Annotated in this window: 73 protein-coding genes, 1 tRNA gene and 1 pseudogene; 20 read left to right on the forward strand and 55 right to left on the reverse strand. The window is 31.6% G+C overall.

Going from position 1 to position 82,884, the window contains the following annotated elements; translation table 11 throughout:
- The first annotated feature begins 133 nt into the window (after positions 1 to 133).
- The 14 genes from FEM21_RS10695 (at position 134) to FEM21_RS10760 (ending at position 14,775) form a co-directional block, all read left to right on the forward strand.
- Entirely contained in the window at positions 134 to 1,693 is a 1,560-nt protein-coding gene (locus FEM21_RS10695) for a glycoside hydrolase family 10 protein (protein WP_035660312.1), read from the forward strand.
- Positions 1,680 to 2,948, forward strand: a complete 1,269-nt coding sequence (locus FEM21_RS10700; protein ID WP_035660314.1) for an MFS transporter — start codon at positions 1,680 to 1,682, stop codon at positions 2,946 to 2,948. The genes FEM21_RS10695 and FEM21_RS10700 overlap by 14 nt, the downstream gene beginning before the upstream one ends.
- Positions 2,949 to 3,062: 114 nt before the next feature.
- Positions 3,063 to 4,658, forward strand: a complete 1,596-nt coding sequence (locus FEM21_RS10705) for a glycoside hydrolase family 3 protein (RefSeq protein ID WP_035660316.1) — start codon at positions 3,063 to 3,065, stop codon at positions 4,656 to 4,658.
- 135 nt (positions 4,659 to 4,793) lie between these two features.
- Entirely contained in the window at positions 4,794 to 5,432 is a 639-nt protein-coding gene (locus FEM21_RS10710; protein WP_035660318.1) for a peroxiredoxin, read from the forward strand.
- Between the two features lie 188 nt (positions 5,433 to 5,620).
- Complete coding sequence (locus tag FEM21_RS10715) at positions 5,621 to 5,929, forward strand: thioredoxin family protein (RefSeq protein ID WP_035660322.1); 309 nt, start codon at positions 5,621 to 5,623, stop codon at positions 5,927 to 5,929.
- 82 nt (positions 5,930 to 6,011) lie between these two features.
- Positions 6,012 to 6,269 carry a DUF6952 family protein gene (locus FEM21_RS10720; RefSeq protein WP_035660323.1) on the forward strand — a complete coding sequence of 86 codons (258 nt, stop codon included), beginning with the start codon at positions 6,012 to 6,014 and terminating at the stop codon, positions 6,267 to 6,269.
- 179 nt (positions 6,270 to 6,448) lie between these two features.
- Positions 6,449 to 6,946, forward strand: a complete 498-nt coding sequence (tpx, locus tag FEM21_RS10725) for a thiol peroxidase (protein ID WP_035660325.1) — start codon at positions 6,449 to 6,451, stop codon at positions 6,944 to 6,946.
- 9 nt (positions 6,947 to 6,955) lie between these two features.
- Entirely contained in the window at positions 6,956 to 7,330 is a 375-nt protein-coding gene (locus tag FEM21_RS10730; RefSeq protein ID WP_035660326.1) for a diacylglycerol kinase family protein, read from the forward strand.
- A gap of 22 nt (positions 7,331 to 7,352) precedes the next feature.
- Positions 7,353 to 9,794, forward strand: a complete 2,442-nt coding sequence (locus FEM21_RS10735) for a DNA translocase FtsK (RefSeq protein WP_035660328.1) — start codon at positions 7,353 to 7,355, stop codon at positions 9,792 to 9,794.
- Positions 9,795 to 9,798: 4 nt separating this feature from the next.
- Positions 9,799 to 10,440 (forward strand): LolA family protein, encoded by a 642-nt coding sequence (locus FEM21_RS10740; RefSeq protein WP_035660388.1) that lies wholly within the window; start codon positions 9,799 to 9,801, stop codon positions 10,438 to 10,440.
- 8 nt (positions 10,441 to 10,448) lie between these two features.
- A complete protein-coding gene (locus FEM21_RS10745; RefSeq protein WP_035660329.1) occupies positions 10,449 to 11,921 on the forward strand; it encodes an LptF/LptG family permease in 1,473 nt (490 codons plus the stop codon).
- Entirely contained in the window at positions 11,908 to 13,041 is a 1,134-nt protein-coding gene (gene ribB, locus FEM21_RS10750; RefSeq protein WP_035660331.1) for a 3,4-dihydroxy-2-butanone-4-phosphate synthase, read from the forward strand. The genes FEM21_RS10745 and ribB overlap by 14 nt, the downstream gene beginning before the upstream one ends.
- A gap of 158 nt (positions 13,042 to 13,199) precedes the next feature.
- Positions 13,200 to 13,287, forward strand: a tRNA-Ser gene (locus FEM21_RS10755).
- A gap of 261 nt (positions 13,288 to 13,548) precedes the next feature.
- A complete protein-coding gene (locus FEM21_RS10760; RefSeq protein WP_035660332.1) occupies positions 13,549 to 14,775 on the forward strand; it encodes a site-specific integrase in 1,227 nt (408 codons plus the stop codon).
- A 99-nt stretch (positions 14,776 to 14,874) separates the two neighbouring features.
- Here FEM21_RS10760 and FEM21_RS10765 read toward each other — a convergent pair whose 3' ends face one another.
- The 23 genes from FEM21_RS10765 to FEM21_RS10870 all read right to left on the reverse strand — a co-directional run bounded on the left by FEM21_RS10765 (position 14,875) and on the right by FEM21_RS10870 (position 40,014).
- Positions 14,875 to 15,165: a helix-turn-helix domain-containing protein gene (locus FEM21_RS10765; protein WP_035660333.1), complete on the reverse strand. Its 291-nt coding sequence runs from the start codon at positions 15,163 to 15,165 to the stop codon at positions 14,875 to 14,877.
- Positions 15,166 to 15,230: 65 nt separating this feature from the next.
- A complete protein-coding gene (locus FEM21_RS10770) occupies positions 15,231 to 15,665 on the reverse strand; it encodes a hypothetical protein (protein ID WP_035660334.1) in 435 nt (144 codons plus the stop codon).
- Positions 15,666 to 15,690: 25 nt separating this feature from the next.
- Positions 15,691 to 15,990 carry a hypothetical protein gene (locus FEM21_RS16415; RefSeq protein ID WP_081824683.1) on the reverse strand — a complete coding sequence of 100 codons (300 nt, stop codon included), beginning with the start codon at positions 15,988 to 15,990 and terminating at the stop codon, positions 15,691 to 15,693.
- A 6-nt stretch (positions 15,991 to 15,996) separates the two neighbouring features.
- Complete coding sequence (locus tag FEM21_RS10775) at positions 15,997 to 16,797, reverse strand: hypothetical protein (RefSeq protein ID WP_035660335.1); 801 nt, start codon at positions 16,795 to 16,797, stop codon at positions 15,997 to 15,999.
- 27 nt (positions 16,798 to 16,824) lie between these two features.
- On the reverse strand, positions 16,825 to 17,673 hold the full coding sequence (gene traN / locus FEM21_RS10780; RefSeq protein ID WP_035660337.1) for a conjugative transposon protein TraN: 849 nt from the start codon (positions 17,671 to 17,673) through the stop codon (positions 16,825 to 16,827).
- A gap of 12 nt (positions 17,674 to 17,685) precedes the next feature.
- A complete protein-coding gene (gene traM, locus FEM21_RS10785) occupies positions 17,686 to 18,990 on the reverse strand; it encodes a conjugative transposon protein TraM (RefSeq protein ID WP_035660338.1) in 1,305 nt (434 codons plus the stop codon).
- The gene (locus FEM21_RS10790) at positions 18,980 to 19,492 is read right to left on the reverse strand and encodes a hypothetical protein (RefSeq protein ID WP_035660339.1); all 513 of its coding nucleotides are present in this window, start codon (positions 19,490 to 19,492) and stop codon (positions 18,980 to 18,982) included. Before FEM21_RS10790 ends, traM begins: the two co-directional genes overlap by 11 nt.
- A gap of 14 nt (positions 19,493 to 19,506) precedes the next feature.
- On the reverse strand, positions 19,507 to 20,127 hold the full coding sequence (gene traK / locus FEM21_RS10795; protein WP_035660340.1) for a conjugative transposon protein TraK: 621 nt from the start codon (positions 20,125 to 20,127) through the stop codon (positions 19,507 to 19,509).
- A gap of 18 nt (positions 20,128 to 20,145) precedes the next feature.
- The gene (gene traJ, locus FEM21_RS10800) at positions 20,146 to 21,345 is read right to left on the reverse strand and encodes a conjugative transposon protein TraJ (protein ID WP_035660341.1); all 1,200 of its coding nucleotides are present in this window, start codon (positions 21,343 to 21,345) and stop codon (positions 20,146 to 20,148) included.
- 12 nt (positions 21,346 to 21,357) lie between these two features.
- Positions 21,358 to 21,993: a hypothetical protein gene (locus FEM21_RS10805; protein WP_035660343.1), complete on the reverse strand. Its 636-nt coding sequence runs from the start codon at positions 21,991 to 21,993 to the stop codon at positions 21,358 to 21,360.
- Positions 21,990 to 22,619 carry a hypothetical protein gene (locus tag FEM21_RS10810; protein WP_035660344.1) on the reverse strand — a complete coding sequence of 210 codons (630 nt, stop codon included), beginning with the start codon at positions 22,617 to 22,619 and terminating at the stop codon, positions 21,990 to 21,992. Before FEM21_RS10810 ends, FEM21_RS10805 begins: the two co-directional genes overlap by 4 nt.
- 17 nt (positions 22,620 to 22,636) lie before the next feature.
- Complete coding sequence (locus FEM21_RS10815; protein WP_035660345.1) at positions 22,637 to 23,329, reverse strand: hypothetical protein; 693 nt, start codon at positions 23,327 to 23,329, stop codon at positions 22,637 to 22,639.
- Between the two features lie 12 nt (positions 23,330 to 23,341).
- Complete coding sequence (locus tag FEM21_RS10820; protein ID WP_035660347.1) at positions 23,342 to 25,816, reverse strand: TraG family conjugative transposon ATPase; 2,475 nt, start codon at positions 25,814 to 25,816, stop codon at positions 23,342 to 23,344.
- A 30-nt stretch (positions 25,817 to 25,846) separates the two neighbouring features.
- A complete protein-coding gene (locus FEM21_RS10825; protein WP_035660348.1) occupies positions 25,847 to 26,161 on the reverse strand; it encodes a DUF4133 domain-containing protein in 315 nt (104 codons plus the stop codon).
- A gap of 48 nt (positions 26,162 to 26,209) precedes the next feature.
- The gene (locus tag FEM21_RS10830) at positions 26,210 to 26,503 is read right to left on the reverse strand and encodes a DUF4134 domain-containing protein (protein WP_201448292.1); all 294 of its coding nucleotides are present in this window, start codon (positions 26,501 to 26,503) and stop codon (positions 26,210 to 26,212) included.
- A 182-nt stretch (positions 26,504 to 26,685) separates the two neighbouring features.
- Positions 26,686 to 27,174: a hypothetical protein gene (locus tag FEM21_RS10835; RefSeq protein WP_035660352.1), complete on the reverse strand. Its 489-nt coding sequence runs from the start codon at positions 27,172 to 27,174 to the stop codon at positions 26,686 to 26,688.
- Positions 27,175 to 27,514: 340 nt separating this feature from the next.
- Positions 27,515 to 30,706, reverse strand: coding sequence for a type I restriction endonuclease subunit R (locus FEM21_RS10840; RefSeq protein ID WP_035660354.1), 3,192 nt, complete (start codon positions 30,704 to 30,706; stop codon positions 27,515 to 27,517).
- A 29-nt stretch (positions 30,707 to 30,735) separates the two neighbouring features.
- Positions 30,736 to 31,731 carry a nucleotidyl transferase AbiEii/AbiGii toxin family protein gene (locus FEM21_RS10845; protein ID WP_035660356.1) on the reverse strand — a complete coding sequence of 332 codons (996 nt, stop codon included), beginning with the start codon at positions 31,729 to 31,731 and terminating at the stop codon, positions 30,736 to 30,738.
- Between the two features lie 3 nt (positions 31,732 to 31,734).
- On the reverse strand, positions 31,735 to 32,334 hold the full coding sequence (locus tag FEM21_RS10850) for a DUF6088 family protein (RefSeq protein WP_035660359.1): 600 nt from the start codon (positions 32,332 to 32,334) through the stop codon (positions 31,735 to 31,737).
- 429 nt (positions 32,335 to 32,763) lie between these two features.
- Positions 32,764 to 35,946 carry a P-loop NTPase fold protein gene (locus FEM21_RS10855; protein WP_035660360.1) on the reverse strand — a complete coding sequence of 1,061 codons (3,183 nt, stop codon included), beginning with the start codon at positions 35,944 to 35,946 and terminating at the stop codon, positions 32,764 to 32,766.
- Positions 35,947 to 35,962: 16 nt separating this feature from the next.
- Positions 35,963 to 37,111 carry a restriction endonuclease subunit S gene (locus tag FEM21_RS16420; RefSeq protein WP_035660361.1) on the reverse strand — a complete coding sequence of 383 codons (1,149 nt, stop codon included), beginning with the start codon at positions 37,109 to 37,111 and terminating at the stop codon, positions 35,963 to 35,965.
- The gene (locus FEM21_RS10865) at positions 37,095 to 38,669 is read right to left on the reverse strand and encodes a type I restriction-modification system subunit M (protein ID WP_035660363.1); all 1,575 of its coding nucleotides are present in this window, start codon (positions 38,667 to 38,669) and stop codon (positions 37,095 to 37,097) included. Before FEM21_RS10865 ends, FEM21_RS16420 begins: the two co-directional genes overlap by 17 nt.
- A gap of 136 nt (positions 38,670 to 38,805) precedes the next feature.
- The gene (locus tag FEM21_RS10870) at positions 38,806 to 40,014 is read right to left on the reverse strand and encodes a hypothetical protein (protein WP_152547395.1); all 1,209 of its coding nucleotides are present in this window, start codon (positions 40,012 to 40,014) and stop codon (positions 38,806 to 38,808) included.
- A 309-nt stretch (positions 40,015 to 40,323) separates the two neighbouring features.
- Here FEM21_RS10870 and FEM21_RS10875 point away from each other — a divergent pair, with 309 nt between their 5' ends.
- Positions 40,324 to 40,500 carry a histone H1 gene (locus FEM21_RS10875; protein ID WP_035660391.1) on the forward strand — a complete coding sequence of 59 codons (177 nt, stop codon included), beginning with the start codon at positions 40,324 to 40,326 and terminating at the stop codon, positions 40,498 to 40,500.
- Positions 40,501 to 40,553: 53 nt separating this feature from the next.
- Here the strand turns inward: FEM21_RS10875 and FEM21_RS10880 are convergent, their stop codons facing one another.
- The 3 genes from FEM21_RS10880 to FEM21_RS10890 form a co-directional block, all read right to left on the reverse strand.
- Positions 40,554 to 41,204, reverse strand: coding sequence for a nucleotidyl transferase AbiEii/AbiGii toxin family protein (locus FEM21_RS10880; RefSeq protein ID WP_035660365.1), 651 nt, complete (start codon positions 41,202 to 41,204; stop codon positions 40,554 to 40,556).
- 2 nt (positions 41,205 to 41,206) lie between these two features.
- On the reverse strand, positions 41,207 to 41,671 hold the full coding sequence (locus FEM21_RS10885; protein WP_035660366.1) for a helix-turn-helix transcriptional regulator: 465 nt from the start codon (positions 41,669 to 41,671) through the stop codon (positions 41,207 to 41,209).
- A 137-nt stretch (positions 41,672 to 41,808) separates the two neighbouring features.
- A complete protein-coding gene (locus FEM21_RS10890) occupies positions 41,809 to 42,099 on the reverse strand; it encodes a hypothetical protein (protein WP_035660367.1) in 291 nt (96 codons plus the stop codon).
- Positions 42,100 to 42,255: 156 nt separating this feature from the next.
- Between FEM21_RS10890 and FEM21_RS10895 the strand changes: the two genes are divergently transcribed.
- From FEM21_RS10895 to mobC, 4 genes are all read left to right on the forward strand, one after another.
- The gene (locus FEM21_RS10895; RefSeq protein WP_035660392.1) at positions 42,256 to 43,161 is read left to right on the forward strand and encodes a toprim domain-containing protein; all 906 of its coding nucleotides are present in this window, start codon (positions 42,256 to 42,258) and stop codon (positions 43,159 to 43,161) included.
- Between the two features lie 273 nt (positions 43,162 to 43,434).
- Complete coding sequence (locus FEM21_RS10900) at positions 43,435 to 43,830, forward strand: plasmid mobilization protein (RefSeq protein WP_081824684.1); 396 nt, start codon at positions 43,435 to 43,437, stop codon at positions 43,828 to 43,830.
- Complete coding sequence (locus FEM21_RS10905) at positions 43,815 to 45,065, forward strand: relaxase/mobilization nuclease domain-containing protein (RefSeq protein WP_035660371.1); 1,251 nt, start codon at positions 43,815 to 43,817, stop codon at positions 45,063 to 45,065. The genes FEM21_RS10900 and FEM21_RS10905 overlap by 16 nt, the downstream gene beginning before the upstream one ends.
- 17 nt (positions 45,066 to 45,082) lie before the next feature.
- Entirely contained in the window at positions 45,083 to 47,065 is a 1,983-nt protein-coding gene (gene mobC, locus FEM21_RS10910; RefSeq protein ID WP_035660395.1) for a conjugal transfer protein MobC, read from the forward strand.
- A gap of 9 nt (positions 47,066 to 47,074) precedes the next feature.
- Here mobC and FEM21_RS16805 read toward each other — a convergent pair.
- From FEM21_RS16805 to FEM21_RS16295, 27 genes and pseudogenes are all read right to left on the reverse strand, one after another.
- Positions 47,075 to 47,264, reverse strand: a pseudogene (locus FEM21_RS16805) (hypothetical protein); the annotation flags it as partial.
- A 361-nt stretch (positions 47,265 to 47,625) separates the two neighbouring features.
- Positions 47,626 to 51,432, reverse strand: coding sequence for a hypothetical protein (locus tag FEM21_RS10915; RefSeq protein ID WP_035660372.1), 3,807 nt, complete (start codon positions 51,430 to 51,432; stop codon positions 47,626 to 47,628).
- A 139-nt stretch (positions 51,433 to 51,571) separates the two neighbouring features.
- Entirely contained in the window at positions 51,572 to 52,204 is a 633-nt protein-coding gene (locus FEM21_RS10920) for a hypothetical protein (RefSeq protein ID WP_035660374.1), read from the reverse strand.
- Position 52,205: 1 nt separating this feature from the next.
- Positions 52,206 to 56,978 (reverse strand): RHS repeat domain-containing protein, encoded by a 4,773-nt coding sequence (locus FEM21_RS10925; RefSeq protein ID WP_035660375.1) that lies wholly within the window; start codon positions 56,976 to 56,978, stop codon positions 52,206 to 52,208.
- Positions 56,979 to 57,349: 371 nt separating this feature from the next.
- Positions 57,350 to 58,006 carry an AlbA family DNA-binding domain-containing protein gene (locus tag FEM21_RS10930; RefSeq protein ID WP_051627560.1) on the reverse strand — a complete coding sequence of 219 codons (657 nt, stop codon included), beginning with the start codon at positions 58,004 to 58,006 and terminating at the stop codon, positions 57,350 to 57,352.
- Positions 58,007 to 58,110: 104 nt separating this feature from the next.
- Positions 58,111 to 59,250, reverse strand: a complete 1,140-nt coding sequence (locus FEM21_RS10935; RefSeq protein ID WP_035660377.1) for a type II secretion system F family protein — start codon at positions 59,248 to 59,250, stop codon at positions 58,111 to 58,113.
- Complete coding sequence (locus FEM21_RS10940) at positions 59,240 to 59,722, reverse strand: PulJ/GspJ family protein (RefSeq protein ID WP_081824686.1); 483 nt, start codon at positions 59,720 to 59,722, stop codon at positions 59,240 to 59,242. The genes FEM21_RS10935 and FEM21_RS10940 overlap by 11 nt, the downstream gene beginning before the upstream one ends.
- Entirely contained in the window at positions 59,703 to 60,041 is a 339-nt protein-coding gene (locus FEM21_RS10945; RefSeq protein WP_035660379.1) for a hypothetical protein, read from the reverse strand. The genes FEM21_RS10940 and FEM21_RS10945 overlap by 20 nt, the downstream gene beginning before the upstream one ends.
- Positions 60,029 to 61,315: a hypothetical protein gene (locus FEM21_RS10950; protein WP_035660382.1), complete on the reverse strand. Its 1,287-nt coding sequence runs from the start codon at positions 61,313 to 61,315 to the stop codon at positions 60,029 to 60,031. The genes FEM21_RS10945 and FEM21_RS10950 overlap by 13 nt, the downstream gene beginning before the upstream one ends.
- Positions 61,312 to 61,782 (reverse strand): hypothetical protein, encoded by a 471-nt coding sequence (locus FEM21_RS10955; RefSeq protein WP_035660383.1) that lies wholly within the window; start codon positions 61,780 to 61,782, stop codon positions 61,312 to 61,314. Before FEM21_RS10955 ends, FEM21_RS10950 begins: the two co-directional genes overlap by 4 nt.
- A gap of 67 nt (positions 61,783 to 61,849) precedes the next feature.
- Positions 61,850 to 62,491 carry a tail fiber protein gene (locus tag FEM21_RS16235; protein ID WP_051627561.1) on the reverse strand — a complete coding sequence of 214 codons (642 nt, stop codon included), beginning with the start codon at positions 62,489 to 62,491 and terminating at the stop codon, positions 61,850 to 61,852.
- Between the two features lie 124 nt (positions 62,492 to 62,615).
- Positions 62,616 to 63,341: a hypothetical protein gene (locus tag FEM21_RS16730; RefSeq protein WP_051627562.1), complete on the reverse strand. Its 726-nt coding sequence runs from the start codon at positions 63,339 to 63,341 to the stop codon at positions 62,616 to 62,618.
- Positions 63,342 to 63,345: 4 nt separating this feature from the next.
- Entirely contained in the window at positions 63,346 to 64,215 is an 870-nt protein-coding gene (locus tag FEM21_RS16245) for a tail fiber protein (protein WP_051627563.1), read from the reverse strand.
- A gap of 2 nt (positions 64,216 to 64,217) precedes the next feature.
- The gene (locus tag FEM21_RS16250; RefSeq protein ID WP_051627564.1) at positions 64,218 to 64,925 is read right to left on the reverse strand and encodes a hypothetical protein; all 708 of its coding nucleotides are present in this window, start codon (positions 64,923 to 64,925) and stop codon (positions 64,218 to 64,220) included.
- 2 nt (positions 64,926 to 64,927) lie between these two features.
- On the reverse strand, positions 64,928 to 65,959 hold the full coding sequence (locus FEM21_RS16255; RefSeq protein WP_051627565.1) for a tail fiber protein: 1,032 nt from the start codon (positions 65,957 to 65,959) through the stop codon (positions 64,928 to 64,930).
- A gap of 12 nt (positions 65,960 to 65,971) precedes the next feature.
- Positions 65,972 to 67,126: a tail fiber protein gene (locus FEM21_RS16260; protein WP_152547396.1), complete on the reverse strand. Its 1,155-nt coding sequence runs from the start codon at positions 67,124 to 67,126 to the stop codon at positions 65,972 to 65,974.
- A gap of 3 nt (positions 67,127 to 67,129) precedes the next feature.
- Positions 67,130 to 67,921, reverse strand: a complete 792-nt coding sequence (locus FEM21_RS16265; RefSeq protein ID WP_051627567.1) for a hypothetical protein — start codon at positions 67,919 to 67,921, stop codon at positions 67,130 to 67,132.
- Positions 67,918 to 69,312 carry an autotransporter outer membrane beta-barrel domain-containing protein gene (locus tag FEM21_RS16605; RefSeq protein WP_051627568.1) on the reverse strand — a complete coding sequence of 465 codons (1,395 nt, stop codon included), beginning with the start codon at positions 69,310 to 69,312 and terminating at the stop codon, positions 67,918 to 67,920. Before FEM21_RS16605 ends, FEM21_RS16265 begins: the two co-directional genes overlap by 4 nt.
- A 5-nt stretch (positions 69,313 to 69,317) precedes the next feature.
- On the reverse strand, positions 69,318 to 70,328 hold the full coding sequence (locus tag FEM21_RS11000) for a prefoldin domain-containing protein (RefSeq protein WP_051627569.1): 1,011 nt from the start codon (positions 70,326 to 70,328) through the stop codon (positions 69,318 to 69,320).
- Positions 70,325 to 71,305 carry a tail fiber protein gene (locus tag FEM21_RS16275; RefSeq protein WP_051627570.1) on the reverse strand — a complete coding sequence of 327 codons (981 nt, stop codon included), beginning with the start codon at positions 71,303 to 71,305 and terminating at the stop codon, positions 70,325 to 70,327. Before FEM21_RS16275 ends, FEM21_RS11000 begins: the two co-directional genes overlap by 4 nt.
- Before the next feature lie 11 nt (positions 71,306 to 71,316).
- Positions 71,317 to 72,396: a hypothetical protein gene (locus FEM21_RS16610; protein WP_201448291.1), complete on the reverse strand. Its 1,080-nt coding sequence runs from the start codon at positions 72,394 to 72,396 to the stop codon at positions 71,317 to 71,319.
- Between the two features lie 44 nt (positions 72,397 to 72,440).
- Positions 72,441 to 73,379: a hypothetical protein gene (locus FEM21_RS11015; protein WP_035660384.1), complete on the reverse strand. Its 939-nt coding sequence runs from the start codon at positions 73,377 to 73,379 to the stop codon at positions 72,441 to 72,443.
- An 80-nt stretch (positions 73,380 to 73,459) separates the two neighbouring features.
- Positions 73,460 to 74,191 (reverse strand): hypothetical protein, encoded by a 732-nt coding sequence (locus FEM21_RS11020; protein ID WP_035660385.1) that lies wholly within the window; start codon positions 74,189 to 74,191, stop codon positions 73,460 to 73,462.
- A 108-nt stretch (positions 74,192 to 74,299) separates the two neighbouring features.
- Positions 74,300 to 75,166 carry a hypothetical protein gene (locus FEM21_RS11025; RefSeq protein ID WP_152547397.1) on the reverse strand — a complete coding sequence of 289 codons (867 nt, stop codon included), beginning with the start codon at positions 75,164 to 75,166 and terminating at the stop codon, positions 74,300 to 74,302.
- A gap of 16 nt (positions 75,167 to 75,182) precedes the next feature.
- Positions 75,183 to 76,136 carry a hypothetical protein gene (locus FEM21_RS16735; protein WP_236353611.1) on the reverse strand — a complete coding sequence of 318 codons (954 nt, stop codon included), beginning with the start codon at positions 76,134 to 76,136 and terminating at the stop codon, positions 75,183 to 75,185.
- A gap of 1 nt (position 76,137) precedes the next feature.
- Positions 76,138 to 77,199, reverse strand: a complete 1,062-nt coding sequence (locus tag FEM21_RS16290) for a coiled-coil domain-containing protein (RefSeq protein ID WP_051627574.1) — start codon at positions 77,197 to 77,199, stop codon at positions 76,138 to 76,140.
- Between the two features lie 4 nt (positions 77,200 to 77,203).
- A complete protein-coding gene (locus tag FEM21_RS16295; RefSeq protein ID WP_051627575.1) occupies positions 77,204 to 77,914 on the reverse strand; it encodes a hypothetical protein in 711 nt (236 codons plus the stop codon).
- 173 nt (positions 77,915 to 78,087) lie between these two features.
- Here FEM21_RS16295 and FEM21_RS16740 point away from each other — a divergent pair, with 173 nt between their 5' ends.
- On the forward strand, positions 78,088 to 78,240 hold the full coding sequence (locus FEM21_RS16740) for a hypothetical protein (RefSeq protein ID WP_236353614.1): 153 nt from the start codon (positions 78,088 to 78,090) through the stop codon (positions 78,238 to 78,240).
- Between the two features lie 360 nt (positions 78,241 to 78,600).
- Here the strand turns inward: FEM21_RS16740 and FEM21_RS11045 are convergent, their stop codons facing one another.
- Both FEM21_RS11045 and FEM21_RS11050 read right to left on the reverse strand, forming a co-directional pair.
- Positions 78,601 to 79,152 carry a hypothetical protein gene (locus FEM21_RS11045; RefSeq protein WP_035660386.1) on the reverse strand — a complete coding sequence of 184 codons (552 nt, stop codon included), beginning with the start codon at positions 79,150 to 79,152 and terminating at the stop codon, positions 78,601 to 78,603.
- A partial coding sequence (locus FEM21_RS11050) for a DUF6443 domain-containing protein (protein ID WP_051627576.1) occupies positions 79,149 to 82,884 on the reverse strand: 3,736 nt, incomplete at its 5' end. The genes FEM21_RS11045 and FEM21_RS11050, both read right to left, overlap by 4 nt.

An 82,884-nucleotide genomic window follows, 5' to 3' on the forward strand; every position in this document is an offset into this window, starting at 1 on the left:
ATTTGCGAATTTGCGGTGAAAACAAAAAAGTGTGAATTTCCAGCTATAAAAGTATGCGGAAAATTAATCCCAAATTATCTTATAAAATTCGCCAAAAAAACTATTTTTGATAGCTGTTAAATATACCAATTAAATGAATCACAAAAATCCAATCTGCTTATTTATCGCCGTTTTATTATTGAATTTTGGCTTTAGCCAGGCACAAAATAAAACTACTAATCCTAAAAATGAATTCAGAGCTGTTTGGATTGCAACTGTTGCCAATATTGACTGGCCTATAAGTAATACCGATGCGGTTGAAAAACAAAAAGCCGATTTTATTGAAATTCTAGATACCTATAAAAAACTAAATTACAATGTAGTTATTGTGCAAATTCGCAGCGCCGGTGATGCTATGTATGCTACAAATCTAGCTCCTTGGTCTAAATATTTAACTGGGAAACAAGGATTGGCTCCATATCCATTTTATGATCCTTTAGACTGGATGATTACACAGGCTCACGATCGCGGATTTGAATTTCATGCATGGCTAAATCCTTACCGGGCTACAATGGACATGAATACTACTGCATTGAGCAGAACACATGATGTGATTAAACATCCGGAATGGATGATTAAACATGGTGGGAAATACTATTACAATCCCGGACTTCCAGAAGTTCAAGCGCATTTAATTAATATCGTTGACGAAGTAGTTACAAAATATGATATCGATGCTATACATTTTGATGATTATTTTTATCCTTACCGTATTAAAGGAGAAGAGTTTAACGATATTGTTTCGTATAGAAAATATGGAAAAGGCATGAGTCTGGAAGACTGGCGTCGTGATAATGTAAATGTTTACTTAAAAAACACATATGAGGCTATCAAAAAATTGAAACCTTGGGTGCAATTTGGTATCAGCCCATTTGGAGTTTGGAGAAATAAATCGGTTGATCCACGAGGTTCAGATACTCAGGCCGGACAAACTAATTATGATGATTTATATGCCGATCCAATGGCGTGGATGGAAGGTCGCTATATTGATTATCTTTTGCCACAATTGTATTGGAGTATTGAACACAAAACAGCTTCTTATGGTAAATTATCAAAATGGTGGTCAGAAAACACTAAAAATGTAGCGCTATATATTGGAAACGGAATCTATAAAATCAATAATGATTCGGATAAAAAATGGTATAATCCTAACGAAGTTTCTAACCAAATTGACTTAACACGTAGTTATAGTAACATTAACGGAAATGCTTTTTATAGTGCCAAATGGTTTGTAAATAAAAATTATGCCGTAACACAATTATTAAAAGATAATCAATACCAATATCCGGCCTTACCTTATGTTGTTCCTTATTCAAGGCAGGAAGTTAAGGACACTCCTAATGTCACAAACATTAATAATCAGGGTGAAAATACGGTAATTACATTGAGTTTTCCAATGCAAAGTAAAATTCGTTATGTAATGGTTTATGGAACAACAAATAAAAACCTAATCAATGTTAATGATCCAAGCCAGATTATTAATAAAATTGCTTTCAAAGAAACCAAAGACAGTATTGCCATCAGCATTCCAAAACTATATCTTGAAAAACACAATAACTGTGCATTAACATTCGTAGATTATTTTGGAAACGAAAGTCAGGCAACTTTATTGAAAGTAAACAACCAAAACCTAAAGACAAATGAAAACAGATAATACACCCTGGTATTGGATTCCGTTATTAAATTTTGCATCGGGATTTCCGTATGTAATTATCATTTCGGTTTCGGTATTGATGTACAAAAACCTTGGAATCAGCAATGAAGACATTGGTCTATACACCAGTTTATTATACTTGCCTTGGGTAATCAAACCATTATGGAGTCCGTTTATTGATTTACACGGAACCAAAAGAAAATGGTTTTTGAGTATGCAATTATTCATTTCGATAGCCTTTCTAATTGTTGGTTTTATTATTCCTACGAACCAGTTTTTCATGATGAGTCTTGCTATTTTTTGGGTGGCTGCTTTTGCTTCTGCTTCGAATGATGTAGCCAGTGACGGGTTTTATTTATTGGCATTAACCAAAGACCAACAATCATTCTTTTTAGGAATCCGAAGCACTTTTTACAGAGCATCGATGCTAACTGGAAACGGATTAATTATTTTGTTAGCAGGTTATTTAGAGCATTTGTACGGTGACAATCAAAAAGCATGGTCGTATACGATGATTTTAGTTGGATTAGTAATGTCTTTTTTAACTATTTACAATTATTTTGCTACGCCAAAAACTGAATTACCAATTAAACCAGGAGAAACCGAAGAGAAAAATTTTGCTACTGTTTTTGCCAGTTTTTTCAAAAAGAAACAAATAGGATTGATATTAGCTTTTATTCTTTTATTCCGTTTAGGAGAATCACAATTATTAAAAATGCTGACTCCGTTTTTAGTCGATAAAACTAATGTTGGCGGAATGGGATTAGAAACCGAAGACGTAGGAATCATTTACGGAACTTTCGGATTAATTGCGCTTACTGTTGGTGGAATTCTGGGCGGAATTGCCATTTCTAAACACGGTTTAGGGAAATGGATGCTGCCTATGATTTTAACGATGCACTTGCCTATTATTGGTTTTATATTGTTAGCCCATTTTCATCCTACTTCGGTTTATTACATTTATGTAGTGGTGATTTTGGAACAATTTGGTTACGGATTTGGTTTTGCTGCTTTCATGATGTATTTAATTTACGTTGCCGAAGGCGAATCTAAAACTTCCCATTATGCTATTGCTACCGGTTTTATGGCTTTAGGAATGATGCTTCCCGGAATGGTTAGCGGATACATTCAGGAATATTTAGGTTATGGAAATTTCTTTATCTGGGTATTTTTAGCCACGATTCCTGGATTAATTTTGTCAAGATTTCTGGAATTTCCAAAGGATTTTGGGAAAAAAGTGAATACTACTGAATAGTTATTAGTCCTAAGTACCTAGTCCTGAGCCTAACGAACTAATTATTCATTTAAACCAAGTACAGAAACTAAGGACTAAAAACTAGGCACTAAGTACTAATTTAAGCATAAAACAATGACACTCGAACAAAAAATAGGACAATTCTTTTTTCCTGCTGTATTTATCAACGACAGCGAAGAAAATATCCAGGCAACCGAAGAATTAATTAGAAAACACAACATTGGCGGATTAACTTTTTTTCACAGTCGTGCCAGTGCTGCAACAAATTACGAATCGAAGAAAAAAATTGAATTTAACGATGAGAGTTACCTTCGATTAAAAGAATTAATTATTCGTTATCAAAAATGTGCTTCCACTCCACTTTTAATGAGTATTGATGCTGAATGGGGACTTGCTATGCGTGTCGAAAAAACACCGCAATATCCTTATGCAATCACTTTGGGTGCTTTGCCTGAAAATCAAAAAAACTTAGTTTACGAAGTAGGAAAACAAATTGCATTAGAATTAAAATCGGCGGGAATTCATTATAATTTGGCGCCTTTGGCTGATATAAATAATAATCCAAACAATCCTGTAATTGGTTATCGTTCTTTTGGCGAAGACAAAGAAAAAGTAGCTGATTTTGCACTGGAATATTTACGCGGAATGAGTGATGTGAATGTTTTAGGCTGCTTAAAACACTTTCCTGGACACGGAAATACTAATGTTGATTCCCATTTAGGATTACCTATTTTAGAAGAAAATTTAGAGCAATTATTAGCTAACGAATTGTATCCGTTTATCAAAGGAATCGAAAATAATGTCGATTCGATTATGATTGGACATTTGGCAGTTCCTGCTTTAAATGAAGGAAAAAATACTTCGGCAACCTTGTCTAAAAATATTATTCAAAATCTTTTACGAAAGCAATTAGGCTACGACGGCTTGGTGATTTCTGATGCTTTGAATATGCACAGCGTTTCTAAATTATATGATGTAAAAGGTCAATTAGAATGGGAAGCTTTTAATGCCGGAAATGATGTATTGTGTTTTGCCGAAAATGTTCCTGAAGGAATTCAATATATTTTAGAGAATGCTTCTGAAGAACGTATTAATGAAAGTTTTGAACGAATCTGGAAATGCAAAGAAAAAGTTGGTCTGTTTCAATCTGAAGAAAATAATACCGAATTAAATTTCGAAAAAGCCAACACTTTAAATACTGAAATTGCCAAATTCAGTTTGACAAAATTGATCGATACTATTGATTTCGAAACTATCCAAAAAGCCAATCAGGAACAAAAAGTAGCGCAATTATCCCTATACAAATCAACTGATAATGAGTTTACAAAAAACATTCAGTTCGAATTGAATTGTCCTCAATTTGCTATTGAATCGACGATAGATTTAGATATTTTAGCTTTCGAAAAAGAATTAGAATCGTTTGATTATCTAATTATTTCCTTATTTGTTCCAAAAGCAAAACCTTTGAATAAATTTGAAATTGATGATGCCGTTTTTGAGTTATTGGAAAAATTATTGGTAACCAAAAAATGCCTGATTTACGTGTTTGGAAATCCTTATGCATTGCCATTAATTCCTAATTTAAGTAAAGTTTCGAGATTGATTCAGGCTTATCAGGATTTTAACGAATTTCAAATTAATGCGGCACAACAATTTTTGTCTAATTCTGAATGTGTAGGCAAATTGCCTGTTTCCATTGATATTCAATAAATTAAATCACCAAACCACTTTATTATAACTAAAAATTATTATTAAATAAATATTAATAATCAACTACTATTACAATAAACCTTTTTTTAAACTTATTTTTGCACTCAACAAATAATAACCTTTAAAATAAACATTATGTCTTTAGTAGGAAAAAAATTCCCAAACATTACAGTAGATGCTATTTCTGAAATGGGTGATAACTTAAAAATCAACATCTTAGAAGAAGCAGTAAACAATAACAAAAAAGTACTTTTGTTTTGGTACCCAAAAGATTTCACTTTTGTATGTCCAACAGAATTACACGCTTTCCAAGCAGCTTTACCAGAATTTGAAAAAAGAAATACTATCGTAATTGGAGCTTCTTGTGATACTAATGAAGTTCACTTTGCCTGGTTAAACACAGCAAAAAACAACGGTGGAATAGAAGGTGTAACTTACCCACTTTTAGCTGATACTACAAGAAATTTATCTGCTGCTTTAGGAATTCTTGACGCTGAAGCTGGTGCTTACAATGAAGATGCTGATACTTACTTAGTAGAAGGTTCTAATGTAACTTACAGAGCTACTTACTTAGTTGACGAAACTGGAAAAATTTTCCACGAAAGCGTAAACGATATGCCATTAGGTCGTAACGTAAACGAATATTTACGTTTAGTTGATGCTTACACTCACGTACAAACTAAAGGTGAAGTTTGTCCTGCTAACTGGGAAGAAGGTAAAGAAGCAATGTCTGCTGACAGAAACAGTACTGCTGCTTACTTGAGCGCTAACTAATTATTTTTAGAAGTCACTAAGATTCTAAGTTACTAAGTCTCTAAGATTTTAAACTTAAATCTAATCTTCCAAATTATAACTTAAATTAATTAAGTCAAAAGATTCTAAGTTGCTAAGCTATTATGATTCGAAACAATTATAAAAAACTTAGCAACTCAGAAACTTAGTAACTTAGAAACTCAAAAAAAATGTTAATAGAATTAAACGAAGATACATTAGCAAATTTAGTTGCTGATAACGAAAAAGTAGTAGTTCAATTTTCGGCATCATGGTGTGGAAACTGCCGTATTATGAAACCAAAATTCAAAAAACTGGCTACTGAAAACGAATCCATCACTTTTGCATTAGTGGATGCTGAAAATTTTCCAGAATCCAGAAAATTAGCTAACGTAAGTAACTTACCAACTTTTGCTACTTTCGTAAACGGAAAATTGGTAAGCGAAACACAAACTAATAAACAAGAAGTTTTAATCGATTTAGTAAACGAAATTGTATAATTTGGTTATTTGTTAATTCGGTTAATCGTTAAAAATTAACTTTCAAATAAACATATCAACAAATAACCAAATAAACAACTATATGAAACTACCTGTAATAAAACACTTAACTCAGTTTATCGAAGAAAACGATCAGGATTACATCATCGAAACTATTGAAGTACTAGAAGCAATGACTGAGATTTCTTCATTAAAAGACGAAGAATTAGATGTTATTGGTGAGTTAATTTCGAATATGTACGGCGCTCTTGAAGTACATAAATTAGTCCAAAACGGAACTGATAAAAAAGAAGCTCTTAATACTTTTATGAAAAGAGTATTAGGTTCTATCGATAAATAATATTCTTCATCAAAAGAACAGCAAAATGCATCTCCTACAGTTGCATTTTTTTGTTTTTAACGCTATTTCCCAAGTAAACAAAGCGTTAATATCCTTCTCCTAAAATATAAAATCTTAAACTAGAAATCCTTATTCTTAAATAATTTTCATACTTTTGAACCTCATTAAAAAAATTAATTATGGCTTCAATAACATTAGGAGGAAATCCAGTAAACACTGCAGGAGAATTACCAAAAGTAGGTTCTAAACTTGCCGATTTTAAATTAGTAAAAAACGATCTTTCTGTTGCTTCTTTAAGCGATTTTAGTGGAAAGAAATTAGTTTTAAATATATTCCCAAGTATCGATACAGGAACTTGCGCTGCATCAGTTAGAAAATTTAATGAAACTGCTGCTAATTTAGATAATACTGCTGTTTTATGTATTTCAAGAGATTTACCATTTGCACAAAAACGTTTTTGTGGAGCTGAAGGAATCGAAAATGTAGTTAATTTATCTGACTTTCAAGAAGGAAGTTTTGGAAAAGCTAACGGATTAGAAATTGTTGACGGTCCTTTAGCCGGATTGCACTCAAGAGCAATAATTGTTGCTGATGCTGACGGAACAATTTTACATACTGAGCAAGTTGCTGAAATTGCTAACGAACCAAATTATGAAGCTGCTCTAGCGGTGCTTTAATTTGTACTAATGGCTTTTCAAAAAGATAACACCTTTGTTACCGGAAGATTAAAAAGCGTTAGTTATGCTTTAAAAGGAGCAATTAAATTAATTTCTACAGAACACAGTATTATGGTTCAAAGCTCATTAGGAGTTTTGTTAACTATTGCTGGATTTATTGTGGGAATTTCTCAGACAGAATGGCTTTTTCAAATTTTTGCTATCGGTTTAGTTTTAAGTATTGAAGGACTAAACACTGCAATAGAAAAAGTAGCCGATTTTATTCATCCGGATTATCATGAAAAAATTGGTTTTATAAAAGATATTGCTGCTGGTGCTGTGTTTTTTTCGGCAATTACAGCAATTATTATTGGTTTAATCATTTACGTACCTCATTTTATTTAGAGGTTTAGTTTTATTATATAGAATGGCAAAAACAACAAAAAAAGAGACTTTGGACTCGAAAAACAATTCTAATCCTAAAGTTTTTAAATCATGGGAAATCTCTAAACAGCATAAAACAATTTTAGGTTGTCTTTTAGTATTATTTTCTATTGCTTTATTGGTTGCTTTTGTTTCTTTCTATGTTTACGGACAAGAAGATCAAAGTGCTGTTCTCGAATTAGGTAACAGAACAGAAACTGTAAAAAATTGGCTGGGAAAGTTTGGTGCTTTCCTGGCTAATTTAATTGTCTATAAAGGCTTCGGACTGGCCTCTTTCCTATTTGTCCGTTTATTATTTTTAACTGGAATTTTTCTCATTTTAGGCATTTCAAGCCGAAAACTAAAAAACATTTGGTTTTGGGATTTGTTTGTCATGATTAACTTATCCGTTTTACTTGGCTTTTTTGCCACTTCTTTACCTGAACTTGGTGGTGTTATTGGCTACGAATTAAATATTCTGCTACAAGATTACATTGGTAAAACAGGAACTTTATTATTACTTCTCTTTGGACTTGTCGTTTATTCTATTTTCAAACTAAAATTATCTCCTGAAAAGGTGCAGTCTTTTTTTGAAAGTAACAAAAAAGAAACTATTCCTACCGAAAGTAACGATATCAGTACCAAACCGGCAAGTGCTTACAATTTAGAAGAATTTGCAGTAACCGAAGAAGAAGCTGAACCTGAAAAAGAAATAATTCCTGAGTTTAAGCCTTCTCAGTTCGAAATTAACAAAGAAGCGCTAAAACCAACTATTAATCATGCTTCAGAAATTGATTTAAATCCAATTTCTAAATCTCCTGTAGTGGAAAAAAGTGCCCCTGTTGCTGTGGTAGCAAGTGACGATTTTGTTATTGAAACAGCACCTGAAGAAGAAATTGTTGAAGAAAATCTGGCTTCCAGATTAGTGGCTGATTTTGGATTATTCGACCCAACATTGGATTTATCTAATTATAAATTCCCAACTATTGATTTATTAAAAGAATATTCAACCGGAGGAATTACCATTAATCAGGAGGAATTAGAAGAAAATAAAAACCGAATTGTAGATACACTCCGCAATTATAAAATTGAAATTGCTCAAATTAAAGCAACCGTAGGACCATCCGTAACTTTATACGAAATTGTACCTGAAGCAGGAATCAGAATTTCAAAAATTAAAAGTTTAGAAGACGATATTGCTCTGTCACTTTCGGCACTTGGAATTCGTATCATCGCTCCTATTCCCGGAAAAGGAACAATTGGTATTGAGGTTCCAAACAAGAATCCTACTATGGTTTCGATGAAATCAGTTATTGGTTCGGGTAAATTTCAGGAAGCCGAAATGGAACTGCCAATTGCTCTTGGAAAAACTATTTCAAACGAAACTTTTGTTGTCGATTTAGCCAAAATGCCTCACTTATTGATGGCTGGTGCTACCGGACAAGGAAAATCGGTTGGATTAAATGCTGTAATTACATCATTACTTTATAAAAAACATCCAGCTGAAATTAAGTTTGTCATGGTTGATCCTAAAAAAGTCGAGCTGACACTTTTTAATAAAATCGAAAGACATTATTTAGCTAAATTACCAGATACTGATGATGCCATTATTACTGATAATGCCAAAGTAGTCAATACTTTGAATTCATTATGCGTCGAAATGGACAACCGTTACAACTTACTAAAAGATGCAATGGTTCGTAACATTAAAGAATACAACGAAAAATTCAAAGCCAGAAGATTAAATCCTGAAAACGGACACCGATTTTTACCTTATATTGTATTAGTTGTCGATGAGTTTGCCGATTTGATTATGACAGCCGGCAAAGAAGTCGAAATGCCTATTGCCCGCTTAGCACAACTTGCCAGAGCTATTGGGATTCACTTAATTATCGCTACGCAGAGACCGTCGGTAAACGTAATTACAGGTTTAATTAAAGCCAACTTCCCAGCGAGAATTGCCTTTAGAGTTTCGTCAAAAATCGATTCCAGAACTATTCTTGACACACAGGGTGCCGATCAATTAATAGGTCGTGGAGATTTATTGTATTCGAATGGAAATGATGTTGTACGTGTACAATGTGCGTTTGTCGACACTCCTGAAGTAGAAAAAATAGTTGATTTTGTAGGTTCTCAAAAAGCATATCCAACGGCTTATTTATTACCTGAATTTATAGGCGAAGAAAATGGCATCAATCTTGATATTGATATTTCTGAAAGAGATACGCTGTTTAGAGAAGCTGCTGAAATTATCGTTAATGCACAACAAGGTTCGGCATCTTTATTACAAAGAAAACTAAAATTAGGCTATAACAGAGCCGGCCGATTAATTGATCAGTTAGAAGCTGCAGGTATTGTAGGTCCTTTTGAAGGAAGTAAAGCCCGTAGTGTAAACATTCTGGACATGCACGCTCTTGATCAGTTTTTTAATAATGAAAATAATTAATACAATGAAAAAGATTATCCAAATTACATTTATCTTACTAATTTGTTTTTCAACACAAGCACAGGACAAAAAAGCAAAAGCGCTTTTAGATCAGGTGACTGCTAAGGTGAAAAGCTATGATAATATTGTAATCGATTTTAAATATTCGCTAAACAATTCTAAAGAAAACATCAATCAGGACAGTAAAGGAAATGTTACCCTAAAAGGTAATCAATATGTATTGAATTTTATGGGAATGACTAAAATTTTTGACGGAAAAAAAACCTATACCATTGTTCCTGAAGATGAAGAAGTAAATATTTCGAGCGTAAACGAAAAAGACGACAATGCAATTACACCATCAAAAATGCTAACTTTCTTTAATAGTGGTTACAAATATTCGATGGATATTTTGCAAAATGTCAGAGGTCGAAAAATACAATACATTAAATTAATCCCTACAAGTTCTAAAGATCAAAGAAAAGAAATATTGTTAGGTATTGATGTACAAACTAAACACATTTACAACCTGATTGAAACTGGAAAAAAAGGAACAAAAACTACTTTAACCGTTAATTCTTTTAAAACCAATCAGCCTTTGTCAAAAAATCAATTTACCTTTGTAGCTAGTAAATATCCAAATTACTACATCAATAAATTAGATTAATTCGTTACGTGAAAATTCTCGACAAATACTTATTAAAAACATTCCTGATTACATTTGCTACGGTATTTGTAATCTTGTTTTTTATATTCATACTTCAAACCATCTGGCTTTTTATTGCTGAGTTAGCAGGAAAAGATTTAGATATTGGATTAATTATTAAGTTTTTACTTTTTTCAATGCCTCGAATTATTCCGCTGGTACTTCCATTATCTATCTTGCTTGCTTCGATTATGACTTTTGGTAATCTTGCCGAAAATTATGAGTTTGCAGCAATGAAATCTTCTGGAATTTCTTTGCAAAGAGCCATGCGAAGCCTTACTTTGTTTATAGTAGTATTGAGTATTGTAGCTTTCTTTTTTGCCAATAACGTGATTCCTTTTGCCGAATATAAGTTTATCAATTTTCGAAAAAACATTGCGCAATTAAAACCCGCAATGGCAATTACCGAAGGACAATTTAGCGATGTAGGATTCTACAATATTAAAGTCAATAAAAAGTCGGGCGAAAACGGAAATAAACTAGACGGAATTACTATTCACAAAAAAGCAGTTAATAGTGACGGAAGCAAAACGGTTATCAAAGCTAAAAATGGAGAGTTAATAAGCAGCGAACAATCGAGTATTTTACAACTTGTTTTAAATAACGGTAATTATTACGAAGACATCACGCCTAAAAATTACAACGACCGAAAAAAGTTTCCATTTGCTAAAAGTTCGTTCAAAAAATACACCATAAATATTGATTTATCACAACTTAACAACACTGATGTTGATGAAGAAAAAGTAACCAATTCGAACAATATGTTAACTGTAAATGAATTGAATTACACCATAGATTCGTTAAATAATAATTACAAAACTGAAATCGATTCTTATTCAGAAAACATCAATTTAAGAACCATTATCGAAAACAAAACTTTTAATGAGGTTGCCGATAAAGAATTGATAAAAAAAAGAAAACCACTTCCTTCTGATATTTTATCTTTATTTGACAAAAATAAAAAATCAGAAATATTAAAAACAGCCAGCAATAATCTTAGTAGTATTGGTTACAGTATTGACGGAAGCAGCACTAATTTGAAAGCCAAACAAAAGAACATTAACGGCCATTTATTAGCCTTATATGATAAGTTTGTAATTGCTTACGCCTGTTTTATGATGTTCTTTATTGGAGCACCGCTTGGAGCCATTATTCGAAAAGGAGGACTCGGATTACCAATTATATTTGCAGTATTAATATTTATTACTTTTCACTTTATTAATACTTTTGGAAAAAGATTTGCTCAGGAAAACGGAATTACACCGTTTCTAGGTGCATGGATGTCCTCAATTGTACTTACACCACTAGCCATATTATTGACATACAGAGCCACAAATGATATTGGATTAATCAATATGGACGTAATTCTGGCTCCAATACAAAAACTAATACAAAAAATTACCGCTAACAAGAAAAAAATAGCCGACAATGGTCACAGATAAAATAGTACTTAATACAATTGAAGAAGCAATTGAAGATATCCGTCAGGGAAAAGTAATCTTAGTTGTTGATGATGAAAACAGAGAAAACGAAGGTGATTTTTTAGCAGCTGCCGAAAAAGCAACTCCTGAAATGATTAACTTCATGGCTACTCACGGGCGCGGATTAATTTGTGCTCCTCTTACTGAAAGCCGCTGTAAAGAATTAGGACTGAATGTTATGGTTAGTAACAATACAGATCCTATGGAAACTGCCTTTACCGTTTCTGTCGACCTGAGAGGAAAAGGAGTTACAACAGGTATTTCAGCTTCTGACAGAGCCGAGACGGTTTATGCTCTAACTGATCCTGCTACAAAACCGCATGACTTAGCCAGACCTGGACATATTTTTCCTTTAATTGCTAAAGAAGGTGGTGTTTTAAGAAGAACCGGACATACTGAAGCAGCAATTGATTTCGCCAGATTAGCAGGTTTTAAACCAGCAGGTGTCATTGTCGAAGTAATGAACGAAGATGGTTCCATGGCTCGCTTACCTGAATTGTATAAAATTGCTAAAAAATTTGACATCAAAATAGTTTCTATCGAAGCGCTTGTTGCTTACAGAATGCAACATGACAGTATTGTGGTAAAGAAAGAAGATTTTGATATCAATACCCGTTTTGGAACTTTTCGTTTAAGAGCTTACGAGCAAATCACAAACAAACAAATCCATATTGCTTTAACAAAAGGAACATGGAATTCAGGAGAAGCCATTTTAACCCGAATTCACTCTTCTCAGGTAAATAACGATTTATTAGGAACTTTGACTAATAATGTTGATCAGCAATTAGACGATATGTTTAAAATAATCAACGAAAATGGTCGTGGAGCAGTTATATTCATCAATCAGGATATGTCGGCAGTAAACTTATTAAATCGTATTAGCGAATTAAAAACATTACAAGCTGAAGGAACAATGAAAGCTCCAAAAGTAGTAATTGATACTAAAGATTACGGTATTGGTGCTCAAATATTGCATGATATTGATATTTCTAAAATTCGTTTAATATCTAATTCTGAGCAAGGAAAAAGAGTCGGAATGATTGGTTACGGCTTAGAAATTACCGAATATTTACATTATTAAATTGTGTTGTGAAAAATAAAAAACTTTTAACTCACACAAAATAAATCATTTAAATCAGCTATAAAAAAATAGCTGATTTTTTTTATCTAAATATGTTTTTTTATCTAAATAAACCTCTTATATTTGCACTCGCAATCACAAAATGATAGCAACATACTGGAGAAATGGCAGAGCGGTCGAATGCGGCAGTCTTGAAAACTGTTGACTGTAACAGGTCCGGGGGTTCGAATCCCTCTTTCTCCGCCAGATGAAGTTTCAAAAGAAACTTTAAAAGTCAAAAGCCTTTAAATACTAGTATTTAAAGGCTTTTTTGTTTTTTATATTGTGTCAAAAAACACATATAATATCAAAGGACAGTGACCCTATTAGTGACCCTAATTTTTTTCTATCTTTTTTAGTAAAAATAGGGTCACTAAATCAGATGAATTCCTCAGGAATTCCCTGTAAACACTAGATACTTTCATGGTTTTTAAATCAATTTGAATATTAATTTAAAAACAAGAAGTTATGCTAAAAATCATCTTCTATCTTAAATCAGGGAAAGATAACAAAAAAGGAGAATCTCCTATTTTTGCCCGTGTTTCGTACAATCAAAAATCGACAACCATGGCAACTGGTAAGTACATCTTAAAGGAAAGATGGAAGTTTACCAACAATTTAAGAAATGTACTTAAAATTGAAAAAGAAAAAGTACTAAAAAGTAGATTAGATCTTCTTCAACTCAACATTGAAAAAAAGTTTAATGAAATGACTAAAGAAGGTTTAGACATTTCGTTACAATTACTTAAAAATGAATTCACTGGTAAAACTAAAATAGTAATCAAAACTAAAGAAGTAAGCATATTAGAAGTTATTGATAAATACATCAAATATTTTACGAAAAAAGTGGAAGTAAATGAGCGCTCTGAAACTTCACTTCAAAAATACAAACGGTCTAAAGAATTGCTTATCACTTTTATGAAAAAGTACTATAAAATTGAAGATCTTCCTGTTGGTGAAGTTTCCAGTGCATTTATATATAATTTGGAATCATTTCTTAAGTATGAAAGTGAGTATAAAGGCAAAATTGGCATTCAAAATAACTCTGTAGTAAAGTACATGAGAATGTATAAAACTTGTTGCAAACACAATATCAAAATGGGCATAATTGAAAAAAATCCTTTTAATATTTACGATGGTAAAATCAATACCAAAGACGCTGTATTTCTTACTCAAAAAGAACTGGATACTATTGAAAACAAAAAACTTTCCTTCAAACGTCTGGAAAAAGTGAGAGATATATTCTTATTTAGTTGTTATACTGGATATGCTCCTGTAGATGCTTTAAATCTAACTTCGAGGAATATCTTTCAAGATAGCAATGATGAGCTATGGATTCTGGCTAATAGAACAAAAACAGAAATCAGAGCAAACGTTCCATTACTCCCTCCAGCCCTAAAAATAATTAATAAATATAAAAATCAACAAATTGGATTAATTCCCAGAATATCCAATCAAAAAATGAATGCTTACCTTAAGGAAATAGCTGACCTATGTGAAATAGACAAAAATCTTACCTGGTATGTATCAAGACATACATTCGCTACGACAGTTACTTTAGCCAATGGGGTCAGAATAGAAAATGTTTCATCAATGTTGGGACACACTAATATTAAGCAAACACAGCACTATGCTAAAGTTTTAGATGAAAATGTAATGACAGATATGTCAAAATTAAAGCAAAAATATGCATAGTATATAAAACACAAATACCAAAGTATTCAGCTCTCAGAATACTTTGGTATTTGCTATTTTAATAAGTTGAAGTAATCTTTTGAATTATTTAACTGTTATTTATTGTCCATTTTCAATGAGTATTTTTTCAATCTTAGCTGCATCGTACAAATAGATATCACCCAGTTTAGTATATGGAAGTATGCCTGACTGACGGTATTTAATAATTGTATTATTCGATAATCCAAATATTTTTTTTAAGTCCTCATTCCTAAAATATTTAATGGAAGCTTTTAAATTTTGCGCTTTAATCTTTCCATCAATTCTCTCTAATTGAACATACAAAGGATCCAACAATTGTTTAATTGCAGCTATATATGAGATTTTATTTTCTTTACCTTGTTTAGTCATGATATTAAATTTTAACGTAGTTAGAATGGAAAACAACTCCTTTTAAATTTCTAGAAATAATAAAATTATCTACTTAGCAGTATTTCTCTTCGCTGTTGAAATATACTAATGATATGATCCAGAAATTTAAGTTGTTTTTCTCCATAAGTGAATCCTTTAGATTCTGAAAACTGTCTACTAATGGTTCCTATTTTAGTCTGTATTCCTTGATCTCCATTATAGGTAAAATTCTCCTCAATGAACAGTTGCATTTTACTTCTATTATACTTTTCCCTTTTATCAAAAAATAAAATATTCTCATCCATCAGAATATAGAAGAATTGTGCCAAATCACTTTTATTAAAACTGGAACAACATTTCTCATTATTGAAACGTTTCTGACTATTACTATTAATCGTATGATCATATTTTTTCTTTTGTAGCAATAACTCAATACTTTCTATCTTTTTGCCCAAACTCACCACTACATCAGGGATTTCTTGAATTGTTAACTTTTTCATGATTCTGCAACTTTGAAAATTCAACTTATGATTTATCTAAACAAAAAAGAAAAAAAATTTTACTCCTTTGATTGTTCTTAAAAGAGGGTTCATACTTAATATAGCCGTATTCATGGAGTTGTCTAATACACTTATGATAGGTATTAGAACCTGATATTTTTGCTATGGGCATAATTTCATAACTGAATGCCTCAATGGGATTAACAAACCCCTTATCCGTTCTAAACTGCAATAAAGCCGCATAGATACCAATATGTGTAATACTGATTCTATAATCGTTTTCAATTGCAGAAAAGAAATGAGATAAGGGGCTTAAAATTTCCATTGTTAGCTACATAGAATTAGACTGTTTTTTTCTTTTCTTTTTTTCTGGAGGTGCTGCCGGACTTTCAGCATCATCATTTTGATTTTGCTTTTTAGTCCCTTGTTTTGCCGACTTAGCTTCACCTTCAGATTGCTTTTCTTCTTTTGACTGTCGGTTGTCAATACGCTTCATATTGGCATCATAAACATTGATCGTTTTGAATTGAGGATTGGCTTCAACATATTGTTTGATCTCATTGCCATCTTTTACGAAAGTGACCGATTGACGATTTCCTTTTTTGATGGAATCCATAAGGTCCTCTTTGTACTTTGGAGTTTCCAATTCCTTAATCGGATGTTTCGATAAAGCATTCTCAACATCGTATCCGTAATTTTGATGATACTGATTTAATTTAAAATTTCCATTGGTATCGGCTTCCTTGAAGTCCATTTGCAGCCAGGCATTATAGACCTGACCTTCTTTATTAGTCAGGTCTTTATTAATTGCCCTGCCTTCCATCAGATTGAAAGCTTCTTTCATCGTGATATTATTTCCTTTGTTTATGTAAAAAGTTTGCTCTAAAGATTCCTTTGTATTTTCTTTAGATAACTCCATTTTATAAGAATTAAAGAAATACATTTCACTTTGATCTGATTTCTTAAAATTAAGAGTAGCATTGGCAGTAGTATCGCCGTATTTAATCTGATGATTCAGTTTAAATTCAGGCTGTTGTGCTTTCATTTTTTCTTTTAGTTCTCCTTCCAATCCTTCTCCAAAACCGCTGTACTTGACCTGATCTTTCAGGTATTCAAAATTTTTCTCGTTCATGACTATTGATTTTAAATGATTACATATTTATAAAGTCGGTAATACAGTTAACTGCATTAATTTTTTGTTTTTCACTTGGAGTTCTAAATGCCGACCTCCCTGATCTTCCATAAGCTGTATTGCCAAATATTTTTTATCAGGTATTGTGAATTTTGGTAAAGCAAATACCAAACATACTTCTGACTTCCCCACTACTATTTCTGTGCTGTTATAAATGTATAATGGATGAATTTCTATTTCCTGCGAAGCGGTTCGTTTGGTTTTCTTTTGGTCTCTAATAAAGAATCGGAACTGGCTGATATCATAACTAACATTTGAATTATTTTCCAGATTAATTCTGAAATACATTACGCCTTCATGTATAAACAATCCATTTAATTGAAGTTTCATATCGTATTTATAATCTTTTACATTATATACCTTTTTCTTTTCGTAAAATGCTAACTCTGCATAAGATTTCAGCTCTGCTTCGTTTTCTATTTCAGTCGAACCTAGATGATCTGAAATTGAGTTTTTTTGACCAACTACCAAATTCAATAAAGGCTTCTTTTCATCATAATTCACTACAAAAGAATGCAGTTGTCCATCAGCTGTAACCACTGTAAGATTGGTTTCAGTAAAATCCTGTTGAGCAGCTTTTATCTGAAGAATATTGTCTACTCCTTTCGCTTTCTGAACTAATACATCACTACTACCTCTATCTACACTTAGTATCGAATTTGGAAATACAATATTTGTAGTTTTCGAATAAGCGATAGCCAATGAATCTAATTTGATTTTATAAAATTCATGTTTACCCACTTGTTGCTCTTGTGCAAATACATTGGTTATAAGAAATAGTACAACGACCATTATCATTACATTTATCTTTTTCATATTTCTATTTTTTTAGTTGGTAATTTGCTGTTTTTGCTTTTCATCATAAATAAACACTTTATAGCCCGCCTTAACTACAACCTTAACCAGCTTTACTTTTTTACTCAATAAGTTTTTGGCAGTTTCAATACCCATTCCTGCTGCCTGAGCTCCCCAGGAATCATCAAGAGAAGTAACACCTAGCGTTTGTATCGAACGGTCAGCAGAACTTTTGGCTACATCCCGATTAATTGCTCCCGGAATATAAATGCCCTTCAATCCATCCATATCATAAACCGATAAATCAACCGGAAAAATGGAATTGGTATAGCGAAGACTGTTAATCTTGATAGTCAACCTTTCGCCTTTTAATGATGCTACACCAAAAAAGAAATGTTCTTTAGGAATGAGTATACCATTAATAAAAATGGGGTTTACAAGTCTCAACTTTACCGTGGATCCATTGACCACTATTTGAGATTCGTGAATAACCGCTTCTACAGCATTTTGGTTGTTTTGTTCATTTTGAGTTTCTTCAAAAGAGTAAAATGCATTAGACTTCACTTGAATTCCTGTCTCGTTGGAATGTATAGTGTTTCTAAGCAGAGTAACTGAATTATCTTTTTCCTTTGTGCTTATTGAAAACACCTGTCCTCTATTGGCTTCAGAAACCTTTCTTAATTTTTCCTGTACGCGGTCTGGATGCTGAATATCTAATATATTTTCAAGCATACCACTAAGCTTTTGCAATTCGGGATCTTCGGCATCCGATTCATTCATCGATTGCATCATTTGCTCCAATCGATCCACATCCTTTGAACCAATTACAGTACCACTCGAATTTTCATATTTAATATCAGCTCTCTGCTGTCTTGATACTTGTGGAGGCTGGTTAATCACTTTTTGAAGTGCAGCTAATTTGGCATATACTTTTTCTTCATTTGGATTATGATAAACCGCTGTATTTAAACCTCCTACCCTCCTTTTTGAATTTTCCTTTTCTCCAATACTTTCGTTCACTATTTCAGTCGAATCTCCGAAATAAGAATATCTAACGTAATTAGGGTCTTTCTTAATCAGTTCTTCCAGTTTTACCGAATCCAATGCTGCGGCATCATAATAACTCATCTTATCTAATGAGGTAGTTTCTTTAAACTTAGGATTAGGAAGTTGGACATTAAATCCTTTTTCCGGAAGTGATTGTGCATTGGTCGTTTCCATTTTCCCTCCTCCTAATAACCAAAACAATAACGTAAAGAAGGGCAAAGTCAATAAAGGGGCAACTAAAAACAGCTTTCGCTGTCTTAACATTTGAATGGATTTCCTCTTATTTTCCATAATTATATTTTTTTAAATGAGATTGATAATAGTTTTCTACTGCTGCAAGACTGTCTAACAATCCGGGATGTTTATTTTTTATACTATCTAATGTTCTTTTTCCTGTTGGGCTTATGGTAAGACTATCGATATAAACCCGAAAACGAACAACCCTGTCGAATTCAATTTTACTAACTGTACTTTTTGTAGTGGGTGCTATATATCCAGTTTGAAAAGTGTTTACTGGTTTGACAATAGGATTTATTGTTATTCTATTGGAATCAGTATTTGAAAAATTTTGAATAATCAAATAAACACTGTAGCTAGTGGTACAAGCGACAAAAAATCCAAAAACAAGCCTTTGCTGTCTAATCGATAGTTTTGCTGTTTGCTTTGTCATCCATTCTGACCATTTACTTTGAGCATAGTAATATCCCTTCTCCATAATCTTTGACAGACCATTCGGTTTTACCGCTTCATTAGATTGCGCGGTTTTTTTTCTTCGTTGGAATAAGAATTGCATAATGATTCATTTTATTATTTTCTGTTTTCAGTACTCAAATCTTTATTTTCAATGGTATTCCATCTTTCGATTAAAAAACCATGTGGATTATTATCACTTCGGGATACATTACGTAAGCTTCCCTCTGTAATCAGACTTCGATGAACAATACTGGTAGCTCGTACTATATTTTGAACCGCGTAGCATCGAAAATGATAGGGATACTCATTAATATCAATTGCGATACTATCTACAGATATAGTCTGACTGATATTACCTGAGATAATTCCTGCGTAATAACCGTTCTCCTTTAAATCATCATAGACTTTTTTGGTGCTATTGTCCGACAGATAAAGTGCCTTAGTCACATTTTCCTTAATCACTTTATCATCGGGATCCAGTGTAAAAAAGTACTTGTGGAAGGTTTTTACGTGGTCTTTGGCTTCCACTGGAATATTATCTTTTCGATCCGACGAATAAGCTTCCAGCGCTTTACCGTTAGCTAGAATATAAATCTTGGATTGCATTTGAGAAACCATACTAAAGCTTTTGTAAAGTGAAAAGCCGCATAACACTACACACCCTACAATAACCAGCATCGAAAAAATTCGCACTTGTCGAAAAGCGGTGTCTATATTTTTCATTTTTGTAAACATGATAGTTGGTTTTAATGATTATTTGGAATTTCCTTTTAACTTATCTCCCATGTAGCTTTCTTTATCTCCAAAGTAAGGGGACGAAGCTTGGTTAGCAGACATGCTCTGAGACATACGCCCTGCTGCATTCCCCATAGCATCAGCGGCCATTCCCATTCCAGCTGATGTTGTACTAACTGCAGCACCGGTAGAACTGCTGAAGATATTGGTAACTTTCTGACTTAAAGCGCCACCGCCACCTGCATGAACGATATAATTAGCTACTGAAGGCACTGTAAAATATCCTACGATACCGATAATCATAAACACCAGATAAGCCATATCTGTTCGGCTAAAGAAAGTATCTCCCTGATCATTGACTTGTGAAATATCTAGTTGCAGCATTTTTTCCTGTATTTTCCCAATGATGCTTCCAAAAATATTAGCCACCGGAAGCCATAGATAAATATTGATGTAGCGTGCTAACCATACCGTTAGCGTATGTTGAAAACCATCAAAAACCGCAATACCAAAAACCAATGGTCCCAAAACAGAGAGTACTACCAATTGAAAAGTTCTTAAAGTATCGATACAAAGCGAAGCTGCCTCAAACAGTACTCGTAATACTTCACTCATCCATTCCTTTACAGAATTGCGAAAATTAAATGAGACTTTAGCCATTGCAAACTTGATATCATTACCAATCCCCTCCAACATTCCTTCATCGGATGGATCGGCATTGTCATGGGTATATTTATACCAACGTTCCTGATCTCCACTCCCTGATTCCCCTACATACATTTGCCAGGTATCAGTACTTTTAATCGCTTTTTCTTTTTTCTGTAAAAGAACTTCAATGGCTTTATTCGACCCTTCCATCATTGATGCTGTTGCTGTAACTGTTGGTTTCATGACTCCGTTGATCATAGCCAATACCGAAGGAAAAATCATGATACAAAATCCTATCACAAACGGACGAAACAAAGGATAAAAGTCAACGGGTTCGGCATTGGCTATGTGCCTCCATACCCGTGAACCGATATACCAAATAGTAGCAAAACCAGCTATTCCCTGTCCCACTCCCAACAAATTGCTACACAAAGGCATCATCTCATCATAAAGCTGATCTAGTATTCCATGAAGCCCGTTCATGTCATCTGCCAGACTTTGCGCATTAGCATTAAAAGACCAAAATAAAGTAACAATTATTACTATAATAATTCTGTTTATCTTCTTCATAGCATCAGTTATCTAATTGGTTACTTTATATAGTTCTTTCAGGGAATCCACATCATTATACTCTTTGGAACGTTGTACACTTAGTACCGAAGTATTCGAATTAAAACTTCTTAGAAATAGTAATTTGTCCTGCATTTCCAGATAGATTCTGTCAATGGATTCCAATCGTTCATCGTCAGACATCCGGAGTTTATTAGCGGTGACCACCGTAGTAAGCTCATCAAGATTACGCAGACTTTGTTTGAAAAGATTAGCATATACTTTTTCGATATACTGTATTTCTTTGTCATTAAAAAGGCTACTATTTTTAAACCGTTTTAATGCTCTTTTGTACTCTTTTACCAAGAGCATTTGATAATTAGCAATTTCTCCAATACGCTTGTATTTTCTCACTGCGGGACTCACTTGCATTAGTCCATCGATAAAAGTCTGATGCAGACTAAAATTTCCTTGTGACAAGTCTTTTATCGTATTGTAACCTCCATTGAGTATCCTGTAGCCATTTTTCATATCCTTCAAAATCTGCTTGAACTGTGTCAGTTTCTCGATATTCAATACCAACTGTTGCATTTCCTGAGATTGTGCCAATGTCTTAGATGGCGCAAGCACTACTAAAAATAGTCCCCATATGACAAACTGCTTTTTCATAATCTCTCTTTTAAAATTCCATATACTTCCTTACTACTCTGCGTTTCTCTATTCTCCCTTGCTCTGGATAGACACAACATATTTACTTGATTATTAAAACTTTGACAGAAGCTGTAGTTATCCATCATCATATTGTAAAGTCGATCAATACGTTCCATTCGCTCATCATCTTTCATCTCAAGTTCTCCGTCTGTTGTAACTGTAATGAGTTCCTCCAAATTGGCATCACAATCATTCATCAATTGACCAAAAACTCTTTTGATATAGGCTACTTCACTTCCATGAAACAAATCCCCTACCTCTAAATTCCGATAGGTACTATTGCAATTCTTTACGATTTTCAATTGCAAGTCTATGATTTCAGCTACTCTGCTATACTTTTTAATTTTTGGGTTGACCTTTTTTAAAGAGTTCAGATAATCAGTATGAAGAGTGAATTCACCTCGTTTTAAATTACCAATGGTATTCAGACCTTTCTTAGCAATGGAATAACCTTTTTGCGCTGCATCGATGTATACTTTTAAAGCTCCAATTTGCTGAAGCAATACTTTTCGTTGCTTTCGTTGTGCTTGTATGTCAGCCGTTACTAAAAACGTAAAGAGTAACAATAACAGTAGCTTTTTCATGGCTTTAAAATTTAGTTTTATTTTAGAATACCATAAAATTGTCTAACGGTCTCCACTTCATGCTGTGTCTTGGCTCTTTGCAGACTAAGGAGTACATTCTGCCTGTTAAACATTGTCAGGTCATTGTAATTAACATCAATCTGATTGGCAGCTGTATTGATAATCTCTAATCGTTTAGCATCATTCATCTGAGTGGTGAAAGAATCCAGTATTAAAAATATCTGATCTATATTTTTTACACTTTCATCTAGGATGCCTGAATAGACTTTCTGCATATAATCCAATTCAGGTTTGTTAAAGTGGCTGTCTTGTTGGAAAAGTGACCAGGCCCTGTCATATTCATTGACAAGTCGTACCTGTTTTTGAGTCACATCCCGTATCAATTGATAGTAGGTAATAATGGACTTCACTTTGGTTAATTCCTCATAATAATCCCGATACAGATCTCGTTGTTTCTGAGTCCAATCCGATATTTCATCTAATTTCAGTTTCGAAAGGGTATTTTCTATTTTCTTCTGGGCATTCTGTAGCCAGATGGTTTTGTTCTGTAAGCGCTGTATTCTCAAATCAATCGCCTTGATCACTTTTTTAACTGCTAATTTTATCACTCCTATAATTGGAAAAGCTGTGACTGTTGTTGCTGGTCTGGCAGGAGTGCTTACCAACAATAAACAGAGTGCATACACCATGATTTTTTTCTTAGTTTCCATAATCTGCTTTATTTACTTTGTGTTTACTGATCTCATATCAAGTGCCAATACAGTAATCCCTTTTTTGATGTCTCTATCAAACTTTTTAGCATACTGCTGCACTTTCAATTTCTCTGTTTCCTCTGTAGTGTAAGTGAGGTATTCTTCCAGCGAAACTTCTGTTCGGTATACTTTGGATTGCATACCTCCCAATGAGATAAATACTTCTTTGTATTTTTTATCAGGATCATTGGCTTTATTGACCGAAAGCACTAATGCTTTTTCTTTTTCTGTCAATCCCAAAAGTTCCTGAATCTGGTCGAATTTATTTTGGTATTTACTCTGATCCAACAGTATTTTACAATCACTGTTATTGATGATGGCTTGCTTCACTACTGGTGATGAAATGATGTCTTCGACTTCTTGCGTCACCACAATAGCCTCTCCAAAAAACTTCCGTACTGTTTTAAACAAATACTTGATGTATTCTGCCATACCTTCCTTAGCTATAGCTTTCCAGGCTTCTTCAATTAATATCATTTTACGAATTCCTTTGAGCTTACGCATCTTATTGATAAAGACTTCCATAATGATTATAGTGACTACTGGAAAAAGTATCGGATGATCTTTTATATTGTCCAGTTCGAACACAATAAAAGGCTCTTTTAAAAGATCTAGATTTTCAGTCGCATTGAGTAAATAATCGAACTCCCCTCCCTTGTAATAGGGACGCAATACATACATGAAATTATTGACATCAAAATCCTTTTCTTTGACCTTATCCCCTTCAAGTACTTTTACAAAATCATCTTTCAGAAAATCGTAAAAACTATTAAAACAGGGAAACAGCTCTTTATGGGATCCCAGCTTTTCATAATACAACTGAAGTGCATTCGATAAGGCCACATACTCACTTCGATTAAAGCTTTCATTATCTTTTTTCCATAAGGCAAGTAATAGTGTTTTGATGCTTTCCTTTTTCTCCGTATCCAGACTGTCTCCTTCTCCAATGTAAAAGGGATTGAATCGAATGGGATTCTTTTCATCATAGGTAAAGTAATAACCTCCTACCATATCACAGAGCCCTTTATAACTGTTTCCAACATCGACCAATACAATGTGCGTTCCCTGTTCGTAATAACTGCGTACCATGTGATTGGTGAAAAAGGATTTTCCGCTTCCTGATGGTCCTAAAATAAATTTATTACGGTTGGTACAAATTCCCATTTTCACTGGTTCATCACTGACATCCACATGAACGGGTTTACCTGTCAGACGATCTCCTAAACGAATTCCAAAAGGACTCAATGAAGAGCGATATCCCGTTTCCATATTGAAGAAGCAAACCGCTTGTTCAGTAAACGTATCGAAGGTATCGTTCATAGGAAAGTCAGCTGCATTGCCTGGAATTCCTGCCCAGAATATCTGGGCTGCTCCTACCGTTTCCTGTTTCGCAGCCGCATCCATCTGTGCCAATGCTGATGAAACTTTATTTTTAAGGTCTTTGAGTTCTTCTTTATTTTCAGTCCATGCCAGTACATTAAAATGTGCCTTTACCGCTAATCGTTGCTTGCTGATGGCCTCATTCAAAAAATCATTAGTAGCATCACGGGCGATACTATTCTCTCGACTGTAAGCTGAAAGTGATTGCAACCGCAATCTTTTACTTTCTAATTTTTGCAATGTTTTCTGGGCATCTTCAACAAACAGGTATTGATTGTAAATATGATTGCACGATAAGAGTTGTCCTAATGTTGAAGCAAACCCAATACTGAATTTTGTTTTATCTGTTGAATAGCGGTCAAAGTTAATACGTGTTCCACATATGGCAGGTAGATCAGCTGCATCCCCTAAAGTGTACATTTGGCAATGCTTATCTCCTACTTGCAAACCATCATCAAACGAAATATCTTTAAAAACGAAAGGACTTTCCTTTTCGGATAAAAAGCAATATTTCTCAATCAATCCTATTTTACGACTGTGGCTTCGCAGTTCATCATTAGTCAAACGACGTAGTTTTATAAAACCACTATCTTCCAGTATGCGTTTGAATTGTCCCGTACTATCAATAAAATCTTGTAGCAATTGGGTATTAAGTGTCTGCTGAGGAACTAGAGAACTTCTGATGAGATTTGAAAATAAAGAACTGGAAGCTTTTCTTCCTGAGGGTTTCTTTGTCAGCAGGATGTAGCAGGAATGATCTAAAAAAGGTCGTTCATTAAAGAAAAACTCACTGCTACGACTCAAGAAACTTGTATCTTCCTTAGCAAAATTAGGTTCGTATTTACTGTCTATAAACCAATCCTGTTTGTGCAATACACTAAATTTAGGAAGTATCTTTATTGCCTTTACCCAGGATTGATGAAAGGCTTCATATTCCTGGTCCGATAACGTAAATATTTCGGGTAATACTGCCTGAAACACTACTGTTATATCTCCATATTTGGATAAAATACAGTCGTGCTGTACATCCATAATCGGTAAAATAGTATGCATCTCCTTTTCCATCGTTCATCATTTTTACCTTATTACTACTTCCTAATTCATCATAAAAACTTTCCTGCTGTAGGTTCGTACTGCTTTGGGCAGTTGCTTTTTTGACAAAGCTTTCATCAATCCATATTCGCCAAACTTGTGACTCATTCGATAGATTTTCAGCACTAATAAGCTGCCGGAAACAGTTATGATTCCAACACACACAAAAGATGGAATACCTATGATATACAATATTGAAAAAACAATCATGAGCAGGATAACTCCTCCTCCTAAATACCATATATACTGCGCCTTAAGTCCTTTGAATTCGATACTTTGATTAATGCCTTTATTAATCTTATATACGCTATTAGCCATACTGTTACTTTTAAAGTTTTAACAGATTTTGTTTACTATTTCTTTGTTTTAAACCCCAAAAAAAGATTGAATTACAGTGGCAACAACAACTAGGAATACACAACTTCCAAACCATGCTGCAGCTACTTTACCAGTATCAGGATCTCCGGCATTCCATTTTTGATAGACTTTTACAGCTCCTATTAGCCCTAGTATGGCTCCAATGGCATACATCAGTTGAGTGCCTGCATCAAAATAACTTCGTACCTGCTGATTCGCTTCATTAATTCCAGCAATACCATCCTGGGCATAGATTTCATTATTTAGTACTGATGCTACTATGACAGCAGTAATAAAAAACATTGTCTTAGGACTAAACTTCTTAAATTTCCAATTCCATTTTTTCATAACACATTTATTTAAAGTTTGAAATAATTCAGATAAAAAAGCGGAGGATATGCCGCTGAAATATCACCTCTTCCTCTTGTCACATTAAGCCATACCGCACCGGGACAAACAGGGGTTATTCCTCCGCAATTAGTATATTAGTTTTTTAAATCCCAAAGGTCTTCCACCTCTTGGTGAGTCAAAAGGACTGACTCTTGTTTTTCACATTCAGAAACAATGAATTCATTAATAGAGGGACGGAATGAAGAATTCCCTAACAAAAGATTTTCTTTAAGAAGAAATCGCAAACGATGTTCAAACTCATCTTTCAAGAGCTTTTTTTGAGTAGCATCGGTGATAGCATTTTTCAGCCTAGATGTTAGTTCTTCCACTTCATTAAAAATGGGATCAACAGTCTCAAATTCAACGGCAGCATTTAAAACTTCTTCCGATTTTTGGTAATCGAAATCAACATCCAATCTAGAAATTGGCTTTCCTAGTAAATCACGGAATTGAAGTTTCCGCTTTCCGCTTACTAAATCTTTAAGGTCATCAAAATAAAAGCGTAAACCAACAAATAGATACCAAGCTATTAATACCAAAACAGCCACAACTATGTAACTGTTCCATGAAATTCCTCTTAACATACACCTTCATTTTTCGTTCTACATTAGTTCTTTTATTTCAATTCCACATTGAATACTGTTTCATCTTCAATACATCACAAAGGAACAATTAGAAACTCCGCTGTACAAGTACAACTATTGAAATTGTACCTCTGTACCTCAAGAGTTTATTCGAAAAATTACGATTATATATTGTAAGATTAGGCTCCATTCAAAAACAAGCCGCAGTACTACTTCCTTTCAGGAAAAAGTACTGCGGTCGTAAACGACAAGCTTGTTTTAGCTTAGTTAAGTTGTATTGTCGATTCCACTTTTATTTCGGCTCCATACTATTACGCCTACATAAAAGACGAATCAGAATTTAATAATTTTGATATTTTTTAAAATTCTCAGCCTGTTCAAAAATCTCTTTATAAATTTCATCACGATCCACTGGTGGGTAGCCACTTTCTGCTAACAAGATAATTAAATCCACTTTTAACTCTGCTTTTATATCATCTCTTTTACTCCAATCGGTATATTTGGCTTTGTCATCCACTACAAGCTTTACTTTTTGGGCTAAAATGATTAATTTATCATCAGGATACTTGAAGTCGTATTTATGAGCTAAAGCCTTTAAGATGTCGTAAAATGCTTTTTCCTCAAAATCAATACCCAAATCTTTAAAAGAGTCTTTTTCTTTTTTTAGCGCATAATACAAATCAATAATTTCATCTGTGAAATCTTCCAATACACGACTCTGTAATACATCGTCTTCTTTGCGTTCATTGTATTTATCTACAATAAACTGCAATCGTTTTGAGAAGTCTATTCCTGTAATTTTATTTATTTTCTTTACATCATCAATTGCTTTAGCTAGTAATTTTTGAAGTAATTTGATTTTTGTGTTAGGCAATTTGATTTTATCAATTTTAGCCATATAATCATCTGAGAAAATATCAACTTCGGTTTGCCCTTCGTCCCCTAATTTGAAAATCTCTTCAATACCATCACTTTCGATGGCATCTTGTAACATTTGTTTCACTCTATTATTCATTTGAGCAGTATCAGGTGCAACCCCTTTTGTCAATTTGAAAATAATAGAACGAACAGCCAAGTAGAAATGAATTTCATCTCTTTGCTCTTCTGAAAAGATTCCTGAACCTGAACAAATATCATAAGCTGATTTTAATCTTTTTACAATATACATAAAACGCTTTTCCAGTTCTTGCGTTAGTTGAATGAATTCTGAAGCCTGATTGAGTGTTTTTAATTGTTCTAATGGCGTACCCCTAAAATAACCCGACTTGTCAAACTTGTAAAACAATCTGCTTAATAAATCCAACTGATCTTTTACGACAACCACAGATTGCTCAATATCCTCAATGTTTTCATTATCGGCATTGCTATACAAGGCCAGAGCCATGTTCATTTGTTTTTTGATTCCTATATAATCTACGACCAATCCTTTTTGTTTTCCTTCAAATTTCCTATTTACACGAGAAATAGTTTGAATTAAATTATGGCGTTGTATTGGTTTGTCAATATACATCGTGTCTAAGAAAGGAACATCAAATCCTGTCAACCACATATCAACTACAATGGCTATCTTAAAATTTGATTTCTCGTTTTTAAACTGGCGATCCAATTCTTTACGATCATCTTTAGTTCCTAACAAATGATAGAGTGTTTCAGGATCATCTTTCCCACGAGTCATAACCATTTTGATTCGTTCCATCGGTTTGATTTCCTTCTTGTCTTTGTCTGATAATATCACATCATCCGCTGCGACTTTTACTGCTCCCCATTCGGGTCTTAGTTCCAAGATATTTTTATACAATTCATAAGCAATAGGTCTATTGCTACACACAAACATTGCTTTTCCTTTTACTGTTGAACCTTCTGCAATTCTATTTTCATAGTGCGTTACAAAATCTTCAGCAACTGTTTTTAAACGAGTAGGATCACCAATAATCGCATTCATTTGCGACATGGCTTTTTTACTTTCCTCTACTTGATTTTCATTACTTCCTTCTTCGGCACATTGATTGTAGTAGGCTTCAATTTCAGCTAATTTTTGATTATTCAACAATACTTTAGCTGCACGACCTTCATATACAATACGAACGGTAATTTCATCTGCTACCGATTCGGTCATGGTGTATGCATCTACTATTTCTCCAAAAACATCAATCGTAGCATCTATAGGTGTTCCTGTAAAACCTACATAAGTGGCATTGGGAAAGGAATCGTGTAAATGTTTGGCAAACCCAAAAGATTTTTTAACACCGGTCTCTGTAACTTTTACTTTTTGATCTAGATTCGTTTGGCTTCTGTGCGCTTCGTCAGAGATACAAATTACATTGGTTCTACCCGTTAATAATTTGGTGTCTTCTGTAAATTTATGAATGGTGGTCAAAAATACCCCGCCACTATTTTTACCTTGCAGTAGTTCTCTCAAATTTGAGCGACTTTCTACACTGATTATCGATTCGTCACCTACAAATCCTTTCGCATTTGTGAATTGCCCTGACAATTGATCGTCTAAGTCGGTTCTATCGGTAATAATGATAATAGTTGGACTTGCAAAATATTTACTACGCATCAATAAACGAGTCAAGTATAACATAGTATAACTCTTTCCGCAACCTGTAGTTCCAAAATAAGTTCCTCCTTTACCATCTCCATCTGGTTTTTGATGCACTTTTATGTTTTCAAAAAGTTTGGTTGCTGCATAATATTGTGGATAACGACAAACAATCTTGTCATTTTTTTTGGAACTATCGGGTAAAAAGATAAAATTTTGAATAATATTCCGTAATCTTTTACGGTTGAACATCCCTTGAATAAGGGTAAACATAGCATCAATACCATCGACTTCTTTTATCATGCCTTCAATTTTTCTCCAGGCATAAAAGAATTCATAAGGAGCAAAGAACGATCCTGCTTTGGTATTTGCACCGTCACTAATCACACAAAAAGCATTGTATTTAAAAAGTTCTGGAATATCTCTTTTATATCGAGTTGTTATTTGAACATAGGCATCATGAAGCGTTGTGTTTTCTTGTATAGCTGTTTTAAATTCAAAAACAACCAAGGGTATGCCGTTGATGTATAAAATCAAATCGGGAATGCGCATCTCATAGCCTTTTATAGCTAACTGGTTGACAATTTTATAGGTATTAGTATCCTTTTCCGAATAATCGATCAGCTGTACATAAAAGTCTTTTTGGCTTCTATCTTCTCTCTTTAATAAAAAGCCATCACTTACCATTTTCATAATGGTTTTGTTGCTTTCGTATAAATCAGATGACGGCAAACGATCCAAATCTCTTATGATAGATTCAATTTCGTTTTCAGTAATGTTTTCGGTTGCGTAGGCAGATCGTAAATAGTTTTTCAAATCTTCTGTTAGCAACACTTGTTCACTAACAATATGTCCGTACGCCGTCGGTGGTTCAGCTGCTCTGTTATATTCTATTTTACGTACTTCACCACCTACCAGATGAGTCATTTTCTCTTCTTGAAGTAAGCTAATAAAAGATTGTTCTAATTGTGCTTCGGTAAATTTCATAATTTAAAAATAATACAACTTGCGCTACGTTAGTTTGTTTTAAAATTTTGCATTACTTCTTTCATTCTTTCTAAAAGATCAGTAAAAGATTTAGATTCTCCTATAATCATATTTTGCTGCATCGCTTTATAATCTTGTTCCCATTCGGTCAGTACTTCATCAGGTGGGATTATTTGTAAAGTATCTCTTTTGTGGAATTCATAACTTATATTTCGTAATGGCGTAATGGCTTTTCTGTGTACTACAATTTGATCAAAAAGCGAATGATCTTTATATGCTCTTTGCGCATATTCAGAATTTGCTAACCTATCTATATCGTACAAATGACGAGACAACCGCTCGCTTCTTATGTGATGAATTGGTTTTAAAAATTCCTCATGCAGTAACAATACTTTTTCAATAAAAGTACGTGTTGGAATGACCACATTTACCTTTGTTGCTTTTTGTGCAAAAGGAAGATGGGCATATTCACTGTTAATAAATGAGATTACTTCTCTTTCCTCAGTAGGTTCTGTCAAAGAACGAGCTCCCATTTCGATTAATACTCTAGGCTGAATATAGCTGTTATTACTTTCTATTAAAGGGTCATAATAAAACTCTAATGTGTTGGGGTCACTGGTATCATCTACTTTGTCATTATATTTGATAGTATAGGTATCTGATGCAATACCAAGTTGCGTTAATTGATTAATCAACTCTTCTCTAAATTCGTTTATTATAAATGACCCCGAAGCCGTTCTTAGTCTCTTAATTGCCATTTTTGAAGGTAATGCTTCAAAACCTAGAAAACTTTTATCAATTATCAAATCAATATCCTCAGAGAAACGGTTGATGATTTGATACGCCTTACTTAGCGAAGTTCCTCCTTTGAAAATAATATGAGGTGCATATTTTGACTGAAAAACAGCTTGCAAAATAATACAAACCCAAGCATCTTTCTCAACTGCATAATCAGGCAAGCCCGTTTTTACAGCTGTTTGCTTGATTATATTTTGTTTTTGATCTTTAGTAAGGTGTACCCACATAGCTTAATTTCTTAGTTCTGTAATTATTTTTTGCACCCAAACAGGCGCAAACTTAGTTTGAGATTTTAATATCTCTCCATCTATTTGCAAAACAAATGGCTTTAGTTTTTCTAAATGCGTATCGTTTATTTTATGCTGACCTATTTCTTTTAGAGCCTGAACGATTAACATCAATAAATGATCCTTGATGGCTAGATTACGGGGAGCTGTTTTTTTAAACTGAATGGAGCTATTGCCAATAGTTATAATTCTTTGTGCTCCATCTGTTAGATACACCGCTTTAAGCGGAATCTGAGTTGATAGTCCTAATTGATACAAAGCCAACGCTCCTGTTGGGGCAATACGTGCTTTGTCTCGCTTGGCAATTTCTACCGCAATTTCCTCGGTTGTGGGATATAATGTACCTAGCAGCTCGTCTTTTTTAGGCACTAAATAAATACCGTGGGTCAAACGCTCCAACAAGCCTTCTTTTTCCAAACGCGATAATACCTTTCGGATATTCTCTGGCGAGCCGAATTTTACAAAATCATCTGCGAAAAATATTTTACCCTTAGATGATTTTTTAATCTTTAATTCTACTTGATTACGTGAGGATTGCACCATTTTTTATTTAGTGTTATGTCACAAATTTAGTAAATATTTGTGACAAAATATGTTTATTTTGATTATTCACTGTAATGCTCTAACTTTGACTATGTCAAAGTTAGAGCATTACTCTCATTAGATGAATTGCACCCTCTGCATAAACCACATGCGATTCAAAGTCCATAACAACTTTTTTAATTCACCTCCATAACAAACCTAGCATAGGTGGAAATTTTATTTTTGAAAAAAATCTATGGTAAACACTTTTAATCAGTGGTTTACGATAAATAGTATCAAATTCAAATAATAGTAATTTCCAGTTTGTTATATAAAAACTGGAAATTTTATGTTTTGAATTACTTCATCAAGTTTTTGGAACAGGAAAATTTACAATTAAAACCATTTGGACGACGCTAGGAAAATGGTTCTAATTGTATATCTTAAGTTTTATTTCTCTTCCGAATTAACTTTTGATTTTCTAATATCAAAATTTTTCGCCAAATTTTCAAATTCAGAATTATCTTCTCTTTTTTCGTTTATTAAATTTCTAAATCCGTCTTTGTCTGATTGTATTGCATTTTTATAGATATTTTTTAAATATTCTGAATTAGAAATTAGTAGACTAACAAATTCTGAATCAGAAAGAAAATCATTTTTAATTACCAATCTGAAAATATCATTATGGTTTTTCAATAAATCATATTTAATAAAATATGGAATTAACTTTTTAGCAGTATCAATTTTAAACTCAATTTTTGAAACTAATATTTCATCTAAAATATTTTTTAAAGAATTTGTTATTGATATTTTTGAATTATTAGATTCGTAAATATCTAAAATAATCCATCTCTGAGATTCAATTATTTTATTAGATTTTAATTTTTCAATTAGTTTACTCTCAAACACATCCAATGAAGTTTGAGTGAGATTATCTAATTCTAAATGTTTGAAATATTTGAAATGAACATCTGTACCATCATCAAAAACAGTTTCGTAATTTTCATTATCTAAATTTTTAAAATCCATATTAAAAACCTTAAAGAAATCTTCAGAAATTCTCAAATCTGAAGATTTAAGACAATCAATGATAAACAGATCACTTACTTTATTTACATTTAATTTATCCTTATCAATTTCCCATTTATTAAATTCATTAAGAAGCAAATTATCATCCATTCCTAATCCTCCTTTTATTTCGTCATAATTTTCAATTAAAGTAATAATATTAGCTGACTTTCCTAAATCAGATTTATTAAACATTCTTAAAATTATTTGTTTAAATAGTGAAGAGCTATTGAAATATTTAGAAAGTAACAATAAATCCCCATATCCAATGTACTTCAAGATAATTTCAGAAATTGCTTCAGCACGTGTGTCATCATTTAAGTTCAAAATGCTAGTAAATTGACTGACGTATGCAGAATTAAAACCTGAACTTTTGGCTATCCTCATCGCAATTAATTCATTTATAATGGGTAATTCTGAAGATAAATTATTAGTATACAGCGAATATATTCTTGAATCTTCTAATAAATCCTTCATATCTCCACTTTTTTTAGATCTTTCTTTAAGCTTAACTAAAACATCACTTGAAGATTGAATATTGTTTTGATCTATAAATGTATTTAAACTATCCTTTAATTTAATTTTATAGTTTTTGAAGTCGTATTCTTCAGGTAAAAATTCGGTGTTTTTTAATTTTAAGATTTCTTCAGTACTTAATTTAGAAAGGTATTGATCTAAAGATTTATAATCAGTAACAAGTTTGTATTTTTCATACGATTTACCATTATATTCAATCAACTTAATAAAATTCTTATCAGAAATTTTACTTTTCACCAAGCGACCTAAGACCCTTTCTTCCTTTAAATCAAGAATTAAATCGTCAATTAAATCAATGTATTGTTCAATATTAGAATCATCAATTAAATTAAAATAACTCCCCAATAACTTTGTTAAATATCTATCCTCCGATATGTTTTTTATTAGCGTTATTTGCCAATCACTAATTTGAAATTTAGTTATTGATGAGTCTAATTGAAGCACCCGGCTGTTAAACAAATCCCAAGTCTGTTTAATGTTATGATTGGAAACATTAGATTTTTCGTTAACAGAAGCTAAAGTTAAAATAGGATTTTCAAAATTATCTATCTCTAACATAGTTGAATAAAACATGGCATTAATAAAATCAGAATTACAGATTTCATTAAAATGTTCAACATCATTTTTAAGCATTGAATCTTTTAATTCTTGTGTGTAAATTAATTCTAATGCTTTATCAACTTCAATATGATATACTATGGCAGTTAGTTGTTTTGCATATTCTGAATCACTTGAGTAAACATGAAAAAGACCGTCCACTATATCTTTAAGATTAGTAATAGCTTTTAAAGGATCGGAAAGGATTTCATCTTTTTTAAGTACAAAAATAGCTATATATCTTTCTTTAAAATTATCATCTAAAAGTTTAATGGTTAGAATTTCATTTATGAAAGAAATAATTTCTCGAGGCGTTATTCTACGATTTAAAAATTCATAAACTTGAACTACTAATTTTAATTCTTCTTCATCAAGATTTACGAAAGCTTTTTTCCACTGTTCCTCAAAGAACTCTTTCCAATTCGACATAATTGGTTTAGTTACTCTAAAAACAATATCAAAAGTTTTATTTACATAATCATCACCAAATTTACTATCATCACCGTTTAACTCCTTAAAAGCATTTTGAATATGCTCTCTATCAAATGGAATAATAACTTTAATGTTGGAATATTCTTTTTCTGCAAAGAAAATATGAATAGATGACCAAATATTTTGAATGTGTTTTTTAGGTAACCTATCAAAATTATCAAATACAATGACAATTGGTTTATCTAAATCATTGTTAATATTTTCCATCCAGTTTTGAAAATCTCTAACAGATGGCTGATCTTCAGATATTGTCTCAATCTTTGTTTCTTCTTTTTGTTTATTTGTGTAAACTTGAAAAGTTTCTTCTGCTGACAATTTGAACGCCTTCCAAAATCCACTTTTTTTTCTCATATACTTACCTGTATTCCATAAATAAATGCCAATAACAATAAATATAGGAAATGCTACTAATACTAATTTCCAAAACCAAGATTCAATTTCGAAGAAATCTTTAATAGAATCTTTAAAAACGTTTACTGTAGGAATGTAGACTATTGATAACAAGCTAAAAATAAAGCCAACACTCAAATATGGCTGATTTATCGTTGTAGTTTCTTTTGATTTAGCTAATAGAAATTTTAATTTATTATCCCATGTTTTTTTGTTTCCTTCTTTTAATAAACCTTTCTCACTCTTTATAAAATCAGTAAGCTCCACTAAAATTGATTTCCTTTGTTCATCTTCTTGATGCCCCCAAACATCATAAACGAAAAATTTATGAGATTTTTCCAATCTTTTTTCAATTAATCGAACTAAATTACTTTTACCCGAACCCCATTCTCCATCAATACCTATAATTTTAAATTCAGGTTCATTAATTATCTTTTCACTGATAACTAAAGCTGTTTTTTCTTGTGACTTATTTTTAAATAAATCTTCACCTAATGGTTGATTTTTAATAAAATTATAATTTTTTATTTCTGTTGAATTTTTATTCATGAATTAAGTTTTCTAGTTAGTAAGTAATTTTAGTTTCAACTTTTGTCATTTTCGCTAACAACAATCCCTTCAATTCTTCTAATTTTTGATTTTGAGAATCAATGTTTTTTTTCATTAACAAAATAGGTTTTACTGTGTTTTCGAATTTATTTAAATCAAACTTTGGTAATAATATTTTTATTTGTTTTAAGTCTGTTTGAGTTAATAATGCTTGAACTCCACCTTTATTTAATTCATCATAATTAAGTTCTTTTAGAATGAAATATGAATAGCATAAATATTTTGGAATAAATACCAAGGTGTTATCTGTAGGCCAAGATTTATTATATTCAATGAAAACTTTACCATGTGTTCCAACTCTTCCAATGATAATTATAGTTTTATCAAATAAGAATTCATCTGTATACCCTGTAATTCCACCAGCACCATAAATTGGGTACTTATTTCCCATTTCCCATTTTAAGCTTTTTCCACTAGTTACATCAGTTACTTTTTGAAATTCTTCGATATTCCACCCCTCAGGAATTTCTTTCTCCAATTCTTCACACCAAACCATTTCTCCTCCATTACTCTTATAAGGCTTTCCATTATCATGAGGAAACTCAAAATCCACAAACCATTGTTTGTAAATAGCCTGAGCGGTTTCTTCCAGTTTAGTAATGAGTTGGTTGTTTATGGCAATACGGTTTTGAATGATATCGTATTCTCTAACAATTTCTTGCTGTTTTTCAAAGGAAGGAATTGGTAGTTCCGTATCACACATTTCGACCCAATCAAAAATTTCCCTGGCACTACCATGTGATTTAAAACGAGCATACCGATCAAATTCAGGTCTTCGAAACCACATCATTAAATATTCAGGCAATAACTTTTTCTTATCAATTACTTCAAAAACAGTATAAGCTTGTGAAACCATTGCGTTTTCATATTCTTCTAATAATGCAATTGAAATTTTATCTCCATTACGAGAAGTTACAGGGCCATAAGCAAATTGATTTTTGGAAATCAATTTATACGTTGACATATCTGTTCCAATGATATTAGCAATAGAAGGCATTAAAACCTTTTTGATACTTACACCCAATAAAGGAATGTCAACTAAGTTTTTGTTTCTATTATTAACGGGTTGTATATAATCGCCTAGCTTTTTATAATTCGATGGCATAACCTAATTCTTTAAATACGGTTAATAAATCGGTTTTCGATTGTGCTTCGGCTTTTAATAACTCTGAAAACTCAGTTTGTAGCGCCCTCATTTTATCTTCAAAATCAATATTCTCATCACGGTTGACAAAAGTGATGTATTTACTAGGTACTAAAGAGAAGTCTTTAGCTTCAATTTCTTCTAAAGTGGCAGCATAACAAAATTCAGGTACATTTTCATACGCTGACAAATCGGTTTGCCAATTGTGATACGATTCTGTAATTTCGATAATATTATCTGGTGAAAATTGGGTATATTTTTTCTCAAAAGGAATTCCTTTTTCACGCAAGTCTAAAAATAAAATTTCATTCTCTCTATTGCGGTAATTTCTTGTAGCATCAGGCAATTGTACGGTTCTGGCTTTTTTATTTTTGTTCAAAATCCAAAGCGTTACACTAATATCAGTAGTATAAAACATAGAACGTGGTAAAATAACAATCGCTTCTACAATATCATTTTCTATTAGTTTTCTACGAATTTTATATTCTTCGCCACCTCCTGAAAGTGCGCCATTGGCCAAGATAAAACCTGCTACACCGTTGTCGGAGAGTTTGGCAACCATGTTCAAAATCCAACCGTAATTGGCATTGCTTGTTGGTGGTATATCGTAACCTTTCCAGCGAGGGTCATCTACTAGTTCATCACTAGCACGCCAATCTTTTTGGTTAAAAGGTGGGTTTGCCATGATGTAATCGGCTTTTAAATCGGGATGTTGGTCACGCCCAAAAGTATCGGCAGGAACATCACCTAAATTGGCAGCAATACCACGAATGGCAAGGTTCATTTTGGCTAGTTTATAAGTTGTAGCTGTATATTCTTGTCCGTAAATGGAAATCTCTTTTTTGTTTCCGTGGTGGTTTTCTATAAACTTGATCGATTGTACAAACATACCACCAGAACCACAAGCAGGATCATAGATAACTCCTTTGTAAGGCTCGATCATTTCGGCAATTAGATTAACGATACTTTTTGGGGTGTAGAATTCACCTTTCCCTTTTCCTTCTGCCAAGGCAAACTTGCTTAGGAAATATTCATAGACACGCCCAACAATGTCTTGCTGCTTGTCTTTTATCGTGTCAATGTTATTGATGGTATCCAATAAAGCAGCCAGTTTACTCACGTCCATATTCAGTCGAGAGAAGTAATTATCAGGCAAAGCGCCTTTTAGGGCAGGATTGTTTTTCTCAACCGTATGTAATGCGGTATCTATTTTTAAGGCAATATCATTTTGTTTGGAATTGGCAATAATAAACGACCAACGAGATTCTTCAGGTAAATAAAAAATATTGGATTGGTTGTAAAACTCCTTCATTTCGATGAAGGCTTGTTTGCCATCAGCAATCAATTCTTTTCTTCTTTCTTCAAACTTGTCACTGGCAAATTTTAGGAATATTAACCCTAAAACGACGTGTTTGTATTCGGATGATTCTACGGTTCCTCTTAGTTTATTGGCAGAGTCCCAAAGGGTTTCTTCAATGCTTTTTTCTTTTTTTAGTTTTGTACTAATCTGTTTCGCCATTATATAAGATGCTATTTCTGAAAAATTATTTGCACGCTAATATATTGAAAATATTTTCATACATATAATGAAAAAAATTAAAAGTCATTTTTTTATTAAGAAAGTAGAAACACCTACAAACGATTAGCAAATTGTGCTAATATGATCTAATTTTCTTTATAATTTTCTCTAGTGACTCAATGGCTATTTCCTTGTCCTTATCCTCAGCATTATAGGATTTACTTCGAACGGAATGATAGGAAAGATCAATTTTATTTGGTGTAGAAAGATGAGGAACTATCATTTTAAAAATGGCGCTCATAGATTTTGCATTCAAGATTCTTGATTCATCGCAAGCTCTTAAAATCAAACCAATTTGATCGGCTGATAAAAGGCATGTAATCTTATTTTCTTTGTTATTGTCCTTTGGAGTATCTAAACTTTTTTCTGAAATTTCTAAAGGAATTACCGGCTGCACAATCTTTTTTTCGAGATAAGTTATTTCCTGAACAAACCAATCACTGATCACTGTTTTTAGATTTTCATTTTTGGGATTAAAACAGTTCTTTTCATTGGAATAAATTTGATTAAATTCTTTACAGAGAAACAATAATTTCTTTAATCTTTCACCGTCATTACTAAGTAAATCTATTTTTTCAATTATTGAATTCTTAAAATAATTAATGTACTTAATACTATTAAAATTCATGTAGATGAGTAATTCATCCAGAGCTGAAAAAGCACTAACTCTTTTGGGTGTTTCACCAAAGATTTCTAATTCATTAATCAGTTCTTTTCGATACAAAATCTCTTTATAAGTTATAGATGAATTGTCATTTGAATAAATAAACGCATAAAGAACAATCAAAACTACATCAGTTATATTTTTATTTTCAACCGCTTTTACAAGATTGAGTTTCATCTTATCTAACTTTTGTTTCAGCTCTTTTTTAAGAATCATGATGTACGTTACTGGCACTCGTTCATCAACACCCAGATAATTTATATAGCGGTTTTCTATAAAAGATAGTAGTTCCTCTAAACTACTTACTAAAGTGCACATTAATTCTGACAACTCTTGTCTCTTATTTATAGCTTCTTTTTGATATTCCACAACATGATCTAAAAGAATTATCAATGCAGAATGATATTTCTTCACTTGGAGCCGAATCTCAGTTTCTTTAAGCAAAAGAAAAAAATGCTTGTTTAATTGAATTTGGATATTGGATGTTTCGTTTAAAACTTTTTCTGAAATAATCAATAATTCTTCAGATGTGAGGGAATAAACAAAATCTTTTCTCGGGTTTAGAGTTGTTAGAATTAAAGAATCTAACCATTCTAAAAAATAGGTTTGGGGCATCGTCATTGTCATCACTTCTTGTTACTATTTGATTTAAAAATACAAATAAGCAACTCTAATACATTCACACAATAATCCGAACCAAAGTAGATTTGGCATGTATTATAAATTGCTAAATTGAAGTAATGTTAAATCACGATATTTCAGTTTGGTAAAATATAATTACTCCTTATTTATAGTAAATATAAATAACTTTAGTCTTATTTCTTTACGGTTTTCCGTAATTATATCAAAAAAATGAGATTTTATTGGCAATATATTGCTTCCAAAGTATCAAACTATTTACTTTTACAGTATCTAATTAAAAAAATTATCATGAAAGATTTATTCGAAAAAATCAAAACTGAATTTGAAACATTCAACACAGAGTCTGAATTACACATCGAAAAAGGTAATAAAGCTGCTGGAACCAGAGCACGCAAATCTTCTTTGGAGTTAGAAAAACTTTTAAAAGAGTTTAGAAAAGTTTCTGTAGAGGAATCAAAAAAATAATTGCTTTGAGATACAGAGGCTCTTTATAAAAAATTTAAAGAGCTTCTATCCTCTCATTTACCATCTATTCCATTTACAAAATCTACGATATCCAGTTTTACAAACTCCCAATGATTGCCTCTTAAACAATCAGGTTCAAAGTCATCATTAGCTTCTTTAAAGTCTGTAAATTTAGTTATTAAAGTTTCTTTATCATGTGTATAAGGAAATCGTTTTTCATGAAGTGCAAACATATCTTTGATAGTGTAATCTTCCCTCAATTCATGAATATCCCAAAAATCCTTTTTTCTACCCGTTCTTAAAATCACATCCAACTTCATAGCTATTATTTCTTCAATACTAGCTAAACGGATTCCATCTACTTCAATTACTTCATCGATAAAAGGATCCGTGTAATATAAATCCAGTTTAACAGCATCATCCTGACTATTTCCAATAAAATAAGACTTACCAAAACTAATCAACTTAAAATCATTAGTATCAACATAAAGGTAATGTTCTCGTAAAAAAGATTCGATAATATCAAAGTTAATGGTATTATAATCAGCATCTGTAAACAAATCGATATCAACAGACATTCTATGCCCTCTATGTAAGCTCAATGCTGTTCCGCCCACTAACCTGAAATCAGCAAAGACATCAGAAGACATTAAGTGAATTAGAATTTCACGGAGTAAAGGTGTGACTGTATTATAATAAAGCATCTTTATTGGGTAGTGAATTTATTTAATATTGCATCAACCGTTTGAGCACCATAAAAACGGATTATTTCTTTTTTCTCCATCTCGTTACCTCGTTCAAAAACTCTTTTAATAATGGCTTTTTTCTGTTTCTCCCAGTCAATGGTATTTACTTTAGTATCCCAAAATAATACAGATCTCAACTGAGGTAAATCAGTACGAAGTTTATTCTGCTTCTTTTTCTCTTGTTCTATATCATAATAAACTTGGAGAATCATGAAATAGCCTTCTTCTAGACCAAGTGCTTCCTCAATTTTCAAGGCTAGTGAGGTATTCATTCCTCTCTTACCTTTTGTAATAGCAGTTAGTGTTTGTGGATACTCTTGTAAAGAAAGCGCAAATACACCTTTACGTAAATGACGTTTTTCCAATTCTCGCTCCAGTACAAAGCCAGGATGTATCCCTTTCAATATTTGCAAATTAGATTTCATACAACAAAAATAAACAAATTTGTTTACTCAATACTGTTAAGTTGTGTTAAATCTATTTTAGCTTAGTAAATTAAAAGAGTTACTATGAATCAGGGAAATAAAAGGAATACTCGTTTCATAGTACTCCTTTTAATGACCTACTTCTCTTTTCCTAAAGCTTTAAGCTTTTCACTTAATTCAATAAGACCTGCTTTTTGCAAATATTCTTCAGAAAGATTCTTTAATTCCTGTAAACTTTCTTCGGGAACATTACCTAACAAAATAGGCGATGTATCATCACCTTGGACTGACAATCCGCGTTCAATCACTTGGTTTAATAATAGTACATTTTTTCGTGAGATTCGTAAATCAATTTTCACTACCTCATTCATTCCAGGGATACTCAAAATAGTATCATACACCTTGGCTACATCATTTGTTGTAAACATAATTCACACGTTTAAATTAATACTCTTGTTCTTTACAAAAATAAAAAGGCTACTTGACTTCATCCTAATCAAAATATGATGAGGATTGGTCACGGTGCAATGCTTCTTTAATTTAGTATCAGAAAACTGAATTATGAATCGGATAAAATGTATGTTATGAATTTCAGCAGCAATAAAATCACACTAAACCAGGCTAAAGAAATAGATCTGGTAATTTACTTATCTAATCTGGGGTTTGAGCCTTCTAAAATTAGGAATAATGATTACTGGTATTTATCTCCATTACGGAATGAAAAAGAAGCCTCTTTTAAAATCAATCGAAGATTAAATCGCTGGTATGATCACGGTTTGGGAAAAGGTGGAAATCTCATTGATTTTGGAATATTATATTTCAACTGCACCATTAGTGAATTACTAAAAAATTTAAGTGGTAATTTTTCTTTTCAACAGCCGAAAATTCAATACCAAGAATACACAATTGTACAGGAACAAAAAATTAAAATTCTTACCGAAACTGCACTCACCTCACCTAGCCTTTTGCATTACCTAGAATACCGCAGCATTCCAATTGAAATAGCTCAAAAATATTGTGTAGAAATTCGATACACGCTTAATGAAAAAAACTACTTTGGAATTGGCTTTAAAAATGATTTGGGAGGCTTTGAAATTCGTACTCCCTATTTCAAAACAAGTAGTTCACCTAAAGGAATTACCACCATTTCAAATTGTAATAATGAGGTGATAGTATTTGAGGGTTTCATGGACTTTCTTTCCTTCAGAGCCATGACCAAAAACCTTCCTGAAAGCAGTCAGGATTTTGTCATTCTAAACTCCATTTCTTTTTTCGAAAGAGCACGTCCTTTTATGGAAAATTATGATTCAATCCGACTTTATTTCGATCGGGATGAAACAGGTTTAAATTATACAAGCCGTGCACTTTCTCTGAGTACTAAATATTGCGATAAAAGTCAGCTTTATCAAAACTATAAAGACCTGAATGATTGGGCTATGAGTTTTGGAAAAGCAGAGAAAAGTCATTTAGACCAAAAACAGAAACACTAAATCATTTCTTCTAACTACAAATCATTAGTTTATAGATTCTAAAAAATTAAAACTTTTAAAAGCTGTGAATCATTAAAATCAGCTCAAAGATTGCCACGTTCCTGCAATCGGCCAGATGTCCGTTTGTTAAACAATCGATCTGGCTGCTCTATACTCGGAACTCGTGAGCAGTGATGCTGAAAGCTTTTAAATAGATTAATAAGACATTAAACAAAAAGACAGTTTTAAGGAATATCAAAAAGATAAAATTTGAATTAATGAGTAAAATGATAGATGATGGAAAAAGAAAATTCAAACAGAACACGTATAATCGGACTAAGATTTACACCTAAGGAATTTCTAAAAATTGAACGCAAATGGAAAGCCAGTACCTGTAGAAAACTGAGTGATTACATTCGTAAACATTTATTTAATAAACCTATTACAACGAACTATCGGAACCAGTCTCTTGATGAATTTATGGCAGAAATAATACGGTTGAGAACAGAGTTAAATGGTATTGGAAATAACTTCAACCAAGCAGTCAAAAAATTGCATACGCTTCAACAGATTTCTGAATTTAAAGACTGGATCATAAGTTCTGAACTGGAGAAAAAGATTCTTCTGAATAAAGTGGAAGAAATTAAAAAAAACATTCAAAAAATGGCAGAAAAATGGTTGCAATCATAAAGACTGGAAATTCCATTCATAACATTTTCAACTACAATGAAAACAAAGTAAAACAAGATGTAGCAGAATGTATTGGTGAAGGAAATTATCCAATGGAAGTAGACAAAATGAATATCAATGTAAAATTAAATCGACTGTTAAAACAAGCTGCTTTAAATGATAATGTAAAACGTAATAGCGTACACATTTCGTTAAATTTTGATCCGTCAGAAACAGCATCACTATCTAAAGAAAAACTAATGAATATTGCTAACACGTATATGGACAAAATTGGGTTTGGACAACAACCCTATCTGGTGTATCAACATCACGATTCAGGGCATCCACACATTCATATTGTTTCAATTAAAATTAGAGAAGATGGAAGCCGAATAGATACCCAGAATATTGGACGTAACCAATCTGAAATAGCCAGAAAAGAAATCGAACAATCTTTTGGTTTAATAGTTGCCGAAGGACGTAGAAAAAATCAAAAACAGGAGCTGCAATCTATAAGTATGGGGAAAGTTCAATACGGAAGAATTGAAAGCAAAAAAGCTATTGCAAATATATTGAATCTAGTACTTCCTACTTATAAATATTCAAGCCTTCCTGAACTCAATGCAGTGTTGCAACAATACAATGTTTTAGCAGACCGGGGAAGTGAAAATTCAAGAATATTTCAATCAAAAGGATTGGTCTATCGAATACTGGATAAAAACGGCAAAGCTATTGGAGTTCCAATCAAAGCAAGTGACTTCTACAACAAACCAACTTTGAAGTATTTAGAAGAAAAATTTGCCTCAAATAAAACGGGTCAATTACAACATAGAAACAGAGTTAAGAATGCTATTGATTTGGCATTATTGGGAAATAAAACATCGCTTCCTGAATTGGAAAAAGTTCTAAAAAAGGAAGGAATCAATATTGTTTTAAGAAAAAATAACCAAGGACTACTTTATGGGATTACCTATATAGATCATAGTACCAAATGTGTTTTCAACGGAAGTGCTCTTGGCAAAGCCTATAGTGCTAAAATAATACAGGAACGTTGTGGATTAAGTACTGAATTAATGCAAAAAAACATATCGTTTGATTATGTTACTCAAGACCATAAATCTGTTGATTCTCATTTCGCAATTGGGAAATTAACTGATATACTTACCCAATCCGAACATGTAAATAATTATGTTCCGAATCAATTGAAAGGCAAACGAAAAAAGAAAAAAAGAAGAGGACAATCTGATAATCAATAAAACTTAAAATTATGGCAATGCAAACTGGAGAAAACGAACAAGCTTTGAGGAAAATATTGGATATGACACGATTCATCAGTATCCTATTACTGGTAATCCATTTTCACTATTACTGCTATGCAGCTTTTAAAGAATGGCAACTTGTGAGCCATTTTAGTGATACTATTTTAGGAAATATTCTCAATACAGGATTATTTAGCAATTTTTATAAATCCAAACTCTTTGTGCTTGGATTTTTAATCATTTCACTAATTGGTGCTAAGGGAAAAAAAGATGAAAAACTAAACTATAAATCTGCCTTAGCTTACATTATTACGGGTATTGTACTTTACTTTATTAGCTCTTTGTTTTTTTACTTAAAAATGGAAGTTATACAAATAACCCTAATATATATAACAACAACTTCTGTTGGGTATTTATTAATGCTATCGGGTGGTACTTTACTTTCCAGAATTATCAAAAGCAAATTGAATCACAAAGATATTTTCAATAAAGAAAATGAAACCTTTCCTCAGGAAGAACGACTGCTGGAAAATGAATATTCTATTAATCTCCCAGCGAGATATTATCTAAAAAATAAACTTAAAAACAGTTGGATTAATATCATTAATCCTTTTAGAGCTTTAATGGTTCTTGGGACTCCAGGTTCTGGTAAATCCTATTTTGTCATACGTCATGTTATCACTCAACATATTCGCAAAGGTTTTAGTATGTTTATTTATGATTTCAAGTTTGATGACCTATCTAAAATTGCTTACAATACCTGGCTACAATACAAACATATCTACCCTGTCCCTCCTCGATTTTATGTTATCAATTTTGATGATCTTAGCCGAACTCATCGTTGCAATCCATTAGAACCTTCTGCAATGACAGACATCACTGATGCGGCCGAATCAGCCCGAACAATTTTATTGGGACTCAATCGGGAATGGATTAAACGGCAGGGAGACTTTTTTGTTGAATCACCTATCAACTTTCTGACAGCCATAATATGGTATTTACGAAAGTACAAAGGCGGTGAATTTTGTACACTTCCCCATGTTATTGAACTCATGCAAGCTGACTATGACAGTCTATTTACATTACTTAGAACGGAGAAAGAAATTGAGGTATTGATTAATCCTTTTGTGAATGCCTATCTCAATGATGTCATGGAGCAATTAGAAGGGCAAATTGCATCTGCTAAAATCGCAATGGCGAGATTATCCTCTCCCCAACTCTATTATGTTTTATCTGGTAATGATTTTAATTTAGACATTAATAATACTGATGAACCTAAGATTGTCTGCATGGGTAACAATCCTCAAAAAATTCAGATTTACGGTGCGGTATTATCGCTATATGTTAGTCGTTTGATAAAGCAAGTTAACAAAAAAGGAAAGCAAAAAAGCAGTCTGATATTTGATGAATTTCCGACAATCTATCTTAACAATATGGACAGTCTAATTGCCACAGCCCGAAGCAATAAAGTAGCCACTTGTTTAGGGATTCAGGATTTCAGTCAGCTACGCAAAGATTATGGTCGGGAACAAGCGGATGTGATTATGAACATTACCGGAAATATTATCAGCGGACAGGTTACCGGTGATACCGCTAAACAATTGTCGGAACGATTTGGTAAGATTATGCAGGATAGAGAAAGTGTTTCAATAAATAGCGGAGATACTTCTATCAGTCGTTCCAAACAATTAGAATCAGCAGTGCCTCCTTCTAAAATTTCTTCTTTAAGTTCCGGTGAATTTGTAGGCATGGTAGCCGATGATCCTGATTGTAAAATTGAATTGAAAACATTCCATTGTGAATTATTAAATGATCATGAGGCTTTGAAAAGAGAGCAGGAAAATTATAAAGATATAGCTGTAATTCGAAAACTGGATAACACAATAGTACAACGCAACTACCTTCAAGTAAAACAGGATATTCAGGATATCATTCATTCTGAAATGGAAAGATTACTGAATGATCCTGGATTGAAATATTTTGTTCTTAAAAAGTAAAATATTATTCTATGGAATATATATTTGAATCTTAAAATCATAAAAATAAATTTTTAAAACCGCTATAAACTATTAAATGTTTACTAAAAAAGATGTACTTCAATTCAATTTCTTTAGGCGTTTTGAGTGTTAGATTTTTTCTCTCAATATGATTAATTCCAAAACGTATTACAGAATGTAGATCTTTGAAGTACAGATGGAAATTTATGTAACAATAAAAATCATTAGTTTTGATTGAAAAACCTTAAAAAGGAGAATTCAGTATTATTAGTAACTTAACCAATAATAATGGTCTCCCGTTAGATTACTGTGGTGGAACTAAAATAATAGAAAAACGATTTAATATTACTACAGGTACATTTACTGATATTTCGTAATAAAATCAATTTTTATAAAACAAAAAAGATGAGAATTACTGCTCATCTTTTTTGTTTTTGTCAATACTTATTCTAATTCAACACATTATAAATTCAAAATCTCATAACACTAACTCTGAAACACTACCCAACATCAATAGGTTATAAATCTCATATTGCTAGCTTTGAAATACTACTTAGAATTTATTTAGCAATGTGATAATTTTTATTTATTATAATTTTACCATATTTATTAGTAACATATTTCACTCTATTAAACTCGTCATATACATAATTAGTTTCATTTTTTCTATTATCTATTGATAATATAACATTTCCATTTTCATCATAAATTTTCAAAGAAAGAGAAGACGTATTTGGTAAAACATTATAAAGTTTCAGTAATTCTGTTTTCAAATTATTTCCTGTCATATTTTGCAAATCAGAATAATTAACACTCAGAGCTGAAATCACATCATTATATTTTGAATTATTAATAGTAGCTATAGGAAATCTATAGTTATATCCCATCAAAACACAGTTAGAAAGCCCCTTTCCATTAGAAGTTTCTACTACATTACCATAATTATCGACGACTTCAATTTGATTATTTACTCTCAATGTAGTTTCATTTGTTCCAGATAAGTTTTCTTTAATGTAACAATAATTTCCATTTTGAATCCAATTTATTTTTTCAACTGCAACAATGTTATCATTAATTTCAGTTATTTTCTTATTCATAAACCCTATGAAATTCTTTTCTTTTAAAAATGGGTAAATATTTTCAGAGTATGTAATATTTGAACATTCATTTTCTCCCAAACTATTCATTCTACATGTTTGAATTAAATTTCCATTTTCATCATATTTAAAGTCTGTATTTGAAGTTAACACATTATTGCCAGATTGAAAAAACACCTTTTCTTCAGTGCTTTTTTTATTCCATACATCAAAAGTATAGATAGGATTTGAAGAATTAATTGAATTATAAATAGAGTTTAACTTTTTTTCATATAAATAATTAATTTCTTTTAATAAATTACCTAATTTATCATAGTACTCTTCTTTCATTAATTGTCCTGTTCTTGTTAAATCTAAATCCCCTTTATTAAAATATTTTATTGTTTTCCCATTTGAACTTGAACCACTTCCCTTTTCTTCATCTGTTACTTTTCCATATATGATGGTTGAATCATCAAACAATGTGTTAGAGTCGGTATAAGAGTAATTTGTATACGTAATTGATCCTAAGCCATTATCTGACTTTATTTGACTAATTACAATATCATATATATTATTATTGATTTTATTATCTATTAATTTAATTCCATTCAAATTTTTTCGAGTAAAAAAAGGAAATTGCCCTCCAAATTGTTGACCTTGGCGATTTGGCATATGTAACTGTGAAGGAACAGTTTGTAATAATACACTTTGCAATTGACCATTTATTTTGTCAATATAAAAGTATTTTGCTTCTCCAACATTATTATTAGTTCCAATTGACCAAAAAGATCCAAAGATGTAATCACCGCCACTAAAACAGAAACTCGGATAATCATAATTTGTAATCTGAGATATTGCTGAATAGCCTTGGTTATATGTTCCATAGATAGTTTGTCCACTTATAAACAAATCCTGAGCAAAAGCATATCCTGAAATATAATGATAGTTAAAAGATTTATTAATCATTGGTAAATCTGTTGCCATCCAAGAACTTGTATTTGGATTAAAGCGTCTAAAATCATGTGCATAAGAATTATTAATCCACCTTAATCCTAATAACTTATTTTCCCCAAAACCTTGAGTGGTTTCAATATTTAAATCAGTGACAAAATTTTTTGCTCCACTAATTGCTACGGCACGAAAAAGTTTTGATCTACCACCAATTTTTAGCCCAGAAAAGATATTATTTCCAATACTTAAAAAAGGGTAGTTATCATCATACGCCCCAAGAACATTGTCAACTCTATTTAAATTATAATTACTATCCCATCTCATTAAAAATTCTGGATTATCACCGGCTACCAAAGTACATATCGAATTACTAGCATATATTGCACTTTTGGATGAAATATCTCCAATATGATATGTTGCATAGTTAGTCCATGATTTAGTTTGCCAATTTTTTTCTGCATTTAAATAATGAAAGTAATATCTATCGTAATGACTCTGATTACTTGGAACATCAATTGTAGGCATATCAATTCCAGTCACAGAATTTACAGATATTATAAAATTATTTTTTGCTTCATAATAATAAGTTCCACTATTTTGAGAAATTAATTTTTCATTCCAAGATGAATTATTCCATGTGTAAGTATATAACTCACCAGATTTATTATTACCAATAGCTATAAAATTTTCTGTTGAAAGGAGTACTGGGTCTTCTGTAAAATCATCATTGTTTTTTCCTCCTGTATTTAGATTTGTTTTAGTTATAGTACTCCAAGTCCCATCCGAAAGTTTATGAAATAAATAAAGACTCCCTTTTTTAGTATTTCTATCGTATATTAAAGCTGCGTAAAAATCATCTCCAAACACAAATTTTACATTGTCTAATATGAAGTTACCTGTACTTGCCGTGGGATTTATCAGTCTTATGTTTTCTGGAAAATAAAATTTCGATTTAATCCATGCTCTACCATTCCAATCATACCTATCTATCAAAAATGGCACCATGGGTGTATCTCGATTACCAAAATTATTTATTGAAGTTCCATTAGTATATAAATCCAATTTATAATTATCGCTTTGGTATTTGGCGAAAAGTGTTGAATTAAAAGGATTATTTAATGAATTACCTCCTATAGTATTGTTATTATTATTAAATAATAATTTTTGCTCATAAGTATAAGTTATAGCCCCACCCTTAGGATTTGTTTTAGTTTTTAATCCTCCAGCAAAAATTCCTGAAGTATAGTACTCATATTTCTGAGACCCTAAACTTGAATCAAAAACGCTCTTTTTAGTAACTTCAGTTAAATAACGTTTAGTATTTTCTAAATTTGACGCACTTTCTAGCTTATAATCTAATACAGTATTTGTTACAATTTGATTATTACTGTTATAACAAACAACTGAATTTAAAAAATATTTTTCATATCTTTCCTGATAAGCATCAGGTTCAACCATTTCTGTATGTGGCTCATAATATTCAACAGGATTTTTCAAAGTATAATTCAGAACTATTTTCTCACCTGTCTTAGAAGTTATTTGCTTTAAGTATGAAGCCTCGGTATGAGTAGGGCCTGTTGTATTTACTCTTTGTTCTGTTTTTAGATAACTAAATTCTAATTCATTATTCCATTGATCTTTTAATATAGATAAATTCCATGTTGTTGTATGTGTGCTTGCTCCGTTTATTTCCTTTGAGTCACCTATCCAGTTATCCCAAGCAATCACATTTTCTCTTGTATTATCTGTATTTCCATATATATATGTTTTACCTTTTTCGTCTATAACTAACCAGTAGTCAAGTACAGTTGTATAATAATTTGATAAATCATAAACAATATTTGATTCATAATACTTAATAATATATGGCAAGTTTTTTTTTGCTTTGAACTCCCATATTCTAGGTCCTTCTGTAAGTATAGGTGAATTAGGTACCGATGGTCTTTGTACACAAATTAATTCAACACCATTTAAGTAAAATGTATCATCATCTCTAGATGCTGTTTGTTTGGTATCAGCAATGATTTTGGGAACTCCCATATTCCAACCAACACCTAAAATACTAGTGGGAAAATATCTATTTTGATACTGTGCCTGTTTAAAAACATTTGTACCATCGTAGTTAAAAGATATATTATAATTAACTGACCTACATGCAATTGATGCTATATCAAGAGTCTCCTTGATTTTTCCTGTTGATGAGTTTAAACTAGAGCCTAAATCTACACCTGAATCATGATTGCTCGGTGTTTTTATATCATCTTTACTTTTTATTTCTTGATTTTGTGAAAAAATAGTATTACTTATTATTAGTAGTAGATAAATTACTTTTTTCATTTTCCTTCTTGTTATTATGAGACACATTATTTATGTCATTTATACTTTTTTACCTTTAAAAACAATATAAATCTCACTTAATATATTATCTTTAAGTAACGTAATATTTGTTTCTTTTTTTATAATTACATATAGATAACTATTTTTGAAGATCAATTTTCTTATAATTATTAACATACCGATCAATAATTTTTAATTTTAATTTAGTATTAAGTAAAACATTATTATCTATTAATTGAAATAGTTCTTCAAGTTCGCTTTCTTCTCTTTTCCATTTAAAATAAGCGATAAAATCAATGATATAATCATTTTGATAATTATCCATTACCCATTTTATTTCATTAATTGATTGCTTCCAATATATTGTAGACACAATACTTCTTAAAGCTATATCAAAATAATAAGAGTACTCTATTGATTTTGGTTTGAAATGATTAATTATTTTTTTTATAAAATCAATTGCCCAAATAGTTGACAACATAGAACATAAAGTCAATAATGGAGAAATATTTTCTTTATCTTTTTTGAAATCAAAGAATTCTATATTCGCTTTAATTACATCTTCACTTTCTTTAGCCAAATCTAAAAACTCAATAATTGTTAAACAGACAAATTTTTCTTTATCTGTACCATTGATCGCTAAAGATTTTATTACAGAAAAAAACTCCTTCCTCTGTAGATTATTATTAATAATTCGATACTCATGCTCCAATTGATAAATAGGCTCTGACTGAGTTGAAGCATTTATAATTTTAAGAATTTTTTCTTTCATACTATTTTATTAAAGTAATTTGTGAAGGAGGTACAATTGTGTTGAATTTATATTGAGGTACTCCATTCACCCAATTTGTTCTTGGACTAAAAAATATAGGTTTTGCATTAATATGTAAAATATTATATCCTTTATCAAACTTACCTTTTGTATCCGGCCATAATTTTTGACTATATAATTTGGTATTAAATTCAGATGGATTAGAAACATTTTTAACATATTCCCATTTAGTCACAAAACCTGAAATTTCAGGATTCAATCCCTTTGAAAGGATATTTTGGGCACCTGCAGGAGTCGTAACATGAACAAATGCATCATCTGCAATACTCATTCCACCCAAAGCTGCCTCTTTCGGCATCTTGTTAAGAGCTGCCTGGTTGTATTTTGCTTCAAGTTCAAAAAACTCTTTTTGCAATTGAGTTTGCTCTATTTGAGCAGCAGTTTGTTTTTGTACTTGCTTATTCTCATAATAACTTTTAGAAGTTTGCACTGCAAAATTTATCTGTGAACTAACAAACGCTGATTTAGCAGAATTAATACCTTGGCTTATCGATTGCTCCATTGTATTTCCCTGAAGTAAACTAAAGCCTGTTCCAAGAGTAAACCCTGTAGTACTTGATGCTGCTGTCTGAGTTAAATATTGTTGTATTAATCGGTTGGAACCTACTTTAGAGAATAGATTTCCATAAACTCCAGTTAATTTATCCCCTATAGCACCTCCCATGTAAGCTGATATACCAGACACTGCTCCAGCTTGAATAGTCTGTCCTATATCAAAATCATCAAAGCTATAACCATTTGTTTTTACTTGTCCATACACATTATTTCCTATTCCAAGCATTACTGATCCTCCCACAAAATCTCCAGTTGCAGCAGTATATACACCTGAACCAGCTCCAGAAAGGGCATAATATGCAAAATCACCAATATTATCAATATTATTCCAATTCGTAGCTACGTTAAATATCAATCCAACTCCACCTCCTACAAGAAGATGTATCCACTCTCCATCTGGATCAGTTAAAAAAACTGGGTTATTACCTAATGCCAAGTAAGGACTTGAAAACTGGTTTTGTGGATCTGGAGTCATCCATCTCCCTATAGCAGGATCATACATTCTAGATCCAAAATCATACAAATTTAGATTTTGCTCAGCATTATATTCCTTACCCTGCAATTTATATAAGTAAGTTGATGCCAAGCTGTTTGATATTTCACCAGAATGAGTCATTCCATAAGCGTAATAATCTGTTACAGATTGTATTTCAGCAGTGCTTATCGTTCCTGAACCATCTATATCCGAATAACTTAAACGGTTGTTTCCCTGTTGATCACTATATAAATAGACATACTTAAATGTATTATTTGAATTGACAGCATAGCCTTCATCGGTAGGATAAAATTGTAAAACGCCATTTAAATATTGAAAGCCTCCTAAGTAATTTGTTATTGTTGTATTACTTCCATCAATATATTCTTTGGATAATTTTACTCCAGAAGCATCATATTTAAACTTAATTTTTTTTCCATTAGTAAAACTAACTTCTTCAACTAAGTTCAGGCTATTATACTTAATAATATCAATTCCTTTATTTCTATCTTTTATGAGATTTCCATTAACGTCATATTCATAAGTATTTTCATTACTACCTGCCGTTAAATAACTTGAATAACCTATATGAGTGTCTCCTGTTTCGTTAATTTTTACAACTTGATTTCCTTCATAATTATATGTGAGTTTATCCATTGTAAGCGTACCGGGTTGTGCCAAAACATCACCAGAACGATCGAGTGAAGTAATATTTCCATTTGTATCATAATTAATCTTTTCAAAAAAACTATTGGTATTACTACTATTATTTAAATCATTAAATGTTGCTTGTTTTAATCTATTAAGTTTATCAAAAGAATAATTATAGGTTTTGAGTCCTGAACCAGGTATAGCAGTTTTCCATTGAACCTGACTAATATTTCCCGTAAATAATGGAGTTGCAGTACTAGTAGGGTTATTGTATTTGATTTCAAGACCAAACAAGCTTGTTCCCATATCGTTTGGATCATTAATTTTGGTAAGCCATCCTCTAATATTATTAGTATAAGTAACTAATTGAAGTGGGGTTGAAGCAGTAGTTAAGCCTCCTACCTTTTTCTGCTTAAGATTCCCTATTTCATCATAAATATTTTTTACGATAGTCTCTTCGTTCTGATCATTAACTTTTTGAAATATTCCAGTTACTCTTTCTGCATAATCATATTCGTATCTATCATTAATAACAAGATCATTTGTTTGATTATTATCTTTTTTGTGTCTTGTTACAGTACTAATTAATTTATTTCTAAAATCGAAAGTAGATTCTATTTTAGTGTACCCCCCTAATACATTTTTTTCAAAACTATAAATAGGTCTTGCATCTTCATCATAATAAGTATAAGTTTTTGTCCAAGTATTATCACCTATTGTTTTTCTTAAATTAGCTGTAATTAAACCTCTTGTATTGTTAGTTACACTTTGACCATTTATAGAAGTAGGAGTTATTGGTTTGTCTACATCTATAAAATTATAATCATCATAATATGTTATAGATTGAATTTCAGAAATATTGGTATTTGGAAATGCAGAATTACTATATTCAAAAGTAGTGCCTCCTAAAAATATACTGGTTGAGCGTTGCTCTATATTATTCAAATTTGACACATTATTATTTATATAAGCATCCACCTGCGCTTGTAAATCTGCTCTTGATAAAGTGGATGAATATTTTCCTGTATATACAACTCTTTCAGAAGCATCATATTTTGTAAATAACCATATACCTTGACTTTTTAAAGCTTCATCTTGTGTTAATATTGGTCTATCTAGTTGATCAAATACATTATATTCCCACCCTTTACCTGGAGTTTTCTGTTCTATTTTTCGATTATATTCATCGTACTTATATTGGTAGCATAAAATATCTAAAACATTTTGCAAACCATTTTCTATATGAGTACTAAAAACACTTCCCATCTTAGCATTAAAACCTGGCGATAAAGTAATTGAATTACTGGCTTTAAGCTCTAAAAAACTTCCTGGATTTACAATAGCCGTTGACGTAGTGTCATTTTGAATGTAGGATATATCAAAAAGATTAAAAGCTTTTGGAGTTATAATATAACTTAATAATCCTTTTTTATTATAAATGTATTGGGTAATTAATTTTTCTGTTGTAGCATCTTTTTCAATGAAACTAATTTCTGCTATTTTTTTTCCACTCTTATCAGTAAATATTTGAACTGTATTTAAATCTTGATCGCTAGAAATCCAATTTTCATTTTTAGCAATATTTTTTAAAAGACTACCAGGAGTATAAAATCCATTGTTAATAATTTTTTCAAACGCATCAATTTCATATTTTCTTATTTCATTAGATGTGTTTGTACTATACTCATACTTTTCAGTTTTACCAGAATTAAAACTCATTATTTTCCATACATCACCTCCTTTAGATACTTCAATAGCTCGATTTAATGGAGACCCATCATATCTAGTTTCTATAAAGGGAGTAAAGTCATTAAATTTATTTTGGTAATAAGTTTTTTGAATGTTTTTTGCATCATTTACATAATTTAAATTATCCTGATTAGCAAAAAAAGAAAAATATTGTTTTGTTTCTCTACCAAATTCATCGTATTCGTGAAATGTAACTTGGTCTTTTTGATCTGGATTGCTTCTCTTTGAAAGAGTCTGGAGTGTTTTATTAAAACCATCAATATATTCAACATCTTCAAGGACATCACTATTAGGTATATAATTTTCAGCTTCAAATTCTACTATTGTTAGTGGTATTTTTGGAGTAATTACGTGATTATAGTTATATTGGCTTATAGCTACAGGACAGCCATTATTTACTGCTGTACCTGCAATTGTAGGACACTGATCTAGATTATTTGTCACATACTTCACATTTAAAGTACTAGGATCAGAACATTGAATTAAAACATTTCCCGCTCCAAAACCATCATTATCAACGTCTAAATACCAACTGTATGGTTGTCCTATTAAATGATTACTATCATCACAATCTATATTATTAAGGACGTAATTTTCATTATTTAAAGTTGGATTAGTACAGGATTCAATATAAGTAGTTGATCCATAACCATCATAATCACTATCTAAGTACCATTTCTGTGTTCCGATTGCACTATTGGTATCATCGCAATCTATATTATTAGCTACGTAATTATATTGCGGTTGATAACAATCAAAAATTGGAATTGAATTAGGATCTCCATATCCATCTGAATCTGAGTCTTTATACCAATTAACAGCACAATTTAAATCAATCCCTATACCAAAATATAGGCTTTTAAAATAAGGAGAACTACCCGGGTTTACAGCGTAAATAATTAAATCATTGTTTTCAATTTTTGCATAATAACCTGTTTCCCACCCCCCACTATAAATAGGACCAAGTTCAATGTGTTCTATTGCGGGATAAATATTTAATGTAGCTATTGTACCTGTAGCTACAGATTGGTGATAACTCCAACTAGGATCAAAATTAACATATAAATAATTATTATCAATAGAAATTGTTCCATTTGCTCCATCATAAGTCCAATCATTAGTACCAGATAGATATCTTGCTTCAACAGTTTGATAATAATTAGGATATTGCTGTAGTGGATTTACAGTAATAAAACTACTTTTTACAGGATTATTCCTGTTTTTCGGATTTCCAAAAATAAATATTGGTAATAACACTAAAAATAAGAGTATTTTTTTTATCATTTTTTAAAATTTTATTTTTGTTTAAAGAGGTTTCAAATAATTTTCGATTTTTATTAAAATTTAATAAATGGATACAAAAGTCCAGTATTCATAAAAGAAAAACAATACCCATTTTTAGTGATTTTAAATTATTCTTAAGAATTGAAATATTTTTAGTCAACTCAGCCAATCGCAGTACTCAACTGAACACACTAGTAAATACATCACTAAATCAGAAAACAACCAACAACACAACTGTAGAGGAATCATAAACAGACTCTAAAACAGTAATTACAGTACTAACTTTAACAAGTATAGTTTTTTTTTATAAATCAACTATGGCATTTTTTAAATCATACTGCAACTTATTACTTTTCCTGTTACAGTATTATCTAAATTACAGCCAGCATAATTTGCATATACTCATCTACATCTCGCCCATAAACGTATAAAGCATTTGAGCTTTTTTTCTTTTTAGTATTACGTTTATCTTTATCATTAAACAACTGTAATGCAGGAAGCGGAGATTGAATTTCAAAATCTAATTTATCTTTTTGAGTTTTACTTCGATTCATTACATTTCGAATCTCAAAATCACGCATTGGAATACTTTCAAAATTACTTCTCTTATAATAACGATAATCTGAAGTCTGGTGAGCAGTATAGCTTTTATTAATAATGACAATATAAACAACATCATTTTTATCTGAATTTAAGTAAATCTGTTTAATATATAGATTTTCAATATGAGTAAAAACATTGCCATTAATTACATTTTCAAACCAATCTTTACTAAAAGTAACACTATCAATTGGATCAATATTTTTCTGAAAGTTATTTCTAGAAATTTTATTAAATTCTTTAATTCCATAAATTATAATTCCACCTTCTGAATTTGCAAATGCAGAAATGTCTTTAGCAATTTCACTTTCCTTTTCATCTGTCTTTGCCAGTGCATCTGCTGGTTTGTAAACAATATTAAATTTTTCTACAAACTCATCATTAGTGATTAAATCATATAATTCATCTAAATTGTTTATCTCTACCATATCTTTGCGTGATTGACTTATAAAATTGAAGTTTTTTCAGACAAGATACAATACCCACTTTTAGTGATTTTTTAATTATTATGAAAATTGAAAATTTAATTGATTTACCCAATCGCACTACTTAACTGAAACATAGGCAAATACATTGCTACTAACAGAACTGCAACCAACACTCCAACGAAAAGAATAATAAAAGGTTCTAAAACCGTAGTCATCGTTTTAGACTGCTGTACTACTTCCTGATTGTACTGCTCACTTAATTGTTTAAAAACATATTCGGTTTGGTTGGTTTCTTCGGCTACTTTTACCAAAGAGATTATTCTGTTATCAAAAAGGGGGTTTTCTTTTAGACTTACGCTTAAACTGTTTCCTTTTAGAATACTTAATTCTACTTTTTCTAAAGCTTCCTGTAATGGAACAAAACGAATCATCTTTTTTACTAATTGAATACTATTTAGCAAAGGAACTTTGGCTGTAGTTAACAGTGCAACAGCCTGAGTGAATTGAGCCAAATATACTTTGCTTATAAAGCTTCCTAAAATAGGGATTTTCAACAAAGCGTAATGACTCGTTTTCTTAAATTGGTCATTGTCTTTAAAAACTTGACTTGATATCAAAAGTAAAAAGAGTATTAATAATCCATAGAAACCGTAAGTTTTAGTTAGCTCGGATAATTTTACAATCATTTTAGTTAATGCTGGTAACTCTACATTGTTTTGTTTAAAGATATCCTGAAACATGGGAACCACATAACTCAACATAAATACAACTACTAAAATTGCCGTTGTCATTACAATAGAAGGATAGGTTAATGCAGCTATGATAATTCGCTTTTGTTCATTTTTACGTTCAAAAAAACGTCCTAATTCCTGACATACCTGCGCAGTAGTTCCAGTTTCCTCCCCTATTTTTATCGAATAATATTCATATTCTGAAAAGGATTTAGAAGACCATAAAGCTTCCGAAAAAGGCTTTCCATTAATCAGATCATTCAATACATTTTGAATCAATTCTTTATCAGCTTGTTTTTTCAGGGATTCTACAATAAGTGTCAAACTTTCTTTGAAGTTAATTCCTGCCTGAAGTAATACAGCTAATTCCTGATAGAAAGCCTGTTTCTTTTTATTATTAAAACCCGAGCCAAACAAAACAATTTCTTTTTGCAATAAAGTTTCTATACTACTTTTCTTTTGAGACAAAGCAATAGTATTTTTAGCTGGAGCTGTATTGAGTTTAAAGGCCATCTTGCTGATTCATAAAAAGGGTTAGATCATTTTTCTTGGAAACAAAGATATCATAATCGGGTAATTCTGCTTTTCCTGAAATAGAGATTGCATCTATTGTATCTCCCTGTACTTCTTTTCCGTTGAAAAACATTTTATTAAGCTGTAATTTTAATTTAATCGTATCTGTATTTCTTAGAATATAATTCTCCTGAAATGAATATACAACGGTATCCATCTCTGATTCCATTAGTAAACTATTTTCAGTTTCATGGAACCGAATATCATTCTTATCATTAAAATCCTGCCATAATTGCTGTTCGAAAAGAGCCAAAGTACTTGTCTTTTCAAAATTGGTTTGAATGGCATGAATTTGATTCTGAACCAATCGCAAAACACTAAAAGCCATACCTACTACAATGGCTGTTATAATCATAACTACCAGTAGTTCCGGTAAAGTAAACGAAGGCGTTTTAGTTTTGGAGATTTCCATGATGTCTCACTATTTTTTTATTGTCTTTTCCATTTGTTGCCGTAATGATTATTTCCTTTTCAGATTCTTCAGAAGTATTATTAATTTCAATTTGCCAATCTTTATAGTTTTCCTCATAAGGTAATTCAATTACTTTATTTTGAATTTCATATTTCAGTTCGTTCATCCTGTTTTCTATTGCATGCGTGTTTTTAGAATAGGTATTCAATACTAAATTATTCAAAATCAAACTCGCTACAATAAATACAATTACGATGAGTACTGTTGCCACAATAGCTTCTACCAGAGTTGCTGATTTTATTTTTTTTAGTATAACCATTTCAGAACTGTTTTAGGTTCTTTTTCAAAAATAATTCCTCCGTAGAACTTCGGAATATTTTCATTTTCAATCACTGCATTATAAAGATGATTTACAAATATTGATCCTGCCTGATTGGCTACAAACTGTCTGGTATAAACCGATCCTGAAACGGTTCCTTTTAACTCTAAATTCCCTTTACAATATACTTGCCCTTTAAGTTTTACTTGCTCCTCAATTTTTATTTGCGTACTAAAGTCAGTTTCTTCTTTATCCTGATAATAGCATACGCTACCTTTTAAACTTGTGGCTGTATCTATAAAAATGGGAATTTCAGTTGTGTTGCCTGAATAAATTGGTAATTGCTCTTTATTTTCCTGATATACCACTAAAGCCGTAGGAAAACGCAAATCACAATTTTTACCAACTGAAATTCTTTTAGAAGCAATCGCCTGAAAGTTTCCTTCTGTCTCATCTTCAATTTCTATACTAGGAGCAATCAAAATCAAATCTTTCAAAATGGCTGTTTTTTTTACTTGTATTAAAATATCAGATTTGATAATAATATTTCCAGAAATGTATTGATTCTCTATTACAATGGCTTCTTTACTGTAAACCGATTTTGTATTTTCTTTGAAAGATTGAATTGTTTTTTTAGCATGATCAATACTAATATAATCCTGTTGATTAATAGGTTGATAATCCTTAAGATAAAAAACAATACCTTTTAAAGTATTAGTATCCAAAGCTGGTAACACATCAGTACTTTTTTCAGCATTACCATAAATCAACTGCGAACCATAGTAACTATTTCCAGCGATATAACCTGATTTTATTCCTGCTTCTGGCAAAAAAGCATTTCCATTTATTTTTGTATTCCCAACTACTGTTAATGGATTATAAGTGTTTTGTAAAAATAAAGTGGATGCTGTTGCTGCATCTATTGAACTCCCTAGAATAGCTGTTTTTATAAACTTTTTTTTTCGAAATTGTGCCAAAGCAACTGCTTTTTGAAAAACTCCCCACTGTGATAAATGAACTTTTACAGACTGGTTTTCTTTTTCTCTTAACTTAAGTGCTAAAGTATCATTCGAATTCAATTCGGTTGAGTTTAATAAATAATTAATACCGTCATCCGCCAGTTGAATGTTTTCGATTGCTCCTTTTGACTGTTCTTTCATGTATCCAAAAGTATAGGCATACAGCATGAGTCCACCTAAAAGCAGCGCAATTACTACCGCTACAAAAACAGCAAATTGTAACGCCCCGGATTTAAGTTTAATGGCTAGTTTCAATCTTCTATCAATATCAAATTTAATTGTCCTTTGTACTTGACATATACTGATTCTCTATCTCCCTCCTTTAGATAGATTTCATTTTCTGTTTGTCCTTTTCTCATCAAATGAGTTTGATTATTAATGACCAACATAAATATTTTTGATTTTTCTTTAGTGTCTGAAACAATTCCTTTGTATTGTATAGTTGGCCAAACAAGAGGTTCTGTTTTTTTTGGTGTTGTTTTCTTCTTAGCACTTTTTACTGTTTCTGAACTATACATTTTTCCTAAAAAAGGATCTCTATAATCCGTATTAATAGCAAAAGAATCTCTTTTCGAAATCTTTATTGGTTTTAGGCTAATTCCATTTGATATTACCAATGGCATATCTTCTGAACTACTAAAGGAAAAAAGTTGATACATAACTGTACCCCATATTAACAATACTAGTGGCAGCAGAATATAGATACTTTTTTTGTTTTTCATTATTATTCTTTATTCTTAAGTTTTAGAGCAATGTGAATGTCCTACTTTTTTTCAACTTCCGAAATTACTATTTCGTTTCTAATTTTTCTTCTATTTTAGAAAGTCTTTCGAATACATTTTTAAAACTATTAATCTCCTTTGCTTGTGCTTTTATTTCTTTGTCTTGTTGAATAATATAAAGTGTCATTTCTTCAATTTTCTTTAATAACTTAATATTCATTTCTGCCAACATGAAACCATTTTCCTCAATTTCCTGAGCTGATGGAATTTCTGGTAAATGATTGTTTTTCTTAATATAATCATTTACTTCTTCAAGTGTTTTTAATTTATAATCATTAGTAAAAACATAATCCGGAACTAATGGTCCGGCCATATCTACCCGTACTTCCTGTGTATGAATTTTACCTTTTACTGTAAGTTTTTCGTCTGGATTTTCAGTACCTATTCCTACTTTCCCTTCATTGTTTATAAACATTCGATTATTATGGTAATCAGGAGAATTCAATCCAGTTTGAAAAACAATACTATGACCATGATAAAGAGTTAATCTCTTATAGCTGTAATCATCACCTGTTATTCCTCCTTTCACACCTAATTCATTTGGCCATTCAATATTATTATAAGCACTTTGGAAGTTAATATTTTGAGAATTAACATTATTTATAATGCAAACAATGAAAAATCCAGCGACTAAAATATTTCTTTTCATATTATTTAAGTTTGTTTAATTGTAAAGCAACTACATACAATTGGTTGTTTTCGTTTTCAAAAAAAGTATATTTTTGAAAACGAAACTTGAGTGATAAATAATAAAACTAGCTGTTGTTGTTTTATTAACGCTTAGTTTTTAATAAAAATATATCTTTTTTCATTTCGGCATTTTCTTTTTTCATTTCAATCATATACAAAGTCATTTCCTCTATCTTCTGAAGCAGTTTAGCATTCATTTCTCCCAGATTAATTCCTTTTTCCATAACCTCTTTTTCACTCGGGATATTTTCTAAATGTCCTTTTTCTACAATATGTTTTTCTACTTGTTCAAGGGTAGGTAAATTATATTCTTTCTTGAAAACAAAATCTGACCAGCCATTCATGTCTACTTTTACTTCTCTGGAATGAATTGTGCCGTTTACATCTAGTTTGTTTTGTGGATTTGACGTTCCAATTCCTAAATTGCCATTTTCATTTAAAATCATTTTAACAGAAGACCAGTCAGAAGATCCATTTTTTGATGTATACCAGTTATGACTATGATTTTCTGAAGCAAAACTCCCCTTAGTCTTCCAATGACCTGCATAATAATTTATATTATTTCCATAACTTCTAATCATTCCATCATAATCGCCATCAATACCAAATTCTAAACTTGAATAATTACTAAGTCCTCCAATTCTAACTCCGGCAGTTCCGTTTAACCCACCAGCACCAACATTTACATTAAGTAATGTTTCTGGATAAGGTGTATTTACACCAACATTCCCATTTGCTGGAAAAATATTTTGGGCTTGTAATATTTGTACAAAACCAACTAAAACACTAAAATAAAATGTTCTTTTCATAAAATTAATTTGATGCTTCAATTCTCTTTTCTAAAATCTCCAACCTATTCTGTATTCTAATTATATATAAAGTTATTTCTTCAATTTTCTGTAAAAGTTTGATATTCATTTCAGACAAATTAATTCCGTCTTTCTGCATATCTGTTGCAGAGGGAATTTCAGGTAAATGCTTATTTTCTTTAATAAATTTATCTACAGATTCTAACGTAGGTAAATCATAATCTTTTTCAAAAACAAAATCAGCTCCCGCATCAACAGTTACTTTTACCTCACGAGCATTAATATTTCCTGCTACTGTTAATTTTGACGTTGGATTGGTCGTTCCGATACCTACATTCGATCCAAAATAAGCATTTCTATTTTGATACATTCCTGATGTTGTTGCATATTCTTCAATTGATGTTTTGAAGTTATGAGAAGGACCATTTACCTCGTTATAAGGTAAACCATTTTGAGTTCCATCGTAAACTGTTGGATTTACTCCATAATTAGATTGATAATAATAAGTTGAACCACCTCCTTTTAACCATATAATAATACACGAACAAGTGCCATTAGGTGTTGCATCATGCCAGCCAGCCACAAAAGAAGATGTTGACACTAGATTTGCTTCAATAAAATTTGCACCATGACCGTAGTTACTAACATGGTAAGTGAAATCAGCCATTAATGCTCCTCTCCATAATGAGTTTGTATGTGTATCACTCCGGCCAATTGTTAATTGTGTTGAAACATTATTAATCCAACCTCCATCATAAAATGTAACTGGATAAAATTTATCTATATCACCGCCAACATTAAAGCTACCTGATATTTGTCCAAAAGAATATTTTATAAAAAAAATGAGTACAGCTGCAAGTATTTTTTTTTTCATCTTTATCTGTTTTCTATTTTTTGTATTCTTTCTTCTAATAATTTCTGAGTGCTTTTAAGTAATTTATTCTCCTTTTTCATCTCAATCATATAGAGTGTCATCTCCTCAATTTTTTGCAAAAGCTTAATATTCATCTCAGATAAATTAATTCCGTCTTTTTTCATCTCTTCAGCAGAAGCAATTTCAGGCAAGTGTTTATTTTCTTTAATGAATTTATCGACAGACTCTAATGATGGTAAATCATAATCTTTTTCAAAAACAAAATCAGCTCCTGCATCGACAGTTACTTTTACTTCTCGTGAAGCAATATTTCCTGCTACTGTTAGTTTTGATGTGGGGTTTATTGTTCCAATGCCTACATTACCTCCAAATGAAGCTCCACTAAAAAAGTTTGTTTGACTACCATCTCCTGGAATATAAAGTAACGTTCGTAAAGGCCCATCATATCTTTTGGCTAAAATTTCAAACCCTTGGTCGTATGCCCAATCATCAGTTAAATACATTCTTAGGCGTGAACGGCCATTAGCAGTATTATCTATAGATTCATTTCTAATAAAATGATTTTCTCCCCAGCCCTGAAACATTAATGCATTACCTATATACCCTTGAACTCCTAAAGTTACGTCGTGTGTAGACGATAAATCATTTTGAGCAAAAATTAAACTATCTGCCCATAAAAGAAAAAACAGTACAAATACTTTTTTTTTCATAATTACTTATTTTCTATATTTTTAATTCTAACCATTAACTCCATTTGATTAATTTTCATTAAATCATTTTCCTTCTTCATATTTTCATTTTCTTTTTTCATTTCAATTACATACAAAGTAAGTTCCTCAATTTTTTGTAAAAGCTTAATATTCATTTCAGAAAGATTGATACCATCTTTTTGCATTTCTTTGGCAGAAGCAATTTCAGGTAAATGTTTATTTTTTTTAATAAATTTATCTACTGATTCTAATGAAGGTAAATCATAATCTTTTTCAAAAACAAAATCAGCTCCGGCATCAACTGTTACTTTTACTTCTCGTGAAGCAATGTTTCCTGCAACGGTAAGTTTTGATGTGGGATTTGTAGTTCCAATTCCAACATTGCCATTTCCTGCAATAGCCATTGAAAGATTACCTGTATAATCCTGATCTTGTAAAACAGATTTTGGTTCATTTGTATAAAATAAAATTTTACCTTGATTCAATTGTCCATTACCTGGTATTAGAATTGCTCCTCCAGATATTGAACCATGAGAATTTGCAATTTTTAGAAAATTATTACTAGAAAAATATAAATTAGAAGAAATTAGTACACTACCGTGATTATCAGAACTAAAGTTTGCATAATTTTTAGTACTTGTTAATGCATCAAATTGTCCAAATGATGCATTATGACTGTTTATTTGTCCAAATACATCAAGTTTAGCTCTAGGATTATCCATTCCAATTCCAACATTCCCTCCGTTTGGCTGTAGAACAGTTCCACTTCTGCCATGCTGATAACCGCCATCGATTATAATACCAGTATCAAAAGAAAGCTTTAATTGCTGATAATTAGGACTTGACCATGATCCATTGGTTCTGTAAATACCATAAGATAATGCTCCAGGTTTAAACCATGTTATTCCATCTGGCAAATCACGTCCATCATTAAGATCACTAAAGTTTATCGAATTATGTAATTCAAAAGTTTGTGCTTTTATAATTTGAAATAAATTTAGAGCAATGCAAAGAAGTAAATTCTGTATTCTCATTTTTCTTTTTTTTTAATTTTCTAATTTTCTCTTAAGATTTTTTATTTCTTCATTTTGTTTTTCATTTTCCTTTTTTATTTCAATCATATACAAAGTCAATTCCTCAATCTTCTTTAATAAATTCATATTCATTTCGGCTAGCATTAAACCATTTTTTTCAATTTCCTGAGATGATGGAATCTCTGGTAAATGATTATTTTGTTTAATATAATTTTCAACTTCTTGTAATGATTTCAGTTTATAATCATTAGCAAAAACATAATCCGGAACTAATGGTCCAGACATATCTACCCGCACTTCCTGCGTATGGATCTTACCTTTTACTGTAAGTTTTTCATCTGGATTTATAACACCTATTCCAACCCTATCATTAACAACTGACATAACTAATGTAGAATTATATAACGATGGATATCCCTGATTATAAAAACGTATTCCTCCATAAAAGGAATGAGCATTAAAGGTTAACCCTGTATGATTTTGAATAATATATGGTTTACCATTAGTATCGTTTGGTCTAATATCCCAACTTCCATTTCCTGAACCCCAACTAAAAAAGCTATCACTCGAATTAGGACCTCCAAATGTCGTTAAGTAACCATTAACATCAAGTGAACTCTGTGGGTTGACAGTTCCAATGCCAACATTCCCATTAGAATCGATTCGCATTCTTTCGGTATTACTTGTGTAAGCAATAAAACTTTCTCCATTTGCTCCTACGCGAACATTATATTCATTCGTTGAATTTGATCCTTTAAATCCAATAGTCGAAATAGGATTTCCCGTATTGATAATACTTACTGGAACTGTATTCAGACTAGATCTAAAGAAAGCAGCTACATCATCTGAAATAACATCTAATTTTACAGCAGGATTAAATGTACCAATACCTAAATTTCCAGAAGATATATAAGAATTACCACCATCTTTAAAATAAACATTATTCCCTATCAAGGTTCCACCTGTAAAATCACCCAGGAAATTTAAGGCCAAGACATTATTATCTGCATGAACAAAAGCTCTTCCTCCATTTCCGCGTGGCAGATATCTAAAAGTAACATCTGCTGCACCATTATAGTAAAAAAAATTATCTCCATTTGGAGAATTGATTTGAGAGAATGTATTAACAGTCATTACAACACATACAAGAAGTAATATTTTCTTCATAAATTATTTTTTTTGCTCTTTTAAAATTTCGATTTCCTGTTTTAATTTTTCCATAAATTTATTCTGCTCAATTAAATATAAAGTCAACTCTTCTATTTTCTGAAGTAGTTTTGCATTCATTTCACCCAAATTAATTCCATTCTCCAAAACTTCTTTCTCACTTGGAACATTCTGTAAATGGCCTTTTTCTGTAATATGTTTTTCCACTTCTTCAAGGGTTGGTAAACTATACTCCTTATTAAAAACAAAATCAGACCAGCCTGTCATATCCACTTTTACTTCTTTGGAATGGATTGTTCCATTTACATCAAGTTTATTATTCGGATTTGGTGTACCAATGCCAATATTTCCTGATTCAGAAACTGTAAATCTTCCACCTCCTATCCCAGGAGCATCAATCATAAATTTTGCCTGTCCTCCCATTGAAAATCCTCCTACATCCAACCGTAAAGCTGTTGAGATATCGTTGGTGCAATTCAATTGTAAAAGTCCCCATTGAGGATTAGTTGTCCCAATTCCTAAATTTCCAGACATTATATATGAATTACCTCCGTCTTTAAAGAAAACTCCATCACCAATTAATGTCCCACCAGTAAAATCACTTGCGTAATTTATAGATAAGATATTATTAGGATAATGTACAAATGCTCTTCCTCCAACTCCTCTCTCAGGAAATTTAAAAGTCACATCGGCTAAACCATTGTAATAAAATATATTATTCCCATTTGGAGAATTAATTTGAGAAAAAACTTTACATGAGATTATTACGAATGCTACAAATATTATTTTTTTCATTTTTTATTCTCTTTTAATGTTGTTATTTCTTTTTTCATTTCAATTACATACAAAGTCAATTCTTCAATCTTCTGAAGCAACTTAGCATTCATTTCTCCAAGATTAATTCCGTATCTCAACACTTCTTCTTCACTTGGGATATTTTCTAAATGTCCTTTCTCGGCAATATGTTTTTCTACTTCTTCAAGTGTTGGTAAATTGTACTCTTTTTTAAAAACAAAATCAGACCAGCCTGTCATATCTACTTTTACTTCTTTAGAATGAATAGTTCCGTTTACAGCTAATTTAGAATCTGGTGTTGTAGTACCAATTCCAACATTACCACCATTAGGATTTAATGACAAACTATAATTAATCCCTAAATTCCCTCTATTTGTAGCTTGTAGCCAAGCATAGGAAGGTAGTACATTCATTCCAAAATCTAATATTTCTCCCCAACTATTACCATCTACTTGTAAACGCATTATCCCATTTTGATTAGTACCAACATTTGCTGGCACTCCCGAATTTGCTGATATTTGCCTTGTGTCAACGGTTAATTTTTGAGATGGGGAAGTCGCACCTATACCAACATTACCTCCATTTACATTTAAAGCTAAATCTGTCCATTTTACTGAAGGATTAATAGAACCAATATGCCCAATATCATTAGTAGTATCGTATCCTATAACAACACCTTTATTTGAATTATTAGAAAACAAAGCCGAATATGTTGATTCATTACCTACAGTAAATAAACTTCCATAGGAATGAAATTTAGTAAAGGGGCTACTTGTACCAATACCAACTTTTCCTTCAGCATCAGGCATTAACGTTAACGGTGTAGTTTCGCCATAAGTAGTTATGAATGCATAAGGATTTCCGCTATTATATCTCCATCCAAAAAATGCTGAATTTCCTTCGGACAATTCTTTACCCACCCCATAACTAACGTCGGCTGTATTAACACCCGTTAATAATCTTATATCACTATTAAAATAAGCTCCACCATTTACCTGAAATCTACCTAAATTATTAACAGTAGTAGTCCCTATTACAACATTCCCTGTACTGGGATTAATAATTGTATTTCCTCCGATTGGTTGTAATGTTAATGGAAAATATGGATGTACAGTCTCAGATGATGACTGAGATTGCAACCACATTCCATAATTATCACTACCTAAACCTAGTAATTGTCCAATTGTTAAGATACCATCATTTCCTTGAAATGTAGCAGCAGAATAACCTCTAGAAGCGGTATTACTTTGCAAATTACTTTGTACATGCAATTTAGATTGAGGACCAGTAGTTCCTACACCTACATTTCCTATATCAGGAAAAACATTACTTTGAGCTTTAGATAATTGTGTAATAGCAATTAAGGTTATAATGTAAAGTATTCTTTTCATGTCAGTTAATTTATTGTCCCAATTCTTTTTTCCATTTTTTGTAACTTATCCTTCATCATCTCATTTTCCTTTTTCATTTCAATCATATACAAAGTCAACTCTTCTATTTTCTGAAGTAGTTTAACATTCATTTCCCCAACATTAATTCCATTTTCTAGCACTTCTTTTTCACTTGGAATATTCTCTAAATGCCCGTTTTCCTTAATATGTTTTTCCACTTCTTCAAGAGTTGGTAGATTGTATTCTTTTTTGAAAACAAAATCTGACCAGCCTGTCATATCTACTTTGACTTCTTTGGAATGAATTGTACCATTGACATCTAGTTTATTTTGAGGATTTATTGAGCCTATTCCAACATTTCCATTAAGACTAATTGAAAGCTTTGTAGAATAATTTAATTCCTGAATTGAATTTACTGGATCAGCTGTTTGAAATAATAAACCATTTAGACCTGTGTCAGTTCCTGCATATAATCTCACACCAAATGATTTAGTTTGATCTGTGTGAGTAATCATTTCTAATCCACTTAATCCATTACCATATTGACCCAATCTAATTTCCTCGAAATTATAGACTCCGGGTATAGATATTTTTGTAATCCCTCCATTATTAAATTCTCCTATTTGAAGTTTAGATTGTGGATTATTTGTTCCAATTCCAACGTTTCCGTTTGTATTAGTCATTAATAATTGCCTCCAAGTATTCCATTGAGAATCTAGTGGAAAAGCATTCCTATAAAAAATACCGCCATTATTAAAGTTTAATTGATGGTTTTTGTCACCAGAATTATTAGTATCCTCCCATTGTGCAATACTAAGAGTTGTAGAATATGTACCATCACCAGGAACTCCTATATAACTCCTTTCTTTAAAATCGGCTCTTATAGCATGCTCAAAAAAATTAGGACTATCATTAACCCATCGGGTATCACTGACACCTAAAGTTGTTGAAGTTTGAGCATAAAAAATACTCGAAAAAGAAAATATTATTATAGAATAGACTGTATTTTTTTTCATTTGGATACTTGGCTTTTTATTTGTTTTTCGATGATTGTAATTTTTTCTTTCTGATTTGAAATTTCTTTTTTTAGCTCAATTACATACAGCGTTAGCTCTTCAATTTTTTGCAAAAGCTTAATATTCATTTCAGATAAATTAATTCCATCTTTCTGCATTTCTTTTGCAGAAGCAATCTCTGGTAAATGTTTATTCTTTGTAATGAATTTATCGACAGATTCTAACGTAGGTAAATCATAATCTTTTTCAAAAACAAAATCAGCTCCAGCATCTACAGTTACTTTTACTTCACGCGAAGCTATATTTCCGGCTACTGTTAGTTTTGATGTGGGGTTTATTGTTCCTATTCCAACATTTCCATTAGTCAAAATTGACATTTTAGGATTATAATTAGTTATAAAATGTAAGGAATGATTGCTTTCTGTACCAACAAAACCACCACCTCCATACCAATTATGATTATGTGAAAAAATACCCACTTTATATGTTGAATTTTCGGAAGTTGCTAAAATCTTTGAATCATGAATTCCAGAAACATCTAATACTCTGCTCCACCCCTGTAAATTAGAAGGATTAGTAGTTCCAATACCTACATTTCCATCTCCATTAATGTGTAAACGAACCTCAGGTACATTACCAGGGAAGTTGTTGGTTAAAAATTGTAAATATGTATCCCAACTACCACCTCTATAACTACGAATAACTGCTGATCCAGCAGCAGAAAAATCCCAACTTATATCCTGTGCCGAATTAAAATTTGTAGGTGAATTTGGCCCCCAAATGCTAATAGCTTTTAAAGGAGTGGGATAACCGTTTGGTCCAGCTTGAATAGTAAGTTTTGCATCTGTACTACTAGTACCTATCCCTACATTATTATTAACTGATTCTCCTTGAACTATTCCATCAGGGGTATAAATTTGAGCACTTACTGAGAATGAAAAAGTAATTACTAGAATAAAGATTAGTTTATTTTTCATAAAATTAAATTCTACTTTGACGTATTTTCTAGTTTTTCAACTCTTTTGAGAAGAGATTGAAATAATTGATTTTCTTTTTTTAAAAAATTAATTTCATCAGATTGATTTTGATTCTTCCTTTCTTGTTCAATCATATAAAGAGTGAGTTCCTCAATCTTCTGAAGCAGTTTTGCATTCATCTCTCCCAGATTAATTCCGTTTTCCAAAACTTCTTTTTCACTTGGTATATTCTCTAAATGCCCGTTTTCTTTTATGTGTTTTTCAACTTCTTCAAGAGTTGGTAAATTATATTCTTTCTTGAAAACAAAATCAGACCAGCCTGTCATATCTACTTTGACTTCTTTTGAATGGATGGTTCCGTTTACATCAAGGGCATTTTTAGGACTTGAATTACCAATTCCAATTCTGTCATCAGCTTTAATATACATTGCTCCTTTACCATAAACCCCAAAACTTATAAAATTTTCTGAAGAATTATCACTAACATGATTAAAGGCTAGTTCTCCACAGTTATAAATTGTATTGTTTTTTCCAAAATTTATATATTTTGAATTTCCACTCATTGTATTATCGTAAAACATTGCAAAACGATATGGTTGATCTGATGGAAAATCATTACCTACAATCAAAGGAAAATTGTATATATGAGCTTTCCCATTAACATCTAGTTTGTTGTTTGGAGTATTTGTTCCAACACCTAAATTTCCATTTAAAATATAACTATTAGCATTTCCTGTTAATTTTAAATTACCACTAGATTCTACATCATTTTTAGAATCAAGCATAGTAATCCAATCATTCCATGTATTTTGTCCATAAAATGCTTCTCTATATCTTATTTTATAATTATCCCAACCTCCAAAATATAATTGACTCGTTTGATGAGCATATAATCCATAAATTTCTAGAATAGTTCCATAATTAGTTAGACCTCCATTAGTATAGTTATCTAAAAGTTTAATCGACATAGGATTAATATTTGTCCTGGGCGGATTTGAAAAGTTAAAATTCTGATGATTAAAATTAATCTCATTAACTTGTGAAATACAAAAGAGCGGATAAAACAGAATTATTAAAAATATTTTCTTCATTTTTAAAGCAGTATTATTTCTAGGTTTTAAATTCTACAGGTATATTAATTTACAGTAAAACTAAATACTGTACTCTTCGCACTAGTATTTCCTGCAGCATCAAAAGCTTTTGTATGCCAATAATAAGTTCCAGTAGTTAGTGTTGTATTAGAATAAGGACTTGTAGCTTCTGCTTTTAGCTTTAGAGCAGTCTCTGTGCTGTTAGTATAAATATAAATACTGTCCTTTTCAGCACTCCCTGGAATAGCAGTTCTACTCCACTGAAAACTGATGGTAGTATTAGAAGTTGTACTTGCATTCACCGGACTAACCAAAGTTGGTGTATTCGGAACGGTTTTATCCACTAAGATGGTTCTGGAAGTATATAATGTTTGTTTTTCGCCGTTGGTTGCTTTTACTCTCCATGAGTAATTTCCTTCTGGAAAAGTATAATCATAAGATGTTGTAGTCAGAGTTTCATCTAATTTAATAGTATTACTACTATCATAAACTTGTAATTGGTAATTGGTTGCTCCAATAATAGACTGCCAGGATAGACTTTGTAGTGGTGTTTTTGTAATTAGATTATTACTTGGAGTATTCAAAACCACTGTATTACTTTGAAAATCATCATTATTAGCTACCGAGAAAAAGCGACTAGAATAATTTGTTTCATAAGCACTATTGAGTGCTCTTACTCTCCATTCATAATTTGCAATAGCAAGTTGCTGATTGAAAGAAGTCGCTGTAATAGTGGTATCTAATACAATTTGGCTGGGATTTTCAAAACTGGGTTTAGCAATCTGCAAACGGTATTTCGTAGCATCAGGAACAGCTTCCCAAGTGAAAGTAACGCCTGTAGCATTAAAACTAATATTATTGGCAGGTGCGACTAATTGTACTTCTTTTTTAGAAATATCAGTTTCCAAGAGTATTTCTTCGCAAGAAGTAACAGTGATTAAAAAAAAGCCGAAAAAAAGTTTAGAAAGTATAGTTTTCTTCATATTGATGATTTTAAAAGCATGCTATTATTTAAATGACAGTACTTGAGTTTATAATTTTACTTTATCGTATAAAAAACACTCTACATGTCAAACATTTTCTTTGCTTTTTTCTTTTTCTTAATCTTAGAATAAGTCTTTCCTTTACAGTTGGTATTACCCTCTACCATATCAGCAATGTACCAGTTCCCTTTCTCTGAAATTGCCCAACAAAAAGAACTGTACTGATAAGCCAAAATAGCCTCTGAGTTAATGTCTATTGTACTTGTTTTTTTACCAGACTTATATAAAGCGATACCATATTTATTCTCTTGTAAATTGATTAAATAATAAGTATCGGCTTGTCTAATTTTAGCAATCTCATCTGGATTTATACTAACAGCTATTCCTGATACCATTTTATATTTTTGAGTATCAACTAATAATTTAAAAACAGAAGCATTATGTACTGCATTCAATTCGGCTACCATTCCCGTCACATCTTGCAGCCTTATTGTAAGTAGTTCGGGTTTATTAGGCAGACTATCAACATAAACAATTTTTGATTGTTTTTGATTGAACTTTGCTTTAGCCGTGTATATTTTGTTAAGCTTTTTATTAAAAGGTAATACTTCAATAGCGACCCTTATTTTATTTTCTAATTTAGGAAGTGTTCTTTCTTCAAAATCATTTTGTAAATCAAATAATGATTTGGATTGCCCAATACTTCCTAATTCGGGCGATCTGGGAGAAACTTTATAAGTATCATTTTTAATTCGAGTAGATTGACAACTTGAAAAAACAACTAGCAGTAGTACAAAAAAAATTCTTTTCATTAATATATATTTTGTAGTAAAAGTAACAAAAAACCATTTTGATTTTTAAAATTAGTTGATAAAAAAATGATTTTCTATTATATCAATCTTAGATTGATATGTAAAACACTAATTTTTAGTTTTAAATTCCTCTTCGAGAACCGAAAGTCTATTAGATAAGTTATGGAAAGATTCGTTTTCTTTTTTTAATGTCTCTATTTCTTTGTTTTGTTGAATAAGGTAAAGTGTTAGCTCTTCGATTTTTTGAAGTAATTTAATATTCATTTCTCCCAAATTAATCCCGTCTGTTTTCATTTCTTGGGCAGAAGCAATTTCTGGTAAATGTTTATTTTCTTTAACAAATTGATTTACAGATTCTATTGGAGGTAGATTATAACTGTTTTCAAAAACAAAATCAGCTCCTGCATCAACAGTAACTTTAACTTCTCGTGAATTGATATTACCGGCAACAGTTAATAATGACGTCGGATTAGTTGTTCCTATTCCTACGTTACCATTATTAATTGTCATTACTTCACCTGTCTGCCAATCCCAAAATCGCAATTCATGAAAAGCTATTCTATGAAATCCATTTTGTGATTCAAAACCAATTTCATCATTTACATTATACCCATCTAAAAATAAGTTTCCTTTAATATGTTGCGCTCCAATAAAAGTATTCGCCTCTTTTGTTGCTAATTCGTGCCAAGGATTCCAAACATTCAAATCGCCATTTTTAGTTCTAAAAGAAATATGATTTCCACCATCTGGACCGTAGTCAGAATTAATCTGACAATCATATCGGTTTGAAAGACCACCAAAGCTAATCAAAGCTCCGCTCCATGGTGAACCTGCTGACACATAAGAAAAAGTATAACCTCCATTAAAAGTATCAACAGCACCTGCTGAAGAAATATTAGATGTCGGTTGTAAGTTTTGTGCATCTAAATTAGACAAGAACACTAAGAGAAAAAGAGAGAGTATTTTATGTTTCATTGTTTTGATTTTAAAATTATTTTTTAGTCCTTAATTCTTCTTCGATACTTGAGAGTCTCTGAGATAATTTTTTGAAACTTTCATTTTCTTTTTGCAAAGCCTCTATTTCTAATGATTGCGCATTTATTTTCTTGCCTTGTTCTATTGCATAAAGCGTCAATTCTTCGATCTTCTGTAATAACTTAGCATTCATCTCACCCAAATTAATTCCTTTTTTAAGAACTTCTTCTTCACTAGGAATATTTTCTAAATGTCCCTTTTCTTTAATATGCTTTTCTACTTGTTCAAGTGTGGGTAAATTATACTCTTTTTTAAAAACAAAATCTGACCAGCCTAGCATATCCACTTTTACTTCTTTGGAATGGATTGTTCCGTTGACATCTAATTTGTTATTCGGATTTGTTGTACCAATACCTACATTGTCCATAAAATAAGCATTTCTATTTTGATATGTTCCAGTTGTCGTGGCATAAGTCTCTATTGATGATTTATATGACAATTGTTCACCATTAGATACTTGAAAAGGTAATGTATTTTGAACACCATCATAAACAACTGGGTTTACAGGATAATTAGATTTGTAATGATAGGTTGTACCTCCACCTCTTAACCAAATTATTATTTCCTGACCATATCCAGTAGGGGTAATATCTTGCCAGCCTGCCACAAATGAATTTCCTGCTACTACAATTGGTTTAAGATTTGCATCTATAAAATGTGAACCATGTCCCCATGAAGTTACATGAAAATTAAATACCGCCATTAAGGATCCTCTCCATGCACTATCTTCATGTACACTACTTCTTCCTAAAATCAAGTTTGTAGGAGCATTGTTGTACCAACCTCCATCATAAAAAGTTATAGGATAAAATTTATCAATATCCCCGCCAACATTAAAGCTACCAGATGTTTGTCCAAAAACAGCTTTATAAATAAATAGTAATAATATAATGAACAGTGATTTTTTCATTTTATTTGTTTTCAATTTTTTGTATTCTTTTTTCTAAAACTTTCTGTTTGTTTTTGAACGATTCATTCTCTTTTTTCATAGTATCATTTTGTTTCTTCATTTCAATCACATAAAGAGTCAATTCTTCAATCTTCTGCAATAATTTAGCATTCATTTCTCCCAGATTAATTCCGTTTTTAAGAACTTCTTCTTCACTAGGAATGTTTGATAAATGCCCTTTTTCATTAATCTGTTTTTCTACTTCTTCAAGTGTTGGTAAAGTATACTCTTTTTTAAAAACAAAATCCGACCAGCCTGTCATATCCACTTTTACTTCTTTGGAATGGATTGTTCCATTTACATCAAGTTTATTTACTGGATTTATTTTTCCAATTCCTAAATTGCCACTTGGTGTCAATGATAAAGCAGTAATTTTACTAACATCTGATCCGTTCCAATATGATGTTTGAATTTTTAAACCTGAACCTGTCTGCCCATAATTACTTCCATTATTATCAATAATTGTTTTATAATATCTATCATTCCAGAGTTGATTTAATACCAGACTAGCACCATCCCCAGCCCAAGTCGATCCAATTAAATTTAAGACTGCTTGTCCCCCTGCATTTGTAGAAGTTTTTTTCATATCTATTAGACCTTCAGGATTATTTGTTCCAATTCCAATATTACCATTTGAAGTAATACGCATTCTTTCATTACCAAAAGTTCCAAAAACTATATTCCCCATCATATCAGGTACCGTCGAGTAGCCCGACAGATCAATAAAAGTTTTAATCGAGTTTGTCCCTCCACCAGCTGATAGTCTTAAAAATCCATCATCGGCACCATTTCCAGAATAACTATAACCTCTAATTTCTCCATTTACCAAAATACTAGCCGAAACACTAGGCCTCAAAGAAGTATTAGTTAATCCTCCGTTTAAAGTAAGAGAGCCATTTAAAGTTAATTTACTTATCGGACTTAAAGTTCCAATACCAACATTCTCTCCATCAGTAGGAAAAATACTTTGAGCAATATTAATTTGCATTATAAAAGCAAATAATAATAAAATAATCCTTTTCATAATTCTATTTTTCTTCAATATTTAAAATCCTTTTTTCTAGCTCTGCCTGATTTTTTTCCATCTTAATGATATATAGAGTCAATTCTTCCACTTTCTTCAAAAGTGCCATGTTCATTTCTGCCAATTGAATTCCATTTTTTTCGAACTCTTGTGCTGAGGGAATTTCAGGTAAATGACTATTTTGGTTTACAAATTTTTCGACTTCTTGTAAAGTTCTTAGCTTATAATCCTTTGCAAAAACATAATCTGGTGCTGGAACATTTAAATCTACTTTTACTTCTTTTGAATGAATTGTCCCATTTACTGCAAGTTTAGAATCGGGATTTGTTGTGCCAATACCTACATCACCTAAAGATGTAATTCTCATTCTCTCTTCAGGAGTTGTTGTAAATACATTCCCTCCGCTGGTTGTATAAAAAGCCAAATGTGCTGGAGAATATTGATTTCCATCCCCTGCTTGCAATAGTTTAATAGATGCAGCATAACCAATATTATAATGCTTGTAAAAATTGATAGCACCAAGCACTTCATTGTCTATCATAGCTTCAGTGTTTTTAGTAGATCCAATTGATAATGCTGTAGTCCAATCAGTAACTTCTAAATTACTTCTGGGATTTGTAACTCCAATACCAACACTACCCGTAGAAGGAAATGTATTTTGTCCAATAGACAATGATGTAATTAAAATAGTTAATAGTAGAATACTCTTTTTCATGTCTGAATTATTTTTTTCAACATATTATTTCTTACAAAAATAGAAATATTTACAATATTAATACTACAAATAAAAAATTAAAAAAATATAAAAACTTGAAGTATATCCATACTAAACAGTAATAGTTAAAACAAAAAGATATATCCCAAATCGACTTAGCCAGTCAGTTAGGTATACATAAAGGTGTATTGGGAAGGTATGAGAGAAACGAAGTTTTTCCCTCCATTGATATTGCCCGTAAAATTGCCGATTCACGATGTATCTTAGACAACCTTACGGGTAAAGAAGAGCACAGATTGATAAAAACACCAGTTCACATATTCTAGAAGTTTCTAAATTTGAACCCGAAGACCGCAATCATATTTTCTCGGCAATTGATGTCTTTATCCCTAAAAGGAAAATTCAAAGTATTCTATAAAAACAACAAAAAGCGACTCAATTTTTGCAACTTATATATCTCAACAAACAGAAAATTTATATAGTCACTAACTATGGAACATTGGGAAGCATTTTTTCTCATTTTAATGCTTTTAAGACAATATTAAAACAAAAAAGATGAGCAATATTGCTCATCTTAAATTATTTATTTACCTTAATAGCTCTACCTCAAAATATTATAAATACAAAATCTCATATCACTAAATATAAAACACTACATACAATCAAGCATCATTTGGGTATATCACCTACTTTTTAAAATTTTTATCAATTAATACATCTTTTCCTGAGTAATCGTTTTGCATTATATAATAATTCATTTTGAAAAAGAAATACATAATGCTTTTTTTAATATCTGGACTTAAATTACTTCTCAAATAAAACTTATCTTTAAAATCCGAACTTTCACAATACTTACTCTTTAAACCATCCAACCCATTTACTTTGAACTCGTTTGATATTGTCTCATTTAATTTAAAATTAAATTCAGAATTATTAATCAAATCCGATTTCGACAACAGATTTTTATTCAGTGCTTTAACTAAAAAATCATCAAAATTTTTAAAATCGCCATAATTATTCTCCTTGATAAAATACAACTGCCTTAAGCTGGTTACATATACTGTATTCCCCTTATTAATGAAAATCATCAAAGATTCATTGTGCAAGGGTAAATTAAAATTGTTGTCATTGGATAAATTTCTAACAAAATAATCATCATTTATCAATTCTTTTTTACAACTAAAAACTAAAAAAACTATGCCAATAAGTACAAATAATCTAATTTTAGCTATTTTCATTTTTGTCTATTATTTGGTGGATTAGCTAATTTTTCAGGGTCAATCTCCTTTCCATCATATGTTGATAAAGGTTTCTTCCCTTCTAACTTACGAGCTCTATTTTCATTATGGACAGCTCTAATTTCTGATGGATCATTTGCATCATTTACTTTAGCATTATCTTGCATGTTACCAATATCGTGATCAAACTGATGCCTCATTTCGTGAGCTACTACTCCTAAATCACTTTTCTCTCCATCATATTTAACATCAAAGTCATATTCAGTCTGAGTACCTGCTGGTTTACCAAAATAAGAAGCATCTCGATTTAAACTAGTGACAGCATTTTCTTTATTTGGACTTTGTTCTACATAATGTGTTTGTTCACTTTTTTCTAAAGTATGCAACTGATTTTTAAGTATTTTATCATTTGACTTCTCAATTGTTCTATATGCAGTTAATACTTTATACATTGTTTTGCTTACGCCTTCTTTTCCTGGATTATATCTTTTACCATTTTCATGATAAAAATTTCCATTACGATATTTAAACTGCTCTTTTACAGAACCGTCATTATTTCTTGTTAAGAATATTATGTCTCTCCCATCAGGATCGATAGCATTGAGCGGATTATTAGCAACGTAAGTGTAAGGTGATATTTTTGAGAACTTCTCTGCCAGCGGGTCAATATTCATCCATCTACCTAAAGCAGGGTCATAATTTCTTGCTCCATAGTCATATAAATTCAACTGAACACCACCAATATTCTCATCTTGCAACTCCTTACCGTTGTACTTATACTTGTAACTACTATTATTAATTAATTCACCAGTAACTTTCTGTTTTAAACCAAAAGGATAATAATTGCTCTCTTCAACTATATGTAAAGATGGAGTTGTTGTACCTACATCTTTATAACTCAATCGCACATTACCCAAATGATCTTTGTATTGGTAAATATAGGAAAAAGTTCCGTTATTGTTTTCAGCATATCCCTCTGCCGTTGGAAAAAACTTTAAATTAACACCTTCGTATTGAAATCCTCCTGCATAATCTGTGGCTGTTCCTGCTGCTATCTTACGTTGTTTTACTCCTGTAGCATCATAATCATAATGAATCGTTCCTCCTCCAAGAGTTACATCTGTTGGTAGATTTAAATGGTTGTATGCTATAGCAGTAATACCTTTATTAGCATCAGTCTTCATATTTCCGTTATCGTCGTAAGTATATTCCTGATTTGTATGACTTCCATCTTTAAATCCCTCGGTACTTCCTGAACTATCTTCTACTGTATTTAATCTATTACCCAAATAAGTATAAGCCAGATTGTCCATTGTTCCAAATACACTTCCATTAGCGTCAGTATTTCCGGTTCTAACCAAAGTCATGATATTTCCATTCTTATCGTAAGTAAGATTCTCGTTAAAACGATTAGGAGTCGACAATGAATATTGAGCAGCTGTCAATCGATTCAAAGCGTCATAACTATAATTGTAATTTTTCAGGTTAGTATCTATTGGATTAGTGGTTTTCCAATAGGTTTGGCTTATATTTCCATTAAACAATGCTGTACCAGTAGAAGGATTGTTATAATTAATTTTAAAACCAAACAAATCTCCAGATTCCATAGTAATATCATTATTACTTGAATTAGAATCATTGATTCCTTTCAACCATCCACGGATATTATAAGTATAATCAACTTTCTGTAAACGAGATTGTGTAGTTTTCCCTCCTACTCCTTTTTCTTTTAATTGACCTAATTCATCATAAACATTAGAAACAAGCAGTTCTTCTGCCTGGTTATTTATCTTTTGGATTTGTGTTAACAAACGTCCCTGATGATCATAAGTAAAATTATCTATAATCGTAGTTGTTAAATTATTTTTAGTATGATTAGTGGTAGTTTTCATTGCTTTACCTACAAAATCAAGATCTGTTTTTACTTTTTGAATTGAACCTAAAAAATTATTATTAGAATAATTGTATATCGGACGACCTTTCTCGTCATAATAAAAAACATTAGTAATCCAATTAGAACTTCCTAAAACACGGATTTTACTTCCAGTTGCTAATGACTTCGTAGCTGTACTTGGTATAATTTGTGGATTTGTACCGACGGGTTCCGAAACACCTCCATCTTTATCAAAATCATAATCATCATAATAATTAATAATATGAAGCTCTACAATATCTGTACGAGGAAATGAATTATTAGTATAGTAAGTACTTATTCCGTCTAATGGAGGTGTTGTTCCTCTGCTTTCAAAATGAATTGTTTCAAGATTTAAATCACCTTGTAAACCAGTCCTACTTTTACTACTGCTTATTAATCCTGTATAAACAGGACGGCTAAATGCATCATATTTGGTAAAAAGCCATTTATTCTGAGCTTTTAAATTTGGATCCTGAGTTAGAACAGCTCTGTCTAATTTATCATATACTATATACTCCCATTCTTTACCTGGTAATTTCTTTTCTACTAAACGATTTCTATAATCGTATTTGTACTGATAGCATAGTTCATCTAAAACATTTGTATTCCCATTAGCTGTTCCTGTTATTGTTGCTGTAAATGTACTACCAGCCTGAGCATGAAATCCATCTGATAATGTAATTGAATTTGTTGCTGTAAGGTTCAAAGTATTACCTGAAGATACTAATTCAGTAGAGCTAACATTACTTTGGTTAGCTGAATTAGAAGACACTCCTAAATCAGAGGCTTTAGGAGGAATAACATAAGTTAAATTTCCATAATCATCATAAACATAATAAGTATCGTGAATTATATTATTATCATAAGTACGCTTTAAAATAATTTTATCTTGCTTGTCTTTAAATTCTTCAGTAGTATGATCTTTAGGATTGAGCTGACCTGATTGCCAATTTTCATCTTTCGTTACTGTTTTGTACAGCTCATTGACATTATAAGAAGTTGTTCCTCCTGTCAATGTTGGGGTATAGGTATCATCTGCAAAAGACAAACTAACTCCAAAATTCTTTACTTCATTAACACCATTACTCTGATAATCCAATTTTATTTCATTACCGCTCCCTAATCTCCAATCATAACCCGGAGAAGCTTGTTTTAATATCCTATTAAGCGGAGAAGCTTCTAACTGTTTCTCTGAGTAAGGATTAGTCGTGTTTTCGTATTTAGAATTATTGGAATAATACGGAATAACCTCTGCCAAAGCACTCCCTCTATAAAGTCCTCCATCGGATACAGCAGCATAGGGTAAATAATCTTTTACTTGTCTTCCAAAAGTATCATATTCGATAGGAGTAATAATATCGTGACTATTGCCCCCAGCTCGGATACCTATATTTTGCATGGGTCTACCTAAACCATCAAAATAAGCTATAGTTTCTATTTTTTCATTGTTATTCAATGAATTAACATTGGTTGTTGGTGTTGTTGGTGTAATAGTATGAATATAATTTTCATTACTTAAAATATTGTAAATAATTGGCTGGGCATTAACGGTAACATTTGCTGATGGAGATGAGCTATTTCCTCCTAAACTAGCCACTATTATATAATTACCTGGTGGTGCTGTAACTGTAGCTCCTGAAAAGATTACTCCAGCTGACGGAATGGCTGAATAGGTATATGAAGCATTATAGTTAGTAATTGTAAAACTTCCGGTACTTACAGTAGATGTTGGCTGAATAACAGCACTCAAAATTGGAGTATTTAAACCTGGTAATTGCTTAACTTCTACGGTAGTTGAAGCATAATAATATTGATAA

Source organism: Flavobacterium seoulense (assembly GCF_000695795.1).
Classification (GTDB): domain Bacteria; phylum Bacteroidota; class Bacteroidia; order Flavobacteriales; family Flavobacteriaceae; genus Flavobacterium; species Flavobacterium seoulense.

What these genes read in the sequence shown, in the direction of transcription:
- FEM21_RS10695 (WP_035660312.1), top strand. Translation starts at nt 134, where the DNA reads ATGAATCACAAAAATCCAATCTGCTTATTTATCGCCGTTTTATTATTG.
- FEM21_RS10700 (WP_035660314.1), top strand. Translation starts at nt 1,680, where the DNA reads ATGAAAACAGATAATACACCCTGGTATTGGATTCCGTTATTAAATTTT.
- FEM21_RS10705 (WP_035660316.1), top strand. Translation starts at nt 3,063, where the DNA reads ATGACACTCGAACAAAAAATAGGACAATTCTTTTTTCCTGCTGTATTT.
- FEM21_RS10710 (WP_035660318.1), top strand. Translation starts at nt 4,794, where the DNA reads ATGTCTTTAGTAGGAAAAAAATTCCCAAACATTACAGTAGATGCTATT.
- FEM21_RS10715 (WP_035660322.1), top strand. Translation starts at nt 5,621, where the DNA reads ATGTTAATAGAATTAAACGAAGATACATTAGCAAATTTAGTTGCTGAT.
- FEM21_RS10720 (WP_035660323.1), top strand. Translation starts at nt 6,012, where the DNA reads ATGAAACTACCTGTAATAAAACACTTAACTCAGTTTATCGAAGAAAAC.
- tpx (WP_035660325.1), top strand. Translation starts at nt 6,449, where the DNA reads ATGGCTTCAATAACATTAGGAGGAAATCCAGTAAACACTGCAGGAGAA.
- FEM21_RS10730 (WP_035660326.1), top strand. Translation starts at nt 6,956, where the DNA reads ATGGCTTTTCAAAAAGATAACACCTTTGTTACCGGAAGATTAAAAAGC.
- FEM21_RS10735 (WP_035660328.1), top strand. Translation starts at nt 7,353, where the DNA reads ATGGCAAAAACAACAAAAAAAGAGACTTTGGACTCGAAAAACAATTCT.
- FEM21_RS10740 (WP_035660388.1), top strand. Translation starts at nt 9,799, where the DNA reads ATGAAAAAGATTATCCAAATTACATTTATCTTACTAATTTGTTTTTCA.
- ribB (WP_035660331.1), top strand. Translation starts at nt 11,908, where the DNA reads ATGGTCACAGATAAAATAGTACTTAATACAATTGAAGAAGCAATTGAA.
- FEM21_RS10760 (WP_035660332.1), top strand. Translation starts at nt 13,549, where the DNA reads ATGCTAAAAATCATCTTCTATCTTAAATCAGGGAAAGATAACAAAAAA.
- FEM21_RS10765 (WP_035660333.1), bottom strand. Translation starts at nt 15,165, where the DNA reads ATGACTAAACAAGGTAAAGAAAATAAAATCTCATATATAGCTGCAATT.
- FEM21_RS10770 (WP_035660334.1), bottom strand. Translation starts at nt 15,665, where the DNA reads ATGAAAAAGTTAACAATTCAAGAAATCCCTGATGTAGTGGTGAGTTTG.
- FEM21_RS16415 (WP_081824683.1), bottom strand. Translation starts at nt 15,990, where the DNA reads ATGGAAATTTTAAGCCCCTTATCTCATTTCTTTTCTGCAATTGAAAAC.
- FEM21_RS10775 (WP_035660335.1), bottom strand. Translation starts at nt 16,797, where the DNA reads ATGAACGAGAAAAATTTTGAATACCTGAAAGATCAGGTCAAGTACAGC.
- traN (WP_035660337.1), bottom strand. Translation starts at nt 17,673, where the DNA reads ATGAAAAAGATAAATGTAATGATAATGGTCGTTGTACTATTTCTTATA.
- traM (WP_035660338.1), bottom strand. Translation starts at nt 18,990, where the DNA reads ATGGAAAATAAGAGGAAATCCATTCAAATGTTAAGACAGCGAAAGCTG.
- FEM21_RS10790 (WP_035660339.1), bottom strand. Translation starts at nt 19,492, where the DNA reads ATGCAATTCTTATTCCAACGAAGAAAAAAAACCGCGCAATCTAATGAA.
- traK (WP_035660340.1), bottom strand. Translation starts at nt 20,127, where the DNA reads ATGTTTACAAAAATGAAAAATATAGACACCGCTTTTCGACAAGTGCGA.
- traJ (WP_035660341.1), bottom strand. Translation starts at nt 21,345, where the DNA reads ATGAAGAAGATAAACAGAATTATTATAGTAATAATTGTTACTTTATTT.
- FEM21_RS10805 (WP_035660343.1), bottom strand. Translation starts at nt 21,993, where the DNA reads ATGAAAAAGCAGTTTGTCATATGGGGACTATTTTTAGTAGTGCTTGCG.
- FEM21_RS10810 (WP_035660344.1), bottom strand. Translation starts at nt 22,619, where the DNA reads ATGAAAAAGCTACTGTTATTGTTACTCTTTACGTTTTTAGTAACGGCT.
- FEM21_RS10815 (WP_035660345.1), bottom strand. Translation starts at nt 23,329, where the DNA reads ATGGAAACTAAGAAAAAAATCATGGTGTATGCACTCTGTTTATTGTTG.
- FEM21_RS10820 (WP_035660347.1), bottom strand. Translation starts at nt 25,816, where the DNA reads ATGGAAAAGGAGATGCATACTATTTTACCGATTATGGATGTACAGCAC.
- FEM21_RS10825 (WP_035660348.1), bottom strand. Translation starts at nt 26,161, where the DNA reads ATGGCTAATAGCGTATATAAGATTAATAAAGGCATTAATCAAAGTATC.
- FEM21_RS10830 (WP_201448292.1), bottom strand. Translation starts at nt 26,503, where the DNA reads ATGTTTTTTATTACTGCTGTCATAGTAGCATCAGTACTAAATAATGAA.
- FEM21_RS10835 (WP_035660352.1), bottom strand. Translation starts at nt 27,174, where the DNA reads ATGTTAAGAGGAATTTCATGGAACAGTTACATAGTTGTGGCTGTTTTG.
- FEM21_RS10840 (WP_035660354.1), bottom strand. Translation starts at nt 30,706, where the DNA reads ATGAAATTTACCGAAGCACAATTAGAACAATCTTTTATTAGCTTACTT.
- FEM21_RS10845 (WP_035660356.1), bottom strand. Translation starts at nt 31,731, where the DNA reads ATGTGGGTACACCTTACTAAAGATCAAAAACAAAATATAATCAAGCAA.
- FEM21_RS10850 (WP_035660359.1), bottom strand. Translation starts at nt 32,334, where the DNA reads ATGGTGCAATCCTCACGTAATCAAGTAGAATTAAAGATTAAAAAATCA.
- FEM21_RS10855 (WP_035660360.1), bottom strand. Translation starts at nt 35,946, where the DNA reads ATGAATAAAAATTCAACAGAAATAAAAAATTATAATTTTATTAAAAAT.
- FEM21_RS16420 (WP_035660361.1), bottom strand. Translation starts at nt 37,111, where the DNA reads ATGCCATCGAATTATAAAAAGCTAGGCGATTATATACAACCCGTTAAT.
- FEM21_RS10865 (WP_035660363.1), bottom strand. Translation starts at nt 38,669, where the DNA reads ATGGCGAAACAGATTAGTACAAAACTAAAAAAAGAAAAAAGCATTGAA.
- FEM21_RS10870 (WP_152547395.1), bottom strand. Translation starts at nt 40,014, where the DNA reads ATGACGATGCCCCAAACCTATTTTTTAGAATGGTTAGATTCTTTAATT.
- FEM21_RS10875 (WP_035660391.1), top strand. Translation starts at nt 40,324, where the DNA reads ATGAAAGATTTATTCGAAAAAATCAAAACTGAATTTGAAACATTCAAC.
- FEM21_RS10880 (WP_035660365.1), bottom strand. Translation starts at nt 41,204, where the DNA reads ATGCTTTATTATAATACAGTCACACCTTTACTCCGTGAAATTCTAATT.
- FEM21_RS10885 (WP_035660366.1), bottom strand. Translation starts at nt 41,671, where the DNA reads ATGAAATCTAATTTGCAAATATTGAAAGGGATACATCCTGGCTTTGTA.
- FEM21_RS10890 (WP_035660367.1), bottom strand. Translation starts at nt 42,099, where the DNA reads ATGTTTACAACAAATGATGTAGCCAAGGTGTATGATACTATTTTGAGT.
- FEM21_RS10895 (WP_035660392.1), top strand. Translation starts at nt 42,256, where the DNA reads ATGAATTTCAGCAGCAATAAAATCACACTAAACCAGGCTAAAGAAATA.
- FEM21_RS10900 (WP_081824684.1), top strand. Translation starts at nt 43,435, where the DNA reads ATGATGGAAAAAGAAAATTCAAACAGAACACGTATAATCGGACTAAGA.
- FEM21_RS10905 (WP_035660371.1), top strand. Translation starts at nt 43,815, where the DNA reads ATGGTTGCAATCATAAAGACTGGAAATTCCATTCATAACATTTTCAAC.
- mobC (WP_035660395.1), top strand. Translation starts at nt 45,083, where the DNA reads ATGCAAACTGGAGAAAACGAACAAGCTTTGAGGAAAATATTGGATATG.
- FEM21_RS10915 (WP_035660372.1), bottom strand. Translation starts at nt 51,432, where the DNA reads ATGAAAAAAGTAATTTATCTACTACTAATAATAAGTAATACTATTTTT.
- FEM21_RS10920 (WP_035660374.1), bottom strand. Translation starts at nt 52,204, where the DNA reads ATGAAAGAAAAAATTCTTAAAATTATAAATGCTTCAACTCAGTCAGAG.
- FEM21_RS10925 (WP_035660375.1), bottom strand. Translation starts at nt 56,978, where the DNA reads ATGATAAAAAAAATACTCTTATTTTTAGTGTTATTACCAATATTTATT.
- FEM21_RS10930 (WP_051627560.1), bottom strand. Translation starts at nt 58,006, where the DNA reads ATGGTAGAGATAAACAATTTAGATGAATTATATGATTTAATCACTAAT.
- FEM21_RS10935 (WP_035660377.1), bottom strand. Translation starts at nt 59,250, where the DNA reads ATGGCCTTTAAACTCAATACAGCTCCAGCTAAAAATACTATTGCTTTG.
- FEM21_RS10940 (WP_081824686.1), bottom strand. Translation starts at nt 59,722, where the DNA reads ATGGAAATCTCCAAAACTAAAACGCCTTCGTTTACTTTACCGGAACTA.
- FEM21_RS10945 (WP_035660379.1), bottom strand. Translation starts at nt 60,041, where the DNA reads ATGGTTATACTAAAAAAAATAAAATCAGCAACTCTGGTAGAAGCTATT.
- FEM21_RS10955 (WP_035660383.1), bottom strand. Translation starts at nt 61,782, where the DNA reads ATGAAAAACAAAAAAAGTATCTATATTCTGCTGCCACTAGTATTGTTA.
- FEM21_RS16235 (WP_051627561.1), bottom strand. Translation starts at nt 62,491, where the DNA reads ATGAAAAGAAATATTTTAGTCGCTGGATTTTTCATTGTTTGCATTATA.
- FEM21_RS16730 (WP_051627562.1), bottom strand. Translation starts at nt 63,341, where the DNA reads ATGAAAAGAACATTTTATTTTAGTGTTTTAGTTGGTTTTGTACAAATA.
- FEM21_RS16245 (WP_051627563.1), bottom strand. Translation starts at nt 64,215, where the DNA reads ATGAAAAAAAAAATACTTGCAGCTGTACTCATTTTTTTTATAAAATAT.
- FEM21_RS16250 (WP_051627564.1), bottom strand. Translation starts at nt 64,925, where the DNA reads ATGAAAAAAAAAGTATTTGTACTGTTTTTTCTTTTATGGGCAGATAGT.
- FEM21_RS16255 (WP_051627565.1), bottom strand. Translation starts at nt 65,959, where the DNA reads ATGAGAATACAGAATTTACTTCTTTGCATTGCTCTAAATTTATTTCAA.
- FEM21_RS16260 (WP_152547396.1), bottom strand. Translation starts at nt 67,126, where the DNA reads ATGAAGAAAATATTACTTCTTGTATGTGTTGTAATGACTGTTAATACA.
- FEM21_RS16265 (WP_051627567.1), bottom strand. Translation starts at nt 67,921, where the DNA reads ATGAAAAAAATAATATTTGTAGCATTCGTAATAATCTCATGTAAAGTT.
- FEM21_RS16605 (WP_051627568.1), bottom strand. Translation starts at nt 69,312, where the DNA reads ATGAAAAGAATACTTTACATTATAACCTTAATTGCTATTACACAATTA.
- FEM21_RS11000 (WP_051627569.1), bottom strand. Translation starts at nt 70,328, where the DNA reads ATGAAAAAAAATACAGTCTATTCTATAATAATATTTTCTTTTTCGAGT.
- FEM21_RS16275 (WP_051627570.1), bottom strand. Translation starts at nt 71,305, where the DNA reads ATGAAAAATAAACTAATCTTTATTCTAGTAATTACTTTTTCATTCTCA.
- FEM21_RS16610 (WP_201448291.1), bottom strand. Translation starts at nt 72,396, where the DNA reads ATGAAGAAAATATTTTTAATAATTCTGTTTTATCCGCTCTTTTGTATT.
- FEM21_RS11015 (WP_035660384.1), bottom strand. Translation starts at nt 73,379, where the DNA reads ATGAAGAAAACTATACTTTCTAAACTTTTTTTCGGCTTTTTTTTAATC.
- FEM21_RS11020 (WP_035660385.1), bottom strand. Translation starts at nt 74,191, where the DNA reads ATGAAAAGAATTTTTTTTGTACTACTGCTAGTTGTTTTTTCAAGTTGT.
- FEM21_RS11025 (WP_152547397.1), bottom strand. Translation starts at nt 75,166, where the DNA reads ATGAAACATAAAATACTCTCTCTTTTTCTCTTAGTGTTCTTGTCTAAT.
- FEM21_RS16735 (WP_236353611.1), bottom strand. Translation starts at nt 76,136, where the DNA reads ATGAAAAAATCACTGTTCATTATATTATTACTATTTATTTATAAAGCT.
- FEM21_RS16290 (WP_051627574.1), bottom strand. Translation starts at nt 77,199, where the DNA reads ATGAAAAGGATTATTTTATTATTATTTGCTTTTATAATGCAAATTAAT.
- FEM21_RS16295 (WP_051627575.1), bottom strand. Translation starts at nt 77,914, where the DNA reads ATGAAAAAGAGTATTCTACTATTAACTATTTTAATTACATCATTGTCT.
- FEM21_RS11045 (WP_035660386.1), bottom strand. Translation starts at nt 79,152, where the DNA reads ATGAAAATAGCTAAAATTAGATTATTTGTACTTATTGGCATAGTTTTT.